Origin of the sequence: Bradyrhizobium sp. HKCCYLRH1030 (genome assembly GCF_051168395.1) — a bacterium.
Lineage (GTDB): Bacteria > Pseudomonadota > Alphaproteobacteria > Rhizobiales > Xanthobacteraceae > Bradyrhizobium.
In genome coordinates, this window is record NZ_JBNPUY010000004.1 from 1 (window position 1) to 114,299 (window position 114,299).

Below are 114,299 nucleotides of genomic sequence, written 5' to 3' on the forward strand. Positions count from 1 at the left end.
GCCACCGGCATTCCCTGCGCGACGGTCTTCACGCTTATACGCAGTCTCCCTGGTGCGCCGGGCTTGTTGGCCACCATCACCACGCGGCACATGAGCGCCATCGCGGCTTGATACCAGCGTCGGGGTATCAGGACGCTGCGACTTCACGTCCGCAAGACATCGTTCGTCGGCACCCTCGTCGAAGAGGATGCTGCGATCTCTCGCGGCCATCGCATCCCCACCTCGCGTGTCGTGACGATCGCGCGCTACGCCCCTCTGCGGTGAGGCGGGATGCGCGTAGACAATCATGATTTCAGATAAATAGCAAGAGATTTATTATTATCGGAATCTGTCTCGCCGCATTCCGCCGTCGTTCCGCGACCATTGCAGGTCCGCTGCGCTCGCCAGCGACTGCAGCCAACGTCGCCCCTGTCCCATCCTCACCACCGCGGCATCCGGAACGGCAGCATGGCCTGGACGATCGGCATCTGGAAGCGGTCGAGCGACAGGCTCTCATGCATCACCTCGACATCCTCGCCGTGCAGACGGGCGGCGAGATGGGAGCGCGCGTAGAACGGGGCGTCCTCCAGCGTGTTCACGACGCGCACCGGTGCGCCGGCGTCGGCGCGGGCGCTGCGGTCGACGCGCCACAGCGTCTTGCGCAAAGGCGCCTCCGTGAGCGGCGTGATCGATTCCAGACGGCCCGCGGGGTCGACGTGCAGCGCGAGCGACGTATTGGCGCCGTCGCGTGCGACCGTGTCATACGAGATCACGGTGCCGGTGCGCGTCGCCGCGCGCGACCATTGCCAGCTCTGGAAGTCGCGCTCCAGCGGCGCGTCGCCATGGTTGGTGTCGAAATAGCCGTCGCCGCGCCAGCGCAGATCCGGATGATCGAAATCGACCGACACGCGGCAGCATGGCGCGATCGGCTGCCAGCGATGGCGTCCCTCGGCATCGAGCGTGAACGCGATCTCGGTCAGCGCCGTCGGCACGACGCGGACGCGACCGCGCAGTGGCAGCGGCCAGGGCACGCTGACCTCGCTGATCTCGATAGTGAGTTCGCGGCCGTTCCAGGCGAGGCTGCTCGGACCGAGCCTGAGGCTCGCAGGCTCACGCGTGATCGCGCCGCGTCCGCGCTCGGTCATGGCCCAGCGCCGCGCGCGCGCGCCATAGAGCGCAACGTTGAGCGCACAGTGATTTTCGGGATCAGCCGCTCCCCGCCGCCGCGACCACGCGTAGTACGGCGAGAACACGCTGCCGACGAAGGCAATGAGCGTAATGCCGAAGCGGCCGTCATCGCTCAGCGCGTCGACATACCACCACGCATAGCCGTGTTCCGGGACAAGGCGGTCGAAGCGAGGTCCGCGATCGCCCGTGCAGCGGCCATCCGGCCCGACAGCGCCGCCATCGGCACGCCCGGTCCCGGATGTGCGCTGCCCCCCGCCACGTAGAGCCCCGGCAGCTTCGTCGGCGCGCCCGGCCGCTGGAACGATGCCATCCAGCCGTGCGAGCTGCGGCCGTACAGCGCGCCCCCCGTGCCCGGAAACATCCGGTTGAAGTCCGTCGGCGTCGTCACGCGGGTCAATTCCGGCGTCGTCGCGATGCTGAGGCCGCAGCGCTGCAACAGGTCGAAGGTCTGGCGGGCACATTGGCTGATCTCCGGGGGAGCAAAGCTGTGATGGTCGCCGGTGGCGGGGGCGTTGATCAGCACGAACAGCGGCTCGCTCGTCGCAGCCTTGCGCGGCTGGTCGTCGCGCGCCTGCGCGCAGACATAGACGGTCGGCTCCTGCGGCATCGTGCGACGGTCGATCAACTGCTCGAACTCGGCGCGGGAGTCGCGCGAGAAGAACACGTTGTGACGCAACAGCGGAAAGCCGTCGGCGCGCGCCATGCAGCTCCAGGTCATCGCCGAGAGCGAGCGCGCCGATTCCGGGATGGCGGGGAGGGCTCGCGCCGCCTCGGGTCCGAACAGGCCCTGCGCCAATGCCGCGACATCGGCGGTGGCGATGACGGCGTCGGCGGCGATCTGCTCGCCATTGGCGAGCCGCACGCCCGCAGCGCGGCCGGCGTTCGTCGCGATGCCCGCGACCTCGGCGTCATAGCGGATGGTGACGCCGCGGCGCCGCGCCAGCGCCGCGAGGCACGCGGCGAGCTCGTGCATGCCGCCGTCGATCAGCCAGACGCCGGACTGCTCGACATGGGCGACCAGCATCAGCGTCGCCGGCGCATGGAACGGCGACGAGCCGCAATAGGTCGCGTAGCGGCCGAACAATTGCTGCAGGCGGGCATCGCGGAAATAGCCGCCGAGCGCCTTCCACAGCGTCTGGAATGGGCGGATCGCGGTGAGGTCGCGAAAGCCGGCGGTGCGCAGGAGATGCGTCATGCTCGGCGCCGGCGTGCGGATGAACGGATCGCGCAGGACCTCGAAGATGCGGCGGGCATCGCGGCAGAAGGCGCGATAGCCCTCGGCCTCGCTGCGTCCGGCGAAATGACCGATGGCGTCGGCCGATTGCTCCTCGTCGGCGAACAGATCGAGCGTGCGGCGATCGGTCCAGGCGTGACGAGCGAGAACGTCGAGCGGCGTCAGGGTGAGATGATCGTCGAGTGCGGTGCCGATCTCGGCAAATAGCTCGTCGAACACCCAGCGCATCGTGAACACGGTGGGACCGGAGTCGATGCTGACAGGTCCGATCGCGATCTGGCGCATCTTGCCGCCGGGCGCGGGCGCGCGCTCCAGCACCGTCGCCTCGGCGCCGCGCGCGGCGAGCGTGAGCGCAGCGGCCAGCCCGGCGATGCCGGCGCCAACCACGATCAGGCGGTGATCGGCCATTTCCTCGCACCTCCCGTCCGCAGGACCTGACACGGGAAATGTCTAGCATGATTTACATTATGGGTGTAAGCTGTAATTTACATAAGCGAGGGCCGGGTGGACCTCGCGATAGGGGAGGCGGACATGGACGTGGTGGCCCGGATCGAGAAATCCCTCGTCGCAGCGGTCGCTTTGGCCGACCGGCCCGGATGTCCGCCACGGCTGTCGGCGGCGATGCAGGCCGCAGTGTTCCCCAAGGGCGCGCGGGTCCGGCCCCGGCTCTGTCATGCCGTGGCCGCAGCCTGTGGCGACGACGAGCCCGCGGCGACCGACGCCGCCGGGTCGGCGATCGAGCTGTTGCACTGCGCCTCGCTGGTGCATGACGATCTGCCGTGCTTCGACAACGCGGCGCTGCGACGCGGGCGGCCCTCGGTGCATGCCGCGTTCGGCGAGCCGCTCGCGGTGCTCGCGGGCGACGCGCTGATCGTGCTCGCGTTCCAGACGCTGGCCAAGTCGCGCTGCTCGCCGCTGCGGCTGGCGCAGCTGATCGCGACCATCGGCGATGCCGTCGGCGTGCCGCATGGCATCTCGGCTGGGCAAGCCTGGGAATGCGAGCCGCAGATCGATCTGTCGCGCTATCACCGCTCCAAGACTGGCGCGCTGTTTGCGGCGGCCACCGTGTCGGGTGCCGCTGCGGCAGGGCATGAGAATCCGGAAGCGTGGCGCACGCTCGGCGAGACCATTGGCGAGGCCTATCAGGTCGCCGACGACATTCGCGATGCCGCCAGTGATGAAGAGGAGGCGGGCAAGCCCGTCGGCCAGGACGCCGCGCATGGTCGGCCCAACGCCGTGCTGATCTATGGGCTCACCGGCGCCGTCAGCTATCTGCACGACCTCGTCGCCGACGGTATCCGCACCATGCCGCCCTGCGCCCACGCGCACGAGCTGCGTTTGCTGATGGAGCAGGAAGCCAAGCGCCTCGTGCCGCGCCGCCTGGCGGCGTCGGCGGCGTGATTGTTCGGCCGCATGGGATGGCGACGGTCTCACCACACGAGCGTTGCTCACCCTCCCCTGGAGGGGGAGGGTCGAAGCGCGCGAAGCGCGCGGCGGGGTGGGGTGACAGCCCATCCGCGCGCGCAGTGCCGGTGATACCCCGCAGGCTTAGGCAGGCGCAGCGAAGGGCATCGGGACTCATAAGCACCAATTTCCGAGCCCACCCCACCCCGCCGCGCGCTTCGCGCGCGGCGACCCTCCCCCTCCAGGGGAGGGTGGGCACCTGCGTGTGTCGAGCCATTCGGACCAATCAACTGCGTCAGCCAGCGCAACCTTCGTGGTTGGAGCCGTAGCGCCATGCCTGGGGCCATCCGCCACAACACGCCGGCGCCGGTCAGCTTCGGCGATCGCTGGCGCGGCTGGCGGGACGGGCTGCTGGCGAGTGCGGCATTCCAACGCTGGGCGGCGGCGTTTCCGTTGACGCGGCCGATCGCGCGCAAGCGTGCCGCGCAGCTGTTCGATCTCTGCGCCGGCTTCGTCTATTCGCAGACCTTGGCGGCCTGCGTGCAGCTCGATCTGTTCGAAGGCTTGCGTTCCGGCCCCCGCGATGTCGCGACACTGGCGTCGCGCGCGGCGATGGCCCCCGACGCGATGCTCAGCCTGTGCGAGGCGGCGTCCGCGCTTCAGCTGCTCGAGCGCCGCGGTGCGGCGCGCTACGGGCTCGGGCCGCTCGGCGCGGCGCTGGTCGGCAATCCCGGGATCGCCGCCATGGTTCGACATCACGCCGCGCTGTATGCCGATCTCACCGATCCCGTGGCGCTGCTGCGCGGACATGACCGCCAGCGCCGGCTCGCGCAGTACTGGCCGTATGCGCTGGACAAGACCGGCGATGCGCTGACACCCGACAGCGTCGCGCCCTACACGGCGCTGATGGCGGCGTCGCAGCCGATGATCGCGGACATCGTCCTCGCAGCCTATCCCCTGAGCGGCCACCGTTGCCTGCTCGATGTCGGCGGTGGTGACGGCAGCTTCCTCGCCGCCGCCGCGCGGGCTGCGCCGCAACTGCAGCTCGAGCTGTTCGATCTGCCCGGGGTCGCCGCGATCGCGCAGGAGCGTCTCGCCAGGGCCGGGCTCGCCGATCGCGTCACGATCACGGCCGGCAGCTTCTACGATGATGCGCTCCCGACCGGCGCGGACGTGATCTCGCTGATTCGTGTCGTGCACGATCACGACGACGACGCCGTGGCGCGGTTGCTCGCGAAGGTGCGCGCCGCCTTGCCTGACGATGGCGTGCTGCTGCTGGGCGAGCCGATGCGCGAGGCGGCCGGCGGGGCCGACGGCGTCAGCGCCTATTTCGAGATCTATCTCCGCGCGATGGGACAGGGGCGGCCGCGCAGCGCCGCCCGCTTGCGCGACCTGCTCCAGGCGGCGGGTTTTTCGCAGGTGCGAGTGCTTCGTACGCGAATTCCGCTGATCGCAAGCGTGATTGTCGCGAAAAGCTGACACCCGGACTGTAAATAAATATTGACACTTCTTTCAGTCAGGCTAACCTGACACCCGTAACTAAGCGGGCGTCGCTGGGGAGTTGGGCTATGGACGCGATCGCCGTCGTACTGGGGAGGCCGAGGCAATTGTCGCTGCAGCACCTGGTGCTCGCAGATGCCCCGGACTGCCTGACCGTCGACATCGAATGGAGCGCGATCAGCACCGGCACCGAGCGGCTGCTGTACGAGGGACGGATGCCATCCTTCCCGGGCATGGGCTATCCGCTCGTACCAGGCTACGAGGCGGTGGGCCGCGTCGCGCACGCCGCCCCGCATTCCGGTTTTCGCAAAGGCGAGCGCGTGTTCGTGCCGGGCGCGGCGCGCTGCTTCGGCGAGGTCAGGAGCCTGTTTGGCGCCGCCGCCTCGCGCCTCAACGTTCCCGCGCAGCGCATTGTTGCGATCGATGAAACGACCGGCGAGCGCGGCGTGCTGCTGGCGCTGGCGGCCACCGCCTATCATGCATTGTCGATCGGTGGTGACGGCCAGGCCGAATGCGTGGTTGGCCATGGCGTGCTCGGCCGTCTGCTGGCACGGCTGATCGTGGCGATGGGCGGCGATCCGCCCGTGGTGTGGGAGAGCAATCCGGAGCGCGCCGTTGGCGCGACGGGCTATCGCGTCATCGATCCCGCAGAGGACAGCAGACGCGACTATCGCCTGATCTTCGATGCCTGCGGCGATGCCGGCCTGCTCGACAGTCTCATCGCTCGCTTGGCGCCGCGTGGCGAGATCATCCTCGCCGGCTTCTACAGCGCGCCGCTCACCTTCTCCTATCCGCCGGCCTTCATGCGCGAGGCGGCGATCCGCGTCGCCGCCGAATGGAAGCACGAGGATCTGCTCGCGGTGCGCAATCTCATCGACACCGGCAGGCTGTCTCTGGACGGGCTGATCACGCACCACGCCGACGCTCTGTCCGCGGAGAGCGCCTACCGGACCGCGTTCGACGATCCGTCATGTCTCAAAATGGTCTTGGACTGGAGAGCTGCAGCATGAACGCCCCGACCAAGATCAGTGCCGAAATTAGTGAGATGACCGATGCCCTGCGCGCCGAAGCGGCGATCGAGCCGGATGCGCCGTCGACGGCTGCACCGAAGAAGGCCACGCAGATCATCGCGATCTACGGCAAGGGCGGCATCGGCAAGAGTTTCACGCTCGCCAACCTGTCCTACATGATGGCCCAGCAGGGCAAGAAGGTGCTCCTCATCGGCTGCGATCCGAAGAGCGACACCACCTCGCTGCTGTTCGGCGGCAGGGCCTGCCCGACCATCCTCGAGACCTCCTCGAAGAAGAAGCTTGCCGGCGAGGAGGTCAAGATCGGGGACGTCTGCTTCAAGCGCGACGGCGTGTTCGCGATGGAGCTCGGCGGGCCCGAGGTCGGCCGCGGCTGCGGCGGACGCGGCATCATCCATGGCTTCGAGCTGATCGAGAAGCTCGGCTTCCACGATTGGGGTTTCGACTACGTGCTGCTGGACTTCCTCGGCGACGTCGTCTGCGGCGGCTTCGGCCTGCCGATCGCGCGTGACATGTGCCAGAAGGTGATCATCGTCGGCTCCAACGATCTGCAATCGCTCTACGTCGCCAACAATGTCTGCTCGGCGGTGGAGTATTTCCGCAAGCTCGGCGGCAATGTCGGCGTCGCCGGCATCGTCATCAACAAGGACGACGGCACCGGCGAGGCCGCCGCATTTGCCGAGACGACCGGCATTCCGGTGCTGGCCTCGATCCCGGCGGACGACGACATCCGCCGCAAGAGCGCGAGCTATCAGATCATCGGCCGGCCTGGAACGCCCTGGGCGCCGCTGTTCGAGCATCTCGCCAAGAACGTCGCCGAGGCGCCGCCGCAGCATCCGCACCCACTGACGCATGACGGCCTGCTCGGTTTGTTCAAGGGCTCGGATGTGGGACGCGGCGTCGTGCTGGAGCAGGCGACGCTCGAAGACATGTGTGGCAGCGCCGCGGTGACCAAGCCGTCGCTCGAAGTGATCTACGACAATTTGTGATGGGATCGGCCGACGAGCGGAATGTAATGCAATGAGCGATCCTGTGGTCCATCAGGCAATGAGCGCGCAGAGCGGCGCAGAGGCAGGCCTCCTGCCGGTGCAGCCCGAGGCGCTCGGCTGTCATGCCGGCAAAGCCGAGCTCAAGAAGGCGGCGGATGCCGCCGGCAAGAGCGAGGTGCTGGCGCGCTATGCCGCGGATTATCCGGCGGGACCGCACGACCAGCCGCAGAGCATGTGTCCGGCGTTCGGCTCGCTGCGCGTCGGCCTGCGGATGCGGCGCACCGCGACCGTGCTGTCGGGCTCGGCCTGCTGCGTCTACGGCCTGACCTTCACCTCGCACTTCTACGGCGCGCGGCGCAGCGTCGGCTACGTCCCGTTCAACTCGGAGACGCTGGTCACCGGAAAACTGTTCGAGGACATCCGTGAGGCGGTCTTCAAGCTGGCCGATCCCGCCAACTACGACTGCGTCGTCATCATCAATCTCTGCGTCCCCACCGCCTCGGGCGTGCCGCTGCAGATCCTGCCGAAGGAGATCAACGGCGTTCGCGTGATCGGCATCGACGTGCCCGGGTTTGGCGTGCCGACCCATGCCGAGGCCAAGGACGTGCTCGCCGGCGCGATGCTGAACTACGCGCGCCGCGAAGCGGAGCAGGGCCCGGTGCAGGCGCCGCGCGCGCCGCGCGGCGATCGGCCGACCATCGCGCTGTTAGGTGAGATGTTTCCCGCCGATCCCGTCGGCATCGGTATGATGCTGGCGCCGCTCGGCCTTGCCGCTGGTCCGACCGTGCCGACGCGCGAATGGCGCGAGCTGTATGGCGCGCTGGATTGCGCGGCCGTGGCGGCGATCCATCCGTTCTACACGGCCTCGATCCGTGAGTTCGAGGCAGCGGGCCGTCCGATCATCGGCTCGGGGCCGGTCGGCTGCGATGGCACGGCGGATTGGCTGGAGGCCGTTGGCGCGGTCTGCGGTGTCGGACGTACGCAGATCGATGCGGCCAAGACCGCGGCGCTGCCGGCAATTCGCGCGGCGCTTGCGGCCACGCCGATCCGCGGCCGCATCACGCTGTCGGGATATGAGGGATCGGAGCTGCTGGTCGGGCGTCTGCTGGCCGAGAGCGGCGCCGATCTGCGCTATGTTGGCACCGCCTGTCCGCGCACGCGCTGGTCGGAGGCCGATTGTGCCTGGCTCGAGAGCCGCGGTGTGCGCGTGCAGTACCGCGCCTCGCTGGAGCAGGATCTCGCGGCGGTCGATGAGTTCGCGCCGGATCTCGCCATCGGCACCACGCCGGTCGTGCAGAAGGCCAAGGCGCGCGCGATCCCGTCACTCTACTTCACCAACCTGATCTCGGCGCGGCCGCTGTTTGGTGTCTCCGGAGCCGGCTCGCTGGCGCAGGTCGTCAACGCGGCGATCGCAGGCAAGGCGCGCTTCGACGAGATGCGCGACTTCTTCGAAGGTGTCGGCGAGGGCGACAATGCTGGCGTGTGGCAGGTCACACCGGTCGAACGTCCCGAATTCCGCGACAAGTTCCGCAAGGCGGTCGCGGCGCAGGCCAGGAAGCGCACGTCCGAGGAGATGGTGTGATGCTGATCCTCGACCACGATCGCGCCGGCGGCTATTGGGGGGCGGTCTACGCCTTCACCGCGATCAAGGGCCTGCAGGTCATCATCGACGGCCCCGTGGGCTGCGAGAATTTGCCGGTGACCTCGGTGCTGCACTACACCGACGGCCTGCCGCCGCATGAGCTGCCGATCGTCGTGACAGGGCTTGGCGAGGACGAGCTCGGCCAGAAGGGCACCGAGCAGGCGATGAAGCGCGCCCGCGCCGCGCTCGATCCGGATCTGCCGGCGGTGGTCGTCACCGGCTCGATCGCCGAGATGATCGGCGGCGGCGTCACGCCGGAAGGCTCCAACATCAAGCGCTTCCTGCCGCGCACGATCGACGAGGACCAGTGGCAGAGCGCCAACCGCGCGTTGAGCTGGCTGTGGAGCGAATACGGCCTGCGCAAGATCCCGGAGCGCAAGCCGCGCAAGGACGGCGAGAAGCCGCGCGTCAACATCATCGGCCCGATCTACGGCACCTTCAACACGCCGTCGGATGTCGCCGAGATCCGTCGCCTGGTGGAAGGCATCGGCGCCGAGATCAACATGGTGTTTCCGCTCGGCAGCCATCTCGCCGATGTCGGAAAGCTGGTCGATGCCGACGTCAACGTCTGCATGTATCGCGAGTTCGGGCGGCTGTTGTGCGAGACCTTGGAGCGGCCTTATCTGCAGGCGCCGATCGGGCTGCATTCGACGACGAAATTCCTGCGCTCCCTGGGCGAGATGCTCGGCCTCGATCCCGAGCCGTTCATCACCCGGGAGAAGCATACGACGATCAAGCCGCTGTGGGACCTGTGGCGCTCGGTGACGCAGGACTTCTTCGGCACCGCGAGCTTCGGCATCGTCGCGTCCGAGACCTACGCGCGGGGCCTGCGCAATTTCCTGGAGACCGAGCTCGGGCTGCCCTGCAGCTTCGCGATCTCGCGCTGCGCCGGCGCCAAGACCGACAACGACGCCATCCGCAAGGCCATCCATGAGCGGCCGCCGCTGGTGCTGTTCGGCAGCTATAACGAGCGCATGTATGCGGCGGAAGCCGGCAACCGGTCGATCTACATCCCGGCCTCGTTCCCGGGGACGGTGATCCGCCGCCACACCGGCACGCCGTTCATGGGCTACTCCGGCGCGACCTATGTCGTGCAGGAGGTCTGCAACGCGCTGTTCGATGCGCTGTTCAACATCCTGCCGCTCGCCACCCAGCTCGACCAGATCGCGGCGACGCCGGCGCGACTCGAGCGTGAATTGCCGTGGGATGACGGCGCCAAGCTCGCGCTGGATCAGATCATCGAGACGCAGCCGGTGCTGGTGCGGATTTCGGCGGCCAAGCGGCTGCGCGACGCGGCCGAGCGCGGCGCGCGCCAGGCCGGGTTGGACAAGGTGACGGAGGACGTTCTCGCGCATGCGCGGTCGCAGCTCGCAACGGGCCAGGCCGCATAGGCACGGGGATAGCGGAGAGGGAGAGCACGATGTCGTTATACGAGCGCATTGATCGTGACGTCGCGCCGAGATCGCGCGAGCGCATCGACTATCTCCTGGTCTACGCGGTGTGCTTCGCCGTGCTGATGGTCGAGGGCGTGCTGCGCCGGATCGGCTCCATCATCACCGGCCACCGGCCCGCGCCGCTCGGCGCGATCGTCGGTGAAGCAAGGATCAAGGCCGCGAACTGCGCGACCTCGTCCTTCATGGGGTTATGAGTTTCGAGAGCTGTGAGTTCGCTCTCCAAGTATTGCTAGGAATTCGTGCGGCTCGCCGCATGGATGCCATCCCGGCGACGGGATGGCGCTTCGACGCCGCTCATCTCGGTGAGTGGCATCCGGCCGAAAGGCCAACACCAGGAGGTACCACTATGGTGGACGTACCAAACAAGGGAGGCTCTCTGTCGGGGCTGACCGAAGCGGAGGCGAGGGAATTCCATAGCATCTTCATGACGAGCTTTGTGGTCTTCACGGCGGTTGCGATCGTCGCCCACATTCTCGCCTGGATGTGGCGTCCCTGGCTGCCCGGGCCGACTGGCTACAAGGCGGCGGCGCTGGATGGGGCGACCCACTACGCCAATATCGTGCTCTCCTACCTGACCTGATCGAAAGGAGAAAACTATGTGGCGCTTGTGGTTGTTGTTCGATCCCCGCAGGGTTCTCGTGGCTCTCGGCGTGTTCCTGTTCGGGCTGGCATTGGTGATTCACTTCATCCTGCTCAGCACCAACCGGTTCAACTGGCTGGAGGGACCGCGTGCAGCGAAGACGTCGTCGATCTCCGAGCCGGCGACCCCGCTGAAGCTCAGCTAACAGCTCGACGACCAGAGGGAAGCGGACGTGCGACGGCGGCAGACCCCGTTCGCCCGCTTCCCAAATCCTCTTGTCCACGAATTCACGACACGACGATACGACACGCAGCATATCGAGCGACGGGCAGCGGAGGCAGGACCGATGGCAATGCTCAGCTTTGAACGAAAATACCGCGTCCGCGGCGGCACGTTGATCGGCGGTGACCTCTTCGATTTCTGGGTCGGACCGTTTTATGTCGGCTTCTTCGGCGTGACGACGATCTTCTTCACCTTCGTCGGCGTGGCGCTGATCCTCTACGCCACGGCGCTCGGACCGACGTGGAATCTCTGGCAGATCAGCATCAACCCGCCCGACGCCAAATACGGGCTGTCATTCGCGCCACTCACCGAGGGCGGCTTCTGGCAGCTCATCACGGTGTGCGCGCATGGCGCATTCGTCTCCTGGGCGCTGCGGGAGGTCGAGATCTGCCGCAAGCTCGCGATCGGCTATCACGTGCCGTTCGCCTTCGGCTTTGCGATCTTCGCCTATTTCACGCTGGAGGTGATCCGTCCGGTGCTGATGGGCTCGTGGAGCTACGCCTTCCCCTACGGCATCATCACCCATCTCGATTGGGTGTCGAACACCGGCTATCAGTTCGGCAACTTCCACTACAATCCCGCGCACATGATCGCGATCACGTTCTTCTTCACGACCTGTCTCGCGCTCGCGCTGCACGGCGGACTGATCCTCTCGGCGAGCAATCCGGGCCGGGGTGAGGAGATGAAGTCGCCGGAGCACGAGAACACGATGTTCCGAGATCTGATCGGCTATTCGGTCGGCACGCTCGGCATCCACCGGGTCGGCCTGTTCCTGGCGCTGTCGGCCGTGTTCTTCAGCGCGGTGTGCATCGTCATCTCCGGTCCCGCCTGGCTGCTGCCGGAAGGCAATGCCTGGTCGGACTGGTGGGAGTGGTGGCGCAGGGTCCCGATCTGGTCGCCGCCGCAATGAGTTCAAGGAGAGGTCACCATGGCCCAATACCAGAACATCTTCACGCAGATCCAAGTTCGCAGTGCGATCTACCCGGGCATCCCGATCGAGCCCGGAATCTGGGAGCGGCTCGGCAAGGGCAGCTTCAACTACTGGTTCGGCAAGGTCGGCGACGCCCAGGTGGGGCCGGTCTATCTCGGCTTCCTCGGCCTCGCCTCGCTGATGTCCGGCTTCGTCGCGATCGAGATCATCGGTCTCAACATGCTGGCGTCGGTGAACTGGAGCCCGCTCGAGTTCATTCGACAGTTCCCGTGGCTGGCGCTGCAGCCGCCGGCGCCGGAATACGGCCTGCAGATATTCCCGCCGCTGCAGGAGGGCGGCTGGTGGCTGATGGCCGGCTTCTTCCTGACGACGTCGATCCTGCTGTGGTGGGCGCGCACCTATCGCCGCGCCCGGGCGCTCGGCCTCGGCACGCATGTGTCGTGGGCGTTCGCGGCGGCGATCTGGCTCTATCTGGTGCTCGGCTTCATCCGGCCGATCTTCATGGGGAGCTGGAGCGAGGCGGTGCCGTTCGGCATCTTCCCGCATCTCGACTGGACCAACAACTTCTCCATCACCCACGGCAATTTGTTCTACAACCCATTCCACATGCTCTCGATCGCCTTCCTGTACGGATCGGCGCTGCTGTTCGCGATGCATGGCGCGACGGTGCTCGCGATCAGCCGCTACGGCGGCGAGCGTGAGCTCGAGCAGATCGTCGACCGCGGCACGGCCTTCGAACGCGGTGCGCTGTTCTGGCGCTGGACGATGGGCTTCAATGCCACGGCCGAATCGATCCATCGCTGGGCCTGGTGGTTCGCCGTGCTTTGTCCCTTGACCGGCGGCATCGGTATCCTACTGTCGGGCACCGTCGTCGACAGCTGGTTCGACTGGGGCGTGAAACACGGGCTGGCGCCGCCGCGCTGACTGCTGCAGGTCGAGGCATGTTGGACAGAGTCGAATTGGATCGGATCGAGACGGCCGGACGCAGCGCGCGCCCGGCCAGTCTCTTGCAGGCGATGCGCGAGCGTACCAAGACGCTGCACGTCACCGCGGAGCGGACCGGGATCGTCGCCGAGCTGCTGCGGGGACGCGGCACGCGGCAGGCCTACGCGTTGTTGTTGCGCAATCTGATGCCGGTCTACGAGACGCTCGAAGCGGAGCTGCTCCGCCATCAGGGAACGCCGGTGATGGGCCGCATCGTGCGGCCGGAGCTGCATCGCAGTGCTGCGATCAAGCTTGATCTTGCGTGGTTCGATGCGAGCCCTCTGCCGCTGCTGCCCGAGGCCATCGCCTATGTCCGGGTCATCCAGGAAGCGGGAGCCGGCTCCGGCCATCGGCTGCTGGCGCATGCCTATACGCGCTATCTCGGTGATCTCAGCGGCGGTCAGATCATCAAGAGGATTCTCGCGCGTTCGCTCGAGCTGCGGCCCGAGGCGACGTCGTTCTACGAATTCCCCGAGATCGCTGATATCCCGCAGTTCAAGGACGACTACCGCGACGTGCTGGAGCAGGCGGGCGCGGCGATGGCGGAGCATGAGACCGTCGTCGAGGAGGCGGCATTGGCGTTCGAGATGAACATCACGCTGTCGCAAGCGCTGCAGGAGGCGGCCGGGCTGAGAACGTGATGTGCGGAGGCCTGATTGATCCTTCGCCATCGGGTTGGTCGAATACGATCGCGTGAGACCCCGCGTCCTCCCCCGAGGGCGGTGGGCTCTGCTCCTCCTTTCCGGCAGGGCAATCGCATATGCCCTTCCAATTCGGCCCAGCCGCAACTTGGATCGCAGAGGCCGACGTCGGGAGATTTTCGAATCCAGATTGGCTCTCCGGAGACAGGACGGACAAGGCAGTCGAGGTCGCCCGGACGAGAGCTGCGGCCCGCCGTCACTCTTCGCTCTGCGAGCGGTACCACACCAGGTGCTCGAGGATCTCCAGTGTCCGCGTGGTCGAATTGCGGATGCTCTCCAGCATCTCCGGCATGCTGCCGGCCTGTGCTCCGTGCGTCACCTCGAGCGCCGCGAGCTGCGCGTTCTCCACGGTGGAGGCAGCGAGCTCCTTGTAGATCAGGCTTGCGCTCTGATCGAGCCGCAGCGTCGGCCGGCGGGCGCCGTCGATCTCTTCCTGGAAGCGCGCCCGGGCCGCCTCGGCGGTCTTGCGCTCGGTCAAGTCCGAGAAGATCAGCACGAAGCCGAGCACGCGATCATACGGTGCGATCACCGGGTCGGCGCGCACCATCAACGGCCGTTGCGGCGAGGCGCCGCCCGTCAGTGTCAGCTCGCCGCGCCAGCTCCGCTTGTTGCGCATGAGGTCGTCGAGATTGGCGCGGAATTCCGCCGGCGCCGTGCAGTAGCTGCCGAGATCGCGCAGATGCGGGATGTGCGGATGCGGGGCGCGCAGCTGCTGCTCGAACGCTTCGTTCATCAGCAGGATGCGGCCCTCGACATCGGCGATGATGACCGGCTGCTCCGAGCGCAGCACCTGAGCGCTGATCGTGGCGAGCTGGTCCTGCGCGATCACCATGCGGACCGAACGCAGCTGCAGCGCCACGTCGGCGACCGTTTCGCTCACCGCGCGGGCGGAGGCGAGCTCGGCGCTCGACCAAGGCTCGGACTTGCCTTCGACCAGCTGATGCCATTTCGCAAACGAGCGCCGCGGCGACAGATCCGACGGATCGTCGCCGATGATGACGGCCTTGAGCGGATCGCCGCCCCAGGTCACCGTCCGGACCTGCTCCGGCCGGAACCACAACAGATACTCGCCCTCGCTCGCCGACAGCGGAGCGGCGATCAAGCCGCTGGCGATCGAGCGGATGTCGGCAAAGGACGGCTCATCGAGCGTCAGCGAGCTGGTCGCCGTCAAGCCCTCGGGGGCTGCTCCCGGAGTGTTGCGCCGGCGATCGAGCCAGGCGGCGAGGTCGCGGATGCGCTGCGTCGACGGGACGTCGCCGGCGGTCGTGACTTGGCCCTCGAACAGCAGCGCCGCGCCGCTGGCACCGAGCGGCTGCAGCAGCGACTGCGAGCCGTCGAACAGCGCGGCCTGCCATTCGCCGTCGCGCGACACCGCTTCGACCAGCCGCTGCTCCAGCCGGCGCACGACCAGCTCGGACTGGCTTTGGGCAAAGCTCTCCAGCGCCGCGATCCGGATCGCGCAGGTCTCGGCCAGCGCCTCGCCTGCCGCGCGAATGTCGAACGGCACGAAGCGCGGCTCATAGTGATGGCAGGCGATCAGTCCCCACAGCCTTCCGCTGACCATCAGCGAGCACACCAGTGTCGCGCCGACACCCATGTTCTGCAGATATTTCTGGTGGATCGGCGACATGCTGCGCAGGCAGCTCAGGGACATGTCGAGATCGCGGCCGTTGAGCGGCGAGATGCGCGGCTGCAGCGGCACAGGCCTGTAGTTGACGTCGACCAGGAGGCGCACCCGGTTGCGCTCGTAGAGCCGGCGCGCGATCTGCGGAATGTCGGACGCCGGATAGCGGTTGCCGAGAAAGGCCTCCAGATCCGGCCGCCGCCGCTCCGACAACACCTCGCCATGGCCATCTTCGTCGAAGCGATAGACCATGACGCGGTCGTAGCCGGCGATCTCCCTGAAGATGGTCGCCGTCTCGTCGCACAGGCCGAGCAGCGATGAGGCTGAGGTGATGCGGTGGAAGGCGCCGTCGAGCGCAGGCGCGATGTTGGTCGTCTTCGTCGCCGGCTCCAGCTCGACGATCAGCCCGCCATTCGAGGGCCGGTGAAGCGTGCAGTCGACCCGGCGCGGCGGCGCCCCGGCGGTGCATCGCAGGGTCATCGGAGCCAGATGGAGCGGGCTGTTGAGATGCGGCAGGATCTGCAGCGCGAGATCGCCGCCAAGATCGCGTAACGGACGTCCGACCACGGAGCCGGTGTTGAGGAAGGCGGCCGCATTGGTGCTGGCCTGGATGACGATGTTGTCGGGCTCCTTGACCGCCAGGAGAATGCCGTGCGGCTGGATCGAGCCTGCGAGATGAATCTGTTCACGCTCGCAATCCGCAAGAGTAGCGTGGCCGAAGGCCGGCGTTGTCAGCGGAACGGGCAACTATCTCCCCTTTTCGGTTTCCTCGTCGCTTTCTTCGAGCTGGCTCAGATTATACCGATCGAGCTTGGCGTAAAGACTCTGGCGGCTGAGGCCGAGAATTTCGGCAGCCGACGTCCGGTTTCCGTTGGCGAGCTCGAGCGCAGCGCGGACGTAATGCTGCTCGACGACTTCGACCGTGCTCCTCACCAGGTCGCGCAATGGTGTTTTGCCGACCGATTCGTTGATGCCCGCGAGGGCGACCCGCAGATTGTCATGCTCCGCCGTGGGCGACAACCGCCTGGCGATGTTGCGCAACACCAGGCCGATCCGGCGCTGGCCGTCGAGGCCATGGGCGGCGGCCGAGATCTCGACCTCGGTCTCGGTTCCGAGCTCGCCCTGGATCGTGGTCGACAGCAGTCGGACGGCTCCATGGCGCTCGACGTTGGAGATCAGCACCGAAAGGTCGGCGCCGGGGCGCGTCAGCCACCGGCTGAGCTTCTCGCCGATCAGCGCCTCTTTCGATCCGACCTCGACCAGCTCCAGGAAGGCCCGATTGGCGCGCTTGACGGCACCGGTGCCATCGATGCTGATGACGGCATCGGGAAGATTGTCGATCAGCGCCTCGGGATCGTCGGGCAGCGGACCGGGCTGCGCGGCCTTGCCGATCGGCGCCATCTGCAGCAGGAACATCGGGGCGGTGTCGCTGCTCATCAGCGATCCCCGGAGCATCCAGGGGGCGGTGTCCTGGCCGAGGTGAATCACGATGCCCGGCGCCTTGCCCTGGTCGCGGACGCGCCTCAGCATCAGCTCCACCGGCTCGCGATCCTTTTGCGGGATCTCCTGCAGGAACTCGCGGCCCACCAGATTGTCCCGGCGCCGGCTTGAAACGCCGAGCGCGGCTGCCGCCGTCCGATTCGCTTCGACGATGCGCAGATCTGACACCTTCGTCAGCAGCACAGCCTCGTTGGAATCCTCGATGACCAAGCGGTAGCGCGTCTCGATCTCGCGCAGCTTCCAGTAGTCGCGCTCGATGGTCTGCTGGGCCGAGATCAGCCGGGCCTGGAGCTCCGCGACCGCCTGCAGATTCTTGCCGATCGCCAGCATGCCGGCCCGGCCGCCGAGCAGCACGGTCGTGAATTCCATCGGCAGCTCGAGACCGCTCGGGAATCGCTGCGTGATCTGTCGGAACGCGGAAATGCCGGTCCGCCTGGTGTCCTGCATGATGCGCTCGATCTTCTCGCTCGCATCATCGACGATCTCGGACCAGGGACGGCCGAGCCAGATGTCGACATTCTCGGCTGACATGTTCGGCGACAGCGTCGCCTCACGGATCACGCCGTCCATGTCCAGCAGCAATGTCACGTCGGGTCGTGGACCGTGAAACTCGGCCATGGTCTTGGCACCCGTTATCTTGGCACCCTCTTGAGACGCTCGGGGGATCGCGGCCAGTTCATTTGGCGCGCATTTTGAAGGTGTTGCGCCCCATCCCGCTAACGTATTGAGAGTCTTGAGAATGTCGTTAGCCCATGCAGGGCGCTCGCTGTCAAGGCTTATTTCAGAGCATCCAGCTTTCGTTGGTATCCCTGCGCTTATTGCATGTTCGAGCTGCGACTTAATCACTCGGGTGAGAATGACAAGATATCATGACACTGATAAATGTAACGATGAGGTCACATGGGCTAACGGAACGACAAATTGGGAGGATGCACATGCTCAAGGCGGGTTTGGTTGCGGCAGTCGTGGTTGCAACGTCGGGAGGCGCCGCATTGGCGCTGGACGGCGGCGACGCTGCGAAGGGCGAACAGGTCTTCAAGCAGTGCATGACCTGCCATCGGATCGGACCGGAGGCGAAGAACGCGGTCGGTCCCGTGCTCACCGGCGTGGTCGGCCGGCCTACCGGGACCTATCCGGGCTTCGCCTATTCTGAGCTGAACAAGCATGCCGGCGAGGCCGGGCTGGTCTGGACCGAGGACAACATCTTCGCATACCTCCCAGATCCCAACGCCTTCCTGAAGAAGTTCCTCACCGACAAGGGCAAAGCGGATCAGGCCACTGGATCGACCAAGATGGTGTTCAAGCTCGCCAACGAGCAGCAGCGCAAGGACGTCATCGCGTATCTGAAGACGTTCTCCGAGAAGAAGTGATCGGTATCGGCCGCCCCCTCATCGCCAGCGCTGCCGCAGATCGGCGGCGTTGGCGAGACCCGAGGCCGCCAGACAGCCTGCGAGCCAGAACCAAGGCGCCCCGATCAGCGCGCAGCGCAGCGCCAGCAGCAGGAACACGCCGGCGAGCAGGTTGGGCAGCAGTCCAAGCGGGCTGATGCCGCGGCGGTGCCGCTGCCAGATCCACGCCACGGCGGCGAACTCCACGGCGACCACCGCGAGGATCAGGTCGACCAGATGCGGGCTGCGAAACAGCTCACCCATTGCGCGAGCCGCTAGGCGGCCCTCGCGAGCCCGGTGAGGTGCGCGATGTTCTTGAAGAAGATGCGCACATGCGACAGCGGCTTGGCGCGGACCAATTCCTTGTTCATGTAGGCGTCCCAGGTCAGCTGCTGGACGTCCTTGTCACGGCAGATCGCGACGAAGCGCTCGCGGCGGGCGTCGTTCGTGTACCAGTAGCGCTGCATCATGCCGAGGATGAAGAACACGGCGCCATGCTTGCGCATGAAGGATTTGCGGGCGGTGGCCAGGGCGGCTGCATCGCCGGTCTTGAGGAACAAGGCAACGGCGACGGCGGCCGCGCGGCCGCCGGCCATTGCGTAGTAGATGCCCTCACCGGAGGCCGGGGCCACCACGCCGGACGCATCGCCGGCCAGCACGACGTCGCGGCCATTGTCCCACCGCGACAGCGGCTTCAGCGGGATCGGCGCGCCTTCGCGGCGGACGGTTTCGAGGTCGTCGAGCGCGGCGGCCTTGCGGAATTCGGCGACTGAGCCCCGCAGCGAAAAGCCCTTATGCGCGCTGCCGGTGCCGATGCTGGTGGTCGGTCCGTGCGGAAACACCCAGCTGTAGAAGTCCGGCGACAGCCGGCCGCGATAGACGACATCGCACCGCGCGGCATCGAACACCGGATGGCTGCGGTCCGGCGAGCGGACGATCTCGTGATACGCGAACACGTAGCGCATCTCGCTGGCTTCGGGGATGCACTGGCGCGCCACGGCCGAGACCGCCCCGTCGGCGCCGATCACGGCGCGGGCCCGCACACGGTCCTCGCGCATGCTGCCGTCGTCCATGCGCCTGACATAGTGCACCACCGACTTGCCGTCGTCGTCGCGCGCGATATGGCTGAAGGTCCCGGTGCGGCGGATCGCGCCGTTTGCGGCGGCGCGCGCGCGCAGCCATTCGTCGTAGTGCTCGCGATCGACCATGCCGACGAAGCCGCCGTCGATCGGCATGTCGACGTCCCGGTTGCTCGGCGACACCATGCGGGCGGACGAGATTCGGGCCACCAGCAGATGGTCGGGAATCTCGAACTCGGCGATCAACCGCGGCGGAATGGCGCCGCCGCACGGCTTGATGCGACCGGCCTTGTCGAGCAGCAGCACATGATGACCCTTGCGGGCGAGATCATTGGCGGCGGTGGCGCCGGCGGGACCGCCGCCGACGACCACGACATCAAAGCATTCCGGGCTGGAGGAGGGGCTCATCGGTCATGCTCCCAGATTGGCCGGCTGCGCCGCCAGCGTCGGTGATGGCTCGCGCGGGCGCTTGATCCAGATCGCGAGCCAGGCGGAGAGGACGAACAGTGCCGCTTCGGCGGCGAACACCGCCGCGTAGGCCGAGGCGGTCGTCGGCATGAAATGGCGCGCGGCGTCGGCCGCCGCGGTGCCGACAAAGCCGCCGATGCCGAACGAGATTGCCTGCGAGGCGCCCCACAGGCCCATGCGCGTGCCCTCGCGGTTGTCGCGGCCCTCGCTGACCATGTTCATCATCGCGCCGATCGCGGCGATGGCGTAGACGCCGTTGGTGATGCCGAGCAGCAACACGGAAGCGCGCAGCGGCCAGGCCGGGCCGACGGTCGCGGCCGCAACCAGGCTGAGCAGCGCCAGCGCCGAGGCGAGGCAGCCGCCGATGATCCACGGCTGCGGCCGCATCCGCCAATCGGCATGCAGGCTCGCCATCGCCGGCATCAGGATCATGCCGATCAGTGCACCCATGTGTTGCACCGATGAGAGCTGCGTGGTCTGGCCCGGCGTCATGCCGAACACGCTGCCGGCGAACGGCTCCAGGATCAGGTCCTGTGCGCTGTAGGCGAGCATCGAGACGAAGATGAAGATCGCGAAGCGCCGCGCCTGCGGCTCCCGGCAGATCTCGCGGAAGTCCTGCATGAAGCCCGACCGCTCCGCGATGGCGGAGGTCGTCTCGGCAGAGGTGTCGGGCTGCTCGATGCCCCAGACGCCGAGCAGCGTCAGCACCATGGCGATGGCCGACACCGTGCCCGACACCAGCATCAGCCGCTCGCCGGAGAACGGATCGAGCGCCTTGCCGGCCACCGCCGTGGTGAGGATGAAGCCTGTGATCATCATGATCCAGGCGATCGAGGCGGCGGCGCTACGCCGCCCCGGCGCGGTACGCTTGGCGAGCAGCACCAGAAGCGAGGTGCCGGCGGCGCCGACGCCGATGCCGATCATGATGAACGCGATCACTGCGAGCGCCAGGCCGAGGGCGAGGTGGGCCGCCATCAGCGCGGTGGCGGCTGCGGCCAGCAGGCCGCCAGCCGCGAGCACCGCCATGCCGCCGACGATCCAGGCGAAACGACGCCCGCCGACATCGGAGCCGTGGCCGAGCCAGGGCCGCAGCACCTGCATCGCGTAATGGATCGCGACCAGCAGGCCGGGGATCATCGCCGGCAGCGCCAGTTCGATCACCATGACGCGGTTCAAGGTCGAGGTTGTCAGCACCACGACCGCGCCGAGCGCGGTCTGCACCAGGCCCAGCCTGACGATGCCGAACCAGGACAGAGGAGCAGGCGCAGCGTTGCTCATGCCGACAACCCCGCCAGCGCGAGGGCCGTGACCAGCATGCCCAGCACGTAGAGCAGCACGCCCGTGCCGTTGTACCAGGGCGCGAGCTCGCGCGGGTTCGTCATCAGCCGCCGCATCAGCACCAGCTGGGCCGCGATCAGCGCAACCACGATGATGGCGTGGGCCGGGCGGCTCCAGACAATGAGCAGCGTCAACACCGCAACCTGCGCCAGCGCCATCGTGATGCAGGCGAGGCGCGCGGCACGCTCGGCGCCGAGCAGCACCGGCAGCGAGTTGACGCCGCTGACGCGGTCGCCGCCGATCGACTTGAAGTCGTTCAGGGTCATGATGCCATGCGCGCCGGCGCTATACAGCAGGGCGACCGCGAGCACGGGCCAGGACGGCGCCTGCGCGCTCATGATTGCTGCCGCCGTGATCCAGGGCAGGCCTTCGTAGCAGAGGCCGACGGCGCTGTTGCCCCACCAGCCGTTCTGCTTGAGCCGGATCGGCGGCGCGCTGTAGGCCCAGGCCAGCGCGAGGCCAAGCGCCGCAGCAGCAAAGCCCCAGGTGCCGAGCAGGGTGGCGACGCCGAGCGACAGCACCGTCCAGATCAGCGCAATATAGAGACCCCAGCGTCCGGGAATGCGGCCCGACGGGATCGGGCGGTCCGGTTCGTTGAGCGCATCGACATGGCGGTCGAACCAGTCGTTGACGGCCTGGCTGGTGGCGCAAACCATCGGCCCGGCGAGCATGAGACCTGCGATCACGACCGGCCAGCGCGGCGCCAGTGGCGCGCCGGACGAGATCACGCCGCAGCCGAACGCCCAGATCGGTGGAAACCAGGTGATCGGCTTCAACAGCTCGAGAACGGCCGAGGGATGAAGCCGGGGAGCGAGGGGGACGGGCGCGATCTCGGTCATTGCAACTGTTCCCCCTATTCCAACTGGCTGTCTTCTTCGCTCGGCTCGGCCAGGCCATAGCGCCGCAGCTTGACGTAGAGGCTCTGTCGGCTGAGGCCGAGCATCTCGGCGGCGGTGGCGCGGTTGTCGCCGGTCAGCTTGAGCGCGGTCTCGATGCACATCCGCTCGATCACGTCGGTGGTCTCGCGCACCAGCTCCTTGAGCGGCACGCGACCGATGAGCTCGGCGAGCTGCTCGCGGGAGCGCGGAATATAGCCGTGGTCGCCGCCGTCGCCGGAGATGCGCGGGCCGACGTTGCGGATGGTGAAGCCGAGCCGGGCCTGGCCGGGCGCCCCGACCGTGCTGGCGGAGATCTCGACGTCGACCGGCGAGCCGTGCTCGCCGCGGACGACGCTGGAGAACAGCTTCACGCTGCCATTCTGGCGCAGATTGGTCAGCATAACCGAGAAATCGATCGCCGACTTGCCGATCCAGCGGTCGATCGTCTCGCCCATGATCTGGTGCATGTTCTCGATCTGGGCAAGCTGGAGGAAGGTGGCGTTGGCGTGCAGTAGGCGGCCGTCCATGTCGGTGATGACGAAGCCGTCGGGCGCCGATTCGACGAACTGCACGAGCTGGGTGTTGACGTCGGACGTCCTGGGGAGCGCAGGCTGCGACGTCTGCGGAGAGAACCGCAGCAGGAACAGCGACGAGTTGTCCTGCCGGAAGAAGGTGCCGTCGAGCAGATAGTCGCGGCCACCGTCGAGCCGGATCTTGGCGCGTTCGATCTTGCCCTGCGAGCGGATCGCCAGCGACAGGGATTGCGACATCGCCATGTCGTCGAGCAGCAGCACGTCGGGAAACAGCTTGCCGATCAGATTGGCGGCGCCATGGTCGAGCAGGGCGGCCGCGGCCGGATTGGCCTCGACGATGCGATGGCTCACCGCATCGACGATCAGCACCGGCTCGGCCGTGATCTGAAACAGGATCCGGTAGCGCGATTCGGCGTTGCGCATGCGCGAGTAGTCGCGCTCGATGGCAACTTGCGCCTCGATCAGCTTCTGCTGGAGCGCGGCGGTGGCGCGCACGTCGCGGCCGACCGCGATGAAGCGCGCCGCGCCCTTGATCGCCACCACCGCGAACAGGATCGGGATGTCCGGCCCGCGCGCGGCCGGATAACGCACCTCGCGCCAGCGCGACACCTTGCGCTGGGAGGCTTCGGCGAGCAGCAGCTCTGGCTTGGTCTGGCTTTCCTCGGACACTGTTGCTTGCCAGGATCGGCCGATCCACGCGTCTGTGTTTCTCAGTTCAAGCGGCAGGCCGGCTTGTTGAAAAGCCAGGTCCTGAATGTTGCCGTCGGCGTCGAGCGCGAGCGCAATGTCGGACGCTGCGGCCACCAGCATGCCCGCAACATCCGCATTGAGGTCGCCAAGCGACTCTTTCGGAGCTCTGAACGCCCTCACCAACGCCGTTGTCCTCCCAGTCAAGGAGCTTTCGCGCGGCAAGTCTCGTTCCAGCATTCATCTTCACTGCACCCTCAGCTATCGCCGTTCGGTCAGAAGACTGACGACGTGCCGGGCTTGCGAAGCCTCTCTGCTCGGATCGGAGACGACACCGTCGCCGCCGACCAGGAGAACGAGTTCAGGCCGTTCAATAAAAGCAGGACCGCAGACCAGCACGCCGACGTCCTGGTTGGAGGACTCGCGCCGGACCATCCTTATGTTCGAGGCAAGATCGTCAAGCTTCTTGTCGCTGTTGGCGAAGAACTCGACGACGTTGAACCACTGCGAGCGAAGCGTCTCGACGAAGCCGCGATCGGCCGTGTCCGGCTCGATCCAGGTCTCGAAGCCGTCGCGACGGAAGAACTCGCCGGCCAGCACGAGACCGAACATCATGTGGCCCAGCTCGCGCCTGTCGCCCGGCGCCGTGGTCAGCAGCACGCGCAGCCCCGCGGGCGCGACCGAGAGCTCGGCGCAGAAGGCCGAGCTGAAATGCCGCAGCAGCTGCTGCAGCCGCCACAGCGCGAGCGTGACGTCGGCGAAGTCGCGCTCGTCGTCGGCCCACAGATGGCGCAGATGGTTCGCGGTGGGGACCAGGAGATCGAGATAGATGCGTTCCAGGGTCTCGCCGTGATCGCGATGCGCCTGGATGCAGGCCACCGCGCCAACATCGTCCGCATCCAGCACGAGTTCGGCGAAATCGGCCGCCTCCTGCGCCGAGGCCGTGATGATTGCCGGGACGCGTTCGAGCGCGGAGGCATGGGCCATCACGAGCCGCGGAATGATCTCGGCTTCGATCGCGTCGTTGAGTTGAGGGTGACGTGTGTTGCGCAGCGGCGCGATGATGCGCGGCGATGCAGGCGCATGAAAGCCGGGCTGCCCACGCTTCGTCCGAAAGCGGGCTCGCGGAAATCGGGCTGTCTCATTGAGCTCGGTCATAAGCGCCTCCCCTCCATATGAGCGCACGTCACTCGTTGCGTCAATATTATTTGACGTCAATTTTGATTGACACTCTTCCTGCCCAGGTCTAGCGTTTCCCCATCGGGCTCGCACTCGGGGATTTGCGATGCGCCACCTGCGAACTGCACAACGTAGCGCTGATCAGACCGAGTGCGATGCACCACAAATCCCCCTGTGGTTGTCGTCATCGCATCACTGGGCACCGATGTTGTCAAATCATCTTTACACACGGTGTGACGCCCAGTTCACATCCGCCACCGATCCGTCGCTCTGGAGCCAGCTCTGCTTCACCCCTGAACCGGCGCCGCGTGCAAAGCGGCAAGCGCTTTACACGCCTGAGGAAAAGCGCCGGCGCGACGCCACGCCATGGACCCTGGTGCAGGGCATTCTGGCGCCGCTGCAATTTCTCGTCTTCCTGATCAGCCTCGGACTCGTGGCGCGCTATCTCGCGACCGGCGAGGGACTCTGGCTCGCGACCGCCTCGGTCGTTCTGAAGACAGCGCTGCTCTACACCATCATGATCACCGGCTCGATCTGGGAGCGGGTCGTGTTCGGGCGTTATCTGTTCGCACCGGCCTTCTTCTGGGAGGACGTGTTCTCGATGCTGGTGATCGCGCTGCATACGGCCTATCTGGCCGCGATCATCGGTCATATCGGCAGCGCCCAGCAGCAGATGCTGCTCGTGCTCGCCGCCTACGCCGCCTACGCGATCAACGCCGCGCAATTCCTGCTCAAGCTGCGCGCGGCGCGGCTGCAGGGCGAGGCGATGGCGCCGGCCGCCGTCACCAGCGTGGAGCGCGCGTCATGACCATTCACGCGCAAGCCTGCACCGTTTCAGCTGCATCGTCACCGGATGGTGTGCTGCGCGAGCGCGGACAGCGCGAGGTGTTCTGCGGCCTCACCGGCATCGTCTGGCTGCATAGGAAGATCCAGGACGCGTTCTTCCTCGTCGTCGGCTCGCGCACCTGCGCGCATCTGATCCAGTCGGCCGCCGGCGTCATGATCTTCGCCGAGCCGCGCTTCGCCACCGCCATCATGGAGGAGCGCGATCTCGCCGGCCTCGTCGACGCCAATGACGAGCTCGACCGCATCGTCGCGCAGTTGCTGGCGCGTCGGCCCGAGATCAAGCTGCTGTTTCTGGTCGGCTCCTGCCCGTCGGAAGTGATCAAGCTCGACCTGTCACGCGCGGCGCTGCGGCTGTCGCAGCGCTTCTCACCTGATGTGCGCGTGCTCAACTACTCCGGCAGCGGCATCGAGACGACGTTCACGCAAGGCGAGGATGCCTGCCTCGCGTCGCTGGTGCCGGTGCTGCCCACCGCCGATCGCAGCTCGGCGCCGTCGCTGCTGGTGGTCGGCGCGCTCGCCGACGTGGTGGAGGACCAGTTCAGGCGGACCTTGGCGGCAATCGGCGTCGACCAGGTCTCCTTCCTGCCGCCGCGCCGCTCCTCGGAGCTGCCCGCGATCGGCCCCGAGACGCGCGTGCTGCTGGCGCAGCCCTTCCTCGGCGACACCGCGCGTGCGCTCGAGGAGCGCGGTTGCCGCCGCATCGCTGCGCCATTTCCGCTCGGCGGCGAAGGCACCGCGCTGTGGCTCGCAGCCGCCGCCGACGCCTTTGGTGTCTCCCGCGTCCATGTCGAGCGGACCATTGCGCCGCTGAAGGCGCGGGCCGAGCGCGCGCTGGCGCGCTACCGCGCGCAGCTCGCCGGCAAGCGTGTCTTCCTGTTTCCGGACTCCCAGATCGAGATCCCGCTGGCGCGTTTCCTGGCGCGCGAGATCGGCATGGAGCTGGTCGAGGTCGGCACGCCCTATCTGCACCGCGATCATCTCGCCTCCGAGCTGGCGCTGCTGCCTGATGGCACGCAGCTCAGCGAAGGCCAGGACGTCGAGCGCCAGCTCGACCGTTGCCGCGCCGCGCGGCCCGATCTCGTCGTCTGTGGGCTCGGCCTTGCCAATCCGCTGGAAGCCGAGGGTATCACGACCAAATGGTCGATCGAGCTGATCTTCACGCCGATTCAGGGGTTTGAGCAGGCCGGCGATCTCGCCGAGCTGTTCGCGCGGCCCTTGCTGCGGCAAACCCGACTGGCGGTGTGAGATGCAGCTGTCGGTCTGGACCTATGAAGGACCTCCGCACATTGGCGCGATGCGTATCGCGACCGCGATGCGCGACGTGCACTACGTGCTGCACGCGCCGCAGGGCGACACCTACGCCGATCTCCTGTTCACGATGATCGAGCGCCGCGACCGCCGCCCGCCGGTCACCTACACCACGTTCCAGGCGCGCGATCTCGGCGGCGACACTGCGGATCTGCTTCAGAGCGCGGTGCGCGCCGCTTACGAGCGCTTCCAGCCGCAGGCGATGCTGGTCGGCGCGTCCTGCACGGCCGAGCTGATCCAGGATGATCCCGGCGGGCTCGCGCAGGCCTTGAAGCTTCCCATTCCGGTGATCCCGCTCGAGCTGCCGGCCTATCAGCGCAAGGAGAATTGGGGCGCCTCGGAAACGCTCTACCGGATTGTACGGGCGTTGGCTGCGTCTTCCGCAGATGGCTCCCCCCGCCGTGAAAGGAAGACAGGCGCCCGTCCAGTCTGCAACCTGCTTGGTCCGACGGCGCTCGGCTTCCGTCACCGCGACGACCTCGCGGAAGTGACCAGGCAGGTTGTGGAGCTCGGCATCGAGATCAACGTCGTCGCGCCGTGGAACGCGACGCCGGCCGATCTCGCCCGCCTTCCCGACGCCGATTTCAACATCGTGCTGTATCCCGAGATCGCGCTGACGACGGCGCAATGGCTCAATCGCCAGTTCGGCCAGCCTTTCACGCGCACGATCCCGATCGGCGTCGGCGCGACGCGCGACTTCATTGCGGAGGTCGCAGGCCTCGCCGGCGTCGATGCCGCGCCGGTGCTGGCGCGCAGCGAGAGCCGGCTGCCGTGGTACTCGCGCTCGGTCGATTCGACCTATCTCACCGGCAAGCGTGTCTTCATCTTCGGCGACGCGACCCATGCGGTCGCCGCGGCGCGCGTCGCGACGCAGGAGCTCGGCTTCGAGGTCGTCGGCCTCGGCACCTATGCCCGCGAGTTCGCCCGCGAGATCCGCGAAGCCGCCGCGATCTACGGCGTGGAGCCGCTGATCACGGATGATTACCTGGAGGTCGAGGCCCGCGTCGGCGAGCTGCGCCCCGAGCTCGTGCTCGGCACGCAGATGGAGCGCCACATCGCCAAGCGGCTCGGCATTCCCTGCGCCGTGATCTCGGCGCCGAGCCATGTGCAGGACTTCCCCGCGCGCTACTCGCCGCAGATGGGGTTCGAAGGCGCCAACGTGCTGTTCGACACCTGGGTGCATCCTTTGATGATGGGCCTGGAGGAGCATCTGCTCGGCATGTTCCGCGAGGACCATGAATTCGCCGATCACGCGCCGTCGCATCTCGGCGCAGCACCGGCCGCGCCGCCGCAGCAGCCGCAGTTGCGCGTCGTCGAAACCAACGTCACCACCGAGCTTGCCTGGGCGTCCGACGCCGAGCGCGAACTGACCAAGATCCCCTTCTTCGTGCGCGGCAAGGCCCGCCGCAACACCGAACGATTCGCGCGCGAGCGCAACGTCAACCTGATCACGCTCGAGACCTTGTACGATGCCAAAGCGCATTTCGGTCGCTGACGTCACACCCATCCGGGTGGTGATCGTGACGATGGACAGCCATCTCGCCTCGGCTGCCGTGCGCGCGCGCACGGCGTTGCAGGCGGAGCTGCCCGGGCTCGATCTGAAGGTGCATGCGGCCGACGAGTGGGGCTGCAATCCGACCGCGCTCGAACATTGCCTCGCCGACATCGCCACCGGCGACATCGTCGTCGCCACGATGCTGTTCATGGAGGACCACATCCAGCCGGTGCTGCCTGCGCTGCAGGCGCGGCGCGATCATTGCGACGCGATGATCGGCTGCCTGTCGGCCGGTGAGGTGGTGCGGCTGACGCGGCTCGGCAAGCTGACGATGTCGGGCTCGGCCACCGGCGTGCTCGGCCTGTTGAAGCGGCTGCGCGGCAGCAACCGTTCCGGCAATTCCAGCGGCCAGGGCCAGATGAAGATGCTGCAGCGAATGCCGCGTCTGTTGCGCTACATCCCCGGCACCGCGCAGGACCTGCGCGCCTACTTCCTCACGCTGCAATATTGGCTCGCCGGCTCCGAGCAGAACTTTGCGAACATGGTGCGCTTCCTGGTCGGCCGCTACGCCGACGGCCCGCGCGCCGCGCTGCGTGGCAAGACCAACGCGGCCGAGCCGGTGACCTATCCGGATGTCGGCCTCTATCATCCGCGGCTGTCGCCGCGGATCATCGAGCGCGCCGACCAGTTGCCGGCCCTGGCGAAGCCGGCCGGCCGCGTCGGCGTGATCTTGATGCGCTCCTATCTGCTCGCCGCCAACACCGCGCATTATGACGGCGTGATCGCAGCGCTGGAGGCGCGCGGGCTTGCGGTCATTCCGGTGTTCGCCTGCGGGCTGGACTCGCGCCCGGCGATCGAGCGCTATTTCCAGAAGGACGGCGTCGCCACGGTCGATGCCGTGATCTCGCTCACCGGTTTCTCGCTGGTCGGCGGCCCCGCCTACAATGACGCGCGCGCCGCGGAAGAGGTGATGGCCGGCCTCGACGTGCCGCTGATCGCGGCGCATCCGCTCGAATTCCAGACCGTCGAGCAGTGGCGCGATGACGCGCGCGGGCTGACGCCGGTTGAAGCGACGATGATGGTCGCGATTCCCGAGCTCGACGGCGCCGTCGGCCCGACCGTGTTCGGCGGCCGCTCGGCGATGGCCGATGCCGGCCGCGACATGGCCTCGCTGCCGGAGCGCGCGGCGCAACTCGCCGCGCGTGTGGCCAGGCTCGTCGAGCTGCGCCGCTCCGCGCGCGCCGAACGGAAGCTCGGCGTGGTGTTGTTCAACTTCCCGCCGAACGGTGGCAGCGCCGGCACCGCCGCCTATCTCTCGGTGTTCGAGTCGCTGCACAATGTGATGAATTCGCTCCGCGCGGCGGGCTACACGATCGACGTCCCCGACACCGTGGACGCGCTGCGCGCGCGTGTGCTCAAGGGCAATGCCGAGCGCTTCGGCACCGCCGCCAACGTCGCGGCGCGCATCCCGGTGGATCAGCATGTCCGGCGCGAGCGCCACCTCGCCGAGATCGAGAAGCAGTGGGGGCCGGCGCCCGGCCGTCACCAGACCGATGGCGCCAGCCTCCTCGTGCTGGGCGAGCAGTTCGGCAATCTGTTCGTCGGCCTGCAGCCGGCGTTCGGCTACGAAGGCGATCCGATGCGGCTGCTGTTCGAGCGCAGCTTTGCGCCGACGCATGCGTTTGCGGCGTTCTATCGCTGGCTGCGCGAGGATTTCCTTGCCCACGCCGTGCTGCATTTCGGCACCCATGGCGCGCTCGAATTCATGCCGGGCAAGCAGGCCGGGCTGTCCGCGGAATGCTGGCCGGAGCGCCTGATCGGCGACCTGCCGAACTTCTACATCTACGCGTCCAACAACCCGTCCGAGGGCGCTCTGGCGAAGCGGCGTGGCGGTGCCACCCTGATCAGCTATCTCACGCCCTCGATCACCAGCGCCGGCCTCTACAAGGGGCTCGCCGATCTGAAATCCTCGCTCGACGCCTGGCGCAATCTGTCGCCGGACGCGACCGAGCAGGTGAGGGGCGACAGCGCGGCGCTGATCCAGGCGCAGGCGGCGGCGGTCGATCTTGCCGCGGCCGAGCCGCTGTGGGGCGACGAGCGCGATGCCAGCATCGGCGCGCTGTCCGCGAGCGTGCTGGAGCTGGAATACTCGCTGATCCCGCATGGCCTGCATGTCGTCGGCGCGCCGCCGCCCGAGGGGCAGCGGACCGAGCTGCTCGACCTCGCCGGCATCGCCGATCCGGCCAAGCGTGCCGAGCTCGACAGGATGCTCGCCACCGACAGCGAGACGCCCGCGATCCTGCACGCGCTCGACGGCGGCTATATCCGTCCAGTGCCCGGCGGCGATCTGCTGCGCAACACCGACGTGCTGCCCACCGGGCGCAACCTGCATGGTTTCGATCCCTTCCGCATCCCCAGCGCCTTCGCGCTCAAGGATGCCGAGCGCCAGGTCGCGCGGCTGCTCGCCCGCCATGCAGGTGAAGGCCACAAGCTGCCGGAGACAATCGCGCTGGTGCTGTGGGGCACCGACAATCTCAAGACCGAGGGCGGGCCGATCGCGCAGGCGCTGTGGCTGATGGGCGCCGAGCCACGCCATGACAGCTATGGCCGCCTCTGCGGCGCGAAGCTGATCCCGCTGGAGCAGTTGGGCCGCCCGCGCATCGATGTCGTCATCACGCTCTCGGGCATCTTCCGCGACCTGATGCCGTTGCAGACCAAGTTGCTCGCCGAAGCGGCGCTGCTTGCGGCGTCTGCCGACGAGCCGGCCGACATGAACTACGTGCGCAAGCACGCGGTCGCGTTCCAGGCCGCGCATGGCGGCGAGCTGGCGGATGCGTCGCTGCGTGTGTTCGGCAATGCCGAGGGCGCCTATGGCGCCAACGTCAATCATCTGATCGATTGCGGCGCCTGGACCGATGAGGACGAACTCGCCGACGTCTACACGCGGCGCAAGGGCTTTGCCTACGGCACCGACGGACGCCCTGTCCGGCGCGACGCGTTGCTCGGCCATGTGCTGGCCGGCGTCGATGCTGCGTATCAGAACGTCGACTCGGTCGAGCTCGGCGTCACTACCATCGATCATTATTTCGATACGCTCGGCGGCATCAGCCGCGCGGTGAAGCGCGCCAAGGGCGAGGCGGCGCCGGTCTATATCGGCGATCAGACCCGCGGCGAAGGCACGGTGCGCACGCTGTCGGAGCAGGTGGCGCTGGAGACCCGTACCCGCACGCTCAATCCGAAATGGTACGAGGCGCTGCTCGCCCACGGCTATGAGGGCGTGCGCCAGATCGAGTCGCATGTGACCAACACCGTCGGCTGGTCGGCCACCACGGGCCAGGTCGCGCCCTGGGTCTATCAGCAGATCACGACGACCTTCGTGCTCGACCCCGCGATGCGCGAGCGGCTTGCCTCGCTCAATCCGGCCGCGTCGGCGAAGATCGCCAACCGTCTGATCGAGGCGCATGAGCGCAATTACTGGACCCCGGACCCTGACATGCTCGACGTGCTGCGCAAGGCGGGGGAAGAGCTCGAAGATCGCCTCGAAGGCGTGGGAGTTGCCGCATGAACGTGACATTACGACCGCCGCTGACGACCGCGCCGCGACGCCCTGACGGGGCCGGCAGCGTGCAGGTGCAGCTCGATCCGAACGTCGTCATCGACACCGCGAAGGTGTTCTCGGTGTATGGCAAGGGCGGCATCGGCAAGAGCACGACGTCGTCGAACCTCTCGGTCGCGCTGTCCAAGCTCGGCAAGCGCGTGCTGCAGATCGGCTGCGATCCCAAGCACGACTCCACCTTCACTTTGACCAAGCGGCTGGTACCGACGGTCATCGACATTCTCGAGCAGGTCAATTTCCACGCCGAGGAGCTGCGCCCGGAGGACTTCGTCTACCAGGGTTATAACGGCGTGATGTGCGTCGAGGCGGGCGGGCCGCCGGCCGGCACCGGCTGCGGCGGCTACGTCGTCGGCCAGACCGTCAAGCTGCTCAAGGAACACCATCTGCTCGAAGACACCGACGTCGTGATCTTCGATGTGCTCGGCGACGTCGTCTGCGGCGGCTTCGCTGCCCCCCTGCAGCATGCCGACCGCGCGTTGATCGTCGCCGCCAATGATTTCGACTCGATCTTCGCGATGAACCGCATCGTCGCCGCGATCCAGGCCAAGTCGCGCAACTATCCGGTGCGGCTCGGCGGCGTGATCGCCAACCGTAGCGCCGCGACGGACCAGATCGACAAGTTCAACGAGCGGGCCGGATTGAGGACGGTGGCGCACTTCCCCGATCTCGACGTCATCAGAAAGAGCCGGCTGAAGAAGTGCACGCTGTTCGAGATGGAGGCCTCGCCCGACGTCGAGCGCGCCCAGAACGAGTATCTGCGCCTCGCGGCCTCGCTGCTCGCCGGCAGCGAGCCGATGCAGGCGGTGCCGCTCAAGGACCGCGACATCTTCGATCTCCTTGGCTTTGATTGAGTGGAGCCAGCCGATGACGACAGCGGAATATCTCGCCCGCCGCAGTGAAGTGGAGACGTATTTCGACCGCACCGCGGTCGCCGCCTGGACGCGGCTGACTTCGGACGCACCGGTGGGCCGCATTCGCGCCACGGTGCGGGCCGGCCGTGACGAGATGCGGCGGACGCTGCTGTCATGGCTGCCGCTCGATCTGCGCGGCGCGCGAATCCTGGATGCCGGCTGCGGCACCGGCAGCTTCTCGATCGAAGCGGCGCGCCGCGGCGCCGACGTCGTCGCCGTCGACATCTCGCCGACCCTGATCGAGATCGCCCAGCGCCGGCTGCCCGACGACATCAGCCGCAACGCCATTCAGTTCGTCGCCGGCGACATGCTCGATCCCAGGCACGGCGGCTTCAACTTCGTCGTCGCGATGGACTCGTTCATCCACTACCGCGCCGAGGATGCCGTGCGGATTGTCGCCGGTCTGGCCGCTCGCACCTCCGACGCGATCCTGATGACCTATGCGCCGCGCACGCCGATGCTCGCCGTCATGCATGCCGTCGGTGGCGTGTTCCCGCGCGGCAACCGCGCGCCGTCGATCGAGCCGGTCGCCGAGCAGAAGCTGTATCGCCTGATCGCCGACCATCACGATCTCGCCGACTGGCGCTGCGCCCGCAGCCGCCGCATCGCCAACGGCTTCTATATCTCGCAGGCGCTGGAGCTCCGCCCGTCATGAGCGCACGCGCACCATCGATCATGCAGGCGTGGATGCGGCTGTCGTCGCGCTATCTGCCGTTTGCGGATGCCGCCTCGACCGAGCTGCCGCTGTCGCGCCTGATGCGGCTGTCGCTGTTCCAGGTCTCGATCGGCATCTCGGTGGTGCTGCTCAACGGCACGCTCAACCGCGTCATGATCGTCGAGCTCGGTGTGCCCTCCTGGCTGGTCGCCACCATGGTGGCGCTGCCGCTGGTGTTCGCGCCGCTGCGTGTGCTGATCGGCTTCAAGTCCGACCATCACCGCTCGGTGCTGGGCTGGCGCCGCGTGCCGTACATCTGGATGGGCACGCTGCTGCAGTTCGGCGGCCTCGCGATCATGCCGTTCGCGCTGCTGCTGCTGTCGTCGGCCGATGCGCCGGGCCAGGTGATTGCCGGCCGTCTCGGTGCGGCGCTCGCCTTCCTGCTGGTCGGCGCCGGGTTGCACACCACGCAGACGGCAGGCCTGTCACTCGCGACCGACATCGCGCCGGAGCATTCGCGTCCGCGCGTCGTTGCCTTTCTCTACGTGATGCTGATGTTCGGCATGATGGCGAGCGCGCTGACCTTCGGTGGGCTGCTCGCCGAGTTCAGCGAGATGCGGCTGATCCAGGTGATCCAGGGCGCGGCGCTGACCGAGATGGTGCTCAACGTCATCGCGCTGTGGAAGCAGGAGGCGCGTGATCCGTCGCGCACGTCGGCGGCCCGCGAGCGGCCGCGCTTCGGCGACTCCTGGCGACACTTCCGGGAGGCGGGTGGCTCGGCACGCGTGCTGCTCGCAGTCGGGCTCGGCACCGCCGGCTTCACCATGCAGGACATCCTGCTGGAGCCTTACGGGGCTGAGATCCTGCATCTGACCGTCGGCGAGACCACGGCGCTGACCGCCTTGTTCGCCGCGGGCACGCTGGCCGGCTTCGGTCTCTCTGCGCGCCGCCTCGGCAAGGGCTCCGATCCCTATCGGATCGCCGCCCTCGGCGGACTGGTCGGGCTGTTCGCCTTCTCTGCTGTCATCTTCTCGGCGCCGCTGGCCTCACCCTTGTTGTTCCGGATCGGCACCACGCTGATCGGTCTCGGCGGCGGGCTGTTCGCCGTGGGCACGCTGACGGCGGCGATGGCACTGGTGCAGAACGGCGAGAGCGGGCTTGCGCTCGGTGCCTGGGGCGCGGTGCAGGCGACGGCGGCGGGGCTCGCGATCGCCGGCGGCGGCGCCATTCGCGATGTGATGTCGCAGCTCGCGCTGGATGGCCGCCTCGGCGTCGCCCTTGCCGGTCCCGCGACCGGCTACAGCATCGTCTACCACGTCGAAATCGCGCTGCTGTTCGTCACGCTTGCGGTCATCGGACCGCTGGTGCGGCGGCGAGCGGCGGAGCCGCAGCAACTACAATTCGGAATCGCTGAATTTCCAGGTTAGCCCGGTCGGGGAGGAAACCATGCAGACGTCTTTCACGAGCTACATCGATGTCGCCCAGGTGGTGCTTTACGGGTTCTGGGTGTTCTTCGCAGCCCTGATCTTCTACCTGCGCACCGAGGACAAGCGCGAAGGCTATCCGCTGCAGTTCGAGGGCCGCGTCGGCCGCCGGACCGCCTCGAGCGGTCACGGCTTCCCGACCCCGCCGAGCCCGAAGACCTACCACATGCATGGCGGCCGCACCGCGACCCTGCCGAACTGGGACAACGACCGCGCCGATGCGCCGGTGACGCCGATGTATCCCTGGCCGGGCACGCCTTATCTGCCGACCGGCAATCCGATGCTCGACGGTGTCGGCCCGGGCTCCTTTGCCGCGCGCAAGGACGAGCCGGAGCTGACCATCGACAACATCCCTGCGATCGTGCCGCTGCGCGTCGACGGCAGCATCTTCATCGCCTCCGAAGATCCGGATCCGCGCGGCATGCCAGTGCTGGGTTGCGACGGCAGGCTCGGCGGCAAGGTTCGGGAGGTCTGGGTCGACCGCGCCGAGATGCTGATCCGATACCTCGAGGTCGAGGTCGACGGCATCGTCGGACGTCACGTGCTGCTGCCGATGACCATGGCCATCGTCGACAGGTCGCGTAAGGCGGTGCTGGTCGATGCCATCCTCGGCTCGCAATTCGCCAGCGTGCCGGGCCTTGCCAACCCCGACCAGGTCACCAAGCTCGAGGAAGACAAGATCGTCGGCTACTATGGCGGCGGTCATCTCTACGCGACTGCTGCACGGCAGGAGCCGCTGCTGTGAGTACGCGCAGGGAGATGGACACGCTGATGCTGCCGGAGGGCGAGCGGCTGCTTTGGCAGGGACAGCCCACGGTGAAGGCGCTGCTGCTGCGGGTGTTCCACCTGCGCCTCGTGCTGGCTTATTTCGCGGCGCTGTTCGGCGCGCGCGTTGTGGCGGGCGTGCTCGATCATCAGCCGCTCGCGGCCTCGGTCGTCGGCGCCTCGTCGCTGGTGACGCCGGTGGCACTGGCGACGCTGCTGCTCACCGGGCTCGCGGTGCTCTACAGCCGCACCACGCGCTATACCATTACCAGCCGGCGCGTACTGCTGCAGTTCGGCGCCGTGTTGCCGATGACCCTGAACGTGCCGTTCAAGCAGGTGGCACGGGCGGATGCGAAGCTGTTCTCCGATGGCTCCGGCGATCTGCCGCTCGGCGTCACCGCGCAGCAGCGGCTGTCGTATCTGCTGCTGTGGCCGCATGCGCGGCCGTGGCGGCTGAACGAGGTCGAGCCGATGCTGCGCGGCGTTCCGGACGCCCGCAACGTCGCCGAGATTCTTGCCAAGGCGCTGGTTGCGGCGTCGGATGGCGCCGTCGCCGCGCAGCCGCTGCCGACAGCCAATGGTCAGTCGCAAGGCGCACCGCCGGCGGCGGTCGCCAGCGCGGCGTGATCGGGAGGAGGGCGCGATGAGCAACGCCGATAGCCATGCCGAAGCCGAGATCATCATTCCGAGGGGCGCGCTCCGCGCGGCCTTCGCCCTGGTCGCCTTTGCCCTGCTCGCGGCCGGCGTCGGCCGGGTCACGGGTATCGGCACGGTGCGCAACGACCACGTCACGGCGGTGCAGTCGACGGCGCTGCGGTTCGAGGACCGTGCCGATGGCGGCATTGCGGTGGTGTCGCCCGACAGCGGCAAGCTCGTGACCGTGGTCGAGGCCGGCGGCGATGGCTTCCTGCGCACCGTGCTGCGCAGCATGGCCTTCGACCGCCAGCGTCACGCGATCGGATCGGGCCCGGCGTTCACGATCAACCGCTGGTCCGACGGCCATCTGACACTGGACGATCCCGCCACCGGCCGGCGGATCGATCTCGCGCCGTTCGGCGCCGACAACATGCGCCGGTTCACGGGATTGATGGCGATGGGAGAGCCGCGATGAGAGGATTATGGGCCGCCGGGCCGCGCCGCTTCGACATCGGCTGCAGCATCGAGATCGAGCAGACCTCCGAGACCTTGCATGCCCATGTCACGCTCGACCGCGACGTCAACATTCGTCCGGGCGACGAAGTGCTGATCCAGGGCGCGCCGATCGTGGTGAAGTTCGGCGAGCAGCTCAACCTGCGCCGCACCGCCACGGTGGTGCGGGCAGGTCCCTTGAAGCGCCTGATGATGCATGTCGCGGGCTATCTCGAGCTCACGGAATTGTACGACGTCAGCTTTTCGGACGGGAGGGTCAGATGATCGCGATGGAAGGCGGAAGCGGCAACATCTCCACCAAGATGGCATTGGAGGACACGATCCTCACGCCGCGCTTCTACACCACCGACTTTGCGGCGATGGACCGGCTCAACGTCGACCTGGTGCGCCGCGAATGGGATGCGGTCATGGCCGAGCTGCGCGCCGACCACAACCGCAAGCACTTCGTGCGCACGCCGGAATTCGAGAAGGATCTGAACGAGCTGCCCGAGGCGCTTCGCATGGAGTTCAAGGACTTCCTGGTGTCGTCCTTGACCGCCGAGTTCTCCGGCTGCGTGCTCTATGCCGAGATCAAGAAGCGGATCACCAATCCCGATATCCGCGAGCTGTTCCAGTTCATGAGCCGCGACGAGGCGCGCCATGCCGGCTTCATCAACGAGATCCTCAAGGATCACGGCATCGGCGTCGACCTCAGCTTCCTCACCAAGACGAAGAAGTACACCTACTTCAAGCCGAAGTTCATCTTCTACGCGACCTATCTGTCCGAGAAGATCGGCTACGCCCGCTACATCACCATCTATCGCCAGATGGAGCGGCATCCGGAGCGCCAGTTCCACCCGATCTTCAAGTGGTTCGAGCGGTGGTGCAACGACGAGTTCCGGCACGGCGAGGCGTTCGCGCTTCTCATGCGCGCCGATCCGAAGCTGCTCAGCGGCCTCAACAAGCTGTGGATCAAGTTCTTCCTGCTCGCGGTGTTCGCGACGATGCATGTCCGCGACCACATGCGCCCCGCCTTCTACGAGGCGCTCGGCATGCCGGTGGACGAGTACGACATGCGCGTGTTCCGGATCACCTCGGAGATCTCGCGTCAGGTCTTCCCGGTCATGCTGGACATCGATAATCCGCGCTTCTGGGCCGGCTTGAAGCAGCTGCGCCAGGTGTCGGAGGCGATTGCCGATGCCAAGGCACAGGGGGGCATCATGGGCACGCTGAAGCGCGCCGTGCTGCCGCTCAAGGCGGCGCTGACCTTCGGCCGGCTGTACATGCTGCCGGCCAAGAGCAACGAGCTGCCACGGGAGATCAGGCTGCAACCCGCCTGGTGACAAGGAGCCGGCCATGGGCGCGACCGCGATTGCCATTCCCTACGTCGTGTTCGTCTGGTGGTTCTCGACCGGCGCCGTGCTGGCGCTGGTCGGGCTCGCCGCCCGCCATCCGGCCGCGTTCAAATGGGGCACGGCCGCGGCGTTCGTCGCGGCCCTGTCGGGCGTCGCGGTGTCGAGCCAGGCGGCGGAGGATGCCAACGCCTATTGCGCCTTCACCTGCGCCATTCTCCTGTGGGGCACGGTCGAGATGTCGCTGCTCGCCGGCTGGATCACCGGCCCGCGGCCCGAGTCGTGCCCGCGGGACTGCACACCGGCCTCGCGCGTCGGTTTCGCGCTGCAGGCGATCGCCTATCACGAGTTGGCGCTGATCGCGACCGCGGGCCTCGTCTTCGCGGTGACATCGGGCGCGCCCAACCGTCTCAGCTGGTGGACCTTCGCCGCGCTGCTGGTGCTCAGGCAGAGCGCGAAGATCAATTTGTTCCTTGGCGTGCGCACCCTGAACGACGAGCTGCTGCCGCAGCAGGTCCGCTTCATGCGCAGCTATTTTGCAAAGAAGTCCACCAACCCGTTGTTCCCGTTCTCGATTGCCGCGGCGACCACCGCGACCGTGATGGTCGCCGCTGCCGCGATCGGCGCAACGTCATCGTTCGACGGCGTCGCGCTGTCACTGCTCGCATCGTTGATCGCGCTCGGCCTGCTCGAGCATGGCTTCATGGCGCTGCCGATGCCGGTGATCAATCTGTGGCGCTGGAGCGCGCCAGTCGAGCCTGCCGTGCCTGCGATGGCGGTCGTGGCTGCCGCTCCCGCACCAGTGCCCGCGACGCCTTTGGTCCGGCCGGTGCTCGCGGTAGTCTCTCCTGCGCCGCAGGCCGAGCGTCCCGTCTCTGTTCAGAAGAATGCAGCAGCCGCAGCACGGCAGCGGCTCGAAGAGCAATTCCGCCAAGCCTATCGCCAGGCCCGCGCTGACGCGCAGGCGCAAACCATCACCGGACTGGCCGCGGTGCCGGTCACGCCGCCGGTCGATCCGAACACGACAGCACAGGGGGGAGTACCATGAACTACGAAGACTATTTCCGCCGCCAGCTCGACGGTCTCAGGCGCGAAGGACGCTATCGCGTGTTCGCCGACCTCGAGCGCAAGGCCGGCGCCTTCCCGCGTGCGACCTATCGTGGCCCCCATGGCGAGCGCGATGTCGCGGTGTGGTGTTCCAACGACTATCTCGGCATGGGCCAGCACCCCAAGGTTCTGGAGGTGATGCACGAGGCGCTCGACCGCTGCGGTGCCGGCGCCGGCGGCACCCGCAACATCAGCGGCACCAACCACTATCATGTCCTGCTGGAGGAGGAGCTCGCCGATCTCCACGGCAAGCAGGCTGCGCTCTTGTTCAACTCCGGCTATGTCTCGAACTGGACGTCGCTGTCGACCTTGGCTTCGCGCATGCCCGGCTGCGTGATCCTGTCCGACGAGCTCAACCACGCCTCGATGATCGAGGGCATCCGCCACAGCCGCTGCGACACCCGGATCTGGCGCCACAACGACGTCGCCGATCTCCACGACAAGCTGTCGGATCTCGATCCCAAGGCGCCGAAGCTGATCGCGTTCGAGAGCGTCTATTCGATGGACGGCGACATCTCGCCGATCTCGGACATCTGCGACGTCGCCGACGAGTTCAACGCCATGACCTATCTCGACGAGGTCCACGCCGTCGGCCTGTACGGTCCGCGCGGCGGCGGCATCTCGGAGCGCGACGGCGTGGCCGATCGCCTGACCGTGATCGAGGGTACCCTGGCCAAGGCGTTCGGCGTGATCGGCGGCTATATCACGGCCTCCAACACGGTCTGCGACTTCGTCCGCAGCTTTGCCTCCGGCTTCATCTTCTCCAGCTCGCTGCCGCCGGCGGTGGCGGCGGGGGCGCTGACCAGCATCCGGCATCTGAAGGCCAGCAATGCCGAGCGCGCCCGGCACCAGGACCGCGTCGCTCGGCTGCGTCGCCGGCTCGACGAGGCCGGCGTCAGCCATCTCGACAATCCCAGCCATATCGTGCCGGTGATGGTGCGGGATCCTGTGCTGTGCAAGCGGATCAGCGACATCCTGCTCGAGCGCTATGGCATCTATGTGCAGCCGATCAACTATCCGACGGTGCCGCGCGGCACCGAACGGCTGCGCATCACGCCGTCGCCCTATCATTCCGATGCGGATATCGAGCATCTCGTTGCGGCACTCTCGGAGATCTGGGCCGAGATGGGTCTCGCACAAGCGGCATGAGGTGACGCTTTCGCGCGGCGTTTGAGCCAGATCAAATTGTCAATATGTCTTAACGTTAAGATATATGGACAAATTGATAGTCGGGGAGGACGCTGTGCGGATCTTGTTGCTGCATCCGAATTATCACTCCGGCGGCGCCGAGATCGCCGGCAACTGGCCACCCGCCTGGGCGGCCTATATCTCCGGCGCGCTGAAGGCGGCCGGCTTCACCGACCTCCGCTTCATCGACGCGATGACCAACGATCTCTCCGAGGATCAGGTCCGCGCCATCCTGCGCAGCGAAAAGCCTGACGTGATCGGGTGCACCGCGATCACGCCCTCCATCTACAAGGCCGAGCGTCTTCTGGAGATCGCTCGGGAGGAGCACCCGGACGCACTGACCGTGCTCGGCGGCATCCACGCCACCTTCATGTATCAGCAGGTGCTGACCGAGGCGCCGTGGATCGACGCCATCGTGCGCGGCGAGGGCGAGGAGATCATCGTCGACCTGATGCGCGCCCGCGAGGACGGCCGCTGGGCGACGGACCGCCGCAGCATCAAGGGCATCGCCTATCGCGACGGCAGCGAGGTCGTGGCGACGGTGGCGGCGCCGACGGTGAAGAACCTCGATGCGATCACGCCGGATTGGAGCGTGCTCGAATGGAGCAAGTACATCTACATCCCGATGAACAAGCGCGTCGCCATCCCCAACATGGCGCGCGGCTGCCCGTTCACCTGCAGCTTCTGCTCGCAATGGAAATTCTGGCGCGACTATCGCATCCGCGACCCGAAGAAGGTGGTCGATGAGATCGAGACATTGATGCGCGAGCACGATGTCGGCTTCTTCATCCTCGCCGACGAGGAGCCGACCATCAACAAGAAGAAGTTCATAGCCTTCTGCCAGGAGCTGATCCGCCGCGACCTCAAGATCCTCTGGGGCATCAACACCCGCGTCACCGACATCCTGCGCGACGAGGCGCTGCTGCCGCTGTACCGCAAGGCCGGCCTGATCCACGTCTCGCTGGGGACGGAAGCCGCGGCGCAGATGAAGCTCGACCGCTTCAACAAGGAGACCACGGTCGCGCAGAACAAGAAGGCGATCCAGCTCTTGCGCGGCGCCGGCATCGTCGTCGAGGCCCAGTTCATCGTTGGCCTCGAGAACGAGACCCGCGAGACGCTGGAAGAGACCTACCAGATGGCGCGCGACTGGAAGCCGGACCTCGCCAATTGGGCGATGTACACGCCCTGGCCGTTCTCCGATCTGTTCCGCGACCTCGGCGACAAGGTCGAGATCTTCGACTACGAGAAGTACAATTTCGTCACCCCGATCATGAAGCCGGACGCGATGGAGCGCGGCGAGCTGCTCGACGGCGTCATGAACAACTACCGGCGCTTCTACATGCACAAGGCGCTGTTCTCCTATCCGTGGGCCGGTTCCGGCGCGCGGCGGCGCTATCTGCTCGGCTGCCTCAAGGCGTTCCTGAAGTCGGGCTTCGAGCGGAAATTCTACGATCTTGGCCGCGTCAACTACTGGGGGCCGCAGTCCAAGGGCAAGGTCGATTTCGGCTTCGATACGTCGCGCAGGCGCGCCGATCCCGGCAAGGTCGAATGGAAGACGAGCCATAATCGCAAGCTGAGCGGACCGCAGCAGGCCCAGGTGATGGCCTGTGGCGGCGGTGCCGAGCAGATGAGCGACGAGACCGAGACGCGGGTGCATTGAGATGCACGGCACGTGCGCCCGGCACGTTCCGCTGCCGCGCGCTGACGCCGCGCCTGACCATCAGGACGGCGTTGCTGAAGGCCACATCGCCGGCCGCATCGGTCCCAACGCGATCATCCAGACCGCGGAGGCCTTGCGTCTGCTGCACGGCGAGGAGGCGGCGCGCCGCGTCTTCGCGGCCGCGCGGCTCGACACCTATCTCGCGACGCCTCCGGCGGCGATGGTCGACGAAGCCGAGGTCACGCGGCTCCATCGTGCGCTTCGGACCGAGCTCGACGACGATGCTGCGCGCGCCGTCAGCACCAGGGCAGGGCGGCTGACGGCGGCCTATCTGCTCGCGCATCGCATCCCCTCCGCGGCGCAGCGCGTGCTCCGGCTGCTGCCGGCCCGGCTCGCGAGCGGCGTGCTGACGCGGGCGATATCCGCGCATGCCTGGACGTTTGCCGGGACCGGCACCTTCACCGCACGCCCAGGTCGGCCCACCATCTACCAGATCAGCCATTGTCCGCTGTGCCGCGGCCATCACGGCGATCACGCCATCTGCGACTTCTACGCTGGGACGTTCGAGACGCTGTTCGCAAGGCTCGTGCATCCCGACGCCCATGCGCGCGAGATTGCCTGCGAAGCCTGGGGTGACGAGGCCTGCCGGTTCGAGATCGGCTGGTGAGACGGCGCCATGCGAGACGTGACACCGCAATGGCATCGGTTGTCGCGCTCAGCTCGGCAGAAACCGCGCTCCTTCCTTGCCGAAGAAGTCCAGCATCGCCTGCGCCGGCGGCAGCAGCAGCTTGTCGGCGCGCCGCACCGCGTGCCACTGGCGGATGATCGGCAATCCCGCGACCTTCAACGTCACCAGCCGCCCCTCGCTGAGCTCATGGGCGACGGTGTGCTGCGAGATGAAGGCGATGCCGAGGCCGGCGATCACGGCCTGCTTGATGGTCTCGTTGCTGTCCATCTCCATGCTGGTCTTCGGCTTCAGACCATGCTTCTCGAAGAATGTCTCCATCAGCAGCCGGGTGCCCGATCCCGGCTCCCGGGTGATGAACACCTCGCCGGCGAGATCCTCGGCCGCGATCCGCTTGCGGCGCGCCAGCCGGTGGTTGGCTGGGGCGATGATGATGTGCGGGTGCTTTCCGAACGGCCGCATATCCACGGGAACGTCGGCCGGTGGCCGGCCCATGATGGCGATGTCGAGATCATAGCCGCGCAGCGCCTCGCGCAGGCTGTCGCGATTGCCGATCCGCAAGGTGACGTCGATCTTGGGGAAGCGCCGCGAAAATTCCGCGATCGCAAACGGCACGAAATATTTCGCGGTGCTGACCGCGCCGATCGCCACGCGGCCGCCGCTGCGTCCCGCCAGAATGTCGAGCGCCTGCTCGCAGTCCTGCAGCGCGGCTTCGACGCGCTCGGCGAGTGCCAGGACGCTGCGGCCGGCCTCGGTCAGGATCATGCCGTCGGTGGTGCGCTGGATCAGCGGCAGCCCGGCGAGCTCCTGAAGATTGCGAATCTGCAGGGTCACGGCAGGCTGAGTGAGGTTCAAACGGCCGGCCGCAGACGTCACCGACCCCGAGTTTTGCACGGCAGCCAGCGCCCGAAGCTGGCGGATGGTGAGATCGCGAGAGAAGTGCCGGCTCATGGAACCCTCGATGAGATCGCCAGTATAAGGAAAACTTTGGTCTATCCAAAGATAATGAAATTTCCCTAATTAGGCAAATCGAGTGTTGATAGCAGCGCGGCACGACGCATTCGTGCGGCTTCATCAAGTTCCCGGCAGAGGAGCTGATGGCGAGGGAGTGGCCCATGAATCACCAAATGGATCAACATCAGACATTGCAGGCACATCTGGCGGCGCAGGGTGCCGACGCCGATTGCGCCGCGGTCATCGAGGCTCTGGCCGGGGCGGCGCGCGAACTCGCGCGGCAGATCGCGGTCGCACCGCTGTCTGGCGTCGACGAAGGCGCCGCCACCGTGAACGCCGACGGCGACGTCCAGAAGGCGCTCGACATCGTCGCCGACAATCTGATGCGGGATGCGCTGCGCCGGGCTCCGGTCGCTGGCATCCTGTCCGAGGAGGTCGACCGGCCGGAAACGGTCAATGCTGCTGCCCCACTTTGCGTGGCGATCGACCCGCTCGACGGCTCGTCGAACCTGCAGAACAACATCTCCGTCGGCACCATCTTCTCGATCCGCCCGCGGGGCCGCGACGTGCTCTCCAGCTTCTTCGAGCCCGGCACGGCACAGCTTGCCGCCGGCTTCTTTGTCTATGGACCACAGACCTGCCTGGTGCTCGCGATCGACCATCGCGTCGATCTCTACGTCCTGCATCCGACCTTGCACGAGTTCATGCTCGCCAAGTCTGGCATCCGCATCCCGCAGGATACGCCGGAGTTCGCCATCAACGCGTCGAACCGCCGGCACTGGAGCGGGACCGTGCGCAACTATGTCGACGAATGCCTGTCGGGCGCGGCCGGCCCGCGCGGCCGCGACTTCAACATGCGCTGGATCGCCTCTCTGGTCGCCGAGGCCTATCGTATCCTGATGCGCGGCGGCGTGTTCCTCTATCCGGCCGACTCCCGCCCCGGCTATCGCGAGGGCCGGCTGCGGCTGGTCTACGAAGCGCATCCGATGGCGCTGATCATGGAATGGGCTGGCGGCTCGGCCTCGAGCGGCCGTTCGCGCATCCTCGAACTGTCGGCGCGCTCGCCGCATCAGCGTGCGCCGCTGATCATGGGCGACGTCCGCCTTGTCCGCGACGTCGACCAGCTGCATGAGGGCATCGAGCCGCTGTTCGAAACCAGCGATGCGCCCCTGTTCGCGCGGCGCGGCCTGTTCCGCTGAGCCCGCCTGTCGAACGCGCCTTCCGGAGAAAGTTCATGTCACGTCGTCATCCCATCATCTCGATCACCGGCTCGTCGGGCGCCGGCACCACGTCCGTCAAGAAGACCTTCGAGAACATCTTCCGCCGCGAGAACGTCAAGGCGGCCTATATCGAGGGCGACGCCTTCCATCGCTACAATCGCGAGGAGATGCGCCGCAAGATGGTCGAGGAGGCCGAGATCGGCAATAAGCACTTCAGCCATTTCAGCCCCGACACCAATCTGTTCGAGGAGCTCGAGAAGACCTTTCGCGACTATTCCGAGACCGGCACCGGCATGACGCGCCACTACGTCCACGATGAGGAGGAGGCGCGGCTTTACGACACAAGGCCCGGCAACTTCACCGAGTGGAGCCGGCTGCCGGAGGACTCCGATCTGCTGTTCTACGAAGGCCTGCACGGCGCCGTTGTCACGGACAAGGTCAACATCGCGCAGCACGCCGATCTGAAGATCGGCGTTGTTCCAGTGATGAACCTGGAGTGGATCCAGAAGCTGCACCGCGACCGCGCGTCGCGCGGCTACACCACCGAAGCGGTCACCGACACGATCCTGCGCCGCATGCCGGACTACGTGAACTACATCATCCCGCAGTTCTCCGAGACCGACATCAACTTCCAGCGCGTGCCGACGGTCGACACCTCGAACCCGTTCGTCGCCCGCTGGATCCCGACGCCCGATGAATCGATGGTCGTGATCCGGCTGAAGAACCCGCGCGGCATCGACTTCCCCTATCTGCTCTCGATGATTCCGCAGAGCTTCATGTCGCGCGCCAATTCGATCGTGATCCACGGCGCCAAGCTCGATCTCGCGATGCAGCTCATTCTCACCCCCATGATCATGCAACTGATGGACCGAAAGAGGCGCACGCTATGACCGCCACCGCCGTGCAAACGCTGGCTCCGAAAGCCGATCCCAGCCATGCCGAGATGGCGAATGCCATCCGCTTCCTGGCCATCGACGCCGTCGAAAAGGCGAAATCGGGTCATCCGGGCATGCCGATGGGCATGGCCGACGTGGCAACCGTCCTTTTCTCACGCTTCATGAAATTCGATCCCGCCGATCCGGCCTGGCCCGATCGCGACCGTTTCGTGCTGTCGGCCGGACACGGCTCGATGCTGCTCTATGCGCTGCTGCATCTGACTGGCTACGAGGCCGTCACGATCGATGAGCTGAAGCGGTTTCGGCAATGGGGCGCCAAGACGCCGGGGCATCCTGAGTATGGCCACACGCCTGGTGTGGAGACCACCACCGGTCCGCTCGGGCAGGGCATCGCGACGGCGGTCGGCATGGCGCTCGCCGAGCGCCTGATGAACGCGCGCTATGGCGACGATCTGGTCGACCACTACACCTATGTGATCGCCGGCGACGGCTGCCTGATGGAGGGCATCAGCCACGAGGCGATCTCGCTCGCGGGCCATCTCAAGCTGAATCGCTTGATCGTGCTGTTCGACGACAACGGAATCTCGATCGACGGCTCGACGGGTCTTGCCTGCTCCGACGATCAGCTCGCACGCTTCGCGGCGTCGGGCTGGGCGACGTCCCGCATTGACGGCCATGATCCCGAAGCCATCGAGGCTGCTATCGCGGCGGCGCGGCAGAGCAACCGCCCGAGCATGATTGCGTGCCGGACGACGATCGGCTTCGGCTCACCCGGACGGCAGGGCTCGGAGAAGGCGCATGGCGCGCCGCTCGGGCCGGAGGAGGTCGAGAAGACCCGCGCGGCACTGCACTGGCCGCACCGTCCGTTCGAGGTGCCAGCCGATGTGTTGGTGAGCTGGCGCGAGATCGGCGCGCGCGGCCGCAGCGTGCGCCAGGCCTGGAAGGAGCGTGCGCGCAAGCTGTGCACCGCGGACCGATCGCCGTGCCATGACGCGCTGAACAAGAAGCTGCCGGCCGCCTATACCGAGCGCATGGCGCAGTTCATCGCGCAGCTCACGGCCGAGCGGCCGAAGATCGCTACCCGCCAGGCCTCGCAGAACGTCATCGATGTCATTGCGACAGTGCTGCCAAATCTGCTCGGCGGCTCGGCGGACCTGACTCATTCCAACCTGACCAAGGCAAAGACGCACAAATCCGTTACGCCGGCCGCAATGGATGGCAACTACGTCCACTATGGTGTGCGCGAACACGCGATGGCTGCGGCCATGAACGGCATCGCGCTGCATGGCGGTTTCATTCCCTATGGCGGCACCTTCCTCGCGTTCGCCGACTACAGCCGGCCGGCGATTCGGCTGGCCGCGCTGATGGGCATCCGCGTCATTCACGTGATGACGCACGATTCCATCGGCCTCGGCGAGGACGGCCCGACGCATCAGCCGGTCGAGCATGTCGCGAGCCTGCGCGCCATTCCGAACCTCCTGGTATTCCGCCCGGCCGACGCCGTCGAGACGGCGGAAGCGTGGGACTGCGCGCTGCGCGCGGAGACCTCGCCGTCGGTGCTGTGCCTGTCTCGGCAAGCCCTGCCGGCCTTCCGCACCGAGGCATCGGATCACAACAAGGTCGCGCTCGGCGCTTACGTGGTCATCGAGCCCGAGGCCGGTCGTGACGTAACTTTGATTGCGACCGGCTCGGAGGTGGCGATCGCGCTGGAGGCGGCCAAGCTGCTGGCGGCCGAGGGCGTCCAGGCGGCGGTGGTGTCGGCGCCGTGCTTCGAGTTGTTTCGCAAGCAATCGGCAGAGTATCGCGCCGCGGTGCTCGGCCACGTGCCGCGCATCGGCGTGGAGGCCGCGATCGAGGGCGACTGGACGCGCTGGCTCGGCGATGCCGGCGAGTTCGTCGGCATGCACGGCTTCGGCGCCTCGGCGCCGGCCGAGGTGCTGTACCGCGAATTCGGCATCACGCCTGCGGCGGTGGCCGATGCGGCGATGCGCAACATCATCCGGGCGCGGGCTTCCTGAGCCGCGCCACCAAACAGAACATCGAACCAGGGACGGAGACCAACATGGCGCGGATCACGCTCAGACAATTGCTGGACCATGCGGCCGAGCGCGGCTACGGCGTGCCGGCGTTCAACATCAACAACATGGAGCAGGGGCTGGCGATCATGGAGGCGGCCGCGGCGGTCGATGCCCCCGTGATCATCCAGGCCTCGCGCGGCGCGCGCTCCTATGCCGGCGACATCATGCTGTCCAAGATGATCGACGCGCTGGAGGAGATGTATCCGCAGATCCCGCTCTGCCTTCACCAGGACCACGGCAACGACGAGGCGACCTGCGCGACCGCGATCAAGTACGGCTTTACGTCCGTGATGATGGACGGCTCGCTCAGGGCCGATGCCAAGACCGCGGCCGACTACGACTACAACGTCGACATCACCCGCCGCGTTACCGACATGGCGCACTGGGTCGGCGCCTCGGTCGAAGGCGAGCTCGGCGTGCTCGGCTCGCTCGAGCATGGTGGCGGCGAGCAGGAGGATGGCCATGGCCTCGAAGGCAAGGTCAGCCGCGAGCAGCTGCTGACCGATCCGGAGCAGGCGGTCGACTTCGTCCGCGCGACCAAGGTCGATGCGCTGGCGATCGCGATGGGCACCTCGCACGGCGCCTACAAGTTCTCGCGCAAGCCGGACGGCGAGATTCTCGCCATGAACGTGATCGAGGAGATCCATCGCCGGCTGCCGAATACGCATCTCGTCATGCACGGCTCGTCCTCGGTGCCGCAGAGCCTGCAGGACATGTTCAACCAGTTCGGCGGCGAGATGCCGCAGACCTGGGGCGTCCCGGTCGAGGAGATCGTGCGCGGCATCCGTCACGGCGTGCGCAAGGTCAACATCGACACCGACTGCCGGCTGGCAATGACCGCCATCTTCCGCAAGGTCGGCGCGTCGTCGAAGAGCGAGTTCGATCCGCGCAAGTTCCTGAAGCCCGCGATGGATTCGATGCGGGAGCTCTGCCGCGAGCGGTTCGAGCAGTTCGGCGCCGCCGGCAATGCATCCAGGATCAAGGTGCTGCCGCTGTCGGAGATGGCCAAGCGCTATCGCTCCGGCGCGCTCGATCCACGAATTGGGGGAATGACTGAAGCTGCCTGACATCCACGGCCATAACGAACATTCAGGAGGAACACATGAACGACCAATCGATCACGGTGCGCGGCAAGGATCGCTACAAGTCCGGCGTGATGGAATACAAGAAGATGGGCTATTGGGAGCCGTCCTATCAGCCCAAGGACACCGACGTCATCGCGCTGTTCCGCGTCACGCCGCAGGACGGTGTCGATCCGACCGAGGCCTGCGCCGCGGTCGCCGGCGAATCCTCGACGGCGACCTGGACCGTGGTGTGGACCGACCGGCTGACGGCGGCCGAGAAGTATCGCGCCAAATGCTACCGCGTCGAGCCGGTGCCGGGCTCGCCCGGCAGCTACTTCGCCTATATCGCCTATGACCTCGATCTGTTCGAGCCGGGCTCGATCTCCAACCTGACGGCCTCGATCATCGGCAATGTGTTCGGCTTCAAGCCGCTGAAGGCGCTGCGGCTGGAGGACATGCGGCTGCCGGTTGCCTATGTGAAGACGTTCCAGGGGCCGGCGACCGGCATCGTCGTCGAGCGCGAGCGGCTCGACAAGTTCGGCCGGCCGCTGCTGGGCGCCACCGTCAAGCCGAAGCTCGGCCTGTCCGGCCGCAACTACGGACGCGTCGTCTACGAGGCGCTGAAGGGCGGGCTCGACTTCACCAAGGACGACGAGAACATCAACTCGCAGCCGTTCATGCATTGGCGCGAGCGCTTTCTGTACTGCATGGAGGCGGTCAACAAGGCGCAGGCGGCGACCGGCGAGATCAAGGGCACCTACCTCAACGTCACCGCGGCGACGATGGAGGACATGTATGAGCGCGCCGAGTTCGCCAAGGAGCTCGGGTCATGCGTTGTCATGATCGACCTCGTGATCGGCTACACCGCGATCCAGTCGATGGCGAAGTGGGCGCGCCGGAACGACATGATCCTGCATCTGCATCGCGCCGGTCACTCGACCTACACGCGGCAGCGCGCGCACGGCGTGTCGTTCCGCGTCATCGCCAAATGGATGAGGCTCGCCGGGGTCGACCACATCCATGCCGGCACCGTGGTCGGCAAGCTCGAAGGCGATCCGAACACCACGCGCGGCTATTACGACATCTGCCGCGAGGACTTCAATCCGATGCGGCTGGAGCATGGCGTGTTCTTCGACCAGAACTGGGCCAGCCTGAACAAGCTGATGCCGGTGGCCTCCGGCGGCATCCATGCCGGCCAGATGCACCAGTTGCTCGACCTGCTCGGCGAGGACGTCGTGCTGCAGTTCGGCGGCGGCACGATCGGCCATCCGCGCGGCATCGCCGCCGGTGCGACCGCCAACCGCGTCGCGCTGGAAGCGATGATCCTCGCCCGCAATGAGGGCCGCGACTACGTGCATGAAGGTCCGGAGATCCTGGCCAAGGCGGCACAGACCTGCACGCCGCTGCGCGAGGCGCTGGAGATCTGGAAGGACGTCACCTTCAACTACGAATCGACCGATTCGCCGGACTTCGTCCCGACAGTGACGCCTGCCGCCTAACAATCGTTCGATGCGACGCCGCGATGCGAGCCGGACACCGGCTCGCCCGTTTCAGCGATATCAGGAGACATCAACATGCGCGTGACCCAGGGTTGCTTTTCTTTCCTGCCCGATCTGACCGACGAGCAGATCTCCGCTCAGATCCAGTATTGCCTCGAGAAGAATTGGGCCGTGAACATCGAGTTCACCGACGATCCGCATCCCCGCAACACCTATTGGGAGATGTGGGGCCTGCCGATGTTCGACCTGCGTGACGCTGCCGGCATCATGCGCGAGCTGACCGAGTGCCGGAAGATCTACGGCGACCGCTACATCCGCATCTCGGCCTTCGATTCCAGCCATGGCTGGGAATCGACCCGGTTGTCCTTCATCGTCAACCGGCCGCAGAACGAGCCGGGCTTCCGGCTCGACCGGCAGGAAACCGTCGGGCGCAATCAGCGTTATTCGACGCGGTCCTACGCGGCCGAGCGCCCGGAAGGCCAGCGTTACTGATCCCTGGCGGGCGGAGGTCGCTGCTGCGTCTGCGGGTCTGCGGCGTGGCAGGGATCTCCGCCCGGAGCGGCCATATCACCTTGTATTTGCCGTTGCTTCGTTGTTGCCAGGTTCGCAATCGAACGCACGGCGATCTGATGCGAACGTCCAGAACGGAGCACCAGTCGATGATGCAGGCCACGCAGACGGACACCACCGAGGCGACGCCGGTCGACACCGTCGACCTGCGCCGCGAGTTCGAGAGCGTCGATATTGCGCCGGTGCTGGAGCAGCTCGACCGCGAGCTGGTCGGGCTCACCCCGGTCAAGACGCGAATCCGCGAGATCGCGTCGCTGCTGATGATGGAGCGGATCCGCCGCAAGATGGGGCTGGCGACGACGTTTCCGACCCTGCACATGTCGTTCACCGGCAATCCCGGCACCGGCAAGACCACTGTCGCGCTGCGCATGGCCGGCATCCTGCACCGGCTCGGCTTCGTGCGCCGCGGCCACGTCATCAGCGTCACCCGCGACGACCTCGTCGGCCAGTATATCGGCCACACCGCGCCGAAGACCAAGGAGGTGCTGAAGAAGGCGATGGGGGGCGTCCTGTTCATCGACGAGGCCTATTATCTCTACCGTCCCGAGAACGAGCGCGATTACGGCCAGGAGTCGATCGAGATCCTGCTGCAGATCATGGAGTCGCAGCGCGAGGACCTCGTGGTCATTCTTGCCGGCTATGCCGACCGGATGGAGAAGTTCTTCCAGAGCAATCCCGGCTTCCGCTCGCGCATCGCCCATCACATCGACTTCCCCGACTATTCGGAGGCCGAGCTGCTGACGATCTCCGAGATGATGCTGGAAGGGCAGAATTATCGCTTCACGCCGGAGGCCCGCGCCGCTTTCGAAAGATACATCGCCGTCCGGCGCACTCAGCCCATGTTCTCCAACGCGCGCTCGATCCGCAACGCGCTGGATCGGATCCGCCTGCGCCAGGCCAACCGGCTGGTGTCGCGGCTCGACCGCGTGCTGACGTCCGATGACGTGATGTCGATCGAAGCCAGCGACGTGCTGGCAAGCCGCGTGTTCGCCAAGGGGGCCGACGCGGGGGACGGCAGGGTGGAGGTGCAATCATGAGTCTGGCTCTGGTGAGGAACGCGCCGCTCGACGACCTCCGGCGCCGCATCGCCGACGCCGGCGCACTGATCTTCGACGTCGACGGCACGATGGCCGAGACCGAGGAGATCCATCGCGAGGCCTTCAACGAGGCGTTCGTCGCGGTGGGCATCGACTGGCACTGGGGCCGCCGCATCTACAAGGAGCTGCTGCGTGTCACCGGTGGCAAGGAGCGCGTCCGTGCGTTCGACCAGATGCGGCGCACGGGTCCGCCGCTCAGCGACGCCGTCGTTGCCCGGCTTCATCGCATCAAGACGGAGCGGTTTGCCGCGCTGATGGCCGACAAGGGCTGCCCGTTGCGCCCGGGCGTTCAAGCATTACTGGAGGCTGCCTCGGCCCGCGGGCAGCGGCTCGCGATCGCGACGACCACCACGCGCGCCAATATCGATGCCCTGTTGGCGCCCGCGCTGGGCGCGAACTGGGAGGCAGGATTTGCCGCCGTCGTGGCGGCCGACGATGTCGTGCGCAAGAAGCCTGCGCCCGATGTCTACCTGGAGGTCTTGTCGCAGCTCGATCTACCCGCGGCCAGTTGCATCGCGATCGAGGACTCCGGTAACGGGTTGATGGCTGCGACCCGCGCCGGCGTTCCCGTGCTGATCACGCGCAGCCTCTACTTTCATGACGACGCGTTCGACGGTGCGCTTGCCGTGTTCGACGATCTCGGGGAGCTTGTTACCTGAGGTATTTTGAGGTGTTTGTGCTGATGCGTTGCCGATTATGTACGCCACCATGCGCATAGCCGCGTGGCGTGGTTGTTCTATTGCCGTCTCGACAAGAACGTGTAATCCCTTGACGACATATCTTCATGTCGAGTCGAGGTCGTTGAGTATGGCCCGCACGCAGGCCAAATTGAAACGTACGGACGTTGCACGCACGGAAGCGTTTCGCGGGCGGGTGGGACGGCCGCCGAAGGCGCTGGCTGGAAATATCGAGGAACGTATTCTGGACGCTGCGCGCGCGGTGTTTCTCGAGCGCGGCTTTGACGGCGCCAGCATCGACGAGATCGCCGAGCGCGCCCCCGCCAGCAAGCCGACGATTTATGCCCGATACACCGGCAAGGCCGCCTTGTTTGCCGCCGTCGTCGCGCGCTCCATCAACGACGTGATGAATCTCGGGTCCTACACGCCGGTGGCCGGCACCGCACAGGAAAAGCTGGTTGGACTGGCCATCGCCATCGTCGATCGCGCGCTGAAGGACTCGCTGGGATTGTTACGGGTCACGATCGGGGAGGCTTACCGGTTTCCCGATCTCAGTTGTCAGTTTCATGACGTCTCGCGCAAGCGGGCCACCCATGCTGTGGCGGTGCTGCTCGGCGAGACGATCGGCGCCTCGGCCACGACCGCTCGCCGGACGCCGTCGAAGGCGTCGGCCGTTTCTGCCGAGATCTTCATCGATCTGATCGTCATGCCGGTGATCATGCGCTCGCTCATGGGCGAGAGCGAAAGGACGATCCGCAGGGAGCTGCCCGGCTTCGTCCGTGACCGGGTCAAGACGTTCCTGGCGCTGCAGCCGAAGGTCTGAGCAGCGCGATCAGCGTCGCCGGAGCGATGACGGTTCGAGCGTCACCTGCTTGAGATCGTTGCCGCTGACGACGACCACGACGAAGGCGAGCTTGCCGTCCTTGTTCATCAGGCCGCCACTGATCGCCCGGCCGGCCGCCGAGCGCTCGGCGATCCGAATCGCATCCGACATCTTGAGCCGGACCGTGGTGAGGGCAGCCAGGCTGTTACGATCGCTTTCGCTCAGTCCATCCACGGTGGAGAACAGCACGCTGTTGCGCACCTTCGCCGTGGTGCCGTCGATGTCGGATTCCCAGATCCGTCCGCTCTGCAGGGTTCGGACCTTGTAGACGGGCGCGTCGAGCCCACCCTCGAAGCTGATGTCCGCGGTCTTGGAGCCCGGATGAATCCTTTCGGCGATCCGCAGCGCCTGGTGCAGTGACACCTCCGTCCGCCGGAACTTGTCGAGCTCGCGATCGATCGTCTCCTGGCTCAGTGCCGGATCGGTGGAGGCTGACGGATCCCTCTCGGTCTGCATGCCGGAGCCGGTCCCGGCGACCGCGTGCGCCAGGGGCGCCCATGACAGCAGGATCAAGGTCAACAGAATGATTCGTTTCATGACGGCCTGCTGTCTCCGATCTCGGTCGGTGCTTGTAGAGCATTCCCTCGGAAAACGGTTGTGGTAAAACGAAACTGTATCGTTTTATAATTAAGGGCAGCGTATATGTCAAGGTTACGGTACCGGCGGCGTCATGTAGTCGGTGTCGAAGCCGACGCCGTGGCCCTCGGGGATGGAGGGGCGATCGCCGTCATGTTGAAGGCCAAGCCATTGTGCCTGGCGAACTGATAAGGTGGCGGGAGATAGCTCTGGATCTCGCGTTTGCTCTTCATGCCCAGCGAGCGGATCGCGATCGCCTTGGCGCTGTTTTCGACCGGCTGGAAGTCGGTGGACGTCCGCCGTTTATGATGATGTAGATGGCGCTGATCACGATTGCGGGAGCTGCATCCTTGGAACCCGTACGGCCACGCATGTCGATGGGCGGCTGCGCAATCACGGCTGCTCGGCGCGTTCATCTGCGGCTAATACGCCGCCGGCTATGATTTTCTTCCATTTCCGATAGGTTGTCGCCGTTTCAACCGGGAGCGGCCGATATTGCCGCGCAGCGGCGTCCGATGTCCCGATAGGGGTCACGATGCAGGCCGCATCGGCGGACGCGACCAGAGGAGTCTGAATGATTAAGCGCCGGGCCATGATCACCTTCACGTTCACCGTCGCGACGCTGCTCGCAGCCTGCGGCGGCGTTGCGCAAGCGGCGCAGTGCGGTTCGTCGCCGGCGGGGTTCGAGGCGTGGAAGCGCGAATTCAGCGAGGAGGCGCGGGCGAAGGGCGTCGGCGGCGCCGCGATCGCCGCGCTGATGCAGACCAACTACGCCTCCGCGACGATCGCCGCCGATCGCGGCCAGCGCAGCTTCTCGCTGTCGCTCGATCAGTTCCTCGCCAAGCGCGGGGCTGCTGCGATCGTCGCGCGCGGCCGCCAGCTCAAGCAGTCGCAGGCGGCGATGTTCGCCTCGATCGAGCAGCGTTACGGCGTGCCGCCCGGACCGCTGATCGCGATCTGGGGCATGGAGAGCGCGTTCGGCAGCCAGCGCGGCAATCAGCACATGCTGTCGTCGATCGCGACGCTCGCCTATGACTGCCGCCGTCCGGAGTTCTTCACCGACCAGCTCTATGCCGCGCTCAAGCTGATCGACCGCGGCGTGCTCTCGGGCAACACCCGCGGCTCGATGCATGGCGAGGTCGGGCAGACGCAATTCATGCCGAAGAACATCCTCGCTTACGGCGTCGGCAATCTCGACGTCGCCGCCAACGCGCTGGCCTCGACCGCGAACTTCCTGCGCGCCAACGGCTGGAAGGCAGGCGCCGGCTATCAGCCGGGCGAGCCGAACTTCGCCGCCATCGAGGCCTGGAACGCCGCCGGCGTCTATCAGAAGGCGATCGCGCTGATGGGCCGCCAGATCGACGGCGGCGGCTCGGCCGCGGCGCGCTGACGGGCCCGCGACTGATAGACATGTCCAATGAAAAAAGCGGCGCTTCATCACTGAAGCGCCGCTTCTCTTTGGTGTCGGTCAGTCGGCTTGTCGCCTCAGGCCTTCAGATCGAACCGGTCGAGGTTCATCACCTTGGTCCAGGCGGCGACGAAGTCCTTGACGAACTTCTGCTTGGCATCCGAGCTGGCATAGACCTCGGCCAGCGCGCGCAACTGCGAGTGCGAGCCGAAGATCAGGTCGGCGCGGGTCGCCGTCCACTTGATCGCGCCGGACTTGCGGTCGCGGCCCTCGAAGGTGTGCTCGCCCTGATCGACCGGACGCCAGGCCACACCCATGTCGAGCAGGTTGGCGAAGAAGTCGTTGGAGAGCGTCTCGGTCTGCTCGGTGAACACGCCATGCTTGGAGCCGTTGGCGTTGGCGCCGAGCACGCGCAGGCCGCCGACCAGCACGGTCATCTCCGGCGCGGTCAAGGTGAGCAGTTGCGCCTTGTCGACCAGCAGCTCCTCGCCCGACAGCCACTGCTTGCCGCTGAGATAGTTGCGGAAGCCGTCATGGGTCGGTTCGAGCACCGCGAACGACTCGACGTCGGTCTGCTCCTGCGAGGCATCGGTGCGGCCGGGCGCGAACGGCACGGTCACCTCGACGCCGGCCTTCTTGGCGGCCGCCTCGACGCCGGCATTGCCGGCCAGCACGATCAGGTCGGCAAGCGAGATCTTCTTGCCGCCGGAGGCCTGCGCGTTGAACTCCTTCTGGATGGCCTCGAGCGTCGAGAGCACCTTGGCGAGTTCGGCCGGGTTGTTGACCGCCCAGTCCTTCTGCGGAGCCAGGCGAATGCGCGCGCCATTGGCGCCGCCGCGCTTGTCCGAGCCGCGGAAGGTCGAGGCTGAGGCCCAGGCCGTCGACACCAGTTGCGACACCGACAGACCCGAGGCGAGGATCTTCGCCTTGAGCGCCGCGACGTCCTTGTCGTCGACAACGGGATGATCGAGGGCCGGCACCGGATCCTGCCAGATCAGATCCTCCTTCGGCACCAGCGGGCCAAGGTAACGCACCTTCGGACCCATGTCGCGATGGGTCAGCTTGAACCAGGCGCGGGCGAAGGCGTCGGCGAACTGATCCGGGTTCTCCAGGAAGCGGCGCGAGATCTTCTCGTAGGCCGGATCGAAGCGCAGCGCGAGGTCGGTGGTGAGCATCGACGGCGCATGCCGCTTCGACTTGTCATGCGCGTCCGGCACCGTGTTGGCGCCGGCGCCGTGCTTCGGCTTCCACTGATGCGCGCCGGCCGGGCTCTTGGTCAGCTCCCATTCGTAGCCGAACAGATTCCAGAAGAAGTTGTTGCTCCACTTGGTCGGCGTCGTCGTCCAGATCACTTCGAGGCCGGAGGTGATGGTATCGCCGCCCTTGCCCGAGCCGTATTTGCTGGCCCAGCCGAGACCCTGCTGCGCGATGTCGGCGCCTTCCGGCTCGGCCCCGACCAGCGACGCATCACCCGCGCCGTGGGTCTTGCCGAAGGTGTGACCGCCGGCGATCAGCGCCACCGTCTCTTCGTCGTTCATCGCCATGCGGGCGAAGGTCTCGCGGATGTCGCGCGCGGCAGCCAGCGGATCGGGATTGCCGTTCGGGCCTTCCGGGTTGACGTAGATGAGGCCCATCTGCACGGCAGCGAGCGAGCCTGCGAGCTCGCGGTCGCCGCTGTAGCGCTCGTCGGCGAGCCACTTGCCCTCGGGGCCCCAATAGATGTCCTGCTCGGGCTCCCAGGTATCGGCGCGGCCGCCGCCGAAGCCGAAGGTCTTGAACCCCATCGATTCCAGCGCGACGTTGCCGGTCAGCACGAACAGGTCGGCCCAGGAGATCTTCTGGCCGTACTTCTGCTTGATCGGCCACAGCAGGCGGCGGGCCTTGTCGAGGTTGGCGTTGTCAGGCCAGCTGTTCAGCGGCGCGAAGCGCTGCTGGCCGGTGCCGGCACCGCCACGGCCGTCGCCAATGCGATAGGTGCCGGCGGCGTGCCAGGCCATGCGGATGAACAGCGGACCGTAATGGCCGAAATCGGCCGGCCACCAGTCCTGCGAATCGGTCATCAGCGCGTGCAGGTCCTTGACCAGCGCGTCGAGATCGAGGCTCTTGAATTCCTTGGAATAATCGAACGCCTCACCGAGCGGATCGGAGAGGTTCGAGTGCTGATGCAGCACCGACAGATTGAGCTGGTTCGGCCACCAATCCTTGTTCGAAAATCCCTTCAAGCCGCCCGAGAACGGGCACTTGCTGACGTCATCCATGTTTCTCTCCTGACGTGATCGTCATGGTTCCCCCCTGGGGTGGGAGCCGGGACCCTACGCGGCTGCTTCGATCAGGGGAAATTGAGATTGGTGATCGCAACGATAAGATTATCTGATGAACCTGGTCTGACGCCATTCAAACGCATATGGACACGGTGCATGACCGCTGCATCTCAAGATTGTGGTCAGGGAAAATTGACTCCGCGGCGGTGAACGATAAGATAAATTGATGATACATTTGACGATGCGGCAGCTTCGCTATTTCGATGCGCTGGCGCGTCTCGGCCATTTCGGCCGCGCCGCGGAGGCCTGCGCGATCTCGCAGCCGGCGCTGTCGATGCAGATCAAGGAGATGGAGGACGCGCTTGGCGGCGTGCTGCTGGAGCGCAATGCGCGCCAGGTGGTGCTGACGCGATTCGGCGAGCAGCTCGCCGAGCGCGTGCGCGAGATCCTGCGCTCGGTCGATGAGCTCGGCGATTTCGCCCGCGCCTCGCGCGACAAGCTCACGGGCCGGCTGCGGCTCGGCATGATCCCGACGATCGCGCCCTATCTGCTGCCCAAGGTGATCGGGAACCTGACGCGCAGACATCCCGAGATCGACATCCACGTCCGCGAGTCCAAGACGCCGAAGCTGATCGAGGAACTGGTCGAGGGCCGCCTCGATGCCGCGATCGTCGCGCTGCCGGTGTCGGAGCCGTCGCTGACCGAGGTCGCGCTGTTCGCGGAGAGCTTCCTGCTGGTGCGGCCGCCGGAATATGAAGGCGCGGCGGTGCCGAGCAGCGAGATGCTGCGTGAGATGCGGCTGCTGTTGCTGGAGGAGGGGCACTGCTTCCGCGACCAGGCGCTGTCGTTCTGCAACATGCAGGCGCCGCGCGAGATGCTCGATGCCTCCTCGCTGTCGACCCTGGTGCAGATGGTCGGCGCCGGCATGGGCGTGACGTTGATTCCGGAGATGGCGGTCGGCGTCGAGACGCGGTCGGCGTCGGTGTCGCTGGCGCGCTTCGCCGATCCGCAGCCGCAGCGCACGGTCGGCATGGTCTGGCGCAAGACCAGCCCGCTCGCCAAGCAACTGATGCAGATTTCCGAGATCGTCGGCAGCGCGGCCGAGGGTCTGCGCAAGCAGGCCGCGGCAGCGCAGGGCCGCAAACGGCGAAGCTGATCCTTCGGGACCATCCCGTCCGAGGCGGCGTTGTCCTTCCTTAAGGAAGGACATCCTCATGAAATTGGCCTTGATCGCATCCGCTGCTGCGCTCGCGTTGTCGAGCCAGCTCGCCTTGGCTGATAGCAGCGGCACGGGTGGCAGCTGCGCCGGCGCCTCCCGCGACGCGACAACCTCAACGCCGGGCGGACCCGGAAACGCGACGGGGACGACCGGAATGGGATCGGGCGCGGCGGAAGCCGCCGCTGCGGCGGGGAACGGATCGGGGCGCACGCCATCGGCGCCGAATGACGCCACCGGCTTGCTCGACAACAACAGCCCGAGCACCGGCGCCGACAATTCCGGCAGCTCGAGCAATCTCGGCCGGCATTGAAGGGATGTTCGCCGGCGATCGCGCTTTTGCAATGGAACGGTCGCGCCGACAGGTGGTTCGTAGCGACGAGCAGCTCATTTGCTCGTCGCCGCGATCGCGGCGGAGGACTGCGCCGGATGACCTTCGCGGCAGTCATGCGTGATGACCTTGGTCGAGGAGTCCTTGCGATGCGAAGCTTGAACTATGTGGGAGCGCTGGCCCTGTCCGGCGCAATGCTGGCCGGAGCGAGCGCTCCGGCGTTGTCTGCACCCGTCGCTGCGCTGTCGGCCGCGGCGAAGGCCGACGTTGCGCCGCTCAGCACGGTTCAGGTCCGCTATGGCGGCTGGCATGGCGGCGGCTGGCGTGGTGGCGGTTGGCGTGGCGGCGGCTGGGGCTGGGGAGCAGGCGCGCTCGCGGCCGGCGCGCTTCTCGGCGCCGGGATCGCGGCGACGGCATCGCCTTATTACTACGACGATCCCTATTATTATGGCCCGCCCTACGGCTATGTCGGCGTCGGCTACGGGCCGTATTACGGCCGTCCCTACTATGCCCGTCCGTATTGGCGGCATCGCTATTATGGCTGGGGTGGTCCGTGGGGCGGCCCCTGGTGAGATCGGCTGATTGGTTCCGGATGCCCTGTCGTCTGCGCGAGCGATCGCGCAGACGATTTCGTGTTTGCTGCGAGCTGATCGTGATCGCGTGGCAGCCAGAACGCTAAAGGCAAGTTGATCTTGCTCAAAGCTGCTCCTCGCTCCCGTGATCCAATAAGTTCGACACGGGAGAGGAGCCGGAAATGCAAACACCAGTTCAAATCGAATTTGAAGGGATTCGCGTCTCCGCTGAAATCCGGGCTGCCGTTGAGCAACATGTCGCGGAACTGGAGAGCCGCTTTGGCCGGATCACCGCGGCGCGCGTCATGGTCAAAGGTCCGGGCGGTCATCACCAAACCGGCGGTCAATATCTGGTGAGCGTTCGGCTGGCGCTGCCCGACGGTCGGGAAGTCCACGTTGGACGTACCCCGAAGCTGGATGAACGGTACGTCGACTTGACCTTCGCCGTAGACAACGCATTCAAACGCGCGCGTCGACAATTGCAGGACCGGGCGCGACTGATGCGTGGCGATGTCAAGACGCACGAGCCTCAACCGATCGGAACCGTTGCGCGTATCGATCCAAGCGGCCAGTTCGGCTTTCTGGAAGCCGCCGACGGCCACGAAGTCTATTTCAACTGCAATAGTGTCGTTGATGGTGGACCAAGCATCGTGCCCGGCACCCGCGTAAGCTACGTCGAGGAGATCGGAGAGAAGGGACCGCAGGCGAGCACGGTCAGAATGCTCGGAAAACATGGGCTGCGGGCTTAGATCGGCGGCTGAGATGCGAGCGGCGAGCAGGTTTGACGTTGGAGGTGACCGATGATTGGTGATCGCCTGCGTTTGTTCTGTCTTCATGGCACGGAAGGGCTTGGCGAAAAAATCGCTCACGCGCTTGGATGCCGTCTCGCCGCTGTCGAAGAACGCAGCTTCGAGGACGGCGAACACAAGGTGCGGCCGCTGGAGGTTGTCGCCGGCTGCGACGTCTACGTTCTGCACAGCCTCCATGGCGGTCCTGACGAGAGTCCGAACGACAAGCTGTGCCGGTTGCTGTTCCTGGTCGGAGCGTTGAAGGATGCCGGTGCTGCGCGGGTGACGGCGGTCGCACCGTATCTGTGCTATGCGCGAAAGGATCGTCGCACTAAGGCCAATGACCCCGTCACGATCCGTTATCTTGCGACCATGTTCGAGGCGATCGGTGTTGACGCAGTGGTGACCCTCGAAGTTCACAACGAGGCCGCGTTCGAGAACGCGTTCCGTTGCCCATCGGTAGCGCTGAGCACGGCGCCGCTCTTGATCGGCAGGATCAAGGCGATCGCGGCTGATCGGCCGATTGCCGTGGTTTCGCCGGATCTCGGAGGCGGCAAGCGCGCGGACCTGCTTCGCGAGGTTCTGGGGAAAGCGCTCGGCCGTCCGATCGGCAAGGCATTCGTGGAGAAGCATCGCAGCTCCGGCGTCGTTTCGGGCGATTTGTTCGCCGGAGAGGTGGCGAACGCGCTGTGCGTGATCGTGGATGATCTCATCAGCAGCGGTGGAACCCTGGTGCGGGCGGCGAAGGCGGCCCGTGCCCATGGGGCCGAAGAGGTGATAGCTTGCGTCGCGCACGGCCTGTTCATGCCGGGCGCGGCAGCGACGCTCGCCGACCCTGCGATCGGCCGCATCATCGCGACCGACAGCGTGCCACCGTTCAGGCTTCCGCCGGGCGCGGTCCGCGATAAGCTCGAGATTGTCTCGGCGGCGCCCCTTCTCGGAGAGACCATTCGTCGGCTGCACCACAACGAGCCGCTGACGGAGCTGCTTCCGTATCAGGATTGATCCCCGCAATTCAAATTCTGGCTTACGCCGTGAGCTGCCGCTCAAGCTGCGCTGCGTCCGCCTTGGCAAGTTTGAGATAGGTGCGCGCCAGCCGCGGCCATTTTTCCGGCGTCCGTGGATGGGCGTCGGCGAGATGAGCGATGGATAGCCTGGCGCGCAGCATGGCGCGGCCAATCCGATAGAACAAGAACAGTCCGCTGGCCGGGTCATCATTGAGCTGGACGGCCAGATATCGCCGAAGCCTCTCACCGACCCACGGTCCTCCCAATCGAGCGCATTCCAAGTGCAGGAAGGCGATTTCGTCCAGCGCATCCGACGTCCGCAAGCGGGCATTGAACTCCAGGCAGTCGATGATGGGGAAGGGAGGGCTCAACCAGATATGTTCCGGCCGCAGATCGCCATGGCCGTCGACGACGAGCCGGCGATGCACCCGCTGCGCCAGTAGATCGGTCCGCTGCCGCAGGAAACGGCATTGCAGGTTGGCGATGCGCTCGATGGTGCCGCGGGGCAGGTCGAAGGCCGACTCGAGCAAACCTCGCCGATCCGCCAGAACTGCCTTTTGCAGGGTCACCATGTAGCTCTCCGGATTGATCATGATCCGGCGCGCATGCGAATAGAAGCGGCTCAAGCGACTGGCCAAGCCATCGATCTGGGCCTGGGAGACCTTGCGATCGCGAAGCCCGACTTCGAGCGTTTGGCCTTCGTCGAGCCGGCGCATGACGACGAGCCAATCAACGATGTGTCCGCCTCCTCCGATGGCGTAACCACCCGGCGCAGCCGTCAGCGGCACCACGCCGTGATAGACGTCGGGCGCCAGCCTTCGGTTCAGCGAAACCTCAGCGCGGCAGGCCTCTGCGCGGCGCTCAAGGCTGGAGAAATCGAGATATGGAAAATGAACCGGCTTCTTGAGCTTGTAGACGCGCTCGTCAACCATGAAGACCCAGGACATGTGGGTCTCCCGCGTGATCACAGCGTCGGGCGCCGGGACATAACTGTCCGGCCGGCTGAGAAACGCCACCTTGCGAGCAAGAGCGGTCGCGCTGCCATTCTCAGCGTCCTCGCCCCAGGGTTCATTCTGCCATCCGGGCATATGATGCCTATCGCCAATCGAGGCAGCCGGCAGCTTGATACGGATCAATAGCAGTGGTTGTCCGGCTCATATCCTGCCTCTCTTCCGCATGAGGTCTGCCATGCTGTTCCAGAACCGAACCGATGCCGGCCGGCAACTCGCCGAGGCGCTGCTCAAATACAAGGGGCGGCACCCGGTCGTTCTTGCGCTGCCACGCGGCGGCGTGCCGGTTGCGGCGGAAGTCGCAGCAGCCCTCAATGCGCCACTCGATCTGCTGCTGGTCCGCAAGATCGGGCTGCCGGGGCAGCCGGAGCTCGCAATGGGCGCCATCGCGGATGGTGAGGGCATGACCACCATACGTAACCAGGACGTGATCGAGCTATCCGGCGTCACCTCCGAAGAATTTGAGGTCGTCTGCAGGGAGGAACGTGCTGAGATCGAACGGCGCCGCAAGCGCTATCTGGGCGATCGGGCTCGCGCCGAAGTCAAGGGGCAGGTTGCGATCATCGTCGATGACGGCGTTGCGACAGGCGCAACCACGCTTGCTGCCATCAAGGCTGTTCGGAAACAGGAACCGAGAGAGCTCGTGCTTGCGGTCCCGGTCGCGCCGCCGGACGCCATCAGGAAATTGCATGCGGAAGTCGATGCCGTCGTCTGTCTGCATGAGCCTCAGGAGTTTGGCGCGATCGGCTATTTCTATCGCGACTTTCATCAGGTCAGCGACGACGAGGTGATTGCCACTTTGAGGCAGTTTCCATCAAGCAGATCCATGCACGCCTCCTGACGAGCCGGCATCTAATGGTCGTGGGGCAGCGGTTCCCAGCGGTCGTCGACCTTCACGTAGGATCGCTTCACCGCTGCCCAGGCTGTGCGGTGAGCAATCTCTTCCTGCCGTTCGTCTTCCGCATGGGAGGCAAAGGCGTGGTTGAATGCTTCCCGATAGATGTCCTGCGCGTGCGATGGGAGGTGAGCTCGAACAGCAGGGGGAAGATCGATGTTTGTGCGATAGGGCATGGCTCTTGCCTCGGACGTTCACTGCCGCGCCTTGCTCGCGACGCCGCGGCGTTTCCACCAAAGAGGATAGAGGCAACTTGCTTCCGCCTCTTGACCGGCGTCAAATAGGGATGCGCAGACATCGACAGGATGGCTGACGTCATGTGAGCGCCGAGGACATCGATGGACCCGTTACCGAGCGCGCTGCTAACCGATCTGTATCAGATGACCATGATCGAAGCGTACCTTAAATCGGGCCAGACTGATACAGCCGTATTTGAGTTCTTTGTGCGCAAGCTGCCGCCTCAGCGCAGCTTCCTGATGGCGGCCGGACTGGAGCAGGCGCTCGACTTCCTGCAAAACATACGGTTCTCGCAAGACGAACTCGGCTGGCTTGAGCGAACGGAAAAATTCAGCAAGTCGTTGATCGACTATCTCGCCAATTTCCGCTTCACCGGCGAGGTTCATGCGATGCCGGAAGGCACCGTGTTCTTTGGCAACGAACCGATCCTTAGGGTTACGGCTCCTTTACCGGAGGCGCAGCTTGTCGAGACGCGCCTGATCAACATCCTGCATTTTCAGACGCTGATTGCGTCCAAGGCCGCGCGCATGGTCTTACTCGCGCCAGACAAGCTCCTGGTCGATTTTGGCTTGCGTCGCTCCCATGGTGCCGAGGCAGGGCTGCTGGCCGCCCGCGCGAGCTATGTCGCTGGATTCTCCGGTACGGCAACCCTCCTGGCCGAGAAGTCATTCGGCATTCCGACCTATGGCACCATGGCGCATTCGTTTGTTCAATCCTTTGATGACGAAGCTGCAGCATTCGAGGCGTTTGCGCGCGCCAGGCCAGAGAATCTCGTCCTGCTGATCGACACTTATGACACCGAGGCGGCCGCGAGGAAGGTCGTCAAGCTGGCGCCCCGATTGAAGGAGCTTGGAATTGCGGTCAGCGCCGTGCGGCTTGACAGCGGGGATCTGTCTGCGCTCGCCAAGAAGGTGCGCTGCATTCTGGATTCCGGCGGACTCAAGGACACCGGCATCTTCGTCAGTGGCGGGATAGAGGAGGGTACCCTGATTGCCTTCGCTCGGGATGCGGCGCCGATCGACGGTATCGGCATCGGCACGGGCCTCGTCACGTCGTCCGATGCGCCAGCACTCGACTGTGCCTATAAGCTGCAGGAGTATGCGGGCTTGCCCCGTCGCAAGCGCTCGACGGGAAAGGCCACCTGGCCCGGCCGCAAGCAGGTTTGGCGCCGGTATGACAGGAAGGGCCGCATGCTCGCAGACATTCTTTCGACCGAGGAGGACCAACAAGAGGGGGAAACGCTGATCCAGGCGGTGATGCTCGGCGGACGCCCTATCGCCTCTCAACCTTCACTTCACGACATCCGGGCTCACGCGCGCCGGCAGCTCGATCTGCTGCCTCCGGAGCTGAGAACCTCCAAAGCGGTCGCGCCCTATCCGGTGCAGATTTCAAGCCATCTTGAACAGCTGGCAGCTGTCGCCGACCGGATAGGCTCGCGTCCCTGAATTCTGATCTGCATCAAGGGAAGCGGCTCGATCCCTCTCTAGCCTGTCAAGCGACGGAGGTGCATCGATGCCGGTACAGAATGCCGAAATTGCAGAGATGTTCGACCAGACCGCCGAACTTCTCGAGATCAAAGGCGACAATCCGTTTCGTTCGCGGGCCTATCGCAATGCTGCGCGGGTGATTGAACGTCTGCCCAAGAGCATCACCAACCTCTTGAAGGCGGGTGAGGATCTTTCCGAGCTGCCAGGTATCGGCAAGGATCTGGCAGGAAAGATCGAAACGATCGTCGCGACCCATCATTTCGATGTGCTGGACAAGCTCAAGCGTGAACTGCCCGGCGATCTCGGAGAGATCGCGGCACTCCCAGGCTTGGGTCCGAAACGCGTCAAACTGCTCTACGACAAGCTGGGCGTGCGGTCACTCGCGGACCTCAGGCGCGCGGTGAGGTCTGGTCGGCTGAGAGAGCTTCGGGGCTTCGGTCCCAAGAGCGAGGAAAAGCTCGCCGCGGCGTTGGCCAAGCCTCGAGCCGAGAGGCGCTTCCGACTATCCGAGGCCGAAGCCGAAGCGGAAGCACTCCTCACTTATCTGAGGCCAGACGCGACCGATGGACAGGTGATCGTCGCCGGAAGCTACCGTCGCAGGCGCGATACCGTCGGTGATCTTGATATCTTGATGGTGGCACGTGACGGCCACGCCGCCGGCGGGAGACTCTCTCGATACGACAATGTCGCCAATGTGCTCGCTCATGGCGATACGCGGACGGCGGTGGTGCTGCGCTCCGGGCTGCACGTCGACCTGCGCGTTGTTCCTGAGGCCAGCTACGGTGCCGCGCTGATGTATTTCACCGGATCCAAGGCGCACAACATCTCCTTGCGCGGACTCGCTACCGACCACGGCTGGAAGCTGAACGAATATGGTCTGTTCGCCGGCAAACGGCGCATCGCCGGAGCAACCGAGGAGGAGATCTATGGCAAGCTCGGGCTGCCCCTGATTCCGCCCGAGATGCGCGAGGATCGCGGCGAGATCGCGCTCGCAAAGGCAAAGAAGCTCCCGAAACTGATTACGCTGTCCGATATTCGAGGCGACCTGCACGTCCATTCCAAATGGACCGACGGCACCGCCGCGATCGCCGAGATGGCGACTGCCGCCAAGGCAAGAGGCTATGCCTATATGGCTCTGACCGACCATAGCCAACACGTCACTGTCGCCCATGGTCTCGATGCCGGACGTCTGTCGCGTCAGATCGACGAGATCGATCGTTTGAACGACCGGTTGGATGGCTTTACGGTGCTGAAAGGCGCCGAAGTCGATATTCTGGCGGACGGACGGCTTGATCTGCCCGACAAGATCCTGTCGCGGCTCGATCTGGTCGTTGCTTCCGTTCACTACAAGTTCGAGCTCTCGCGCAAGATGCAGACCGAGCGCATCATCCGGGCGATGGACAATCGCCATGTCTCGATTATCGGCCATCCGACCGGACGGTTGATCGGGGAGCGCGAGCCTTACGAGATCGACATGGAAGCCGTCATTGCGGCGGCGGGCGAGCGCGGCTGTCATCTCGAACTCAACGCCGACCCGGACCGGCTCGATCTCAACGATATCCATGTTCATGCCGCCAAGTCCGCGGGCGTCAAGCTGGCGATCTCGACGGACGCACATTCGACCGCTGGATTCGCCAACATGCGTTTCGGCGTCGATCAGGCGCGCCGAGGCTGGCTCGAAGCCGCAGACGTCATCAACACTCAACCCTTGTCGCGGACGAAGAAAATGCTGAAGCGCTAGCCGGATTGCTTGATCCTTCGCAACGTGGCGCACGCGAAGTTGCGCTCATCTTAGATGACAGCACAGGAGGGGTGAAATGAGCTTCGGGAAGAAGATTGGCGCGGTTGCGACCGCGGTCGTCCTGACCCTCGCGCTGCTTGCCCCCACGGGTGCCGACGCTCGCAACGGGCGCATTGCCGCGGGAATCGTCGGCGGCCTGGCTGCCGGCGCGCTGTTCGGCGCGGCCCTCGGCGGCGGCTATTGGGGGCCGTATCCCTATTACGGCTATCCGGGGCCAGTCTATTACTACCCACCGGCACCGTATTGGGGGCCAGGTCCGTTCTGGGGACCGTACGGATACGGCGACTGCTATGTCCGAGCTGTCCGGCACAGGCGGCATGTGCATTACGTGCGGGTCTGCTATTAAGTTCGCTTGCACTCGAGCAACGGGCGGGGCTGTTATATTGCCGCGGAGAGCCAGACGCATGTCGGGGCGTTTCAAGTTTCGGGCTCTGGGCCTCTTCGTCGGACTGCTCTCGTGTTGGCCGACAAACGTGGACGCCGCGAACCTCAGCAAGGCCGCGCAACGAGGCAGGACCATCCTGCAGGAAAGATGCGGGCGCTGTCATGCGATCAAATCGGTTGGCGAAAGCCCGCTCGAGAATGCTCCGCCGATGCGCGATATCTACGCCCGGTTCAATCGGCGCGAGTTGCAGGCGGAGCTGTCGGAAGGCATGGTGTCGAAGCACAGGGACATGCCGCAAATCGAATTTTCCGACGAGGACGTGTACGCGATCATGAGCTACCTCTACATTCTTGCAGTCAGGAAATGAATGCTCGCTGCTCAGGAAAGCGCTGATCCCTGCACATCGAAGCTCACTTGGGAAGCTCACTTGGCCGGCTGCGCGGTCCATTCGACGGTCTGACGGCATCGCCGCTGGTCTGGCGACACGCGATTGGGCCGGTACGAAGGCGTCCCGTCGCTGAGTGCGCGGCGGACGTGCCGGGCGGGGCCAGATGACCGGATTAGGATTTCAATTCGCGGAGCTGCACCGGCAGATGGTGCATCAGTTTCTCAAATTCACCGGGATCGAGCTTCTCCCACGCGATCTCGAACACCCCGCGAATGACGGTCAGCGGCGCGATGGGAAACTGCTGGGGCAGCTCCATGGCGACGTGATCCGCGAAGTCGCTGGCATGTCGCTCCTTGGTCGGCGTTCCCGCCGCGTGCCAGTTCTCGTAGTAGATCCCGCGCAGAAGGATCGGCAGCTGGGCGCCAAGCTTGATCGCCACCTCCGGAGGTACGCGATCGCGCAACGCATGCAGAACAGCCCGGAGCGCGTTGTAGGCCTGTTGACGACTACCGAGCTCCAGCTTCTCCTCGATCGCCTTGAGCCAGAGATTGGTCTCCTGAATGGTGTGATCCAGCGCGGTGACGCCTGTTACGCTCATGATGCGTTCTCCTAGATTGGCCACAATAGCGGCATCCCGGATCGACGGCGTCACCGCAATCACATCCGTTGTCATGATCCGGCGAGCACGGATGCCGGCCTCGATTCAATGCGACAGCAGGGTCGGGATCGTCATCGTCCTCAGCATTTCATGGGTGACGCCGCCGAAAATGCCTTCCCGCAGGCGGGAATGCCCATATGCCCCCATCACCAGCATGTCGAGACTTTCGTCGGCGGCCAGGGACAGGATGGACGGCTGAATTTCGGAATGCTCTGCCGTCAGCTCGAGCAGCGTTGTCGTAAGTCCGGCGCGAGCCATGTGTTCAGTCAATTTCCGCGCTGAGGCCTCGGTGGGAGCAACCTGCGCCTCATTGATCGAAATCGTGACCAGCGCTTCTGCTTGAGAAAGAAACGGTCTTGCGTCCTTGAAAGCGCGGGCGGCAAGGCGGCTTCCATCCCAGCAGATGCCGATACGGTTGGCCCTGAAGGTGCCGCGGAAGATATGCGGCACGAACAGGACGGGTCCGCCCGCCTGGAGCAGGATCTCCGTCGCAGTCCTAGTGTCGTAGCTGTCCTGTGTTGCGTCCGTCTGCAGGACCACCGTCAGTCCATAGAGCCTGGCCGCAGCGCCGAGCGCGGACGCGGCTTCACCGGGCAGGTCCTCGACCGAGCGGCTTGCGTGAGAGATGTTCGCATTCCGGGCTTCCGTCTCGAAAATGGCGAGTGCAGCCGCGCTGCGTTGGGCGGCGCGTTGCCGCTCCATTTCGAAGATCTCTGAAGCGGCGACTGCTGCGCCCGCGCCTCCATCGACCACATACGCGCTACCGGGCGGGATGTATCCGACTGCAATCGCATCGAGATGGGCGTCGAACCGGGCAGCCAACGAGACGGCGGCATCAACGACAGGCTGCGGTGGCTGCTCGGTCGGAATATGCACGAGAATGTCGTTGATATTGATCACGACGACCTCCCTCCGGGACCCAATCCATACTCTCCGTCGGATGAAGCGGCATGTTGACTTGAATCAACAGTCAATGGCCGGCCGTCACCAACCGGTCCGCCGCAAAGTTGTGCTCCGCTCGGGGGAGGGGGCACGGCCCCGTTTCGTGGTCTAGCGTCACACCGGAATTTCGGGTTCCGCTAGCCGTTCGCGCTTTGGCTCCGCGATTTCGGTCATCGTCGCCTCGGTGAGCAGGAGGATGCCGGCAACCGACACCGCGTTCTCGAGGGCTGTCCGAACGACCTTCGCGGGATCGACAATGCCGGCCTCGACGAGATCGACGTATTGCTTGCGCGCGGCGTCAAACCCGAAACTGCCGACGCCACTCAGCATGCGCGCCACGACCACGCCGCCATCCGTTGCCGAGTTCTCCGCGATCTGGCGAGCGGGGGCCTCAAGCGCGCGCTTCAAGATCTGTACACCGGTCTTTTCGTCGCCTTCGCAGAGTGCTTCCTCCTTGCCGACGGCTTCGATGCATCGAAGCAAGGCAAGCCCGCCGCCCGGAACGATACCTTCTGCAACGGCCGCCTTCGTCGAACTGATTGCGTCGTCAAGCGCCTCTTTTCGTGATTTCATCTCAGCTTCAGTCGGCGCTCCGACACGGATAACGGCAACCCCGCCCGACAGCTTGGCGAGCCGCTCCTCAAGCTTCTCCTTGTCGTACTCGCTGGTCGTTTTCTCGATCTCGCGGCGGAGTTGTTGCAGCCGCGCATCGATCTGGCTGCGTTCGCCCTTGCTGCCGATCAGCGTGGTGTTTTCCTTGTCGGCAACCACACGGGCGACATGTCCCAACTGCTGCAAAGTGGTGTTTTCGAGCTTCGAACCGAGATCGTCGGAGATGACCTGGGCGCCAGTGAGGATTGCAATATCCTGCAACATCGCCTTGCGTCGCTCACCAAAACCGGGCGCCTTGACGGCGCAGCCTTTGAGCACGCCGCGAAGCTGATTGACGATGAGCGTGGCCAACGCCTCGCCTTCAATGTCTTCGGCGATGATCAGGAGCGGTTGTGCCGACTTTGCGATCTGTTCGAGCAGCGGAATGAGGTCGCGCAGAGCGCTGATCTTGTGGTCGCACAACAGGATGAATGGCTCTTCAAGAACCGCTTCCATGCGATCGGCATCGGTCACGAAGTAGGGCGACAGGAAGCCGCGGTCGAATTTCATCCCTTCCACCACGTCAAGCGACGTTTCGGTGGTCTTGGATTCCTCCACCGAGATCACTCCATCGCTGCCGACTTTCTCGAGCGCGTCGGCGACCAGCGCGCCAATCGATGGATCATTGTGAGCCGAAATGGTGGCGACCTGAGCTCTTTCCGCCTTTGTCTTGACGGGGCGCGCCATGGCATGGAGGGCCGCTATCGTCGCGTGGGCAGCGCGGTCGAGGCCCCGCTTCAGATCGATGGCACTGGCGCCGGCGACCACGTTCCTGACGCCGTCGGCAAGAATCGCATGTGCCAGGATCGTCGAGGTGCTTGTTCCGTCGCCAACGAGATCGCCGGTCTTCTCCGCGGCCTGACGCAGCACCTGCGCTCCGAGATTCTCCTCCGGATCCTTGAGGTCAAATTCCTTGGCGATCGTGACGCCGTCGTTGCATACGATCGGGGTGCCCCAGCTCTTCTGGATCAACACTGATTTTGATTTGGGGCCGAGCGTCACGCGCACGGCGTCCGCAAGCAGCGAGGCTCCGCGCAGGATCTTTTCACGGGCCGCGGAATGAAACAGCACCTGCTTGTGAGGCATCAATCGCTCCTCAGAAGGACGGCTTTCATCAGATCAAGATAGAAGTGACGCCGTTTTGGACGCTTGATCCTGATCAAGCCTAGGCCTGGGAGCAACTCGCCGGTCGGATGCCGAGTGGTCTTGCATTGCCCACCGAGCAAGCCTACGCTGTTGCAAGCTTTAGTAGAAAACAGCTTTGCTGCGGTAACGCGCCGCGCAGCTTGCGCTGCGAAATTCATTGGGAGCGGGACGTGCGCTCTATTCCAATTCCTCGGCTCAATGGGGCTTTTTGGACCATCGTCCTTCAACTGATGGCCTGCTTGCTTCCCGGCCTCACCTGGGCCGATGCTCCCGGCAAGCCGGCGTTGACGGTTATTCTCGCGCGCAATGAAATCCTCGCCGGCCAGACGATGGGCTTCAGCATATGGATCGAGAATGCGACCGAAGCCAGGATCATGGACGCGGGTCTTAGCTTGTTTGGTCCTCCTTCTTTGAAGATCGGAAGCCTCGGGCCAGACGGCACATGCGACGTAAAAGACACCATCGGTCTCGGCACCGTTGAGCCCGGTTCGACCTTGGTGCGCAGCAGAATGTGCCTCAAGGCCGATTCCAGCATCGCAGAGCGGGACGAGAACCTGGCGTTCAGTGTCAGTTATTCGCTCCAGAACGTGAAGGACAACAAGACGATCGCCGGCGCATCTGTTGCGGAAAAGAAGATGAGCATCGGTCTTTTCGGGACTGAGAGCGTGGGCGGTGTTTCGCTCCGCCTCGCGTCGTACGTCATTCCCGGCACGTTCTTCTTGATGATTTTGCGGCTATTCGCCCCCAAGGAGTCAAGAGTTGAACTGGGCGCGACCGAGTCCGTTACACTCAGCATCTTTATCTCGACTCTTTTGTTCCTTGGGACGGCGTACCTCATTCCTTCCTTGCAGCTGCGTTTTGCGGGGATCGGATCGACTGTGAGCGCGATCGCGTTTCTCGCGCTGTGTGGCGCTGCAATTGTGCTTGGCGGAATCTTGGCTGCCGTCTTGCAAGGTATTTCGATGATCGGCGCTCGGGAGCGCATCGCGCGCATTGTCCAAGAAACCGACAGGGTCGGCCCGATCATTCAGAAAGCCGTGCGTGCGGCCGGGGGCAAGCTCGATCCGGTTATGATGATCGCGGATGGCAAGCAATATTTCGGCTCGCTTGTTGTGCCTGCAAGCAATGGCGGCAGGATCTTGCTCGGCTGGTTTCAGCTCAAGGCGCCTGATGCGAAGTGCCGATCGGAAATGAAAGAATGGTTCGATAAAGACGAGTTCATCAAACCCATTGATGCAGCAGCCCGATGGGGAGTCGAACCGACCATGTTCGACCCGATCAAGGAATCAAGAGCCGGCAATCTTGAGCCGACCGAATTTCTCTGGATGTACTTTGACGAAAAGGCAGCGCGGTTGCCGGCCGGGCGCGAGGATCTTGCACAAATGAAACCGCTCACCTTAACCTGAAGAGCCGGCCGGGACCGGCCTTGCGGCCGGTCCCAGGAGATCGCTGCCGCCTTGCTCGCCTGGTCGGTAAGCACTGGCGACATATTTGGGCAGTCGCCCAGCTGTACAGCTCGTTGAGAATAGCGCGCAAAGCGCGAGAAGACAATGGTTTGCGGATGACCGGCGAAGCGAGATGCCGGGGATGCTGCGCTTGTGAGGAAATCGATCTTGTGAGGAAATCGATAATGGCGCGCGCTGTCTATTGTGTTTTTGACGTTCACCTCTGGTCGCGGCCGTTCGTTGCGGCCGATTTTGATCCACGGGTTCACTTCCTTTGGTCCTCTCGTGATTATCGCGAGATGCGCAGCCAGGGGGCCAAGATCGAGCTCGCGAACCTTGTCCTTCTTCCACTGAATGATGAATTCGACCTGCGCCGGAATCACTTCTGGCCGCGCTATCAGGCGGTCGCTAGCAATATCCCGGGGACCATAACCTCGTTTGGAGATGCCTGCGATCTCGTGTGGCCTCTACGCTGCAGGCCCAAGAATCTCGACTTAACGCTGAACGAGGCCGTGTGGCACAAGGCGGGGAGAGTGCGGTCAACCATCTGGCTGTGGCCGTTCGGCTGGTCTTCCATGCTCGAGATCGACCTGCCTGCAGACGATGAATTTGACGGGCTGCTGGATATTGGAATCGCGTTGCGTGAGAAAGACCCGGCGCCTTTGCTCTTGAAGGGGAAGGCGGTCGGGGTATCAGGCGCGCTCGCTCATCTCTCCCAACTCGTCAGGCAGGATCTGTGCACGCCGGCCGCACAGGGAAAGGCGATGGAAACGACCCGCCTTCCGCGCTACGTAGTCTGCGCGCTTGAACTGTCGAAAGGATTTCAGATCCGTGAGAACATTCCTGTAGCGGATCAGATGCTGCTGATCGGGGCCGTGCGTGGACAGGAGCTCGACCTTGCCAAGTTTCTCAGCAATCGTCCGCTGTTTACTCGGCTCGGCTACGGCAATTTTGCCGTTACCGATCTCGATGCGGGGACCGCAATCGTGCAGCGGCATTGGCAGGACCGGCCGGGCACAAAGCTCGAAAGCAATCATTGCTTCTACGTCAACACACGAAACTTTTTCTCGATTTTTCTGACACTTCACCGAATGATCGCCTACATCACCGTGAAATCAAAGGACGATGCAAGGGCGGTGGCGGCCGCATCGGTGCTTGCGTCGTTACCTATCGAGTACCAGAACAAGCTCTGCTCGGATTTCGCAGCCAACTACGCGCCGCTGCACGGCGTTCCTGTTGCCGGCAATAAGAGTCCCGCTGGACCAGCTTCTTGAGGCAACCGTGTGCAGTAGTCGATACGCTGATCGTTCAGTGGATCGCAGGTCAAGGTGCGGGGACATGCGAGGCGGTCTTGGGCTAGGTGTGCCGCGTCCACATGTGCGTCGTAGGCCTTGCGGCGTATGCGGCGGGCTCAACGCGTCAATCGGCACCAGGTGCGCCTCGAAACATGTCCAAGACATCGTTCCACATTGCCGGCGTCATTCCCATTTCGTGGCGCACGTCCGGATAGAGCCTGAAGTGCGCGTCCAGCCCGGCAGCGTGGTACAGCTGCCGTGCGGGCCAACCAGCTTAACGACCGGCTCTGCGTCCTCGCCGCACGTGAAGCCAACCGTGCCATACAGACGCGTGCGGCTGTCAGGGCTGTTGCCGAAGGAGGGGAAGATCTCGCCGCACGCGCTGCGCCACACGGCGGCGACGTGGCTCATGCAGCGGCACGCTATCCGGGGCAGGTCTCAGGCCTTCTCGGAATGTCGGTCAAGGTGCTGCTCGACACCTTCGGCCATCATCATCCCGGACTGCATGCGCGAGGCCGCGGCCGCGATTACCTTGAGGGATCGCAAGCAGAACGTATCGGTGGTCGAAACGGTGGTTCACCTCGAAAAACACTTGGTGCGTAAGCCGTAAACTCTTGAGCTCATTGGTGGGCCCGGCAGGACTCGAACCTGCAACCAGACCGTTATGAGCGGTCGGCTCTAACCATTGAGCTACAGGCCCCGCGACGCTGAGGTCTTGCCGGCGGCGGGCAGGAGCGGGCCTGTCCGGCGCGGCGTCGGAACCCCAACGACGGCTCGGGCTCCGTTTACAGCCTGGCCAGCCATCCGGCAATGCCGCTGCCCGATTGTTTTGGCGCGCTTCCGTCGCCGCCGGTCTGTCCCGGCGCGCCGCGACGCTAGTCCACCGAAACCCCGGCGAATTCCACCACCTTGCGCCACTTCTCGGTCTCGTCGACGACCAGCTTGCCGAACTCTGCCGGTGTCATCGCGCGCGGGATGCCGCCGGTCTCGGTGAGACGCGCCACCAGCTTGGGGTCCTTCAGCGCCTCGCCGACCGCCTTGTTGAGGATCTCGACGATGTCGGGCGGCGTGCCCTTGGGCGCCGAAATGCCGTAGAAGCCGACCGATTCGTAGCCCGGCACGGTCTCGGCGATCGCGGGCACGTCCGGCACCGTCGGCCAGCGCTGCGGCGAGGTGACGCCGAGCGCGCGGACGCTGCCGCCGCGCGACTGTTCCAGCGCCGTCGGGAGGTTGTCGAAAATCAACTGCACCTTGTTGGAGATGATGTCGGGAAAGGCCAGCGCCGAGCCGCGATAGGGCACGTGCAGCATGTCGCATTTGGTCATCGCCTTGAACAGCTCGGCCGCCATGTGCACCGAGGTGCCGTTGCCGGAGGACGCGAAGGCGATCTTGCCCGGGTTGGCCTTGCAGTAGTCGATGAACTCCTTGACGGTCTTGGCCGGTACGTCGTTGCTCACCACCAGCATGTTGGTGAGCTGCATGATGCTGGCGACCGGCACGGTGTCACGGATGAAGTCATAGGGCAGCTTCTTGTAGAGCGAGGTGCTGATCGCGTTGTTGGGCGCGACGAACAGCAGCGTATAGCCGTCGGGCGGCGAGTTGATCGCGGCGGCGGCCGCGATGTTGCCGCCCGAGCCGGTGCGGTTCTCGACCACGACCTGCTGGCCCAGGTGGTCGGACAGCCACTGCGCCATGATGCGGGCGACGATGTCGACGGGCCCGCCGGGGGCGAAGCCGATCAGCCAGCGGATGGGACGGTCCGGATAGGCGGCGAGCGCCGGTCCCGGTTTGGCGGCGAGTCCCGCCGCGACGATCAACCCGAACAGCAGCGCGCGCGCCAGCTTCATGCTCGTCTTCCCCCATTGATTGTTGTCGTTCAGCTCGCATGCGGCGGCCCGGTCGCCCCGGCCGCCGATCGTTCAGTGCGCCGTCACTTCTTGATCAGCGGGCACGCCGGATCCGGCGGGCCGAACGCGTCATCGCCTTTGATGGTCGCGAGGATCTTGTAGTAGTCCCAGGGATATTTGCTCTCCTCCGGCGATTTGACCTGCGCCAGCACGAGATCATGCACCATCAGATTGTCGGCTCGCAGCTTGCCGTTGCGGGCGAAGAAGTCCTCGACCGGCGTGTCCCGCATCTTCGCGGCGACCGCGAGGGGATCGTCGCTGCCCGCCGCCTTGATGGCGTTGAGATAGTGCATGACGGCGGAGTAGACGCCGGCCTGCCACATCGTCGGCATCCGGTTCATCTTGGCGAAATAGCGCTTCGACCATTCGCGCGTCTTGTCGTCCATGTCCCAGTAGAACGAGGTGGTGAGCAGGAGCCCCTGCGCCGCGGGCAGGCCGAGCGAATGGATGTCGGTGACCAGCGCGAGCAGCGCCGCCATCTGCTGGCCTCCCTTGAGCAGGCCGAACTCGGATGCGGTCTTGATCTCGTTCATGTTGTTGGGCGGGCCGGCGGCGATGCCGATGATCTTGGCCTTGGAGGCCTGCGCCTGCAGGATGAAGGACGACAGATCGGGCGTCGCGAATGGCGGCCGCACCGCGCCCACGACCTTGCCGCCATTGGCGGTGACGACGCTGGAGGCGTCGCGCTCCAGCGAATGGCCGAAGGCGTAGTCGTCGGTGATGAAGAACCAGCTGTCGCCGCCGCGCTTGACGACCTCCTTCGCCGTGCCGGTGGCGAGTGCGCGGGTGTCGAACACCCATTGCATCGCGTAGGGCGAGCAGAACTTGCCGTGAAAATCGGCGGCACCGGTCGACTGGGTGATGAACAGCTTCTTCTTCTCGGTGGCGATGGTCTGCACGGCGAGGCCCACCGCGGAGACCGGCACGTCGACGATGAGATCGACCTGCTCGGTGTCGTACCAGCGGCGCGCGATCGCGGCGCCGATGTCGGGCTTGAGCTGATGATCGCCGACGATGACGCTGATCGGCTTGTCCAGCACCTTGCCGCCGAAATCATCGACCGCCATCTGCGCCGCGGTGACGGAGCCTTGTCCGGTCGGCGTCGAGGCCGGGCCGTTCATGTCGCTGAGCACGCCGATCTTGACGACGTTGTCGGAGATCTCGGCCTGCGCGGCGGTCGTGACCAGCAGCGCGGCTGCGGCCCACGCCGCCCGCTTCAAACAGCTGAGTTGCAATCAGTCCTCCACCGGTAGCGGCGTGACGCCGTTGTTTGTTCCGGCTCTGCCGGCCGGTCCGCCTATCTGCAATCAATCCAGGGCGGCCGTCAATCATGCCGGACGGCGGAGCGGTGGAGCGATCCCGTGCGCTGCAATGCCGCAAGCAGTGAGGTCGTCGCGCGCGCGCAGGATTCTCGGCCGTTCAGGCCTTGGCGGTCTTTTGCTCTTCGTGCGCAGCCTCCCACACCTCGCGTGCGGCGTCCGCATTCATGAGCGCGATACCGACGCCCACGATCAGGTCGGGCCAGATCGAGGGCCACACAAAGGCGGTCACGAGACCGACCGCGATGATCGCGATGTTGGCGAAGGCGTCGTTGCGTGCGGACAGGAAGGCGGCGCGGGTGAGGCTGCCCTGGTGGTCCCTGACCCGCGCCAGGATCAACGCGCAGCCGAGATTGACGATCAGCGCGCCGAGGCCGGTCACGGTGAGCGGCAGCGGTGCGGGTACGATCGGCGTGAAGAACTTCTCGCCGGCGGTCCACAGTCCGGCGACCGCCGGCGCCAGCAGGATCAGCGCCAGCACCTTGCCGAGCAGCGCCCGCCGCGGCGCGCTCCAGCGCAGCGCCAGCGCAATCAGGATGTTGACCGAGGCATCCTCCAGAAAGTCGACGCTGTCGGCGAACAGCGACACCGAGCCGATCGCCAGCGCCACGGCGAACTCGATGCCGAAATATCCGAGATTCAGCGCGGCAACGGCAAGCACGGCGCGGCGAACGATGGTTGTCGCGTCCATCAGGCGTCCTCAATCCTCGAGAGCTGCGAGCCGCTCCGCCTCGGCGAGGTCGACTGCGGTATTGGCATTGAAGAACGGATCCAGCGGCACCGTCGGCCAGCTCACGGTCGCGACCTTGTAGCGCGCCGTGAAGCGGGTGACCTTCCGGATGTCCTCCGCGACCAGGGCGTGCCGGAGATCCTCGCGCAGCCCGACCGGCCACAGTCCGATCACCGGGTGGATCTGTCCGCCGGACGCCGCCAACGCCAGCTTGGCCTGCTCGGCCGCCCGCGCTGTTGCCAGTCGCGCGACGAGATCACGCGGCAGGAATGGGCAGTCGCCGGCGGCGCTCAGCATCCACCGGGCCTCTGGCATGTGCGCCGCGACCCAGTCGAGGCCGGCGAGAATGCCGGCGAGCGGGCCCGGGAAGCCTGCGACGCCATCCGGAACGACGGACAGACCGTTGCCTGCGAACCGCGCGGGGTCGCCATTGGCGTTGAGGATCAGCCGGCTGCACTGCGGCGCCAGCCGCGCGATCACGCGCTCGAGGATGGTGCGGCCGTCGACCATGCGCAACGGCTTGTCGCCGCCGCCCATCCGCTGCGCGCGACCGCCGGCGAGCAGCACGCCGGGGATCGAAGTCGAGGTCATGGTTGTCATCGCGGGTTCGTTACCACGACTGCTGCCAGGGCGTCAGCGTTGCGCCGCGCGCGATCCACCATTTACGCCTGCCCGGCGGCCATGCCGGCATGGCCCTCCCCACGGGCCCTTGCCTGGTCCATGGGGCTGCTGGCATGACATCGCCAAGAGTGGACGTGGCGTTCCACGGGGCCTTCGGGCCATCGATCGATCCCGCGCTCCTGGCTGTGCGAAAAACGCCGGGGCCTTTCTGGAGACCGCGATGAAAGTCATCGGCCTCGCCGGCTGGAGCGGCGCCGGCAAGACCACGCTGCTGACGCGGCTGATTCCTCATCTCAGGGGGCAGGGACTGCGCGTCTCGGTGATCAAGCACGCCCATCACAAGTTCGACGTCGACGTCCCGGGTAAGGATTCGTGGCGGCATCGCGAGGCCGGGGCCGAGGAGGTCCTCGTCGCGTCGGGCACGCGCTGGGCGCTGATGCACGAGCTGCGCGGCGCAAGGGAGCCCGCACTCGCGGAGCTTCTGGCGAAGTTGTCTCCCGTCGATCTGGTCGTCATCGAAGGGTACAAGGCCGGGCCGCATCGGCGCATCGAGGTGCATCGCACGGCCAATGGCAAGCCGCTGCTGTTTCCCGACGATCCAGGCATTGTCGGGCTCGCCAGCGACGGCGATGTCGAGACGGCGTTGCCGCGCGTTCATCTCGACGACATCCCGGCGATCGCGGCGCTCGTCCAACATCTGGCGACGCCGCGGGCGGACGTTCTCGCGCTGTGCGACAAACCTGGTGTTCCGTGATGGAACTCGCTCGAGCTCGCACTCATCGCTTCTGGCATCCCAGGAACCCTGCTCCGAGTTCCATAGGATGGTGCCGCCCCGGTTGACGTGCCGGAACCGCTTCTCCATGGTCGCGCGCATGATGACGAGGCTGGATCTGACGGGCCTGAAGTGCCCATTGCCGGTGCTGAAGACCCGGAAGGCGCTGCAGACGCTCAAGGCGGGAGAGCGGCTCGAAGTGTGCTGTACCGACCCGCTTGCTGTGATCGACATCCCGAATCTGGTCCGGGAGACCGGAGATCGGGTCGAGAGCGTCGATCGCACCGAGCGCGGCATCCTATTTCGGATCGAGAAGGCCGCGGAATCGGCCGGATCCGTGCGGCGGTGAACATCCTCTGCTGCGGGTTGCTCGAACTACGTAGTTCGCGCGCGGTCTGGGTGCGTCGCCTGTCAAGAGATCGCGCTGCTTCCTATCGTCGCAGCGGCGCCAACCCGAGCTCACAACAATGCCGCGTTCTCAGTTCAGGCTTGCGACGCTGTTGCAAGGCAAGGACAAGTTGTTCTTCTTCACGTTTCCGCGAGCGCGTGCATGCTGATGGTCGGCCCATCTTATTAGTTGATTTCATCAGGTATGGTCGTGACGCGTCGAGAAAGTAATCGAGAGCAACATGACTACAGCCGGGAGTGGCGGTCGCGTTGGTTGCACGTGAATTTGTGTGTGTGCTAGCAACACATTCGCGCTGCAGTGCGATCAATCCACCAAGATTGACCGATTATTACCATTTTACTATCGACAATTTGCCTCGGTTCTGCACCAATTGGGGCGCTTCCGCGGAGGTTGCGGGGGGCGAGTCATGCCCGCTGGGGAGCGGGCCAGGCAGACCAGCGGCACAAGAATGGTGAGGGCATAACGTCTCGGGTGGGGTGTTATGCGCATCGAGGCAGTGATGAGCGTTTGTGCGTTGCAAGACTGCTCTGGTACGCGATAGCGGGCGGGGTGAGTGGGCGTATTGATTCTGATCAAGGGGACAGAACATGACGTTGTTGCGTTGGACGAGAGTCCGTAGGGGAGGGATGCATGGCTACCATTGAAAGCGCGGGCACGCTCCCGGGCGCGCAGGCGGGGATCTTCGATCGTGAGCACACGGTCGCCAAGGCGGGGTTCAACCGCTGGCTGGTTCCTCCGGCTGCGCTGTGCATCCATCTCTGCATCGGCATGGCCTATGGCTTCTCGGTGTTCTGGCTGCCGTTGTCGCGCGCGATCGGCGTGACCAAGACCCAGGCCTGCCCGGACATGACCCTGGTGCAGGAGCTGTTCACGACGACCTGCGACTGGAAGGTCGCGAGCCTCGGCTGGATGTACACCCTGTTCTTCGTGCTGCTGGGCGGCTCCGCTGCCGTCTGGGGCGGCTGGCTCGAGCGGGCCGGACCGCGCAAGGCGGGTGCCGTCGCGGCCTGCTGCTGGGGCGGTGGCCTCCTGATCGCGGCGCTCGGCATCTATGTTCACCAGCTCTGGATGATGTGGCTCGGTGCCGGCGTCATCGGCGGCATCGGCCTCGGCCTCGGCTACATCTCGCCGGTGTCGACCCTGGTGAAATGGTTCCCGGACCGGCGCGGCATGGCGACCGGCATGGCCATCATGGGCTTCGGCGGCGGCGCGATGATCGGTGCTCCGCTCGCCAACCTGCTGATGAACTACTTCAAGACCCCGACCTCGGTGGGTGTCTGGGAGACTTTCGTCACGATGGGCGTGATCTACTTCGTCTTCATGATGATCGGTGCCTTTGCCTATCGCGTCGCTCCGGTGGGCTGGCAGCCCGAAGGCTGGACGCCGCCTGCGGTCAAGAAGGCAATGATCTCGGAGCACCATGTGCACCTCGACAACGCGCACAAGACTCCGCAGTTCTGGCTGGTCTGGTGGGTGCTCTGCTTGAACGTGTCGGCCGGTATCGGCGTGATCGGCATGGCCTCGCCGATGCTGCAGGAGATCTTCGCCGGCAAGCTGATCGGTTTGCCCGACGTCAGCTTCAACCAGCTCGACGCCGGCCAGAAGGCCGCGATCGCGGGCATCGCGGCAGGCTTTGCCGGCCTGTTGTCGTTGTTCAACATCGGCGGCCGCTTCTTCTGGGCGTCGCTGTCGGACCACATCGGCCGCAAGAACACCTATTACTGCTTCTTCCTGATCGGCATCGTGCTCTATGCGCTGGCGCCGACCTTCGCAGCGATGGGTTCGAAGCTGTTGTTCGTGGCGGCCTTCGCCATCATCCTCTCGATGTATGGCGGCGGCTTCGCGACGGTGCCTGCCTATCTGGCCGACCTGTTCGGCACCCAGTTCGTGGGCGCCATCCACGGCCGTCTGCTGACGGCCTGGGCGACGGCCGGCATCATCGGTCCGGTGGTCGTCAACTACATCCGCGAGTTCCAGCTTGCCGCCGGCGTGCCGCGCGACCAGCTGTACAACACGACGATGTATATTCTCTGCGCCATGCTGCTCGCCGGCCTGATCTGCAACTTCCTGATCAAGCCTGTCGATGACAAGTGGAACATGAGCGCGGACGAAGTCGCGAAGTACCAGGCAGAGCTCGCCAAGAACGAGTCGGCGATCCAGCACGGGTCGTTCGGCATCGGCAAGGGCGGTCTCGACGTCAAGGCCGCCCTGTTCTGGGCCTTCGTCGGCGTGCCGCTGGCATGGGGTGTCTGGAAGACGTTGGAAAGCGCGGTCAAGATCTTCTGACCGATCGGCGATGAGACAAGCGGGGCGGCCGGATCGGCCGCCCCTTTTTTTTGCGGCGCAGAGGCTTGGTTTCCGGACGACTGGATCAGCGCCATCGTCGCGCAAAAGAGCGCGGTGTAGCCGATCATCTCGTCCCAATGGTTCAGGCCGCGGCGAACACGCCCTTGCGGCGCAGCACCGCAAGCATGGCACACAGGATCATGGTCATCCAGAGCAGGGCGGCGAGGCTGCGACCGAAGCCGATGCGGCCGAACGTGGCGAACAGGATGAGGATTGCTAGTCGCAGCACAACTCGCAGCAGGACCCTGGCCGCCGGACGCTCAGCGGGCTTGTCGGTGGGGATGAGCATCGCGCAGGTAATACCGGCTCAGAAGTTGTCGCAGCAGAGCAGGTCGGCAAGCCCGGGTTCGGCCTGGACGCCGCGCCTTGCGTCAGTCTGCGAGACGCCGGGCTCGAGACGGCGGGCCTCGGCCGCTGCGTGGAGAATGGCGAGGGCGAGATCGGCGTGGCGGGCTTCGACGCAATGATCGAGCCAGTCCGGCAATTCGCGCTGTTGCGATAATGCGCAGTGCCATTCGCCGTCATCATAGGCGATGCGCCGGAGCTGCCATCGTGGCAATTGCAGCGCGACCAGCTCCAGCACGGCATCGATCCGCGCGTCGGTCTCCAGCAATCGTGCGATCCGCAGCCGGCGTCGCCCTCGCGCCGACAACGGTGAGACGTCCTCGTCTTCGCCAAGCAGGGCCGTCAGCATCGCCGTCGTGGTCTGCGCGAGTTGTACCCGCTCGGGCACATCCGGTCGTGTCGTCAAGGCAGCCATGCCGGCCTCCCGTCGTCAGTGAGCGATGGCCCGATGGGCCTTGATCGGCAATGTGGTCGACGGCGGCGTAGGAATGCGAGAGGGGCGAAGGCGCGAAGAAATAGCCGGCGCATAAAGACGCCTCGGCGGCATGGCCGGTTCATATGCGGCTGCGGCAGCGCGGTTCTGCCGGGGGGCGGGAGAACGCCGCGGTCTTTATGAGATTCCTATAACTCTGTCGGCGGTGCTGTCTCGAAAACCTATGAGGTCGGATGCCATCTGTCCGCGATGGAACGGACCGTGGCCGCACCGGCGCTCCCGGCCGCTCCAAGCGTTGCGCGTCTTTCGCGCGCATGAGGAGCACACCATGCTGGACATCCTGATGCTGGCGCTGGCCGCCGGCTTGTTCGCGCTGGCGATCGGCTACACCTACGCCTGCGAGCGGCTCTAGGAGACGAGCCATGATCTTCGACTATTCGCTCGCCGGCGCGGTATCGCTCGGCCTTCTGATCTACCTCACCTACGCGCTGTTGCGGCCCGAGCGGTTCTGACCGCCACCGTCGCACCTTCAAGGACAACATCCCCATGACTGTGATCGGCTGGATCCAGATCCTGCTCTACTGCGCCGTCATCGTCGCGCTTGCCAAGCCGCTCGGCTGGTACATGACGCGCGTCTTCAATGGCGAGCGCACCTTCCTGTCGCCGGTGCTGCGGCCGGTCGAGTCCGCAATCTACTGGATCGGCGGCGTCGACGAGCGCCGCGAGCAGCATTGGCTGACCTACACGGTCGCGATGCTGCTGTTCCATGTCGGCGGCTTCCTGATCATCTACGGCGTGATGCGCTTGCAGGCCGTGCTGCCGTTCAATCCCGCGGGACAGTCTGCGGTCGCCGAGGATCTCTCCTTCAACACCGCGATCAGCTTCCTGACCAACACCAATTGGCAGAACTACGGCGGCGAGAGCACGCTCTCCTATCTCGTGCAGATGCTCGGGCTCACGCACCAGAACTTCCTGTCGGCCGCGACCGGCATCGTGCTCGCGATCGCGCTGATCCGCGGCTTCTCACGCGCCTCGGCGCGGACCGTCGGCAATTTCTGGGTCGACGTCGTCAGATGCACGCTCTATGTGCTGCTGCCGCTCTGCATCGTCTACACGCTGTTCCTGGTCTGGCAGGGCATCCCGCAGACGCTCGGGCCCTATGTCGAGGCCACGACGCTGGAAGGGGCGAAGCAGACCATCGCGGTCGGCCCGGTGGCTTCGCAGGTCGCGATCAAGATGCTCGGCACCAATGGCGGCGGCTTCTTCAATGCCAACGCCGCGCATCCGTTCGAGAACCCGAACGCGCTGTCGAACTTCATCCAGATGCTCTCGATCTTCGCGCTCGGTGCCGCGCTGACCAACGTGTTCGGCCGCATGGTCGGCAACCAGCGCCAGGGCTGGGCGCTCCTCGCCGTGATGGGCGTCCTGTTCATCGCCGGCGTCGTCATCACCTACTGGGCCGAGGCCAACAGTACGACCACGTTGAACGCGCTCGGACTGACGGGCGGCAACATGGAAGGCAAGGAGGTCCGCTTCGGCATCGTCGCGTCGTCACTGTTCGCCGTGATCACGACGGCCGCCTCCTGCGGCGCGGTCAATGCCATGCATGACAGCTTCACCGCGCTTGGCGGCATGATCCCGCTGATCAACATGCAGCTCGGCGAGATCATCATAGGCGGCGTCGGCGCCGGGCTCTACGGCATGCTGCTGTTCGTGGTGCTCGCGATCTTCGTCGCCGGCCTGATGGTCGGGCGCACGCCGGAATATGTCGGCAAGAAGATCGAGGCGCGCGAGGTCAAGATGGCGATGCTGGCGATCCTGGTGCTGCCGCTGATGTATCTCGGCTGGACCGCGGTCGCGGTGGTGCTGCCGTCGGCCGTCGCGTCGATGGCCAATGCCGGTCCGCACGGCTTCACCGAGGTGCTCTATGCCTATACCTCGGCGACCGCCAACAACGGCTCGGCCTTCGGCGGCCTCACCGGCAACACCTTCTTCTACAACCTCACGCTCGCGTCCTCGATGTTCGTCGGCCGCTTCTTCATGATCATTCCGGCGATGGCGATCGCGGGCTCGCTCGCCGGGAAGAAGTCGATCCCGCCCTCGGCCGGCACGTTCCCGACCACGGGCGGCCTGTTCGTCGGCCTCGTGGTCGGCGTCATCCTGATCATCGGCGGCCTCACCTTCTTCCCGGCTCTCGCCCTCGGTCCGATCGTCGAGCATCTCGCGATGGCCGCCGGCACCGTGTTTTGATCTCGGAGCAACCTCCATGGACACCATGAAACTGCAGAAGCGCTCGTCGATGTCGACGATGCTCGACCCGAAGATCGTGCTGCCGGCCATCAAGGCCGCGGTTGTCAAGCTCGACCCGCGGTTGATGATCAGAAACCCGGTGATGTTCGTGGTCGAGGTCGTCGCCGCGCTCACCACGGTGATCTTTCTGCGCGACGTCGTGACCGGCGGAGCGAATCTCGGCTTCACCTTCCAGATCATTCTCTGGCTGTGGTTCACCGTGCTGTTCGCCAATTTCGCCGAAGCCGTCGCCGAAGGCCGCGGCAAGGCACAGGCGGATTCGCTGCGCAAGACGCGCACCGAGAGCCAGGCCAAGCTGCTGATGGGCACGAACCCGGCCGATCACACCTACAAGCTCGTGCCCGGCACCAGCCTGAAGGTCGGCGATCTCGTGCTGGTCGAGGCCGGCGACACCATCCCTTCCGACGGCGAGGTGATCGAGGGCGTCGCCTCGGTCAACGAGGCTGCGATCACCGGCGAATCCGCGCCCGTCATCCGCGAATCCGGCGGCGACCGCTCGGCGGTGACCGGCGGCACGCAGGTGCTGTCGGACTGGATCCGCGTCAGGATCACGGCCGCGCAAGGCTCGACCTTCATCGACCGCATGATCAAGCTGGTCGAGGGCGCGGAGCGGCAGAAGACGCCGAACGAGATCGCGCTCAACATCCTGCTCGCCGGCCTCACCATCATCTTCGTGTTCGCGACGGTGACGATCCCGAGCTACGCGGCCTATGCCGGCGGCTCGATCTCGGTGGTGGTGCTGGTGGCGCTGTTCGTGACCTTGATCCCGACGACGATCGGCGCGCTGCTGTCGGCGATCGGCATCGCTGGCATGGACCGCCTGGTGCGCTTCAACGTGCTGGCGATGTCGGGCCGCGCGGTCGAGGCCGCTGGCGACGTCGATACGCTCCTGCTCGACAAGACCGGCACCATCACGCTCGGCAATCGCCAGGCGACTGCATTCCGTCCCGTCAAGGGCGTGAGCGAGCAGGAGCTCGCCGACGCGGCGCAGCTCGCCTCGCTCGCCGACGAGACACCGGAGGGCCGCTCGATCGTGGTGCTGGCCAAGGACAAATACGGCATCCGCGGCCGCGACATGGCCGAGCTCGGCGCCACCTTCGTGCCGTTCACGGCGCAGACCCGCATGAGCGGCGTCGATGCCGGCGGATCCTCGGTGCGCAAGGGTGCGGTCGACGCCATCCTCAACTCCATCGGCGGCGGCCCGACCCAGCCCGTCTCCGGCAGCACGGTGCGCGCGGTCCAGCCGGTCGAGAGCGAGCTTGTCCGCGAGATCCGTGCAATCTCCGACGACATCGCCAAATCCGGCGGCACGCCGCTCGCGGTCGCCAGGGACGGGCGCCTGCTCGGCGTCGTCCAGCTCAAGGACATCGTCAAGGGCGGCATCCGCGAACGCTTCGCCGAGCTGCGCCGGATGGGCATCCGCACTATCATGATCACCGGCGACAACCCGATGACCGCGGCGGCGATTGCCGCCGAAGCCGGCGTCGATGATTTCCTGGCGCAGGCGACGCCCGAGGACAAGCTCAAGCTCATCCGCGACGAGCAGGCCAAGGGCAAGCTGGTGGCGATGTGCGGCGATGGCACCAACGATGCGCCGGCGCTGGCGCAGGCCGATGTCGGCGTCGCCATGAACACCGGCACGCAGGCCGCGCGCGAAGCCGGCAACATGGTCGATCTCGACTCCAATCCGACCAAACTGATCGAGGTGGTCGAGATCGGAAAGCAGCTCTTGATGACGCGCGGCGCGCTGACGACGTTCTCGATCGCCAACGATGTCGCCAAATATTTCGCGATCATCCCGGCGATGTTCCTGGCGTTCTACCCGCAGCTCAACGTGCTGAACGTCATGAACCTGGCGAGCCCGCAGAGCGCGATCCTTTCGGCGATCATCTTCAACGCGCTCGTCATCATCGCGTTGATCCCGCTGGCGCTGAAGGGCGTCGCCTACCGCGCCATCGGCGCCGGCGCGCTGCTCGGCCGCAACCTGATGATCTATGGCCTGGGCGGCATCATCATTCCCTTTATCGGCATCAAGGCGATCGACCTGATCGTGACCGCCTTGCATCTGGCCTGACACCACAAACCCCGTCATCGCGAGCGAAGCGACGCAATCCAGGACTGTCTCCGCCCTCACGACGCTGGATTGCTTCGTCGCTTCGCTCCTCGCAATGACGGGAGAGACACAGGAGATTCACATGCTCAAAGAAATCCGTCCCGCCATCTTGGTCCTGCTCGCGCTGACCCTGATCACCGGGCTGCTCTACCCGCTCGCCATGACCGTCGTCGCCGGTACCATCTTTCCGGCGCAGGCCGAGGGCAGCCTGATCACGCGCAACGGCAAGGTGATCGGATCGGCGCTGATCGGTCAGGAGTTCAAGGACGACAAATATTTCCACGGACGTCCGTCGGCGACCTCGGCCGCCGATCCGAACGACTCCACCAAGACGGTTTCTGCGCCCTACAACGCCGCCAACTCGTCCGGCTCCAATCTCGGCCCGACCAGCAAGGCGCTGGCCGACCGCGTCAAGGAGGACGTCGACAAGCTGAAGGCGGAGAATCCCGCGCAGGCCGTGCCGGTCGATCTGGTGACGACCTCGGCGAGCGGGCTCGATCCGGACATCTCGCCGGAAGCGGCGCTGTTCCAGGTGCCGCGGGTGGCCAAGGCGCGCGGCTTGCCGGAGGCGAGCGTCCAGGCCGTGATCGCCCGGCAGACCCAGGGCCGTCTGCTCGGACTGCTCGGCGAACCCCGCGTTAACGTGCTGGCGCTCAACCTGGCACTCGATGCTGCCAAACCGCAATGACGCCTTGAAGGTCTTGGCCTTGAAGGTCTTGGCCTTGGCGCCGAGGTCTCTCCGTCTATAATGCCGCATGGCCAGTCAACGCCGCGATCCTGACCAACGTCCCTCGCCGGAGGCCCTGCTCGAAGCGGCCCGGCGGGAGGACAGTCCTGCCGGCAAGCTCAAGATCTTCGTCGGCGCCGCCCCCGGTGTCGGCAAGACCTATGAGATGCTGTCGAGCGCGCATGCCAAGCTGAGGGCCGGCGTCGACGTCGTGATCGGCTTCGTCGAGACGCATGGCCGCGCCGAGACCGAGGCGCTGGTGCGCGGCCTGGAGGTCGTCCCGCGCAAACGTATTTCCTACAAGGACCAGATCGTCGAGGAGATGGATCTGGATGCCGTGATCGCGCGCCGCCCCAAGCTCGCGATCGTCGACGAGCTCGCGCATACCAATGCGGCGGGCAGCCGCCACCCCAAGCGCTATCTCGACGTCGAGGAGCTCCTGTCGCACGGCATCGACGTCTACACCGCGGTCAACGTCCAGCACATCGAGAGTCTCAACGACGTCGTCGCCCAGATCACCCATGTGCGCGTGCGCGAGACCGTACCGGACTCGATCCTCGACCGCGCCGACGCCATCGAACTGATCGACCTCACGCCCGACGATCTGATCCAGCGACTGAAGGAGGGCAAGGTCTATGTGCCCAAGCAGGCGGAGCGGGCGCTGGAGCATTATTTCTCGCCCGGCAACCTGACCGCGCTGCGCGAGCTCGCGCTGCGCCGGACGGCCGAGCGCGTCGACGAGCAACTGCTCACCCACATGCAGGCCAATGCCATCGCCGGCCCCTGGGCAGCCGGCGAGCGCATCCTCGTCTGCGTGTCGGAGGATCCGCGGGCGACAGGGCTGGTGCGCTACACCAAGCGGCTCGCCGACCGTGTCCACGCGCCGTGGACCGCCGTTACCATCGAGACCCGGCGCAACCTGCAGCTCACGGACAAGCAGCGCGACCGGCTCGCCGATACGCTGCGGCTGGCCGAGACCCTCGGCGGCGAGGCGCTGACGATTCCGGGCGTCGGCCGGCGTATCGCGGATGACCTCATCAACTTCGCGCAGGCCAACAACGTCACCCAGATCATCATCGGCAAGTCGAGCCGCTCGCGCCTGTTCGAGATCATCAGGGGCTCCGTGGTCCACGACCTCGTCAGGCGCGCCGGCAACATCAGCATCCACGTCATCGCCGGCGAGGAGGCGCCGGACACCACGAGCAGCTCGGTGCAGACGCGAGCACGCAACGAGCCGCTGCAGCCGAAGCCCTATCTGAAGGCGCTGCTGATCACGGCTGTCGGCCTTGGCCTCGCCGAGCTGATCCAGCCCGTTTTCGGCATCGAGAACGTCGATCTGGTGTTCCTCACGGCCGTGGTCGGCGTCGCCGCACGCTACGGCCTGTGGCCGTCACTGCTGGCGAGCCTCGCCGCCTCGCTCTGCTACAACTTCTTCTTCCTTCCGCCGCTGTATACGTTCACGATCACCGATCCGACCAACATCGGCGCGTTCTTCTTCTTCATGCTGATCGCGATCCTGGTGTCCAACGTCGCCGCGCGCGTTCGCGTTCAGGCTGACGCCGCCACCCACCGCGTCCGGACCACCGAGCAGCTCTATGCCTTCAGCCGCAAGCTTGCGGGCACCGCGACCCTCGATGACGTGCTGTGGGCCACGGCCTATCAGGCGGCGTTGATGCTGAAGGTACGGGTCGTGCTGCTGCTGCCGCAGGACGGCAAGCTCACGGTCATGACCGGCTACCCGCCGGAGGATCAGCTCGACGACGCCGACCTCGCCGCCGCGAGCTGGGCCTGGAGCAACGACCGCGCCGCCGGGCGCGGCTCCGACACGCTGCCGGGCGCCAAGCGGCTGTTCCTGCCGATGCGCACCGGGCGCGGCTCGATCGGCGTCATCGGCATTGATGACGATCGCACCGGGCCGCTGCTGACGCCGGACCAGCGCCGGCTGCTCGATGCCCTGGTCGACCAGGGCGCGCTCGCGATCGAGCGCGTGCTGCTGGTCGAAGACATGGACAAGGTCAAGCGCACCATGGAGCAGGACCGGCTCCGCTCGGCACTGCTCACCTCGATCTCGCACGATCTGAAGACGCCACTCGCCTCCGTGCTCGGCGCGGCCTCGACGATGCGCGATCTCGCGGCCCGGCTGTCCGACAAGGAGAAGCTCGACCTGCTCGCCACCGTCATCGACGAATCCGAACGGCTCAACCGCTTCATCGCCAATCTCCTGGACATGACCAGGCTGGAATCGGGCGCAATCGTGCCGAACGCCGCGCGCCACGACGTCGGCGAGATCGTCGGCAGCGCGCTGCGGCGCGCGAGCAAGATCCTCGCCGGTCATCATGTCTCGCTCGAGCTGGCCCCCGATCTGCCGATGGTCGAGGTCGACGCGGTGCTGTTCGAGCAGGTGCTGTTCAATCTGCTCGACAACGCCGCCAAATATGCGCCTCCCGAGACCTCGATCGCGATCCGCGCGGCCCGCGACAACAACTGGGTCATGCTCGAGATCCGTGACGAAGGCGACGGCATTCCCGCCGCGGAGGTCGAGCACGTGTTCGACAAGTTCTATCGCGTGCAGAAGGGCGACCAGGTGCGGCCCGGCACCGGTCTGGGGCTCGCGATCTCGCGCGGCTTCATCGAGGCGATGCATGGCCGCATCTTCGCCGGCAACCGCACCGATCGGCCCGGCGCGGTCCTCACCATCCGCCTGCCCGTGCCGGCGCAGGCCAGACCGCTGGATACGGCCGCATGACCGGCGCTCCGATCAAGGTGCTCGTGATCGACGACGAGCCGCCGATCCGCAAGCTGCTGCGGATGGGCCTGACCACGCAGGGCTACGAGATTCTCGAAGCCTCGAACGGCAGGATCGCGCTGGAGCTGTTGGGCCAGGAGCCGGCGCTGATCATTCTCGACCTTGGCCTGCCCGACGTCGACGGGCTCGAGCTGCTGCGAACCATCCGTGGCCGCAACGAGGCCGTGCCGGTCGTGGTGCTGTCCAGCCGCGGCGACGAGGCGGGCAAGGTCCAGGCGCTCGATCTCGGCGCCGACGACTACATCACCAAGCCGTTCGGCATGGATGAGCTGCTGGCGCGGCTGCGCGCGGCGTTGCGGCATCAGTTGCAGGTGCAGGGCGAGCGTCCGGTGTTCCGCACCGGCGATCTCTCCGTCGATCTCGTCCGCCGCATCGTCAAGGTCGGCGACCGCGAGATCAAGCTGTCGCCCAAGGAGTACGATCTGCTCCGCGTCCTGGTGCAGCACGCCGGCAAGGTGCTGACGCACCGCTTCCTGCTCAAGGAGCTGTGGGACGAATTGACCGACGCGCAATATCTGCGCGTCTATGTACGTCAGCTCAGGCAGAAGATCGAGGTCGATCCCGAGCGCCCGCAATTCGTATTGACCGAGACCGGCATCGGCTATCGGCTGCGCGCGCCGGACTGAGCTTTGGCCGTATCGGCCGACTGGTCCTGTGTGTCAGGGGCGTTGGCATCGCCATTCGATGGGCGAGCTTGCGTGTACCGCGGGCGGCATCAGCTCGTTTCGTTATATTTTCGAGCAATTTTGACCAGCCGGTCATCTCGCGCTGCGGCACAGTACGTCCGCAGGCGCCCGTTCTCCGGATCAACGGATGATCGAGACCGCGGTCGTGCCACCTCATCGGCGCAGCTGATCGTGCGTTTGCATGCACGACGGTGTAAACACGGGACGTGCCATGTCTCGGCTTGTCAGAACACGATCTGAATTTGGGGGGGGCGAGGCTGCCGAGTGCGGCGCAGAGGTTGTCATCGGCGATACTGGGAAGAGCATCATGCCCGAAATTCATCTCAATCAAGGTCAGCCCGATGCGTTGCAGTGCCGCTTCGGCATGAAGGCCGGCCTATGTCCCGGTGAGGGGTTCTGCGCGTTCGATCTTTCAGCCTGCAGGGACTGTTCGAGATCGCAGCACAAGATCCAGACCTTGACGGGTTCGGAAGACCCGATGAGATCAAAGATATTGCACACCTGGATTTCGTTTGCCGTTCGTCCATCGACGTCGTTCTTGGCTCCCATCAGTGAGGTCGGTCATGGAAGAATACATTCATCTGCAGAACCTCATCCTGTTCAGGAAACGTCTCGCTGAATTCAACGATGAGTCCAAGCGGACGGTGCTCCTGAAATTGCTGACTGAGGAAGAGGCCAGGGACGCATCATTCGGAACGTCGCCTTGTCCAGTTGCGCCTCATGCGGCGGATCAGAACGTCTGATTGGCTTCTCGGTCTATCCGTCATCGAAACGACGAGCGCGAAGCTGCATTGGAATCTCGATGTATCGGCGGGCTTCGATTCCCGCGATCGTGAAAGCATGGGTGGAGGTACGCGGCATCAGCTTGCGCTTTGGAACTTTCGTCTCGCCGACGCGGTTTACGTGTCGCAATCGGGAGGATGTTCATGGCACGACAATACTCGCGCAAGGCATCGGCCAAGGTCGGCCGGGCCATGAAGAAGCGCAAGGCCGGCACGCTGCGCAGCGGCGGTTCCGGTCGCAAGGTCAAGAGCCGCAAGCAGGCCATCGCGATCGGCCTGTCGGAGGCGCGCCGCGAAGGCAAGAAGGTGCCCGCGAAAAAGAGCGCGAGGGCCTCAGCGAAGAAGACGGCCAAGAAGGCGAGCAAGAAGAGCACGAAGAAGACTACCAAGAAAACGACGAAGAAGAAGTCGAAGAAGAGCTGACGAGGCGATCATTCGGGCTACGATCATCGCGCACGCCATGACCCGCAGCCGTCGCAAAATTCTCCGCTGTCGTCCCGGCGAACGCCGGGACCCATAACCCCAGGGAGATGTTATTGCGCGGGATGTGGGACAAGTCTTGTCTTACAACACCCGCCGCGGAGTATGGGTCCCGGCGTTCGCCGGGACGACGGCGGTGGGTGTGGAGGCCGCTTGCGCCACGCAGGCAGCTGCTGGCTTTCACCCCGCCTTCCTCTGCCGCGCCGCCGACCGATGCGCCTTCTTCGCCGGGCGTCGATGCGTGCTCGTCCGCCGCGACGCCGCACGCGCTGTCTTTTTTCGGCTCTTGCCGTTCAGGCTCTGCTTCAGCGCATCCATCAGGCTGACGACGTTGTCGGGCCGCTCCGCCGGCTCTGGCAGCTTGATCGGCTTGCCCGAGGCCTTGCGCTTCACCAGCGCCTTCAGCGCGGTCTCGTACTGATCCTTGAACTTCGAGGGGTCGAAATGAGCTGCCTTGGTCTGCAAGATGTGGCCGGCCAGCTCGACCATGTCCTTGCTGATCTTCGGCGCCTTGATGTCGTCGAAGAACTCGGCTTCGTCGCGCAGCTCATAGGGAAAGCGCAGCGTGGTGCCGAGCATGCCCTTGCCCATCGGCTCGATGGCGATGACGTGCTCACGGTTGGTCAGCACGATCCGCGCCAGCGCCACGCGCTCCTGGTCCTTCATGGCGTCGCGGATGACCGCGAAGGCGTCGAGCGCCGCCTTGCCGTCGGGGGCGATGTAGTAGGGGTGGTTGAGATAGCGCTGGTCGATCTCGTCGCGCGGCACGAAGCTGTCGATGTCGATCGTATGGTTGCTCTCGATCTGGACCGCCTCGAGCTCCTCCGGCTCGATCTCGACATACTGTCCCTTGGCGAGTTCATAGCCGCGGCCCTTCTGGTCGCCCTCGACGATGTCGCCGGTCTCGGCGTCCACCATCTGCTGCTTGAGCCGGTTGCCGGTCTCGCGGTTAATCAGATGGAAGCGCGTCTTCTCGACCGACGTCGACGCCGGATAGAGCACGACGGGGCAGCTGACGAGCGAGAGTTTGAGCGAGCCTTTCCAGTAGGCGCGGGGGGCCATCGTGGTCTCCTTGGACAATCCGGACGAGGCTGCAACGGGCAAGCATCGGTGTGGGTTCCATGGGCCCGGCGAAGGTCGCTTCGGGAAAAAATAATTCGCTTGACGACTTCGTAAAATCAGCATTATGGTCCGGCCCGTTCCGTTGCGTCGGAGGGGACGTATCGCGGTCGTCACGGACGTCGGCAGCGGAATGCGATGGGTGTGCCGGGTTGCAGCGTGATTCAGTCGCGCCGACGAACAATCCGGCATGCACGGTCAAGTCGCGCGGTCCTGATACCCCGATGCTGGTATCCAGCGCAATGCGCGCAGGCGCATTGTCGCGACACGGTGGCCAACAAGCCCGGCGCACCGGGGAGAACGCGAAGCAGCCGTTAAAGCCGTCGCGCAGGGAGGGCCGGGATGTCTCGGCTGCACCTGTGGTACCTGCCGCCTGCATTTCTTTCTGCAGGCGGGCCATGGGGGCGGCGAGCTCCCGGCCTTCCCTGCGCCCTCTCGACTGGCAGAGGGCGGACGCCAGCACAGCCTGGGCCCTCCATGAGCCGCGGGAACGCGGAACTTTGCCCGAAGTTATCCTGCCGATGCGGCCGGTTCCACGAGTTCGCCGGCTTTGCTACGCTACCACTCAACGCGAGGGATCACCGTGGCGCTCGGGAAGCTTTCCACCTATCGCAAGAAGCGCGATTTCGACAAGACGGCGGAGCCGTCCGGCGACGCCAAGGTCGCGCGTACGGCGCGGCCGCGCTTCGTCATCCAGAAGCATGACGCAACGCGCCTGCACTACGACCTGCGGCTCGAATTCGACGGCGTCTTCAAGTCGTGGGCGGTCACCAAGGGGCCGTCGCTCGATCCGCACGACAAGCGGCTGGCGGTCGAGGTCGAGGATCATCCGCTCGACTACGGCGATTTCGAAGGTACGATCCCGGAAGGCGAGTATGGCGGCGGCACCGTCATGCTGTGGGACCGCGGCTATTGGGACAGCGAGGACCCGGAGCGCGGGTTCAAGAAGGGCGATCTCAAATTCACTCTCGAGGGCGAAAAGCTGCATGGCAGCTGGGTGCTGGTGCGGATGCGCCACGATCGCACCGGCGGCAAGCGGACCAATTGGCTGCTGATCAAGCATCGCGACGAGTTTGCCCGGGAAGGCGAGGCCAACGATATCCTGGATGCCGACAAGTCGGTCGCCTCGGGCCGCACGATGGAGCAGATCGCGGCCGGCAAGGGCAAGGCGCCGAAGCCGTTCATGCTCGCCAAGACGCAGCGCATGAACGCGGATGCGGTGTGGCACTCCAACCGCAGTGACAGCGAAACCAAGCCGATTACGAAGGCCTCATCACCGAAGGCGAGGGCCGCCAAGGCAAACGGCACCAAGGCCCGCGTTGCGCCGAAGACGGTATCGTCGCTGCCCGACTTCGTGCCGCCCGAGCTTTGCACGTCGGTCGCGCAACCGCCGAGCGGCGAGGGCTGGGCGCACGAGATCAAGTTCGACGGCTACCGCGTCCAGATCAGGGTCGAGGACGGCGAGGCGACCTTGAAGACCCGCAAGGGCCTGGACTGGACCGCCAAGTTCGGCGCGATTGCGGAGGAGGCTGCGAAGCTGCCGGACGCGATCATCGACGGCGAGATCGTCGCGCTCGACAAGGACGGCAATCCGAACTTCTCCGCCCTGCAGGCGGCGATCTCGGCGGGTGAAACCGACGAGCTGATCTTCTTCGCCTTCGACCTGATGTTCGCCGAGGAGTTCGACCTGCGCCGCCAGCCGTTGCGCGAGCGCAAGGCGCGGCTGGCGAAGCTGTTGAAGGCGCATATCAAGGGCAAGACACCGCGGATCCGCTACGTCGAGCACTTCGAGAGCGACGGCGAAGCCGTGCTGGAGTCCGCACGCAAGCTGTCGCTGGAGGGCATCGTCTCCAAGAAGCTGGACTCGGCCTATCATTCGGGACGGACGGAGAGCTGGACCAAAGCCAAGACCAGGCCCGGCCACGAGGTCGTCATCGGCGGCTGGAAGACGACCAACGGCAAATTCCGATCGTTGATGGTCGGCGTCAACAAGGACGATCATCTCGCTTATGTCGGGATCGTCGGCACCGGCTTCGGCCAGGACACGGTGAAGGAGATCATGCCGGCGCTGAAGGCGGCGGCATCCGACAAGAGCCCGTTCAGCGGCAAGAACGCGCCGCGCAAGACGCGTGACGTGCATTGGCTCAAGCCCGAGCTGGTCGCCGAGATCGAGTTTGCCGGCTTCACCGGCGACGGCAATGTCAGGCAGGCCTCGTTCAAGGGACTGCGCGAGGACAAGCCGGCCCGCGAGGTCGTTGCCGAGGCGCCGGTGGTGACGACGAAGGTTGCCAGGCCGGTGGCGCGGGCCGCCGCGAGCGTCGCGACCGTCGGCACCACGCTGCACAAGACGCCGTCACGCGCGAAGGGCTCGGCGACCGTGATGGGCGTTGCGATCTCCAAGCCCGACAAGGCGCTGTGGCCGGACGCGGGCGACGGCGAGCCCGTCACCAAGCTTGATCTTGCGACCTATCTGGAAGCCGTCGGCAACTGGATGATCGGGCATCTGAGGGGGCGGCCGTGCTCGATCGTGCGTGCGCCTGATGGCATCGGTGGCGAAAAATTCTTCCAGCGGCACGGCATGCAGGGCATGTCCGACCTGCTGGAGCTGGTCAAGGTCTCGGGCGACCGCAAACCGTATCTGCAGATCGACCGCGTCGAGGGATTGATCGCGGTGGCCCAGGTCGCCGCCGTCGAGCTGCATCCATGGAATTGCGCGCCGGACGCCTATGACGTGCCGGGTCGGCTGGTGTTCGATCTCGATCCGGCGCCGAACGTCGCGTTCGAGGAGGTGATCGCGGCCGCCAAGGAGATGCGCCAGCGCTTGAAGAGCCTCGGACTCGATAGCTTCTGCAAGACCACGGGCGGCAAGGGTCTGCATGTGGTGACGCCGTTGCTGCACGGCGCGCGCGACAAGGTGAGCTGGCCCGAAGCGAAGGCGTTTGCACAGGGCGTGTGCCAATGGATGGCGAACGACCGCCCGGAGCAGTACCTGCTCAACATGTCGAAGAAGCTGCGCAAGGGGAAGATCTTCCTCGACTATCTGCGCAACGACCGGATGTCGACGGCGGTCGCCGTGCTGTCGCCGCGCGCTCGCGAAGGCGCCACCGTGTCGATGCCGCTGACCTGGGCGCAGGTGAAGAACGGGCTCGAACCCGAGCGGTACACGGTCCGAACCGCGCCGGCGCTCTTGCCCAAGACCAAGGCGTGGGAGGGCTATGACGACGCGGCCGGAGCGATCAAGCCGGCGATGAGGAAGCTCGCGAACGAAGTGTAAGGGATACGATGCGGGGGCGCAATCAAGGCCAGGCCGACGTGGCGCGGCCACGTCAGCCCGAGCTGATCAGTTGGATGGCTATGAGATCGATCGGATCAGATGCGTCCGAGCAGGACGAGAATCAGCACGATGACGATGATCAGGCCGAGGCCGCCGCCGCCGTAGTAGCCGGTGCCGTAGAACGGACCGCCGCCGATGCCGGAAAAGCCGCCGAGCAGGGCGATGATGAGAATGATGAGGATGATAGTTCCGATGGACATGTGCTTCCCTCCAGTGCCCGGCAGCGGGGCGACAACGTGCTCTGCCTTCGCCGAGGAAACTGGTTGGAACTTCGAAAGTTCCGCGTGGGAACAAGTAAAATGCAGCGTGTGTCTTTGCGGTCGTAGCCACTGATGACTACGTAGAGAGGGTTGTTAGTCAGGAGATCGCGATGTCAAGACCGCTTGTCGTTTCCATTCCGCATCGCCTCGGCAAGGACGAGGCCGTGCGCCGGCTCCAGGCCGGTCTCAGCCGCGCCGCGACCAGCGTTCCGGTCCTGAAGGTCGACGAAGAGCGCTGGGAGGGCGACAAGATGATCTTTCGCGTTCGCGCGCTCGGTCAGGCGGCGTCGGGCCATGTCGACGTCGCCGACGATCACGTGCGTGTCGAGGTCGTGCTGCCCTGGCTGCTGCAGCGCTTTGCCGAGGCGGCGCAATCCGCGATCCGCAGCCGCGGCCAGTTGCTGTTGACGAAGAAGAGCTGATCAGGTCGGGGCCGCTGCTGTCCGACGTCGACCAGGCGGGTGGGCTGCCGCGTCGGTCCGCGCCGGGATCGCCGCTGCAGGCAAATGCGTGAAGATGGAGGACACCGCCAGGATGCCGTCCTGCATGTCCGCCGGTATGTAGCCGCGGGCATGAACCTCGGCTTCGAAACCATCTGCGTGGGGCCACACCCGGCCACCGTCGGTGAAGGGTGCAAAGTTGCGCACGGTGACGACGACGACGGCGTCGCGCCCACGCCGCCGTGCGAAGGCAATGACGTGATCGGCATGACGTCCGCTCACCTCGAGCGGCTCGTAGGAGCCGTCGGTGAACACGGCGGGCATCTGGTTGCGAAGTTTCAGCAGCTCCCGCGTCCAGGCGAGCTTGATGCGGCCGTCCGGCCAATGGTCCGCGAGGTGGGCCCAGTCGGGAGTCTCGCACGCACGCAGCGCGTGCTCACGCGCAGCGAAATCGACCGGGCGGCGGTTGTCCGGATCGACCATCGAAAGGTCCCAGAACTCGGTGCCCTGATAGAAATCCGGCACGCCGGGCATCGTCGCCTTCAGCGTGAGCTGGGTCAGCGAGTTCAGCGCGCCGAGCAAAGCGAGTCGCCTGGAAAGCGTCTCCAGCGACTGCAGGAACTCGGACGAGCGCTCGCGATCCAGGATGCGGTCGATGAAGGCGCGCAGGCCGTTCTCATAGGCCTCGTTCGGATTGAGCCAGCTGGTCTCCTCCTTGCCCTCGCGCGCGGCCTTCAGCGCATAGGCCTGCAGCCGCTCGGGCAGGGTGCCATCGGTGCCGCTTGCCGGCCAGATGCCGACGAGCGTCTGGTACAGCATGTATTCGAACGCCGCCGAGGGCGCGCGCATCTTGCCATCCGTGATGACGTGCGGCGCGTTCAAGGTCTTCCAGCGCGCCATTGCGGACGTCCAATCGTTGGGCAGCTCGGTGATGGCGGCGAGCCGCGTGCGCGCATCCTCGCCGCGCTTGGTGTCGTGGGTAGCAGTGGCGGTCATGCCGTGCGGCCAATGCCTGGCGCGGTCCCGCATCAGCTTGTGGAAGTCGGCGATCGCCAGAGCATGCGCCGCTGGATCGCCACCGACCTCGTTGAGCGCGAGCAGTCGGTGGAAGCGGTAGAAGGCGGTGTCCTCTAGCGACTTCGCCATCATCGGCCCGGTGAGCTGCTGCACCTTGAGGGCGAAGCGGCGCACACGCGGGACGCTGTGGTTGGTGCTGCGGTCGCGCTTGATGAGATCCATGGTCAGCGCATCGCGCAGGAACTCGAAGATCGAGCCGTCGGAGGCGAACCATTCGGCCCGGGCGCCTGCGATGGCGTGGTCGATCAGCTTGCGGTCGGTCTCGGTCGGGCCGGCTGTGGTGAGATAGGTGCGATAGACCGGGAAGTGAAGAACATACAGCTCGAGCGCCTGGCGCAGGATGTCTTCCGAATAGTCGCGCGTCGAGTAGTGGCCGTTGGCGATGCGCGCCAGCAGGCGGGTCAGCACGGTGAATTCGCTGGTCAGCAGCGTCTCCAGCACGCGCCGCTTGGCCTCCTTAATCACAGGCGCGAGCTTCGGCGGCTTGTTGCTGATCTGGCGCCAGATCTCGTCCAAGGGCTCCAGACCTTTGCCGTCGATCAGGACCTGGGTGATGACGTTCATCCACTCGTAGCCGGTGGTGCCGTGCACGCCGGCAAAACCCGGCAGCTTCTCGTGCTCGCAGAGAATCTTCTCGATGACGACGTAGAACGGCCCGGCTGCGGGCCCCCGAGCGTCGCGGATCAGCCGGCGCAGGCGCTGAAAATATTGTGCGGGATCGCGCAGGCCATCGATATGGTCGAGCCGCAGACCCTGCAACTGACCATCCGCGATCAGCTTCTTGACCAGCCGGTGGATAGCCTCGAACGTGCCGGCGTCCTCGACGCGCAGGCCCGCCAGCGTGTTGACGTCGAAGAAGCGGCGGTAGTTGATGTCGCTGGACGCAAGCCGCCAATGGCCGAGCTTGTAGTGCTGTCGCTCCAGCAGATGATGCAGAGCGAGCGTCTGCGCACCACGGTCGCCGGCCTTATAGGCTGCGATCCCCTGGGCAATGACGTCGGCCGCGCCGGGAATGGCCTTGAGGGCCGCCTTGAGCACCGGCGCTTCCTTGCGGTTCGGATGGCGCAAGCCGCGATAGCGCGACGCCAGGTCGAGGATCGCCTTGCCGGCCTCGCTGCTCTCCTCACCGGCCTCCTTGACGATGATGCGCAATACCTCGCCATAGCGCTCGGGCGCGATCGGCAGCCGATGTTCGAAGTACCAGCAGGAGAACGAGCCTTCGTCGGGGTCGTAGCGCAGCTCGATGTCGCCATGTTCGAGCGCGTGGCCGTAGGAGGTGCCGATGATCGGCAGCAGCACGCCGCCGCGCGCGCGGTACGGCAACTGGTCCCAGTCGATGTCGAACGAGGCGGCGTGCGGCGAAGCCTGGCCCCATTCGAGCACGTCGAGCCACCATGGATTGTCGTCGAAATGCACGCCGACATGGTTCGGCACGAAGTCGAGGATGAGGCCGAGATCGTGCTGCTTCAGCGCCGCGCACAGTTTCGCAAAGCCGTCCTCGCCGCCGAGCTCGGGATTGAGCTTGGAATGATCGGTGATGTCGTAGCCATGCGTCGAGCCCTTCCGCGCCGTCATGAAGGGCGAAGCGTAGACGTGGCTGATCCCGAGCGCCTTCAGATATGGCACGACGCGTGCGGCCGATTCGAAGTTGAAATCACCCGTGAGCTGCAGGCGATAGGTCGCGAGGGGAATGGCCGGAGGCATGCTATCCCCCGATGCTCCAGAACACCGACCACGGCGGCAGGCGGTCTCCAGGCGTGCCGCCCCAGATCGGGGTGCCCGGGACGCCGGTCGGCGAAGCCGCGAGTTCCTTGTCGGAGACGTTGGCAAGCAGATTTAGCCGGCTGCCATCGCCCATCAGCCAATGCGCGCTCAGGCGACCGTCATCGGTCACGTCCGCCTCGCCGAATTTCGCTCCCGGAAGCCGCGGCGCAACCTCCTTGTGACGCACCGCAAGGAGCGCGCGCACCAGCGCGAGACGCTCGCGCCCCGGCGACTCATTGCGGGAGTCCCAGTCGATGATTGCGGACTGGAAGGTTTCGATGTCGAGCGGATCGGGAACCTCGTCGCCATATTTGGCGTACGCCCACTCGTACTCTCTGCGGCGTCCGTTGCGCACGGCATGCGCGAGGTCGCCCTGGAAGTCGCAGAAGAACGGGAACGGCTGCTTCGAGCCCCATTCCTCGCCCATGTACAGCATCGGGACGGTGGGCGCGAGCAGCGTCACCGCGAGTGCCGCCGCGATCCCTTCCGGCGACGCCAGCGCCTCCAGGCGGTCGCCGAACACGCGGTTGCCGATCTGGTCGTGGTTCTGCAGGAAGTTGACGAACGCGCCGGGGGCCAGATGACCGCTCGGCTCGCCCCGCGGATCGCCGCCCCAGAATGCCGCGGGTTCGCCTTGGTAGACGAAGCCGGAGGCGAGCGCGCGAGCGAGATCGCGGCGCGGCGCCTGCTGGTAGTCGCCGTAATAGCCGCCGCTCTCGCCGGTCAGGATCACGTGCCAGGCGTGATGATAGTCGTCGTTCCACTGCGCGCGAAATTTGCCGCGCGGCGGCTCCTCTGCGGAATCCAACATGCTGGCGCGGTTGTCGCCGTTTTCGAGCACGAGATGGATGTGCCGCCCGGTTGCTTCGACCAGCTTGCCCACGGCGGCGCTGAGATCGTGCAGCATCGGGATCTCACCCTCGTTGGACAGGATGTGATTCACGGCGTCGAAGCGCAGGCCGTCGAAGCGATAGTCCGTCAGCCAATGCAACGCGTTCTGAATCGCGAAGGCGCGCACTTCGGAGAGCCGGTAGTCGATCGCGCTGCCCCACGGCGTATGCGCGTCGGTGAAGAAGGTCGGCGCATAGCGGCCGATGTAGTTTCCCTCCGGGCCGAAGTGATTGTAGACGACGTCGAGAAACACCATGATGCCACGCAGATGCGCCTCGTCGATCAGCGCGCGCAGATCATCGGGACGCCCATAGACGCTGTCCGGCGCGTAGAGCAGCACGCCGTCATAGCCCCAGTTGCGGGAGCCGGCGAAGTCCGCCAGCGGCATCAGTTCGAGCGCGGTGATGCCGGTTTCGACGAGATGATCGAGCTTGTCGATCATTGCGCGGTAGGTGCCTTCCGTCGTGAAGGTGCCGACATGGCTTTCGAGGAACACGGCATCCTGCCATGGACGACCGCGCCAGTTTTCGGAGCGCCAGGTGTAGGCACGGTGGTCGATGATTTCGCTCGGGCCGGAGACATCCTCCGGCTGGAAATCCGAGCCGGGATCTGGAACGTCGAGCTCATCGTCAATACGGAACTTATACCGCGTGCCGGCGCCGACGCCGGCGACGTCGAGCGAATACCAACCGCCATCCCCGCGTTGCATCTCATGCTTGACGTCGAGGATCAGATCGACGCGCCTGGCGGCAGGCGCCCACAGCCGGAACGTCGTGCCGTCCTGCGTGAGCCGAGGTCCGAATTGACGGCCGTTCATGACTGGCCCGCATACGCCAGCACGGAGCGGGACGGGGCCTTGAGGTCCGCACCGGACGCGAAGTCGATCGGCGTCTGCTGGGCTTCGGTGGTGTTCAGGACCTGTTGCCACGTCTTGTACTCGGCAAGCTTGGGCAATTTGAATCCGATCTCTTCGGGGGCCGCGTTCAGAACGATAAAGATCGGAGCCTGTTCCTGTTCCACCGGAGCGAGCACATAGGCGAGAAATCGTCCGTCGGGAAAGGTCCAGTCGGTTTGCGTCATCTCCTCCGCCGAAGGCGTCAGCCACAGCACGCCGAAGCTGCCGTCCGGGCGGCGGCCATCGAGCCAGCGGCGCGCGCGAATCTGGCCGAAGCGGCGGCGCAGCTCGGTCATGTGCGCGATGAAGTCGATGAGATCATCGCCCTCGCGGCCCATGCCGCTCCAGTCCACCCAGCCGACCTCGTTGTCCTGGCAATAGGCGTTGTTGTTGCCATGCTGCGAGTTGCCGACCTCGTCGCCTGCGAGCAGCAGCGGCAGGCCCTGCGCGAGGAACAGACAGGCGAGCTGGTTCTTGCGCGACTGCCGTCGCAGCGCCGTGATCGTCACGTCGTCGGTCGGCCCCTCATGACCGAAATTGTTGCTGTGGTTGTCGTTGGAGCCGTCGCGATTGTCCTCGCCGTTCGCTTCATTGTGCTTGCTGTTATAGCTGAAGAGATCGGCCAGCGTGAACCCGTCATGGACGGTGACGTGATTGACGCTGGCGCGCTGGGTGCGGCCGTCATGGTTGAAGATGTCGGACGAGCCGGTCATGCGGCTCGACACCTCGCCGATCAGGCTGCCTTCGCCGCTCCAGTAGCGACGCATGGCGCTACGATAGCGGTCGTTCCATTCGGACCATTGCGAGGGGAATGCGCCGACCTGATAGCCGCCGAGACCGACGTCCCAGGGCTCTGCGACCAGCTTGACGCTCGCCAGTACCGGGTCCTGGCGGATCGCGGTGAGAAAGCCGCTGCGCCGGTCGAAGCCGTGCTTCTCGCGCGCCAGGGTGGTGGCAAGGTCGAAGCGGAAGCCGTCGACGTGGCAGACCTCGACCCAGTAGCGCAGCGAGTCCATCACCATCTGGAGCACACGCGGGTGCGTCAGGTTAACGGACGAGCCGCAGCCGGTGAAGTCGTCGTAGAAGCGCGGATTGTCGGGCTTCAGCCAGTAGTAGGACGCGTTGTCGATGCCGCGATAGCACAGGGTGGGTCCGAGATGGTTGCCCTCGGCGGTATGGTTGTAGACGACGTCGAGCATGACCTCTATGCCGGCATCGTGCAGCCTTGCCACCGTCGTCCGGAAGGCATCGAGCGGATTGTCCTGCGCGTAGCGAAGCTCCGGCGCGAAGAACGAGATCGTGTTGTAGCCCCAGTAGTTGACCAGCTTCTTCTCGACCAGCATGCGGTCGTCGATGAAGGCGTGGATGGGAAGCAGCTCGATCGTCGTGACGCCGAGCCGCTTCAGATGCTTGATCATCGCCGGCGACGACAGCCCGCCATAGGTGCCGCGCAGATTGGGTGGGACGTCGTCGCGCTTGTTGGTCAGGCCCTTGACATGGGCCTCGTAGATGATCGTGTCCTCCCACGGGATCTGCGGCCGCATTTCGCGCCGGCCCCAGTTGAAGGTCTCGTCGATGACGACAGCCTTGGGCATGCCGCGGGCGTTGTCGCGCCGGTCGAACGAGAGATCCTCGCGCGGCGAGCCGGCGCGGTAGGCGAAATGGGCGTCGCTCCAGACCAGCCGGCCGGCGAGCCGCTTGGCATAGGGGTCGAGCAGCAGCTTGTTGGCATTGAAGCGGTGGCCCTGCTCCGGCTCGTAAGGACCGTAGACACGGTAGCCATAGAGCTGCCCCGGCGAGACATCGTTGAGATAGCCGTGCCAGACATCCTCCGTCCGCTCCGGCAGTTCGATGCGCTCGATCTCGCGCCGGCCCTGGCTGTCGAACAGGCAGAGCTCGACCTTCTCGGCATTGGCGGAGAACAGGGCAAAATTGGTCCCCCGCCCGTCCCAGGTTGCTCCGAGACGGGCGTGGCTTCCAGCGGCCAGGCGCATTGCGTCAGGCTTCCGGGAGGAGAAATACCGCTGCCATGGGCGGGAGGATGAGGTTGAGCTGGTGTTCTTCAGAGGCATGGACCTGGCCGACGTTGCCGACATTGCTGCCGCCATAATGCAGGGAGTCGGAATTGAAAGCTTCCCTCCATCTGCCGCCGAACGGCACGCGGACCCGGTAATTGTAATACACGTTGGGCGAAAAGTTCACGACGACGACGCAGCGCGCGTGCTCATCGAAGCCCTTGCGCACCCAGGCGAAGACGTTTCGGTCGGAGTCGTCGGTCATCAACCACTCGAAGCCGTCCGGCTCGCAGTCCCGCTCATGCAGCGCCGGCACGTTGCGGTAGAGGTGGTTGAGGTCGCGGATCAGGGCCTGGATGCCGGCATATTTGGCGTCGCCGAGCAGATGCCAGTCGAGCGAGGCATCGTGATTCCACTCGCGCTCCTGGGCGAGCTCGCAGCCCATGAACAGGAGCTTCTTGCCGGGATGCCCGAACATGAAGCTGTAATACGCACGCAGGTTGGCAAAACGCTGCCAGTCGTCGCCCGGCATCCGGCCAAGGATGGAGCGCTTGCCGTGCACGACCTCGTCATGCGACAGCGGCAGGATGAAGTTTTCCGAAAAGGCGTAGTGCAGGCCGAACAGGATCTCGCCGTGGTGATATTTGCGGTGGATCGGGTCCTTGCTGATGTAGCGCAAGGTGTCGTGCATCCAGCCCATGTTCCACTTGTAGCCGAAACCGAGCCCGCCCATGTCGACCGGGCGAGACACCTGCGGCCACGCCGTGGATTCCTCGGCAGCCGTGGTCGCTTGCGGGAAATGGCCGAACACGTCGATATTGGTTCGGCGCAGAAACTCGATGGCCTCGAGGTTCTCGCGCCCGCCATATTTGTTCGGAATCCAGCCGCCGGACGGACGGCTGTAGTCGAGATAGAGCATCGAGGCGACGGCATCGACGCGCAGACCGTCGATGCCGTAGCGCTCCAGCCAGAACAGCGCGTTCGAGCGCAGGAAATTGGCGACTTCGGTGCGGCCGTAATTGTAGATCAGCGTGCCCCAGTCGAGATGCCGGCCCTGCATCGGGTTGGCGTGCTCGTACAGCGCGGTGCCGTCGAAATGGCCGAGGCCGTGCGGATCATCCGGGAAATGGCCTGGCACCCAGTCGAGCCACACCGCGAGGCCCTCGCGGTGGCACGCATCAACCAGCGCACAGAAGTCCTCAGGACTGCCGAAGCGGCTGGTCGGCGCGAACAGGCCGGTCGGCTGATAGCCCCAGGAGCCGTCGAACGGGTGCTCGCTGACCGGCAGGAATTCGATGTGCGTGAAGCCCATGTCGCGTGCATAGGCCGGCAGTTGCTCGGCGAGTTCGCGATAGGTCAGCCACTGGTTATTGTCCTTGCGCCGCCAGGAGCCGAGATGCACCTCATAGATCGAGACCGGCCTGTTCAGCTTGTTGATGTCAGGCGGCGCCGGCCGAGGTCGCGGCAGGCTGGACTCGTCGACCACGATCGATGCGGTCTTGGGACGCATCTCGGCCGCGAAGGCCATCGGATCCGATTTCAGCGGCAGGTGCTCGCCCTGCGGGCCGATGATGTCGAACTTGTAGTGGTCGCCGGCCCTGGCGCGGGGGATGAACAGCTCCCAGTAGCCGTTGCCGCGGACCCGCATCGGGTGGCGCCGCGCATTCCAGAAGTTGAAATCGCCGACCACGCTGACGCGACGCGCGTTCGGCGCGAGCACGACGAAGCCGACGCCATCGACGCCGTCGAGCACCATTGGATGCGCGCCGAGCTTGTCGTAGAGCCGCTCATGATTGCCTTCGCCGAGCAGATGCAGGTCGAAGTCGCTCAGGATCGGCAGGAAACGATAAGGATCTTCGAGGTCGGTGACGTGGTCGCCGAATGTCGCCCGAAGCCGATAGCGCTGCAGCGACGGCATGGTCCCGGTGAACAGGCCGGCATCATGGATGCGCGTCAGCGGCGAGACTTCGCCGTGCTCGCCGACCACCTCGACCCGCGAGGCCTCGGGCAGGAAGGCACGCACGACGGTCCGCCCGTCGACATTGTGCTGACCGAGATAGCGAAACGGGTCGGCATGCCGACCTTCGATGATCGCAAACGCCTCGGGAGAAAGATGGGTCATGAGGTCTCGCTGGCTGATGCTGGCTCGGACAGGACGCGAAGCAGGTTGCTCAATGCGATGCGCAACCAGTCCGGCCGGTGAGCCAGATCATATTCGAGCGCTCCGAGGGCTTTTTCCAGCATGAAAAAGTTAAGGAGCGCCTCCGCCGTATGCGGATCGTCCGGCCAGAGGCGCTGACTGGCCTTGATTTCGCGATAGCCAGCCAAGAAGGCGGTCGCGGCCTGGTCGCGCCATTCCGACAGCGCGGCGGCGATACGGCCGTGATCGTCCTGGCTCGCCCTCAGGGCGCGCTCCTGGGCGACGCGGACCGAGCAATCGATCGAGCGCAGGAAGCCTGCGATGTCGCGCGCCGGCGGCGCCTTGCGCCGACGCTCGGCAAGCGGCTGCTCCTCGTCACCGTCGAAGTCGATGATGAAAATATCGTCCTTGACGATGAGGATCTGGCCGAGATGGAAATCGCCATGCAGCCGGATGTCGCAGCCGCCGATATGGTGCGGGATCAAGCTGCTGAGGCGCTCCGACAGCTCGCCGCGCCTGGCGAGCACCTGGTCGACCAGCCCTCGTTCCGGATCCTTGAGGTGATCGCGGCGCTCGCTCAGGCCCGTGAGGATCCGGTCAGCTTGGCCGCGCAGCCGGTCGATCCAGTGATCGAGATGATCTGCGTTCGTGGGCTCGGGCGCGAAATCGACGATGTCGCTGCGCGAGGCGAGCGCCGCATGCAACTCGCCGACGCGACGGCCCGCCTGCGCCATGTAGCGCAGATAGGGCGACAGCTCCTCGCTCTGCCGCTCGTCGCCGCTCGCGGCGAACACGCGCTGGTCGTCGACGTAGCGATCGAGATAGGCGGCGCTGACGGTCCAGCCGTCGCCCTGGTTCTCGACGAAGCCGTGGACGCAGCCGACGGTCTGCCGCTCGCCCTCCTGGATCACCTCGACACTGCCGAGCAGCGGCGGGACATTGGCGAAGCCTACGGTTTCCGTGAGGAAACCGCCGATCTCGATCTCCGGGTGCGGACCAGCCTCCAGCTCGCGGCGGAGCTTGATGAAGAACTCGTTGTTGACCACCGCCTTGCTGCTGCAGCGGTCGGTCTCGACCACGCGCACCTGCTCCGATTCGCGGATCTGCTTGTCGGGAAACCGCGACGTCGGCCGGAATTCGAGGCGCACCCCGTTTTCCTCGACCGTCAACGCTTGCTTCAGATTGTGCAGGAGCAGCGCAAGAAAGATCGGGCTCGTCGCTGCATCGAGCAGCGTTCCCTCGCGGGCGCCCTGGCGCACGGCGGCGAAGGCCTGCGGATTGTAGCGATCGCGATCGAAACGCACCCACTCGATCTGCATCGGCAGCAGATAGCGCCGCTTCTCGTCGCGCTCGGCGGCCTTGAAGAAGATCAGCCAGGGCCGGTTGTCGCCGATGTCGCAGAACGGGATCGCCGAGGTCAGCGTCGGATGGATCGCGTCCGCCGAGCGCTCGGGGTACCATCGTGCGCGCGCCAGATGACCGGGCAGAACGTCGCGTTCGAACACGCTGCGAGTGCGAGCCAGCGATACCCAGGTCGAGCCGAGCGGCACGACCAGCGTCTCGAACTCCGGTACCGCGCGCTGGATGATGGGCTCCGACTTCTCGCGCTCCTTGAGCTGGAACCAGTAGAATCCGTAGGGCGCGAGCGTGATCATGTAAGGCAGTTCGCCGATGGCGGGAAAGCGCGAGCGGCCGAGCATTTCGATCGGGACGCGATCCTTGAATGGCGAGAGATCGAGCTCGGTCGCCTGCGCCGAGCGCGACAGGTTGGCGACGCAGAGGATGACCTCGTCCTTGTATTGGCGGACATAGGCCAGAACCGACCGGTTGGCCGGGCGGATGAAGGTCATGGTGCCCCTGCCGAAGGCCAGCGTCGACTTGCGCACCGAGATCAGCTTCTTGGTGGCGTTCAAAAGCGACGACAGGCTGCGCGACTGCGCCTCGACATTGACCGCCTCGTAGCCGTACACCGGGTCCATGATCATCGGCGCGTAGAGCCGCGCCGGGTCGGCGCGCGAGAAGCCCCCATTGCGGTCGGGCGTCCATTGCATCGGCGTTCGTACGCCGTTGCGGTCGCCGAGATAGATGTTGTCACCCATCCCGATCTCGTCGCCGTAATAGATGATCGGCGTGCCGGGGAACGACATCAGCAGCGAGTTCATCAGCTCGATCTTGCGCCGGTCGTTGTCCATCAGCGGCGCGAGGCGGCGGCGGATGCCGACATTGATGCGTGCGCGCGGATCGTTGGCGTAGGTCGACCACAGATAGTCGCGCTCGACGTCGGTCACCATCTCCAGGGTCAGCTCGTCATGGTTGCGCAGGAACAGCGCCCATTGGCAGGTCGCGGGGATGTCGGGCGTCTGGCGAAGGATGTCGGTGATCGGGAAGCGGTCCTCCTGGGCGATCGCCATGTAGATGCGCGGCATCAGCGGGAAGTGGTAGGCCATGTGGCACTCGTCGCCCTGGCCGAAATACTCCTGCACGTCCTCGGGCCACTGGTTGGCCTCGGCCAGCAGCAGCTTATCCTTGGCGTAATTGTCGAGCTCGACGCGCAGGCGCTTGATGATCGCATGCGTCTCCGGGAGGTTCTCGTTGTTGGTGCCGTCGCGTTCGCAGAGATAGGGAATGGCGTCGAGCCGGAAGCCGTCGACGCCGGCATCGAGCCAGCGCTTCATCACCTGGACGATCGCGTTGACCACGCGTGGATTGTCGAAGTTGAGGTCCGGCTGGTGCGAGAAGAAGCGGTGCCAGTAGAACTGGCCGGCCTCCGGGTCCCAGGTCCAGTTGGACTTCTCGGTATCGGTGAAGATGATTCGGGTGCCGAGATATTTCTGGTCGGTGTCGCTCCAGACGTACCAGTTGCGGGCGCTGGAGCCGGGCGGGCTGCGCCGGGCGCGCTTGAACCAGTGATGCTGGTCGGAGGTGTGGTTGACGACGAGTTCGGTGATCACCCGCAGGCCGCGCCGCTTGGCTTCCTGGATGAAGCGCTTGAACTCCTTCATCGTCCCGAAATCGGGATTGATGCTGCCGTAGTCGGCGATGTCGTAGCCGTCGTCGCGGCCGGGCGAGGGGTAGAACGGCAACAGCCACAGCGTGGTGACGCCGAGGTCCTGCAGATAGTCCAGCTTGTCGGTCAGGCCGGCGAAGTCGCCGACGCCGTCATTGTTGCTGTCGGCGAACGCCTTGACGTGCAGCTGATAGATGATCGCGTCCTTGTACCAGAGACCGTCGCCGTCGGGCTCGGTCTGCAGGCTGGGCGAATCCAGGGATGACATCAGGTTCATGAGGCCCTCACCTAGGAGAGAGGATGATGATGCGGCTGCGATCGGAGGCGTCTCGAAAGATGTCTCGGCCTCGACAGATGCGGCTCTCCTCAAAAGAGGGCAGAATAGGGGAGAAAGCGTCTTTGAGGGCGACGCTCTCGAACGTGTGCGCAAATTTGTTCACGGTGATGCCATTGACAATAAAACGGCGTCCCGGTTCGCTAGAAACCGAGACGACCCCAATTACAAAGCCGCAAGGCTCGTTTTGTTCCCCGGGGAACGACGGCCTTGCCGCGGCGTTAGGGGCTTATCCTCTTGCCGTCCCACAACAATTTTACGACGTACGACTTCCCGTTACGTCCAGATCGCGTGCCGAATGGATCTCTACAGCGAAGCCCATAGTCTCGGAATCCTGACAGAATTCTACGATGGTCAGGGGCACCGTCGTGTGACCGACGAAGCGGCCCTCAAGATCATCGTGGAGGCCTTTCCCCGGCCCACGCCGCATCGGCTGCTGAGCGATGCGGTGGTGATTCGCTCCGGGCAGCCCGCGCGCAGCCGCCTGACCGAGGCGGCGAAGCTGCCGGTCAGGTGGACCATCAGGCGTGGCGACGCTGAGATCGCGAAGGGAGACGCCGGCGAGGCCCTGGTCGAGTGGCCGGGTGATCTGCCGGTCGGCAGCTACCGCCTCGAGCTGGCGGATGCGTCGTCGTACCGCGAGGAGCTGCCGCTGCTCGTCGCACCGGCGAAGGCCTTCGCCGGTGATTTCGACCGTGTCTGGCTGCTGGCGGTGCAGCTCTACGGCATTCGATCCGGCCGCAACTGGGGCATGGGCGATTTCACCGACCTTGCCAATCTCATCACGCTTTGCGCCGAACTCGGCGCCGATGGCGTCGGCCTCAATCCGTTGCACGCGCTGTTCGACGATCGGCCGGGCGATTTCAGCCCTTATGCGCCGAACAGCCGGCTGTTCCTGAATGCGCTCTATGTCGATGTCGAGCAGGCCCCGGGCTTCGCGAAGGGGCCCGGCAGCAAGGTGCTGGAGCCGCTGCGGCAGGCCGAGCTGGTGGACTACAAGGGTGTGGCGGCGTTGAAATGGCCGGCCCTGCGTGCCGCCTTCGACGCTTTCATGGCTGCGCCCGACGCCGCGGCCGCTGCGGAGTTCAAGGCCTATCGGGCCGAGCGTGGCGAGCTGCTGGCCCGCTTCACCTGCTTCGAGGTGTTGCGGCATCGCTTCCAGAAGCCCTGGTGGGACTGGCCCGAGGAGTGGCGGCAGCCCGATGCTGCGCGCTGCGCGGCGCTGCTCAGCGGCCCCGACCGGAGGGAGGCCGAGTTCATCGCCTATGTGCAATGGCTCGCCGAGCGACAATTGCGCCATTGCCGGGATCTCGCGCATCGGCTGGGAATGAAGGTCGGCTTGTATCTCGACGTCGCGGTCGGCGTTCAATCCGACGGCTTCGATGCCTGGAACGAGCAGGGCGCCATTTCGCGCACGCTCTCGGTTGGGGCGCCCCCCGATCCCTTGAACACGGTCGGGCAGAACTGGGGGCTCGCCGGGTTCAACGCGCCCGGACTGGCGCTGAAGAATTTCGAGCCGTTCCGGGAGATGGTTCGGGCGTCGATGCGGCATGCCGGCGCGATCCGGCTCGACCATGTGCTCGGTTTGAAGCGACTCTATCTGGTGCCGCACGGATTTCCGGCCAAGCAGGGCGCGTACGTGCAGATGCCGTTCGAGGCGCTGTTGGCCGCGACCGTCATCGAGAGCGTCGCCAATGAATGCATCGTCATCGGCGAGGATCTCGGCACCGTGCCGGAGGGCTTTCGCGAACAGATGGCCGATTGGGGATTGTGGTCCTACAAGGTGATGATCTTCGAACGCGACGACAACGGCCGCTTCCGCGATGTCGACTTCTATCCGCCGAACGCGCTGGTGACGCTGAATACCCACGACCTCTCGACCTACGCCGGCTGGCGCTCGTTCGGCGATCTCAAGACCAAACGCGGGCTGGGCATCGATCCCGGTGAAAGCGACCAGGATCGCTGGGATGCGTTGGGGCTCTGGGACGAGGTGCTCCGCCAACACGGCATTCAAGCCAACGACGTCCACTCAGCGATCGCCTTCCTGTCGCGGACGCGGTCCCGGCTGCTGGTGATTTCCCTGGAGGATCTGCTGGAGGTGGTCGATCAGCCCAATATTCCCGGCACGATCGACGAGCATCCGAACTGGCGCCGCAAGATGCCGATCAAGCTCGAGGACATCGCCGGTGCGACCAGCGTCGCGGCGTTGAAGGCGGCGACCGCCGAACGGATCAGCCCGGCCGGCGTTTAGAACGGGGGGATTGCTGGGGGGCAGTTGCACGCGGATGCCAAATGTCCTGCAGGATCGAAGACTACGCCCTGATTGGCGATTGTGAGACGGCTGCCCTGGTGAGCCGGAACGGGTCGATCGACTGGCTGTGCTGGCCGGCGTTCGATTCCGACGCCTGTTTCGCCGGCCTGCTGGGTGATCGCAGCCACGGCCGCTGGCTGATCGAGCCGCGCGGCGTCGTCCGATCGACGTCTCGACGTTATCGCGGCGACAGCCTCATCCTTGAGACACGATACGAAACTGCGACCGGCACCGTCGAGATGATCGATTTCATGCCGCCGCGGGGCAGGGCCTCCGATGTCGTTCGGCTGGTCCGCGGCGTCTCCGGCCGGGTCGCCATGCGGATGGAGCTGATCATCCGCTTCGGGTTCGGCATCGAGATTCCCTGGGTCAAGCGTTCCGAGGATCGCTCCGCGCTGCTCGCCATCTGCGGCCAGGACATGGCGGTGCTGCATACGCCCGTCGCGACCCGCGGCGCGGACATGACCACGGTGGCGGAGTTCGAGGTCGCTGCCGGCGAAACCGTGCCTTTCGTGCTCACCTACGGTCCGTCGCATCTGCCGGCGCCCAAGGCGATCGATCCGGATCAGGCGCTGGATGACACCGAAACGTTCTGGGCCGACTGGTCGCGGCGCTGCACCTATCAGGGCGAGCATCGCGCACTCGTGATGCGCTCGCTGATCACCTTGAAGGCGCTCACCTACGCGCCGACCGGCGGCATCGTCGCGGCGCCGACCACCTCGCTGCCGGAGAAGCTCGGCGGCCGGCGCAATTGGGACTACCGATTCTGCTGGCTGCGTGACGCGACGTTCACGCTGCTCGCGTTGATGAACTCGGGTTACACCGAGGAAGCGCTGGCCTGGCACAACTGGCTGCTGCGCGCCGCGGCCGGCGCTCCCGCCTACATGCAGATCATGTATGGCATCATGGGCCAGCGGCGGCTGATGGAGTGGGAGGCCGAGTGGCTGCCGGGCTACGAGGGTGCCCAGCCGGTGCGGATCGGCAATGCCGCGCATGCGCAGCTCCAGCTCGACGTCTACGGCGAGCTGATGGATGCCTTCCATCAGGCCCGCATGACCAAGCTCAAGCTGGACGACGGCACCTGGGACCTGGAATGCGCGGTGCTCGACCATCTCACCGACGTCTGGGACCAGCCCGACCACGGCATCTGGGAACGCCGCGGCGATGGCCGTCACTACGTGTTCTCCAAGGTGATGACCTGGGTGGCGTTCGATCGCGCGATCAAGAGCGCGGAGAAATTCGGGTTCAAGGCGCCGCTGGAGCGCTGGCGGCGGCTGCGCGAGACGATTCATCGCGATGTCTGCGCCAAGGGCTACGACGAAAGCCTCGGCAGCTTCGTCGAGTCCTATGGCTCGCGGCTGCTCGATGCCAGCCTGCTGCTGTTGCCGGCGGTCGGCTTCCTGCCGTGCTCCGATTCGCGCATTCGCGGCACGGTCGACGCGATTGAGGAGCATCTGCTGCGGGACGGCTTCGTGCTCCGGCACGATCCGCGCGAGGTCCCGCCGGACGAGCAGCAGCCGATCGAAGGCGCGTTCCTGGCCTGCACGCTGTGGCTGGCCGACGCCCATGTCCTGGCGGGCGATACGGAGAAGGCCGAGACGCTGTTCCGCCGCGTGGTGAACATCGCCAACGACGTTGGACTGCTGGCCGAAGAATACGACACCGAGGCACGGCGGCAGACCGGCAACTTTCCCCAGGCGCTGACCCATATCGCGCTGA

98 protein-coding genes and 1 tRNA gene (1 of these 99 running past the window's edge) are annotated in these 114,299 nt (G+C 65.5%); 66 read left to right on the forward strand and 33 right to left on the reverse strand.

All coding sequences use genetic code 11. The annotated features are described in order from the left end of the window. Positions 1 to 419 precede the first annotated feature (419 nt). Positions 420 to 1,124 (reverse strand): hydratase, encoded by a 705-nt coding sequence (locus tag ACQR1E_RS13145; protein ID WP_315714296.1) that lies wholly within the window; start codon positions 1,122 to 1,124, stop codon positions 420 to 422. Positions 1,125 to 1,279: 155 nt separating this feature from the next. Next, positions 1,280 to 2,809, reverse strand: coding sequence for a 1-hydroxycarotenoid 3,4-desaturase CrtD (gene crtD / locus ACQR1E_RS13150; RefSeq protein ID WP_315714297.1), 1,530 nt, complete (start codon positions 2,807 to 2,809; stop codon positions 1,280 to 1,282). A gap of 123 nt (positions 2,810 to 2,932) precedes the next feature. On the opposite strand from crtD, the gene ACQR1E_RS13155 reads away from it, so the two are divergent. The 12 genes from ACQR1E_RS13155 to ACQR1E_RS13210 all read left to right on the forward strand — a co-directional run bounded on the left by ACQR1E_RS13155 (position 2,933) and on the right by ACQR1E_RS13210 (position 13,836). Continuing rightward, positions 2,933 to 3,802, forward strand: a complete 870-nt coding sequence (locus ACQR1E_RS13155; protein WP_315714298.1) for a polyprenyl synthetase family protein — start codon at positions 2,933 to 2,935, stop codon at positions 3,800 to 3,802. 336 nt (positions 3,803 to 4,138) lie between these two features. Continuing rightward, positions 4,139 to 5,284 (forward strand): methyltransferase, encoded by a 1,146-nt coding sequence (locus tag ACQR1E_RS13160; protein WP_315714299.1) that lies wholly within the window; start codon positions 4,139 to 4,141, stop codon positions 5,282 to 5,284. Positions 5,285 to 5,373: 89 nt separating this feature from the next. Continuing rightward, positions 5,374 to 6,315: a chlorophyll synthesis pathway protein BchC gene (gene bchC, locus ACQR1E_RS13165; RefSeq protein WP_434897142.1), complete on the forward strand. Its 942-nt coding sequence runs from the start codon at positions 5,374 to 5,376 to the stop codon at positions 6,313 to 6,315. Beyond that, positions 6,312 to 7,322 (forward strand): chlorophyllide a reductase iron protein subunit X, encoded by a 1,011-nt coding sequence (locus ACQR1E_RS13170; RefSeq protein ID WP_434897143.1) that lies wholly within the window; start codon positions 6,312 to 6,314, stop codon positions 7,320 to 7,322. Before bchC ends, ACQR1E_RS13170 begins: the two co-directional genes overlap by 4 nt. Before the next feature lie 31 nt (positions 7,323 to 7,353). Then, positions 7,354 to 8,904 carry a chlorophyllide a reductase subunit Y gene (bchY, locus tag ACQR1E_RS13175; protein ID WP_434897144.1) on the forward strand — a complete coding sequence of 517 codons (1,551 nt, stop codon included), beginning with the start codon at positions 7,354 to 7,356 and terminating at the stop codon, positions 8,902 to 8,904. After that, entirely contained in the window at positions 8,904 to 10,355 is a 1,452-nt protein-coding gene (bchZ, locus tag ACQR1E_RS13180) for a chlorophyllide a reductase subunit Z (RefSeq protein WP_315827730.1), read from the forward strand. Before bchY ends, bchZ begins: the two co-directional genes overlap by 1 nt. A gap of 29 nt (positions 10,356 to 10,384) precedes the next feature. Next, on the forward strand, positions 10,385 to 10,612 hold the full coding sequence (locus ACQR1E_RS13185; RefSeq protein WP_315827731.1) for a hypothetical protein: 228 nt from the start codon (positions 10,385 to 10,387) through the stop codon (positions 10,610 to 10,612). A gap of 152 nt (positions 10,613 to 10,764) precedes the next feature. Continuing rightward, entirely contained in the window at positions 10,765 to 10,998 is a 234-nt protein-coding gene (gene pufB / locus ACQR1E_RS13190) for a light-harvesting antenna LH1, beta subunit (RefSeq protein WP_315714305.1), read from the forward strand. A 16-nt stretch (positions 10,999 to 11,014) separates the two neighbouring features. Continuing rightward, positions 11,015 to 11,203 carry a light-harvesting antenna LH1, alpha subunit gene (gene pufA, locus ACQR1E_RS13195; protein WP_315714306.1) on the forward strand — a complete coding sequence of 63 codons (189 nt, stop codon included), beginning with the start codon at positions 11,015 to 11,017 and terminating at the stop codon, positions 11,201 to 11,203. 141 nt (positions 11,204 to 11,344) lie between these two features. After that, positions 11,345 to 12,190 (forward strand): photosynthetic reaction center subunit L, encoded by an 846-nt coding sequence (gene pufL / locus ACQR1E_RS13200; protein ID WP_315810497.1) that lies wholly within the window; start codon positions 11,345 to 11,347, stop codon positions 12,188 to 12,190. A gap of 18 nt (positions 12,191 to 12,208) precedes the next feature. Further along, on the forward strand, positions 12,209 to 13,135 hold the full coding sequence (gene pufM / locus ACQR1E_RS13205; RefSeq protein ID WP_315750173.1) for a photosynthetic reaction center subunit M: 927 nt from the start codon (positions 12,209 to 12,211) through the stop codon (positions 13,133 to 13,135). A gap of 17 nt (positions 13,136 to 13,152) precedes the next feature. Further along, positions 13,153 to 13,836 carry a heme oxygenase (biliverdin-producing) gene (locus ACQR1E_RS13210; RefSeq protein ID WP_315827732.1) on the forward strand — a complete coding sequence of 228 codons (684 nt, stop codon included), beginning with the start codon at positions 13,153 to 13,155 and terminating at the stop codon, positions 13,834 to 13,836. Between the two features lie 256 nt (positions 13,837 to 14,092). Here ACQR1E_RS13210 and ACQR1E_RS13215 read toward each other — a convergent pair whose 3' ends face one another. Together ACQR1E_RS13215 and ppsR (ACQR1E_RS13220) are read right to left on the reverse strand one after the other, a co-directional pair. Then, positions 14,093 to 16,267: a GAF domain-containing protein gene (locus tag ACQR1E_RS13215; protein WP_315714310.1), complete on the reverse strand. Its 2,175-nt coding sequence runs from the start codon at positions 16,265 to 16,267 to the stop codon at positions 14,093 to 14,095. Next, positions 16,268 to 17,638, reverse strand: a complete 1,371-nt coding sequence (gene ppsR, locus ACQR1E_RS13220) for a transcriptional regulator PpsR (RefSeq protein ID WP_315714311.1) — start codon at positions 17,636 to 17,638, stop codon at positions 16,268 to 16,270. 317 nt (positions 17,639 to 17,955) lie between these two features. Between ppsR (ACQR1E_RS13220) and ACQR1E_RS13225 the strand changes: the two genes are divergently transcribed. Continuing rightward, entirely contained in the window at positions 17,956 to 18,390 is a 435-nt protein-coding gene (locus ACQR1E_RS13225; RefSeq protein WP_315714312.1) for a c-type cytochrome, read from the forward strand. An 18-nt stretch (positions 18,391 to 18,408) separates the two neighbouring features. On the opposite strand, the gene ACQR1E_RS13230 is transcribed toward ACQR1E_RS13225, so the two are convergent. The 6 genes from ACQR1E_RS13230 to ACQR1E_RS13255 all read right to left on the reverse strand — a co-directional run bounded on the left by ACQR1E_RS13230 (position 18,409) and on the right by ACQR1E_RS13255 (position 24,549). Next, a complete protein-coding gene (locus tag ACQR1E_RS13230; RefSeq protein ID WP_315714313.1) occupies positions 18,409 to 18,672 on the reverse strand; it encodes a hypothetical protein in 264 nt (87 codons plus the stop codon). 11 nt (positions 18,673 to 18,683) lie between these two features. Then, complete coding sequence (locus tag ACQR1E_RS13235) at positions 18,684 to 19,895, reverse strand: geranylgeranyl diphosphate reductase (RefSeq protein ID WP_316172523.1); 1,212 nt, start codon at positions 19,893 to 19,895, stop codon at positions 18,684 to 18,686. 3 nt (positions 19,896 to 19,898) lie between these two features. Then, positions 19,899 to 21,233: a BCD family MFS transporter gene (locus ACQR1E_RS13240; protein WP_434897145.1), complete on the reverse strand. Its 1,335-nt coding sequence runs from the start codon at positions 21,231 to 21,233 to the stop codon at positions 19,899 to 19,901. Beyond that, entirely contained in the window at positions 21,230 to 22,132 is a 903-nt protein-coding gene (chlG, locus tag ACQR1E_RS13245) for a chlorophyll synthase ChlG (protein WP_434897146.1), read from the reverse strand. Before chlG ends, ACQR1E_RS13240 begins: the two co-directional genes overlap by 4 nt. Before the next feature lie 14 nt (positions 22,133 to 22,146). Then, a complete protein-coding gene (gene ppsR / locus ACQR1E_RS13250) occupies positions 22,147 to 23,514 on the reverse strand; it encodes a transcriptional regulator PpsR (protein WP_434897147.1) in 1,368 nt (455 codons plus the stop codon). Between the two features lie 138 nt (positions 23,515 to 23,652). Further along, entirely contained in the window at positions 23,653 to 24,549 is an 897-nt protein-coding gene (locus ACQR1E_RS13255; RefSeq protein ID WP_315750179.1) for a cobalamin B12-binding domain-containing protein, read from the reverse strand. Between the two features lie 229 nt (positions 24,550 to 24,778). Here ACQR1E_RS13255 and bchF point away from each other — a divergent pair, with 229 nt between their 5' ends. The 16 genes from bchF to bchJ all read left to right on the forward strand — a co-directional run bounded on the left by bchF (position 24,779) and on the right by bchJ (position 42,752). Continuing rightward, positions 24,779 to 25,378 carry a 2-vinyl bacteriochlorophyllide hydratase gene (gene bchF, locus ACQR1E_RS13260; RefSeq protein WP_315750180.1) on the forward strand — a complete coding sequence of 200 codons (600 nt, stop codon included), beginning with the start codon at positions 24,779 to 24,781 and terminating at the stop codon, positions 25,376 to 25,378. After that, complete coding sequence (locus ACQR1E_RS13265) at positions 25,375 to 26,661, forward strand: ferredoxin:protochlorophyllide reductase (ATP-dependent) subunit N (protein WP_434897148.1); 1,287 nt, start codon at positions 25,375 to 25,377, stop codon at positions 26,659 to 26,661. Before bchF ends, ACQR1E_RS13265 begins: the two co-directional genes overlap by 4 nt. Position 26,662: 1 nt before the next feature. Then, on the forward strand, positions 26,663 to 28,219 hold the full coding sequence (gene bchB, locus ACQR1E_RS13270; protein WP_434844496.1) for a ferredoxin:protochlorophyllide reductase (ATP-dependent) subunit B: 1,557 nt from the start codon (positions 26,663 to 26,665) through the stop codon (positions 28,217 to 28,219). Further along, positions 28,194 to 31,784, forward strand: a complete 3,591-nt coding sequence (locus ACQR1E_RS13275) for a magnesium chelatase subunit H (protein ID WP_434897149.1) — start codon at positions 28,194 to 28,196, stop codon at positions 31,782 to 31,784. Before bchB ends, ACQR1E_RS13275 begins: the two co-directional genes overlap by 26 nt. Continuing rightward, positions 31,781 to 32,686 carry a ferredoxin:protochlorophyllide reductase (ATP-dependent) iron-sulfur ATP-binding protein gene (gene bchL / locus ACQR1E_RS13280; protein ID WP_315714321.1) on the forward strand — a complete coding sequence of 302 codons (906 nt, stop codon included), beginning with the start codon at positions 31,781 to 31,783 and terminating at the stop codon, positions 32,684 to 32,686. The genes ACQR1E_RS13275 and bchL overlap by 4 nt, the downstream gene beginning before the upstream one ends. A 13-nt stretch (positions 32,687 to 32,699) precedes the next feature. Next, entirely contained in the window at positions 32,700 to 33,401 is a 702-nt protein-coding gene (gene bchM, locus ACQR1E_RS13285; RefSeq protein ID WP_316169210.1) for a magnesium protoporphyrin IX methyltransferase, read from the forward strand. After that, positions 33,398 to 34,828 carry a BCD family MFS transporter gene (locus tag ACQR1E_RS13290; protein WP_434897150.1) on the forward strand — a complete coding sequence of 477 codons (1,431 nt, stop codon included), beginning with the start codon at positions 33,398 to 33,400 and terminating at the stop codon, positions 34,826 to 34,828. The genes bchM and ACQR1E_RS13290 overlap by 4 nt, the downstream gene beginning before the upstream one ends. A gap of 19 nt (positions 34,829 to 34,847) precedes the next feature. Further along, complete coding sequence (puhA, locus tag ACQR1E_RS13295; protein WP_316193176.1) at positions 34,848 to 35,630, forward strand: photosynthetic reaction center subunit H; 783 nt, start codon at positions 34,848 to 34,850, stop codon at positions 35,628 to 35,630. Continuing rightward, on the forward strand, positions 35,627 to 36,277 hold the full coding sequence (gene puhB, locus ACQR1E_RS13300) for a photosynthetic complex putative assembly protein PuhB (RefSeq protein WP_315714325.1): 651 nt from the start codon (positions 35,627 to 35,629) through the stop codon (positions 36,275 to 36,277). Before puhA ends, puhB begins: the two co-directional genes overlap by 4 nt. Positions 36,278 to 36,293: 16 nt before the next feature. Further along, positions 36,294 to 36,761: a photosynthetic complex assembly protein PuhC gene (puhC, locus tag ACQR1E_RS13305; RefSeq protein WP_316169206.1), complete on the forward strand. Its 468-nt coding sequence runs from the start codon at positions 36,294 to 36,296 to the stop codon at positions 36,759 to 36,761. Further along, positions 36,758 to 37,063 carry a hypothetical protein gene (locus ACQR1E_RS13310; RefSeq protein ID WP_315714327.1) on the forward strand — a complete coding sequence of 102 codons (306 nt, stop codon included), beginning with the start codon at positions 36,758 to 36,760 and terminating at the stop codon, positions 37,061 to 37,063. The genes puhC and ACQR1E_RS13310 overlap by 4 nt, the downstream gene beginning before the upstream one ends. Next, positions 37,060 to 38,121, forward strand: a complete 1,062-nt coding sequence (gene acsF / locus ACQR1E_RS13315; protein WP_316169205.1) for a magnesium-protoporphyrin IX monomethyl ester (oxidative) cyclase — start codon at positions 37,060 to 37,062, stop codon at positions 38,119 to 38,121. The genes ACQR1E_RS13310 and acsF overlap by 4 nt, the downstream gene beginning before the upstream one ends. Positions 38,122 to 38,134: 13 nt before the next feature. Continuing rightward, on the forward strand, positions 38,135 to 39,178 hold the full coding sequence (gene puhE / locus ACQR1E_RS13320; RefSeq protein ID WP_316169204.1) for a putative photosynthetic complex assembly protein PuhE: 1,044 nt from the start codon (positions 38,135 to 38,137) through the stop codon (positions 39,176 to 39,178). Then, positions 39,175 to 40,386: a 5-aminolevulinate synthase gene (gene hemA / locus ACQR1E_RS13325; protein ID WP_434862864.1), complete on the forward strand. Its 1,212-nt coding sequence runs from the start codon at positions 39,175 to 39,177 to the stop codon at positions 40,384 to 40,386. Before puhE ends, hemA begins: the two co-directional genes overlap by 4 nt. A gap of 94 nt (positions 40,387 to 40,480) precedes the next feature. Then, positions 40,481 to 42,085, forward strand: coding sequence for a magnesium-protoporphyrin IX monomethyl ester anaerobic oxidative cyclase (gene bchE, locus ACQR1E_RS13330; RefSeq protein WP_434897151.1), 1,605 nt, complete (start codon positions 40,481 to 40,483; stop codon positions 42,083 to 42,085). Between the two features lies 1 nt (position 42,086). After that, positions 42,087 to 42,752, forward strand: a complete 666-nt coding sequence (bchJ, locus tag ACQR1E_RS13335) for a bacteriochlorophyll 4-vinyl reductase (RefSeq protein ID WP_434897152.1) — start codon at positions 42,087 to 42,089, stop codon at positions 42,750 to 42,752. A gap of 48 nt (positions 42,753 to 42,800) precedes the next feature. Here bchJ and ACQR1E_RS13340 read toward each other — a convergent pair whose 3' ends face one another. After that, on the reverse strand, positions 42,801 to 43,721 hold the full coding sequence (locus ACQR1E_RS13340) for a LysR family transcriptional regulator (RefSeq protein ID WP_315714335.1): 921 nt from the start codon (positions 43,719 to 43,721) through the stop codon (positions 42,801 to 42,803). Between the two features lie 146 nt (positions 43,722 to 43,867). Here ACQR1E_RS13340 and ACQR1E_RS13345 point away from each other — a divergent pair, with 146 nt between their 5' ends. The 9 genes from ACQR1E_RS13345 (at position 43,868) to ACQR1E_RS13385 (ending at position 53,648) form a co-directional block, all read left to right on the forward strand. Beyond that, a complete protein-coding gene (locus ACQR1E_RS13345; protein WP_315714336.1) occupies positions 43,868 to 44,923 on the forward strand; it encodes a class 1 fructose-bisphosphatase in 1,056 nt (351 codons plus the stop codon). Positions 44,924 to 44,958: 35 nt separating this feature from the next. Continuing rightward, the gene (locus ACQR1E_RS13350; protein ID WP_315714337.1) at positions 44,959 to 45,834 is read left to right on the forward strand and encodes a phosphoribulokinase; all 876 of its coding nucleotides are present in this window, start codon (positions 44,959 to 44,961) and stop codon (positions 45,832 to 45,834) included. After that, a complete protein-coding gene (gene tkt, locus ACQR1E_RS13355) occupies positions 45,831 to 47,858 on the forward strand; it encodes a transketolase (protein WP_434897153.1) in 2,028 nt (675 codons plus the stop codon). The genes ACQR1E_RS13350 and tkt overlap by 4 nt, the downstream gene beginning before the upstream one ends. A 44-nt stretch (positions 47,859 to 47,902) precedes the next feature. After that, positions 47,903 to 48,985 (forward strand): class II fructose-bisphosphate aldolase, encoded by a 1,083-nt coding sequence (gene fba, locus ACQR1E_RS13360; RefSeq protein ID WP_434842805.1) that lies wholly within the window; start codon positions 47,903 to 47,905, stop codon positions 48,983 to 48,985. A 35-nt stretch (positions 48,986 to 49,020) separates the two neighbouring features. Continuing rightward, the gene (locus ACQR1E_RS13365) at positions 49,021 to 50,481 is read left to right on the forward strand and encodes a form I ribulose bisphosphate carboxylase large subunit (RefSeq protein ID WP_316186773.1); all 1,461 of its coding nucleotides are present in this window, start codon (positions 49,021 to 49,023) and stop codon (positions 50,479 to 50,481) included. Positions 50,482 to 50,556: 75 nt separating this feature from the next. Beyond that, a complete protein-coding gene (locus ACQR1E_RS13370; RefSeq protein ID WP_315714341.1) occupies positions 50,557 to 50,973 on the forward strand; it encodes a ribulose bisphosphate carboxylase small subunit in 417 nt (138 codons plus the stop codon). 170 nt (positions 50,974 to 51,143) lie between these two features. Next, positions 51,144 to 52,088 (forward strand): CbbX protein, encoded by a 945-nt coding sequence (gene cbbX / locus ACQR1E_RS13375; RefSeq protein ID WP_316192035.1) that lies wholly within the window; start codon positions 51,144 to 51,146, stop codon positions 52,086 to 52,088. Beyond that, complete coding sequence (locus ACQR1E_RS13380) at positions 52,085 to 52,807, forward strand: HAD-IA family hydrolase (RefSeq protein WP_315714342.1); 723 nt, start codon at positions 52,085 to 52,087, stop codon at positions 52,805 to 52,807. The genes cbbX and ACQR1E_RS13380 overlap by 4 nt, the downstream gene beginning before the upstream one ends. Before the next feature lie 148 nt (positions 52,808 to 52,955). After that, positions 52,956 to 53,648 (forward strand): TetR/AcrR family transcriptional regulator, encoded by a 693-nt coding sequence (locus ACQR1E_RS13385; RefSeq protein ID WP_315714343.1) that lies wholly within the window; start codon positions 52,956 to 52,958, stop codon positions 53,646 to 53,648. Between the two features lie 9 nt (positions 53,649 to 53,657). Here ACQR1E_RS13385 and ACQR1E_RS13390 read toward each other — a convergent pair whose 3' ends face one another. Then, positions 53,658 to 54,245, reverse strand: a complete 588-nt coding sequence (locus ACQR1E_RS13390; protein WP_315714344.1) for a PepSY domain-containing protein — start codon at positions 54,243 to 54,245, stop codon at positions 53,658 to 53,660. Positions 54,246 to 54,677: 432 nt separating this feature from the next. Further along, positions 54,678 to 54,890, reverse strand: coding sequence for a hypothetical protein (locus ACQR1E_RS13395; protein WP_434897259.1), 213 nt, complete (start codon positions 54,888 to 54,890; stop codon positions 54,678 to 54,680). Between ACQR1E_RS13395 and ACQR1E_RS13400 the strand changes: the two genes are divergently transcribed. Next, positions 54,859 to 55,674, forward strand: a complete 816-nt coding sequence (locus ACQR1E_RS13400) for a lytic murein transglycosylase (protein ID WP_409977953.1) — start codon at positions 54,859 to 54,861, stop codon at positions 55,672 to 55,674. The two genes, ACQR1E_RS13395 and ACQR1E_RS13400, sit on opposite strands and share 32 nt — an antisense overlap. 95 nt (positions 55,675 to 55,769) lie before the next feature. Here ACQR1E_RS13400 and katG read toward each other — a convergent pair whose 3' ends face one another. Continuing rightward, the gene (gene katG, locus ACQR1E_RS13405) at positions 55,770 to 57,950 is read right to left on the reverse strand and encodes a catalase/peroxidase HPI (RefSeq protein WP_315714346.1); all 2,181 of its coding nucleotides are present in this window, start codon (positions 57,948 to 57,950) and stop codon (positions 55,770 to 55,772) included. A gap of 229 nt (positions 57,951 to 58,179) precedes the next feature. On the opposite strand from katG, the gene ACQR1E_RS13410 reads away from it, so the two are divergent. The 5 genes from ACQR1E_RS13410 (at position 58,180) to ACQR1E_RS13430 (ending at position 61,865) form a co-directional block, all read left to right on the forward strand. Then, positions 58,180 to 59,109 (forward strand): hydrogen peroxide-inducible genes activator, encoded by a 930-nt coding sequence (locus ACQR1E_RS13410; protein WP_315714347.1) that lies wholly within the window; start codon positions 58,180 to 58,182, stop codon positions 59,107 to 59,109. Positions 59,110 to 59,167: 58 nt separating this feature from the next. Then, on the forward strand, positions 59,168 to 59,482 hold the full coding sequence (locus tag ACQR1E_RS13415) for a hypothetical protein (protein WP_315714348.1): 315 nt from the start codon (positions 59,168 to 59,170) through the stop codon (positions 59,480 to 59,482). 167 nt (positions 59,483 to 59,649) lie between these two features. Then, positions 59,650 to 60,072, forward strand: coding sequence for a hypothetical protein (locus ACQR1E_RS13420; RefSeq protein ID WP_315714349.1), 423 nt, complete (start codon positions 59,650 to 59,652; stop codon positions 60,070 to 60,072). 182 nt (positions 60,073 to 60,254) lie between these two features. Continuing rightward, entirely contained in the window at positions 60,255 to 60,821 is a 567-nt protein-coding gene (locus ACQR1E_RS13425; RefSeq protein WP_316169195.1) for an HPF/RaiA family ribosome-associated protein, read from the forward strand. A 51-nt stretch (positions 60,822 to 60,872) separates the two neighbouring features. After that, entirely contained in the window at positions 60,873 to 61,865 is a 993-nt protein-coding gene (locus ACQR1E_RS13430) for a ribose-phosphate diphosphokinase (protein WP_316186779.1), read from the forward strand. A 22-nt stretch (positions 61,866 to 61,887) separates the two neighbouring features. Here ACQR1E_RS13430 and ACQR1E_RS13435 read toward each other — a convergent pair whose 3' ends face one another. Further along, a complete protein-coding gene (locus ACQR1E_RS13435) occupies positions 61,888 to 62,814 on the reverse strand; it encodes a hypothetical protein (protein WP_434897154.1) in 927 nt (308 codons plus the stop codon). A gap of 241 nt (positions 62,815 to 63,055) precedes the next feature. Here ACQR1E_RS13435 and ACQR1E_RS13440 point away from each other — a divergent pair, with 241 nt between their 5' ends. After that, complete coding sequence (locus ACQR1E_RS13440) at positions 63,056 to 63,718, forward strand: phosphoribosyltransferase (protein WP_316166600.1); 663 nt, start codon at positions 63,056 to 63,058, stop codon at positions 63,716 to 63,718. Positions 63,719 to 63,729: 11 nt separating this feature from the next. Here the strand turns inward: ACQR1E_RS13440 and ACQR1E_RS13445 are convergent, their stop codons facing one another. Further along, on the reverse strand, positions 63,730 to 63,948 hold the full coding sequence (locus ACQR1E_RS13445) for a ChaB family protein (RefSeq protein WP_316166601.1): 219 nt from the start codon (positions 63,946 to 63,948) through the stop codon (positions 63,730 to 63,732). Between the two features lie 162 nt (positions 63,949 to 64,110). On the opposite strand from ACQR1E_RS13445, the gene ACQR1E_RS13450 reads away from it, so the two are divergent. From ACQR1E_RS13450 to ACQR1E_RS13465, 4 genes are all read left to right on the forward strand, one after another. Next, positions 64,111 to 65,454 carry a nicotinate phosphoribosyltransferase gene (locus ACQR1E_RS13450; protein ID WP_434897155.1) on the forward strand — a complete coding sequence of 448 codons (1,344 nt, stop codon included), beginning with the start codon at positions 64,111 to 64,113 and terminating at the stop codon, positions 65,452 to 65,454. 67 nt (positions 65,455 to 65,521) lie between these two features. Continuing rightward, a complete protein-coding gene (gene polX / locus ACQR1E_RS13455; RefSeq protein ID WP_434897156.1) occupies positions 65,522 to 67,237 on the forward strand; it encodes a DNA polymerase/3'-5' exonuclease PolX in 1,716 nt (571 codons plus the stop codon). Positions 67,238 to 67,313: 76 nt separating this feature from the next. Further along, positions 67,314 to 67,643, forward strand: coding sequence for a hypothetical protein (locus ACQR1E_RS13460; RefSeq protein WP_434897157.1), 330 nt, complete (start codon positions 67,314 to 67,316; stop codon positions 67,641 to 67,643). A gap of 58 nt (positions 67,644 to 67,701) precedes the next feature. Continuing rightward, positions 67,702 to 68,049, forward strand: coding sequence for a c-type cytochrome (locus ACQR1E_RS13465; protein ID WP_315718648.1), 348 nt, complete (start codon positions 67,702 to 67,704; stop codon positions 68,047 to 68,049). Between the two features lie 193 nt (positions 68,050 to 68,242). On the opposite strand, the gene ACQR1E_RS13470 is transcribed toward ACQR1E_RS13465, so the two are convergent. The 3 genes from ACQR1E_RS13470 to groL all read right to left on the reverse strand — a co-directional run bounded on the left by ACQR1E_RS13470 (position 68,243) and on the right by groL (position 71,407). Then, entirely contained in the window at positions 68,243 to 68,668 is a 426-nt protein-coding gene (locus ACQR1E_RS13470) for a DUF2267 domain-containing protein (RefSeq protein WP_316169622.1), read from the reverse strand. Positions 68,669 to 68,773: 105 nt separating this feature from the next. Further along, complete coding sequence (locus tag ACQR1E_RS13475) at positions 68,774 to 69,628, reverse strand: universal stress protein (RefSeq protein WP_434897158.1); 855 nt, start codon at positions 69,626 to 69,628, stop codon at positions 68,774 to 68,776. A gap of 156 nt (positions 69,629 to 69,784) precedes the next feature. After that, complete coding sequence (groL, locus tag ACQR1E_RS13480; RefSeq protein WP_315718645.1) at positions 69,785 to 71,407, reverse strand: chaperonin GroEL; 1,623 nt, start codon at positions 71,405 to 71,407, stop codon at positions 69,785 to 69,787. Between the two features lie 125 nt (positions 71,408 to 71,532). Here groL and ACQR1E_RS13485 point away from each other — a divergent pair, with 125 nt between their 5' ends. Beyond that, a complete protein-coding gene (locus ACQR1E_RS13485; protein ID WP_434897159.1) occupies positions 71,533 to 72,873 on the forward strand; it encodes a hypothetical protein in 1,341 nt (446 codons plus the stop codon). Between the two features lie 224 nt (positions 72,874 to 73,097). Beyond that, positions 73,098 to 74,186, forward strand: a complete 1,089-nt coding sequence (locus ACQR1E_RS13490; protein WP_315827742.1) for a hypothetical protein — start codon at positions 73,098 to 73,100, stop codon at positions 74,184 to 74,186. Positions 74,187 to 74,831: 645 nt separating this feature from the next. On the opposite strand, the gene ACQR1E_RS13495 is transcribed toward ACQR1E_RS13490, so the two are convergent. The 5 genes from ACQR1E_RS13495 to mobA all read right to left on the reverse strand — a co-directional run bounded on the left by ACQR1E_RS13495 (position 74,832) and on the right by mobA (position 78,763). After that, positions 74,832 to 74,907: transfer RNA gene (locus tag ACQR1E_RS13495), tRNA-Ile, on the reverse strand. 175 nt (positions 74,908 to 75,082) lie between these two features. Then, complete coding sequence (locus ACQR1E_RS13500; protein ID WP_315750189.1) at positions 75,083 to 76,054, reverse strand: Bug family tripartite tricarboxylate transporter substrate binding protein; 972 nt, start codon at positions 76,052 to 76,054, stop codon at positions 75,083 to 75,085. Positions 76,055 to 76,137: 83 nt separating this feature from the next. Next, positions 76,138 to 77,349 (reverse strand): ABC transporter substrate-binding protein, encoded by a 1,212-nt coding sequence (locus ACQR1E_RS13505; RefSeq protein WP_315828332.1) that lies wholly within the window; start codon positions 77,347 to 77,349, stop codon positions 76,138 to 76,140. A gap of 184 nt (positions 77,350 to 77,533) precedes the next feature. Next, positions 77,534 to 78,124 (reverse strand): cation transporter, encoded by a 591-nt coding sequence (locus ACQR1E_RS13510; RefSeq protein WP_315717976.1) that lies wholly within the window; start codon positions 78,122 to 78,124, stop codon positions 77,534 to 77,536. 9 nt (positions 78,125 to 78,133) lie between these two features. Then, the gene (gene mobA / locus ACQR1E_RS13515) at positions 78,134 to 78,763 is read right to left on the reverse strand and encodes a molybdenum cofactor guanylyltransferase MobA (protein ID WP_434897160.1); all 630 of its coding nucleotides are present in this window, start codon (positions 78,761 to 78,763) and stop codon (positions 78,134 to 78,136) included. Positions 78,764 to 79,004: 241 nt separating this feature from the next. On the opposite strand from mobA, the gene mobB reads away from it, so the two are divergent. From mobB to ACQR1E_RS13530, 3 genes are all read left to right on the forward strand, one after another. Beyond that, entirely contained in the window at positions 79,005 to 79,538 is a 534-nt protein-coding gene (mobB, locus tag ACQR1E_RS13520) for a molybdopterin-guanine dinucleotide biosynthesis protein B (protein ID WP_315717978.1), read from the forward strand. Between the two features lie 106 nt (positions 79,539 to 79,644). Continuing rightward, on the forward strand, positions 79,645 to 79,905 hold the full coding sequence (locus tag ACQR1E_RS13525) for a sulfurtransferase TusA family protein (RefSeq protein WP_315717979.1): 261 nt from the start codon (positions 79,645 to 79,647) through the stop codon (positions 79,903 to 79,905). Positions 79,906 to 80,595: 690 nt separating this feature from the next. After that, complete coding sequence (locus tag ACQR1E_RS13530; protein ID WP_315717981.1) at positions 80,596 to 82,251, forward strand: OFA family MFS transporter; 1,656 nt, start codon at positions 80,596 to 80,598, stop codon at positions 82,249 to 82,251. A 142-nt stretch (positions 82,252 to 82,393) separates the two neighbouring features. Here ACQR1E_RS13530 and ACQR1E_RS13535 read toward each other — a convergent pair whose 3' ends face one another. Together ACQR1E_RS13535 and ACQR1E_RS13540 are read right to left on the reverse strand one after the other, a co-directional pair. Further along, positions 82,394 to 82,600: a hypothetical protein gene (locus tag ACQR1E_RS13535; protein WP_434897161.1), complete on the reverse strand. Its 207-nt coding sequence runs from the start codon at positions 82,598 to 82,600 to the stop codon at positions 82,394 to 82,396. Positions 82,601 to 82,618: 18 nt separating this feature from the next. Then, on the reverse strand, positions 82,619 to 83,071 hold the full coding sequence (locus ACQR1E_RS13540) for a hypothetical protein (RefSeq protein ID WP_316172486.1): 453 nt from the start codon (positions 83,069 to 83,071) through the stop codon (positions 82,619 to 82,621). A gap of 440 nt (positions 83,072 to 83,511) precedes the next feature. Here ACQR1E_RS13540 and ACQR1E_RS13545 point away from each other — a divergent pair, with 440 nt between their 5' ends. The 8 genes from ACQR1E_RS13545 to ACQR1E_RS13580 all read left to right on the forward strand — a co-directional run bounded on the left by ACQR1E_RS13545 (position 83,512) and on the right by ACQR1E_RS13580 (position 92,936). Continuing rightward, the gene (locus ACQR1E_RS13545; RefSeq protein WP_042340291.1) at positions 83,512 to 83,601 is read left to right on the forward strand and encodes a K(+)-transporting ATPase subunit F; all 90 of its coding nucleotides are present in this window, start codon (positions 83,512 to 83,514) and stop codon (positions 83,599 to 83,601) included. Positions 83,602 to 83,635: 34 nt separating this feature from the next. Further along, a complete protein-coding gene (gene kdpA, locus ACQR1E_RS13550) occupies positions 83,636 to 85,339 on the forward strand; it encodes a potassium-transporting ATPase subunit KdpA (protein ID WP_434897162.1) in 1,704 nt (567 codons plus the stop codon). 16 nt (positions 85,340 to 85,355) lie between these two features. Then, positions 85,356 to 87,473 carry a potassium-transporting ATPase subunit KdpB gene (gene kdpB / locus ACQR1E_RS13555; RefSeq protein WP_434844508.1) on the forward strand — a complete coding sequence of 706 codons (2,118 nt, stop codon included), beginning with the start codon at positions 85,356 to 85,358 and terminating at the stop codon, positions 87,471 to 87,473. Between the two features lie 121 nt (positions 87,474 to 87,594). After that, positions 87,595 to 88,200 (forward strand): K(+)-transporting ATPase subunit C, encoded by a 606-nt coding sequence (locus ACQR1E_RS13560; RefSeq protein WP_315717986.1) that lies wholly within the window; start codon positions 87,595 to 87,597, stop codon positions 88,198 to 88,200. A 67-nt stretch (positions 88,201 to 88,267) separates the two neighbouring features. Beyond that, positions 88,268 to 90,985: a DUF4118 domain-containing protein gene (locus ACQR1E_RS13565; RefSeq protein WP_434844509.1), complete on the forward strand. Its 2,718-nt coding sequence runs from the start codon at positions 88,268 to 88,270 to the stop codon at positions 90,983 to 90,985. Further along, entirely contained in the window at positions 90,982 to 91,671 is a 690-nt protein-coding gene (locus ACQR1E_RS13570) for a response regulator transcription factor (RefSeq protein WP_316194303.1), read from the forward strand. Before ACQR1E_RS13565 ends, ACQR1E_RS13570 begins: the two co-directional genes overlap by 4 nt. A gap of 623 nt (positions 91,672 to 92,294) precedes the next feature. Then, complete coding sequence (locus ACQR1E_RS13575; protein WP_315738670.1) at positions 92,295 to 92,474, forward strand: hypothetical protein; 180 nt, start codon at positions 92,295 to 92,297, stop codon at positions 92,472 to 92,474. A gap of 183 nt (positions 92,475 to 92,657) precedes the next feature. Continuing rightward, entirely contained in the window at positions 92,658 to 92,936 is a 279-nt protein-coding gene (locus ACQR1E_RS13580) for a DUF6496 domain-containing protein (protein WP_315750196.1), read from the forward strand. 237 nt (positions 92,937 to 93,173) lie between these two features. On the opposite strand, the gene ACQR1E_RS13585 is transcribed toward ACQR1E_RS13580, so the two are convergent. Further along, positions 93,174 to 94,055, reverse strand: coding sequence for a Ku protein (locus ACQR1E_RS13585; RefSeq protein ID WP_434844510.1), 882 nt, complete (start codon positions 94,053 to 94,055; stop codon positions 93,174 to 93,176). 640 nt (positions 94,056 to 94,695) lie between these two features. Between ACQR1E_RS13585 and ligD the strand changes: the two genes are divergently transcribed. Then, on the forward strand, positions 94,696 to 97,386 hold the full coding sequence (ligD, locus tag ACQR1E_RS13590; protein ID WP_434897163.1) for a DNA ligase D: 2,691 nt from the start codon (positions 94,696 to 94,698) through the stop codon (positions 97,384 to 97,386). 95 nt (positions 97,387 to 97,481) lie between these two features. Here ligD and ACQR1E_RS13595 read toward each other — a convergent pair whose 3' ends face one another. Next, entirely contained in the window at positions 97,482 to 97,646 is a 165-nt protein-coding gene (locus tag ACQR1E_RS13595; protein ID WP_006614022.1) for a DUF3309 family protein, read from the reverse strand. A gap of 170 nt (positions 97,647 to 97,816) precedes the next feature. Between ACQR1E_RS13595 and ACQR1E_RS13600 the strand changes: the two genes are divergently transcribed. Next, entirely contained in the window at positions 97,817 to 98,128 is a 312-nt protein-coding gene (locus ACQR1E_RS13600; RefSeq protein WP_315717996.1) for a polyhydroxyalkanoic acid system family protein, read from the forward strand. On the opposite strand, the gene treY is transcribed toward ACQR1E_RS13600, so the two are convergent. From treY to treS, 5 genes are read right to left on the reverse strand one after another with little or no spacing between them, the layout of a single operon-like run. Further along, positions 98,129 to 100,927: a malto-oligosyltrehalose synthase gene (treY, locus tag ACQR1E_RS13605; RefSeq protein ID WP_434897164.1), complete on the reverse strand. Its 2,799-nt coding sequence runs from the start codon at positions 100,925 to 100,927 to the stop codon at positions 98,129 to 98,131. Between the two features lies 1 nt (position 100,928). Continuing rightward, a complete protein-coding gene (treZ, locus tag ACQR1E_RS13610; RefSeq protein ID WP_434897165.1) occupies positions 100,929 to 102,695 on the reverse strand; it encodes a malto-oligosyltrehalose trehalohydrolase in 1,767 nt (588 codons plus the stop codon). Beyond that, positions 102,692 to 104,767, reverse strand: coding sequence for a glycogen debranching protein GlgX (gene glgX / locus ACQR1E_RS13615; protein WP_315750201.1), 2,076 nt, complete (start codon positions 104,765 to 104,767; stop codon positions 102,692 to 102,694). The genes treZ and glgX overlap by 4 nt, the downstream gene beginning before the upstream one ends. A 4-nt stretch (positions 104,768 to 104,771) precedes the next feature. Continuing rightward, entirely contained in the window at positions 104,772 to 106,910 is a 2,139-nt protein-coding gene (gene glgB, locus ACQR1E_RS13620) for a 1,4-alpha-glucan branching protein GlgB (RefSeq protein ID WP_434897166.1), read from the reverse strand. Next, complete coding sequence (gene treS, locus ACQR1E_RS13625; RefSeq protein ID WP_434897167.1) at positions 106,907 to 110,212, reverse strand: maltose alpha-D-glucosyltransferase; 3,306 nt, start codon at positions 110,210 to 110,212, stop codon at positions 106,907 to 106,909. Before treS ends, glgB begins: the two co-directional genes overlap by 4 nt. 355 nt (positions 110,213 to 110,567) lie before the next feature. Between treS and malQ the strand changes: the two genes are divergently transcribed. Continuing rightward, entirely contained in the window at positions 110,568 to 112,520 is a 1,953-nt protein-coding gene (malQ, locus tag ACQR1E_RS13630; protein ID WP_316201588.1) for a 4-alpha-glucanotransferase, read from the forward strand. A gap of 41 nt (positions 112,521 to 112,561) precedes the next feature. After that, a protein-coding gene (locus tag ACQR1E_RS13635; RefSeq protein ID WP_434897168.1) for a glycoside hydrolase family 15 protein crosses the window boundary here: on the forward strand, positions 112,562 to 114,299 show its 5' portion. The gene runs 74 nt beyond the window's last position; 1,738 of the gene's 1,812 nt are visible here — the first part of the coding sequence; its start codon is at positions 112,562 to 112,564; its stop codon lies off the right edge, out of view.

What these genes read in the sequence shown, in the direction of transcription:
- bchB (WP_434844496.1), top strand. Translation starts at nt 26,663, where the DNA reads ATGCAGCTGTCGGTCTGGACCTATGAAGGACCTCCGCACATTGGCGCG.
- ACQR1E_RS13580 (WP_315750196.1), top strand. Translation starts at nt 92,658, where the DNA reads ATGGCACGACAATACTCGCGCAAGGCATCGGCCAAGGTCGGCCGGGCC.
- bchY (WP_434897144.1), top strand. Translation starts at nt 7,354, where the DNA reads ATGAGCGATCCTGTGGTCCATCAGGCAATGAGCGCGCAGAGCGGCGCA.
- treS (WP_434897167.1), bottom strand. Translation starts at nt 110,212, where the DNA reads ATGAACCTGATGTCATCCCTGGATTCGCCCAGCCTGCAGACCGAGCCC.
- ACQR1E_RS13420 (WP_315714349.1), top strand. Translation starts at nt 59,650, where the DNA reads ATGCGAAGCTTGAACTATGTGGGAGCGCTGGCCCTGTCCGGCGCAATG.
- ACQR1E_RS13310 (WP_315714327.1), top strand. Translation starts at nt 36,758, where the DNA reads ATGAGAGGATTATGGGCCGCCGGGCCGCGCCGCTTCGACATCGGCTGC.
- bchM (WP_316169210.1), top strand. Translation starts at nt 32,700, where the DNA reads ATGACGACAGCGGAATATCTCGCCCGCCGCAGTGAAGTGGAGACGTAT.
- bchZ (WP_315827730.1), top strand. Translation starts at nt 8,904, where the DNA reads ATGCTGATCCTCGACCACGATCGCGCCGGCGGCTATTGGGGGGCGGTC.
- ACQR1E_RS13565 (WP_434844509.1), top strand. Translation starts at nt 88,268, where the DNA reads ATGGCCAGTCAACGCCGCGATCCTGACCAACGTCCCTCGCCGGAGGCC.
- bchJ (WP_434897152.1), top strand. Translation starts at nt 42,087, where the DNA reads ATGCACGGCACGTGCGCCCGGCACGTTCCGCTGCCGCGCGCTGACGCC.
- pufL (WP_315810497.1), top strand. Translation starts at nt 11,345, where the DNA reads ATGGCAATGCTCAGCTTTGAACGAAAATACCGCGTCCGCGGCGGCACG.
- kdpB (WP_434844508.1), top strand. Translation starts at nt 85,356, where the DNA reads ATGGACACCATGAAACTGCAGAAGCGCTCGTCGATGTCGACGATGCTC.
- ACQR1E_RS13400 (WP_409977953.1), top strand. Translation starts at nt 54,859, where the DNA reads ATGATTAAGCGCCGGGCCATGATCACCTTCACGTTCACCGTCGCGACG.
- fba (WP_434842805.1), top strand. Translation starts at nt 47,903, where the DNA reads ATGGCGCGGATCACGCTCAGACAATTGCTGGACCATGCGGCCGAGCGC.
- ACQR1E_RS13440 (WP_316166600.1), top strand. Translation starts at nt 63,056, where the DNA reads ATGCTGTTCCAGAACCGAACCGATGCCGGCCGGCAACTCGCCGAGGCG.
- ACQR1E_RS13385 (WP_315714343.1), top strand. Translation starts at nt 52,956, where the DNA reads ATGGCCCGCACGCAGGCCAAATTGAAACGTACGGACGTTGCACGCACG.
- polX (WP_434897156.1), top strand. Translation starts at nt 65,522, where the DNA reads ATGCCGGTACAGAATGCCGAAATTGCAGAGATGTTCGACCAGACCGCC.
- ACQR1E_RS13275 (WP_434897149.1), top strand. Translation starts at nt 28,194, where the DNA reads ATGCCAAAGCGCATTTCGGTCGCTGACGTCACACCCATCCGGGTGGTG.
- ACQR1E_RS13425 (WP_316169195.1), top strand. Translation starts at nt 60,255, where the DNA reads ATGCAAACACCAGTTCAAATCGAATTTGAAGGGATTCGCGTCTCCGCT.
- ACQR1E_RS13225 (WP_315714312.1), top strand. Translation starts at nt 17,956, where the DNA reads ATGCTCAAGGCGGGTTTGGTTGCGGCAGTCGTGGTTGCAACGTCGGGA.
- ACQR1E_RS13185 (WP_315827731.1), top strand. Translation starts at nt 10,385, where the DNA reads ATGTCGTTATACGAGCGCATTGATCGTGACGTCGCGCCGAGATCGCGC.
- ACQR1E_RS13535 (WP_434897161.1), bottom strand. Translation starts at nt 82,600, where the DNA reads ATGCTCATCCCCACCGACAAGCCCGCTGAGCGTCCGGCGGCCAGGGTC.
- cbbX (WP_316192035.1), top strand. Translation starts at nt 51,144, where the DNA reads ATGCAGGCCACGCAGACGGACACCACCGAGGCGACGCCGGTCGACACC.
- ACQR1E_RS13575 (WP_315738670.1), top strand. Translation starts at nt 92,295, where the DNA reads ATGGAAGAATACATTCATCTGCAGAACCTCATCCTGTTCAGGAAACGT.
- ACQR1E_RS13265 (WP_434897148.1), top strand. Translation starts at nt 25,375, where the DNA reads ATGACCATTCACGCGCAAGCCTGCACCGTTTCAGCTGCATCGTCACCG.
- ACQR1E_RS13560 (WP_315717986.1), top strand. Translation starts at nt 87,595, where the DNA reads ATGCTCAAAGAAATCCGTCCCGCCATCTTGGTCCTGCTCGCGCTGACC.
- malQ (WP_316201588.1), top strand. Translation starts at nt 110,568, where the DNA reads ATGGATCTCTACAGCGAAGCCCATAGTCTCGGAATCCTGACAGAATTC.
- ACQR1E_RS13600 (WP_315717996.1), top strand. Translation starts at nt 97,817, where the DNA reads ATGTCAAGACCGCTTGTCGTTTCCATTCCGCATCGCCTCGGCAAGGAC.
- kdpA (WP_434897162.1), top strand. Translation starts at nt 83,636, where the DNA reads ATGACTGTGATCGGCTGGATCCAGATCCTGCTCTACTGCGCCGTCATC.
- ACQR1E_RS13450 (WP_434897155.1), top strand. Translation starts at nt 64,111, where the DNA reads ATGGACCCGTTACCGAGCGCGCTGCTAACCGATCTGTATCAGATGACC.
- ACQR1E_RS13435 (WP_434897154.1), bottom strand. Translation starts at nt 62,814, where the DNA reads ATGTCCTGGGTCTTCATGGTTGACGAGCGCGTCTACAAGCTCAAGAAG.
- ACQR1E_RS13430 (WP_316186779.1), top strand. Translation starts at nt 60,873, where the DNA reads ATGATTGGTGATCGCCTGCGTTTGTTCTGTCTTCATGGCACGGAAGGG.
- chlG (WP_434897146.1), bottom strand. Translation starts at nt 22,132, where the DNA reads ATGACCGAGATCGCGCCCGTCCCCCTCGCTCCCCGGCTTCATCCCTCG.
- katG (WP_315714346.1), bottom strand. Translation starts at nt 57,950, where the DNA reads ATGGATGACGTCAGCAAGTGCCCGTTCTCGGGCGGCTTGAAGGGATTT.
- ACQR1E_RS13490 (WP_315827742.1), top strand. Translation starts at nt 73,098, where the DNA reads ATGGCGCGCGCTGTCTATTGTGTTTTTGACGTTCACCTCTGGTCGCGG.
- ACQR1E_RS13145 (WP_315714296.1), bottom strand. Translation starts at nt 1,124, where the DNA reads ATGACCGAGCGCGGACGCGGCGCGATCACGCGTGAGCCTGCGAGCCTC.
- mobA (WP_434897160.1), bottom strand. Translation starts at nt 78,763, where the DNA reads ATGACAACCATGACCTCGACTTCGATCCCCGGCGTGCTGCTCGCCGGC.
- ACQR1E_RS13170 (WP_434897143.1), top strand. Translation starts at nt 6,312, where the DNA reads ATGAACGCCCCGACCAAGATCAGTGCCGAAATTAGTGAGATGACCGAT.
- ACQR1E_RS13470 (WP_316169622.1), bottom strand. Translation starts at nt 68,668, where the DNA reads ATGAGCGTAACAGGCGTCACCGCGCTGGATCACACCATTCAGGAGACC.
- glgB (WP_434897166.1), bottom strand. Translation starts at nt 106,910, where the DNA reads ATGACCCATCTTTCTCCCGAGGCGTTTGCGATCATCGAAGGTCGGCAT.
- ACQR1E_RS13365 (WP_316186773.1), top strand. Translation starts at nt 49,021, where the DNA reads ATGAACGACCAATCGATCACGGTGCGCGGCAAGGATCGCTACAAGTCC.
- puhE (WP_316169204.1), top strand. Translation starts at nt 38,135, where the DNA reads ATGGGCGCGACCGCGATTGCCATTCCCTACGTCGTGTTCGTCTGGTGG.
- hemA (WP_434862864.1), top strand. Translation starts at nt 39,175, where the DNA reads ATGAACTACGAAGACTATTTCCGCCGCCAGCTCGACGGTCTCAGGCGC.
- ACQR1E_RS13570 (WP_316194303.1), top strand. Translation starts at nt 90,982, where the DNA reads ATGACCGGCGCTCCGATCAAGGTGCTCGTGATCGACGACGAGCCGCCG.
- groL (WP_315718645.1), bottom strand. Translation starts at nt 71,407, where the DNA reads ATGCCTCACAAGCAGGTGCTGTTTCATTCCGCGGCCCGTGAAAAGATC.
- ACQR1E_RS13445 (WP_316166601.1), bottom strand. Translation starts at nt 63,948, where the DNA reads ATGCCCTATCGCACAAACATCGATCTTCCCCCTGCTGTTCGAGCTCAC.
- ACQR1E_RS13465 (WP_315718648.1), top strand. Translation starts at nt 67,702, where the DNA reads ATGTCGGGGCGTTTCAAGTTTCGGGCTCTGGGCCTCTTCGTCGGACTG.
- ACQR1E_RS13230 (WP_315714313.1), bottom strand. Translation starts at nt 18,672, where the DNA reads ATGGGTGAGCTGTTTCGCAGCCCGCATCTGGTCGACCTGATCCTCGCG.
- ACQR1E_RS13415 (WP_315714348.1), top strand. Translation starts at nt 59,168, where the DNA reads ATGAAATTGGCCTTGATCGCATCCGCTGCTGCGCTCGCGTTGTCGAGC.
- treY (WP_434897164.1), bottom strand. Translation starts at nt 100,927, where the DNA reads ATGCCTCCGGCCATTCCCCTCGCGACCTATCGCCTGCAGCTCACGGGT.
- tkt (WP_434897153.1), top strand. Translation starts at nt 45,831, where the DNA reads ATGACCGCCACCGCCGTGCAAACGCTGGCTCCGAAAGCCGATCCCAGC.
- pufA (WP_315714306.1), top strand. Translation starts at nt 11,015, where the DNA reads ATGTGGCGCTTGTGGTTGTTGTTCGATCCCCGCAGGGTTCTCGTGGCT.
- glgX (WP_315750201.1), bottom strand. Translation starts at nt 104,767, where the DNA reads ATGCGCCTGGCCGCTGGAAGCCACGCCCGTCTCGGAGCAACCTGGGAC.
- bchL (WP_315714321.1), top strand. Translation starts at nt 31,781, where the DNA reads ATGAACGTGACATTACGACCGCCGCTGACGACCGCGCCGCGACGCCCT.
- pufM (WP_315750173.1), top strand. Translation starts at nt 12,209, where the DNA reads ATGGCCCAATACCAGAACATCTTCACGCAGATCCAAGTTCGCAGTGCG.
- ACQR1E_RS13460 (WP_434897157.1), top strand. Translation starts at nt 67,314, where the DNA reads ATGAGCTTCGGGAAGAAGATTGGCGCGGTTGCGACCGCGGTCGTCCTG.
- ACQR1E_RS13410 (WP_315714347.1), top strand. Translation starts at nt 58,180, where the DNA reads ATGATACATTTGACGATGCGGCAGCTTCGCTATTTCGATGCGCTGGCG.
- ACQR1E_RS13155 (WP_315714298.1), top strand. Translation starts at nt 2,933, where the DNA reads ATGGACGTGGTGGCCCGGATCGAGAAATCCCTCGTCGCAGCGGTCGCT.
- ppsR (WP_434897147.1), bottom strand. Translation starts at nt 23,514, where the DNA reads ATGCTGGTGGCCGCAGCGTCCGACATTGCGCTCGCGCTCGACGCCGAC.
- puhC (WP_316169206.1), top strand. Translation starts at nt 36,294, where the DNA reads ATGAGCAACGCCGATAGCCATGCCGAAGCCGAGATCATCATTCCGAGG.
- ACQR1E_RS13525 (WP_315717979.1), top strand. Translation starts at nt 79,645, where the DNA reads ATGGTCGCGCGCATGATGACGAGGCTGGATCTGACGGGCCTGAAGTGC.
- ppsR (WP_315714311.1), bottom strand. Translation starts at nt 17,638, where the DNA reads ATGGCCGAGTTTCACGGTCCACGACCCGACGTGACATTGCTGCTGGAC.
- ACQR1E_RS13500 (WP_315750189.1), bottom strand. Translation starts at nt 76,054, where the DNA reads ATGAAGCTGGCGCGCGCGCTGCTGTTCGGGTTGATCGTCGCGGCGGGA.
- ACQR1E_RS13240 (WP_434897145.1), bottom strand. Translation starts at nt 21,233, where the DNA reads ATGAGCAACGCTGCGCCTGCTCCTCTGTCCTGGTTCGGCATCGTCAGG.
- bchC (WP_434897142.1), top strand. Translation starts at nt 5,374, where the DNA reads ATGGACGCGATCGCCGTCGTACTGGGGAGGCCGAGGCAATTGTCGCTG.
- ACQR1E_RS13370 (WP_315714341.1), top strand. Translation starts at nt 50,557, where the DNA reads ATGCGCGTGACCCAGGGTTGCTTTTCTTTCCTGCCCGATCTGACCGAC.
- ACQR1E_RS13350 (WP_315714337.1), top strand. Translation starts at nt 44,959, where the DNA reads ATGTCACGTCGTCATCCCATCATCTCGATCACCGGCTCGTCGGGCGCC.
- treZ (WP_434897165.1), bottom strand. Translation starts at nt 102,695, where the DNA reads ATGAACGGCCGTCAATTCGGACCTCGGCTCACGCAGGACGGCACGACG.
- ACQR1E_RS13595 (WP_006614022.1), bottom strand. Translation starts at nt 97,646, where the DNA reads ATGTCCATCGGAACTATCATCCTCATCATTCTCATCATCGCCCTGCTC.
- ACQR1E_RS13530 (WP_315717981.1), top strand. Translation starts at nt 80,596, where the DNA reads ATGGCTACCATTGAAAGCGCGGGCACGCTCCCGGGCGCGCAGGCGGGG.
- ACQR1E_RS13255 (WP_315750179.1), bottom strand. Translation starts at nt 24,549, where the DNA reads ATGACCGAGCTCAATGAGACAGCCCGATTTCCGCGAGCCCGCTTTCGG.
- puhA (WP_316193176.1), top strand. Translation starts at nt 34,848, where the DNA reads ATGCAGACGTCTTTCACGAGCTACATCGATGTCGCCCAGGTGGTGCTT.
- mobB (WP_315717978.1), top strand. Translation starts at nt 79,005, where the DNA reads ATGAAAGTCATCGGCCTCGCCGGCTGGAGCGGCGCCGGCAAGACCACG.
- ACQR1E_RS13585 (WP_434844510.1), bottom strand. Translation starts at nt 94,055, where the DNA reads ATGGCCCCCCGCGCCTACTGGAAAGGCTCGCTCAAACTCTCGCTCGTC.
- ACQR1E_RS13345 (WP_315714336.1), top strand. Translation starts at nt 43,868, where the DNA reads ATGGCGAGGGAGTGGCCCATGAATCACCAAATGGATCAACATCAGACA.
- ACQR1E_RS13340 (WP_315714335.1), bottom strand. Translation starts at nt 43,721, where the DNA reads ATGAGCCGGCACTTCTCTCGCGATCTCACCATCCGCCAGCTTCGGGCG.
- ACQR1E_RS13380 (WP_315714342.1), top strand. Translation starts at nt 52,085, where the DNA reads ATGAGTCTGGCTCTGGTGAGGAACGCGCCGCTCGACGACCTCCGGCGC.
- ACQR1E_RS13390 (WP_315714344.1), bottom strand. Translation starts at nt 54,245, where the DNA reads ATGAAACGAATCATTCTGTTGACCTTGATCCTGCTGTCATGGGCGCCC.
- ACQR1E_RS13540 (WP_316172486.1), bottom strand. Translation starts at nt 83,071, where the DNA reads ATGGCTGCCTTGACGACACGACCGGATGTGCCCGAGCGGGTACAACTC.
- crtD (WP_315714297.1), bottom strand. Translation starts at nt 2,809, where the DNA reads ATGGCCGATCACCGCCTGATCGTGGTTGGCGCCGGCATCGCCGGGCTG.
- ACQR1E_RS13545 (WP_042340291.1), top strand. Translation starts at nt 83,512, where the DNA reads ATGATCTTCGACTATTCGCTCGCCGGCGCGGTATCGCTCGGCCTTCTG.
- pufB (WP_315714305.1), top strand. Translation starts at nt 10,765, where the DNA reads ATGGTGGACGTACCAAACAAGGGAGGCTCTCTGTCGGGGCTGACCGAA.
- ACQR1E_RS13510 (WP_315717976.1), bottom strand. Translation starts at nt 78,124, where the DNA reads ATGGACGCGACAACCATCGTTCGCCGCGCCGTGCTTGCCGTTGCCGCG.
- ACQR1E_RS13290 (WP_434897150.1), top strand. Translation starts at nt 33,398, where the DNA reads ATGAGCGCACGCGCACCATCGATCATGCAGGCGTGGATGCGGCTGTCG.
- acsF (WP_316169205.1), top strand. Translation starts at nt 37,060, where the DNA reads ATGATCGCGATGGAAGGCGGAAGCGGCAACATCTCCACCAAGATGGCA.
- ACQR1E_RS13235 (WP_316172523.1), bottom strand. Translation starts at nt 19,895, where the DNA reads ATGAGCCCCTCCTCCAGCCCGGAATGCTTTGATGTCGTGGTCGTCGGC.
- ACQR1E_RS13210 (WP_315827732.1), top strand. Translation starts at nt 13,153, where the DNA reads ATGTTGGACAGAGTCGAATTGGATCGGATCGAGACGGCCGGACGCAGC.
- ACQR1E_RS13160 (WP_315714299.1), top strand. Translation starts at nt 4,139, where the DNA reads ATGCCTGGGGCCATCCGCCACAACACGCCGGCGCCGGTCAGCTTCGGC.